General features: G+C 42.0%; 96 protein-coding genes, 1 tRNA gene and 2 pseudogenes (1 of these 99 running past the window's edge). 71 read left to right on the top strand and 28 right to left on the bottom strand.

The window, feature by feature from the left end; translation table 25 throughout:
* From WC753_02655 to WC753_02640, 4 genes are all read right to left on the bottom strand, one after another.
* Positions 1-164 carry the 5' portion of an ATP synthase F0 subunit C gene (locus WC753_02655; protein ID MFA6080361.1) on the bottom strand. Its footprint begins 130 nt before the window's first position, so only the first 164 of its 294 coding nucleotides appear in the window; the start codon lies at positions 162-164; the stop codon falls past the left edge of the window.
* A 27-nt stretch (positions 165-191) separates the two neighbouring features.
* Positions 192-980 (bottom strand): F0F1 ATP synthase subunit A, encoded by a 789-nt coding sequence (locus WC753_02650; protein MFA6080360.1) that lies wholly within the window; start codon positions 978-980, stop codon positions 192-194.
* 94 nt (positions 981-1,074) lie between these two features.
* On the bottom strand, positions 1,075-1,539 hold the full coding sequence (locus tag WC753_02645) for a hypothetical protein (protein MFA6080359.1): 465 nt from the start codon (positions 1,537-1,539) through the stop codon (positions 1,075-1,077).
* A 206-nt stretch (positions 1,540-1,745) separates the two neighbouring features.
* Positions 1,746-2,195, bottom strand: a complete 450-nt coding sequence (locus WC753_02640; protein MFA6080358.1) for an NUDIX domain-containing protein — start codon at positions 2,193-2,195, stop codon at positions 1,746-1,748.
* 167 nt (positions 2,196-2,362) lie between these two features.
* Here WC753_02640 and WC753_02635 point away from each other — a divergent pair, with 167 nt between their 5' ends.
* From WC753_02635 to WC753_02525, 23 genes are all read left to right on the top strand, one after another.
* Positions 2,363-3,124, top strand: a complete 762-nt coding sequence (locus tag WC753_02635) for a YebC/PmpR family DNA-binding transcriptional regulator (protein MFA6080357.1) — start codon at positions 2,363-2,365, stop codon at positions 3,122-3,124.
* 9 nt (positions 3,125-3,133) lie between these two features.
* Complete coding sequence (locus WC753_02630; protein ID MFA6080356.1) at positions 3,134-3,649, top strand: hypothetical protein; 516 nt, start codon at positions 3,134-3,136, stop codon at positions 3,647-3,649.
* A 99-nt stretch (positions 3,650-3,748) separates the two neighbouring features.
* Positions 3,749-4,513 (top strand): glycosyltransferase, encoded by a 765-nt coding sequence (locus WC753_02625; GenBank protein ID MFA6080355.1) that lies wholly within the window; start codon positions 3,749-3,751, stop codon positions 4,511-4,513.
* A 68-nt stretch (positions 4,514-4,581) separates the two neighbouring features.
* Positions 4,582-6,177 carry a MiaB/RimO family radical SAM methylthiotransferase gene (locus WC753_02620; protein MFA6080354.1) on the top strand — a complete coding sequence of 532 codons (1,596 nt, stop codon included), beginning with the start codon at positions 4,582-4,584 and terminating at the stop codon, positions 6,175-6,177.
* A 4-nt stretch (positions 6,178-6,181) separates the two neighbouring features.
* Positions 6,182-7,252: an alanine racemase gene (gene alr / locus WC753_02615; GenBank protein ID MFA6080353.1), complete on the top strand. Its 1,071-nt coding sequence runs from the start codon at positions 6,182-6,184 to the stop codon at positions 7,250-7,252.
* Between the two features lie 34 nt (positions 7,253-7,286).
* Positions 7,287-7,670: a hypothetical protein gene (locus WC753_02610; GenBank protein MFA6080352.1), complete on the top strand. Its 384-nt coding sequence runs from the start codon at positions 7,287-7,289 to the stop codon at positions 7,668-7,670.
* Positions 7,654-8,322 (top strand): hypothetical protein, encoded by a 669-nt coding sequence (locus tag WC753_02605; GenBank protein MFA6080351.1) that lies wholly within the window; start codon positions 7,654-7,656, stop codon positions 8,320-8,322. The genes WC753_02610 and WC753_02605 overlap by 17 nt, the downstream gene beginning before the upstream one ends.
* A gap of 123 nt (positions 8,323-8,445) precedes the next feature.
* Entirely contained in the window at positions 8,446-10,176 is a 1,731-nt protein-coding gene (locus WC753_02600) for a hypothetical protein (GenBank protein MFA6080350.1), read from the top strand.
* A gap of 3 nt (positions 10,177-10,179) precedes the next feature.
* Complete coding sequence (locus WC753_02595; protein ID MFA6080349.1) at positions 10,180-11,322, top strand: 5'-3' exonuclease H3TH domain-containing protein; 1,143 nt, start codon at positions 10,180-10,182, stop codon at positions 11,320-11,322.
* A 103-nt stretch (positions 11,323-11,425) separates the two neighbouring features.
* Positions 11,426-12,223, top strand: coding sequence for a thymidylate kinase (locus WC753_02590; GenBank protein ID MFA6080348.1), 798 nt, complete (start codon positions 11,426-11,428; stop codon positions 12,221-12,223).
* A 23-nt stretch (positions 12,224-12,246) separates the two neighbouring features.
* Positions 12,247-13,035, top strand: a complete 789-nt coding sequence (locus WC753_02585) for a hypothetical protein (GenBank protein MFA6080347.1) — start codon at positions 12,247-12,249, stop codon at positions 13,033-13,035.
* An 18-nt stretch (positions 13,036-13,053) separates the two neighbouring features.
* A tRNA-Pro gene (locus WC753_02580) sits at positions 13,054-13,129 on the top strand.
* A 26-nt stretch (positions 13,130-13,155) separates the two neighbouring features.
* Positions 13,156-13,599, top strand: coding sequence for an SRPBCC domain-containing protein (locus WC753_02575; protein ID MFA6080346.1), 444 nt, complete (start codon positions 13,156-13,158; stop codon positions 13,597-13,599).
* Positions 13,600-13,682: 83 nt separating this feature from the next.
* Positions 13,683-14,978: a DEAD/DEAH box helicase gene (locus WC753_02570; GenBank protein ID MFA6080345.1), complete on the top strand. Its 1,296-nt coding sequence runs from the start codon at positions 13,683-13,685 to the stop codon at positions 14,976-14,978.
* Positions 14,979-15,019: 41 nt separating this feature from the next.
* Positions 15,020-15,751, top strand: coding sequence for a TIM barrel protein (locus WC753_02565; GenBank protein MFA6080344.1), 732 nt, complete (start codon positions 15,020-15,022; stop codon positions 15,749-15,751).
* 2 nt (positions 15,752-15,753) lie between these two features.
* A complete protein-coding gene (locus WC753_02560; protein MFA6080343.1) occupies positions 15,754-16,065 on the top strand; it encodes a hypothetical protein in 312 nt (103 codons plus the stop codon).
* 19 nt (positions 16,066-16,084) lie between these two features.
* On the top strand, positions 16,085-16,372 hold the full coding sequence (locus tag WC753_02555) for a thioredoxin family protein (GenBank protein ID MFA6080342.1): 288 nt from the start codon (positions 16,085-16,087) through the stop codon (positions 16,370-16,372).
* 6 nt (positions 16,373-16,378) lie between these two features.
* Positions 16,379-17,350, top strand: coding sequence for a permease (locus WC753_02550; protein MFA6080341.1), 972 nt, complete (start codon positions 16,379-16,381; stop codon positions 17,348-17,350).
* 3 nt (positions 17,351-17,353) lie between these two features.
* Positions 17,354-17,815: an 8-oxo-dGTP diphosphatase gene (locus WC753_02545; protein ID MFA6080340.1), complete on the top strand. Its 462-nt coding sequence runs from the start codon at positions 17,354-17,356 to the stop codon at positions 17,813-17,815.
* Between the two features lie 86 nt (positions 17,816-17,901).
* Positions 17,902-18,027, top strand: coding sequence for a hypothetical protein (locus WC753_02540; GenBank protein ID MFA6080339.1), 126 nt, complete (start codon positions 17,902-17,904; stop codon positions 18,025-18,027).
* Positions 18,028-18,139: 112 nt separating this feature from the next.
* Positions 18,140-18,751, top strand: a complete 612-nt coding sequence (locus WC753_02535; protein ID MFA6080338.1) for a VTT domain-containing protein — start codon at positions 18,140-18,142, stop codon at positions 18,749-18,751.
* Positions 18,736-19,452 (top strand): glycosyltransferase, encoded by a 717-nt coding sequence (locus WC753_02530; GenBank protein MFA6080337.1) that lies wholly within the window; start codon positions 18,736-18,738, stop codon positions 19,450-19,452. Before WC753_02535 ends, WC753_02530 begins: the two co-directional genes overlap by 16 nt.
* Positions 19,453-19,546: 94 nt before the next feature.
* Positions 19,547-20,818 (top strand): hypothetical protein, encoded by a 1,272-nt coding sequence (locus WC753_02525; GenBank protein MFA6080336.1) that lies wholly within the window; start codon positions 19,547-19,549, stop codon positions 20,816-20,818.
* A 253-nt stretch (positions 20,819-21,071) separates the two neighbouring features.
* Here WC753_02525 and dprA read toward each other — a convergent pair whose 3' ends face one another.
* From dprA to WC753_02500, 5 genes and pseudogenes are all read right to left on the bottom strand, one after another.
* Entirely contained in the window at positions 21,072-22,145 is a 1,074-nt protein-coding gene (gene dprA, locus WC753_02520) for a DNA-processing protein DprA (GenBank protein MFA6080335.1), read from the bottom strand.
* 27 nt (positions 22,146-22,172) lie between these two features.
* Positions 22,173-22,856, bottom strand: a complete 684-nt coding sequence (locus WC753_02515; GenBank protein ID MFA6080334.1) for a HemK family protein methyltransferase — start codon at positions 22,854-22,856, stop codon at positions 22,173-22,175.
* Positions 22,857-22,874: 18 nt separating this feature from the next.
* Positions 22,875-23,798, bottom strand: a complete 924-nt coding sequence (locus WC753_02510) for a lytic transglycosylase domain-containing protein (protein ID MFA6080333.1) — start codon at positions 23,796-23,798, stop codon at positions 22,875-22,877.
* Between the two features lie 216 nt (positions 23,799-24,014).
* Positions 24,015-24,278: pseudogene (gene rpsO, locus WC753_02505) on the bottom strand (30S ribosomal protein S15).
* Positions 24,279-24,339: 61 nt separating this feature from the next.
* Entirely contained in the window at positions 24,340-25,200 is an 861-nt protein-coding gene (locus WC753_02500; protein MFA6080332.1) for a hypothetical protein, read from the bottom strand.
* Positions 25,201-25,302: 102 nt separating this feature from the next.
* Here WC753_02500 and WC753_02495 point away from each other — a divergent pair, with 102 nt between their 5' ends.
* From WC753_02495 to WC753_02485, 3 genes are all read left to right on the top strand, one after another.
* Positions 25,303-25,563 (top strand): Trp family transcriptional regulator, encoded by a 261-nt coding sequence (locus WC753_02495; GenBank protein ID MFA6080331.1) that lies wholly within the window; start codon positions 25,303-25,305, stop codon positions 25,561-25,563.
* A 214-nt stretch (positions 25,564-25,777) separates the two neighbouring features.
* Entirely contained in the window at positions 25,778-26,989 is a 1,212-nt protein-coding gene (gene trpB / locus WC753_02490) for a tryptophan synthase subunit beta (protein MFA6080330.1), read from the top strand.
* The gene (locus tag WC753_02485; GenBank protein MFA6080329.1) at positions 26,973-27,254 is read left to right on the top strand and encodes a hypothetical protein; all 282 of its coding nucleotides are present in this window, start codon (positions 26,973-26,975) and stop codon (positions 27,252-27,254) included. The genes trpB and WC753_02485 overlap by 17 nt, the downstream gene beginning before the upstream one ends.
* An 11-nt stretch (positions 27,255-27,265) precedes the next feature.
* Here the strand turns inward: WC753_02485 and uvrB are convergent, their stop codons facing one another.
* Both uvrB and WC753_02475 read right to left on the bottom strand, forming a co-directional pair.
* Positions 27,266-29,212, bottom strand: coding sequence for an excinuclease ABC subunit UvrB (gene uvrB, locus WC753_02480; GenBank protein ID MFA6080328.1), 1,947 nt, complete (start codon positions 29,210-29,212; stop codon positions 27,266-27,268).
* 13 nt (positions 29,213-29,225) lie between these two features.
* Positions 29,226-30,386: a S41 family peptidase gene (locus WC753_02475; protein ID MFA6080327.1), complete on the bottom strand. Its 1,161-nt coding sequence runs from the start codon at positions 30,384-30,386 to the stop codon at positions 29,226-29,228.
* 171 nt (positions 30,387-30,557) lie between these two features.
* On the opposite strand from WC753_02475, the gene WC753_02470 reads away from it, so the two are divergent.
* From WC753_02470 to WC753_02460, 3 genes are all read left to right on the top strand, one after another.
* Positions 30,558-31,691, top strand: coding sequence for a hypothetical protein (locus WC753_02470; protein ID MFA6080326.1), 1,134 nt, complete (start codon positions 30,558-30,560; stop codon positions 31,689-31,691).
* Positions 31,692-32,163: 472 nt separating this feature from the next.
* Positions 32,164-32,940 (top strand): hypothetical protein, encoded by a 777-nt coding sequence (locus WC753_02465; protein ID MFA6080325.1) that lies wholly within the window; start codon positions 32,164-32,166, stop codon positions 32,938-32,940.
* Entirely contained in the window at positions 32,894-33,472 is a 579-nt protein-coding gene (locus WC753_02460) for a phosphoribosyltransferase family protein (protein MFA6080324.1), read from the top strand. The genes WC753_02465 and WC753_02460 overlap by 47 nt, the downstream gene beginning before the upstream one ends.
* Positions 33,473-33,475: 3 nt before the next feature.
* Here WC753_02460 and WC753_02455 read toward each other — a convergent pair whose 3' ends face one another.
* Positions 33,476-34,960: a hypothetical protein gene (locus WC753_02455; protein ID MFA6080323.1), complete on the bottom strand. Its 1,485-nt coding sequence runs from the start codon at positions 34,958-34,960 to the stop codon at positions 33,476-33,478.
* A gap of 113 nt (positions 34,961-35,073) precedes the next feature.
* Between WC753_02455 and uvrA the strand changes: the two genes are divergently transcribed.
* Positions 35,074-37,923 carry an excinuclease ABC subunit UvrA gene (gene uvrA / locus WC753_02450; GenBank protein MFA6080322.1) on the top strand — a complete coding sequence of 950 codons (2,850 nt, stop codon included), beginning with the start codon at positions 35,074-35,076 and terminating at the stop codon, positions 37,921-37,923.
* A 2-nt stretch (positions 37,924-37,925) separates the two neighbouring features.
* Here uvrA and WC753_02445 read toward each other — a convergent pair whose 3' ends face one another.
* On the bottom strand, positions 37,926-38,222 hold the full coding sequence (locus tag WC753_02445) for a hypothetical protein (GenBank protein ID MFA6080321.1): 297 nt from the start codon (positions 38,220-38,222) through the stop codon (positions 37,926-37,928).
* A gap of 131 nt (positions 38,223-38,353) precedes the next feature.
* On the opposite strand from WC753_02445, the gene WC753_02440 reads away from it, so the two are divergent.
* The 5 genes and pseudogenes from WC753_02440 to WC753_02420 all read left to right on the top strand — a co-directional run bounded on the left by WC753_02440 (position 38,354) and on the right by WC753_02420 (position 43,362).
* The gene (locus tag WC753_02440; protein MFA6080320.1) at positions 38,354-39,298 is read left to right on the top strand and encodes an FAD-binding protein; all 945 of its coding nucleotides are present in this window, start codon (positions 38,354-38,356) and stop codon (positions 39,296-39,298) included.
* Between the two features lie 8 nt (positions 39,299-39,306).
* On the top strand, positions 39,307-40,275 hold the full coding sequence (locus WC753_02435) for a DHH family phosphoesterase (protein ID MFA6080319.1): 969 nt from the start codon (positions 39,307-39,309) through the stop codon (positions 40,273-40,275).
* Between the two features lie 18 nt (positions 40,276-40,293).
* Entirely contained in the window at positions 40,294-41,550 is a 1,257-nt protein-coding gene (locus WC753_02430; protein ID MFA6080318.1) for a pseudouridine synthase, read from the top strand.
* Between the two features lie 534 nt (positions 41,551-42,084).
* Positions 42,085-42,888 (top strand): hypothetical protein, encoded by an 804-nt coding sequence (locus WC753_02425; protein ID MFA6080317.1) that lies wholly within the window; start codon positions 42,085-42,087, stop codon positions 42,886-42,888.
* A gap of 184 nt (positions 42,889-43,072) precedes the next feature.
* Positions 43,073-43,362: pseudogene (locus WC753_02420) on the top strand (GIY-YIG nuclease family protein).
* Here the strand turns inward: WC753_02420 and WC753_02415 are convergent.
* Positions 43,359-43,496 carry a hypothetical protein gene (locus WC753_02415; GenBank protein ID MFA6080316.1) on the bottom strand — a complete coding sequence of 46 codons (138 nt, stop codon included), beginning with the start codon at positions 43,494-43,496 and terminating at the stop codon, positions 43,359-43,361. The pseudogene WC753_02420 and the gene WC753_02415 sit on opposite strands and share 4 nt — an antisense overlap.
* Positions 43,497-44,039: 543 nt before the next feature.
* On the opposite strand from WC753_02415, the gene WC753_02410 reads away from it, so the two are divergent.
* The 10 genes from WC753_02410 (at position 44,040) to WC753_02365 (ending at position 54,692) form a co-directional block, all read left to right on the top strand.
* Entirely contained in the window at positions 44,040-48,203 is a 4,164-nt protein-coding gene (locus tag WC753_02410) for a hypothetical protein (protein MFA6080315.1), read from the top strand.
* Positions 48,204-48,327: 124 nt separating this feature from the next.
* On the top strand, positions 48,328-48,828 hold the full coding sequence (locus WC753_02405; GenBank protein MFA6080314.1) for a hypothetical protein: 501 nt from the start codon (positions 48,328-48,330) through the stop codon (positions 48,826-48,828).
* A 138-nt stretch (positions 48,829-48,966) separates the two neighbouring features.
* Complete coding sequence (locus WC753_02400; GenBank protein MFA6080313.1) at positions 48,967-49,746, top strand: hypothetical protein; 780 nt, start codon at positions 48,967-48,969, stop codon at positions 49,744-49,746.
* Between the two features lie 224 nt (positions 49,747-49,970).
* The gene (gene rpmH / locus WC753_02395; GenBank protein MFA6080312.1) at positions 49,971-50,165 is read left to right on the top strand and encodes a 50S ribosomal protein L34; all 195 of its coding nucleotides are present in this window, start codon (positions 49,971-49,973) and stop codon (positions 50,163-50,165) included.
* Between the two features lie 9 nt (positions 50,166-50,174).
* Complete coding sequence (locus tag WC753_02390) at positions 50,175-50,552, top strand: ribonuclease P protein component (protein MFA6080311.1); 378 nt, start codon at positions 50,175-50,177, stop codon at positions 50,550-50,552.
* 85 nt (positions 50,553-50,637) lie between these two features.
* Entirely contained in the window at positions 50,638-50,997 is a 360-nt protein-coding gene (locus tag WC753_02385) for a four helix bundle protein (protein MFA6080310.1), read from the top strand.
* A gap of 99 nt (positions 50,998-51,096) precedes the next feature.
* Complete coding sequence (locus WC753_02380; protein MFA6080309.1) at positions 51,097-52,329, top strand: YidC/Oxa1 family membrane protein insertase; 1,233 nt, start codon at positions 51,097-51,099, stop codon at positions 52,327-52,329.
* A 150-nt stretch (positions 52,330-52,479) separates the two neighbouring features.
* The gene (locus WC753_02375; GenBank protein ID MFA6080308.1) at positions 52,480-53,394 is read left to right on the top strand and encodes a prepilin peptidase; all 915 of its coding nucleotides are present in this window, start codon (positions 52,480-52,482) and stop codon (positions 53,392-53,394) included.
* Between the two features lie 112 nt (positions 53,395-53,506).
* The gene (locus WC753_02370; GenBank protein MFA6080307.1) at positions 53,507-54,085 is read left to right on the top strand and encodes a hypothetical protein; all 579 of its coding nucleotides are present in this window, start codon (positions 53,507-53,509) and stop codon (positions 54,083-54,085) included.
* 46 nt (positions 54,086-54,131) lie between these two features.
* Positions 54,132-54,692 (top strand): NUDIX domain-containing protein, encoded by a 561-nt coding sequence (locus WC753_02365; GenBank protein ID MFA6080306.1) that lies wholly within the window; start codon positions 54,132-54,134, stop codon positions 54,690-54,692.
* A gap of 3 nt (positions 54,693-54,695) precedes the next feature.
* On the opposite strand, the gene WC753_02360 is transcribed toward WC753_02365, so the two are convergent.
* From WC753_02360 to WC753_02350, 3 genes are all read right to left on the bottom strand, one after another.
* Entirely contained in the window at positions 54,696-56,153 is a 1,458-nt protein-coding gene (locus WC753_02360; protein MFA6080305.1) for a Mur ligase family protein, read from the bottom strand.
* 11 nt (positions 56,154-56,164) lie between these two features.
* The gene (locus tag WC753_02355; protein MFA6080304.1) at positions 56,165-56,734 is read right to left on the bottom strand and encodes an NAD(P)H-dependent oxidoreductase; all 570 of its coding nucleotides are present in this window, start codon (positions 56,732-56,734) and stop codon (positions 56,165-56,167) included.
* A gap of 90 nt (positions 56,735-56,824) precedes the next feature.
* Positions 56,825-57,655 (bottom strand): PPK2 family polyphosphate kinase, encoded by an 831-nt coding sequence (locus tag WC753_02350; GenBank protein MFA6080303.1) that lies wholly within the window; start codon positions 57,653-57,655, stop codon positions 56,825-56,827.
* Between the two features lie 324 nt (positions 57,656-57,979).
* On the opposite strand from WC753_02350, the gene trpS reads away from it, so the two are divergent.
* The 4 genes from trpS (at position 57,980) to WC753_02330 (ending at position 61,553) form a co-directional block, all read left to right on the top strand.
* On the top strand, positions 57,980-58,951 hold the full coding sequence (trpS, locus tag WC753_02345) for a tryptophan--tRNA ligase (GenBank protein MFA6080302.1): 972 nt from the start codon (positions 57,980-57,982) through the stop codon (positions 58,949-58,951).
* A 12-nt stretch (positions 58,952-58,963) separates the two neighbouring features.
* The gene (locus WC753_02340; protein ID MFA6080301.1) at positions 58,964-59,941 is read left to right on the top strand and encodes a metallophosphoesterase; all 978 of its coding nucleotides are present in this window, start codon (positions 58,964-58,966) and stop codon (positions 59,939-59,941) included.
* A gap of 227 nt (positions 59,942-60,168) precedes the next feature.
* Positions 60,169-60,657 carry an adenylyltransferase/cytidyltransferase family protein gene (locus tag WC753_02335; GenBank protein ID MFA6080300.1) on the top strand — a complete coding sequence of 163 codons (489 nt, stop codon included), beginning with the start codon at positions 60,169-60,171 and terminating at the stop codon, positions 60,655-60,657.
* 26 nt (positions 60,658-60,683) lie between these two features.
* Complete coding sequence (locus WC753_02330; GenBank protein MFA6080299.1) at positions 60,684-61,553, top strand: hypothetical protein; 870 nt, start codon at positions 60,684-60,686, stop codon at positions 61,551-61,553.
* Positions 61,554-61,643: 90 nt separating this feature from the next.
* On the opposite strand, the gene dnaK is transcribed toward WC753_02330, so the two are convergent.
* The gene (gene dnaK / locus WC753_02325) at positions 61,644-63,569 is read right to left on the bottom strand and encodes a molecular chaperone DnaK (protein ID MFA6080298.1); all 1,926 of its coding nucleotides are present in this window, start codon (positions 63,567-63,569) and stop codon (positions 61,644-61,646) included.
* Between the two features lie 794 nt (positions 63,570-64,363).
* Here dnaK and gyrB point away from each other — a divergent pair.
* Positions 64,364-66,277 carry a DNA topoisomerase (ATP-hydrolyzing) subunit B gene (gyrB, locus tag WC753_02320; protein MFA6080297.1) on the top strand — a complete coding sequence of 638 codons (1,914 nt, stop codon included), beginning with the start codon at positions 64,364-64,366 and terminating at the stop codon, positions 66,275-66,277.
* Between the two features lie 112 nt (positions 66,278-66,389).
* Here the strand turns inward: gyrB and WC753_02315 are convergent, their stop codons facing one another.
* From WC753_02315 to WC753_02305, 3 genes are all read right to left on the bottom strand, one after another.
* On the bottom strand, positions 66,390-67,430 hold the full coding sequence (locus WC753_02315; GenBank protein MFA6080296.1) for a hypothetical protein: 1,041 nt from the start codon (positions 67,428-67,430) through the stop codon (positions 66,390-66,392).
* Positions 67,414-68,568 (bottom strand): prepilin-type N-terminal cleavage/methylation domain-containing protein, encoded by a 1,155-nt coding sequence (locus WC753_02310; GenBank protein ID MFA6080295.1) that lies wholly within the window; start codon positions 68,566-68,568, stop codon positions 67,414-67,416. The genes WC753_02315 and WC753_02310 overlap by 17 nt, the downstream gene beginning before the upstream one ends.
* A gap of 290 nt (positions 68,569-68,858) precedes the next feature.
* The gene (locus tag WC753_02305; protein ID MFA6080294.1) at positions 68,859-69,158 is read right to left on the bottom strand and encodes a hypothetical protein; all 300 of its coding nucleotides are present in this window, start codon (positions 69,156-69,158) and stop codon (positions 68,859-68,861) included.
* A 122-nt stretch (positions 69,159-69,280) separates the two neighbouring features.
* On the opposite strand from WC753_02305, the gene WC753_02300 reads away from it, so the two are divergent.
* From WC753_02300 to WC753_02290, 3 genes are all read left to right on the top strand, one after another.
* Entirely contained in the window at positions 69,281-69,874 is a 594-nt protein-coding gene (locus WC753_02300; GenBank protein ID MFA6080293.1) for a hypothetical protein, read from the top strand.
* Positions 69,875-70,240: 366 nt separating this feature from the next.
* Positions 70,241-72,748, top strand: a complete 2,508-nt coding sequence (infB, locus tag WC753_02295; GenBank protein MFA6080292.1) for a translation initiation factor IF-2 — start codon at positions 70,241-70,243, stop codon at positions 72,746-72,748.
* 128 nt (positions 72,749-72,876) lie between these two features.
* Complete coding sequence (locus WC753_02290; GenBank protein MFA6080291.1) at positions 72,877-73,785, top strand: DMT family transporter; 909 nt, start codon at positions 72,877-72,879, stop codon at positions 73,783-73,785.
* A 207-nt stretch (positions 73,786-73,992) separates the two neighbouring features.
* Here WC753_02290 and WC753_02285 read toward each other — a convergent pair whose 3' ends face one another.
* The 5 genes from WC753_02285 to WC753_02265 all read right to left on the bottom strand — a co-directional run bounded on the left by WC753_02285 (position 73,993) and on the right by WC753_02265 (position 79,691).
* On the bottom strand, positions 73,993-75,342 hold the full coding sequence (locus WC753_02285) for a ComEC/Rec2 family competence protein (protein ID MFA6080290.1): 1,350 nt from the start codon (positions 75,340-75,342) through the stop codon (positions 73,993-73,995).
* A gap of 110 nt (positions 75,343-75,452) precedes the next feature.
* On the bottom strand, positions 75,453-76,118 hold the full coding sequence (locus tag WC753_02280) for a hypothetical protein (GenBank protein MFA6080289.1): 666 nt from the start codon (positions 76,116-76,118) through the stop codon (positions 75,453-75,455).
* A 21-nt stretch (positions 76,119-76,139) separates the two neighbouring features.
* Positions 76,140-77,543 carry a hypothetical protein gene (locus WC753_02275; GenBank protein ID MFA6080288.1) on the bottom strand — a complete coding sequence of 468 codons (1,404 nt, stop codon included), beginning with the start codon at positions 77,541-77,543 and terminating at the stop codon, positions 76,140-76,142.
* A gap of 425 nt (positions 77,544-77,968) precedes the next feature.
* Positions 77,969-78,835, bottom strand: a complete 867-nt coding sequence (era, locus tag WC753_02270; protein MFA6080287.1) for a GTPase Era — start codon at positions 78,833-78,835, stop codon at positions 77,969-77,971.
* 184 nt (positions 78,836-79,019) lie between these two features.
* Positions 79,020-79,691, bottom strand: a complete 672-nt coding sequence (locus WC753_02265) for a prepilin-type N-terminal cleavage/methylation domain-containing protein (GenBank protein ID MFA6080286.1) — start codon at positions 79,689-79,691, stop codon at positions 79,020-79,022.
* 418 nt (positions 79,692-80,109) lie between these two features.
* On the opposite strand from WC753_02265, the gene rny reads away from it, so the two are divergent.
* From rny to WC753_02240, 5 genes are all read left to right on the top strand, one after another.
* Positions 80,110-81,639: a ribonuclease Y gene (gene rny, locus WC753_02260; GenBank protein MFA6080285.1), complete on the top strand. Its 1,530-nt coding sequence runs from the start codon at positions 80,110-80,112 to the stop codon at positions 81,637-81,639.
* A gap of 423 nt (positions 81,640-82,062) precedes the next feature.
* Positions 82,063-83,016, top strand: a complete 954-nt coding sequence (locus WC753_02255) for a prolipoprotein diacylglyceryl transferase family protein (GenBank protein ID MFA6080284.1) — start codon at positions 82,063-82,065, stop codon at positions 83,014-83,016.
* 115 nt (positions 83,017-83,131) lie between these two features.
* Positions 83,132-89,197 (top strand): BspA family leucine-rich repeat surface protein, encoded by a 6,066-nt coding sequence (locus WC753_02250; GenBank protein MFA6080283.1) that lies wholly within the window; start codon positions 83,132-83,134, stop codon positions 89,195-89,197.
* A 187-nt stretch (positions 89,198-89,384) separates the two neighbouring features.
* Complete coding sequence (locus WC753_02245; GenBank protein ID MFA6080282.1) at positions 89,385-96,230, top strand: hypothetical protein; 6,846 nt, start codon at positions 89,385-89,387, stop codon at positions 96,228-96,230.
* Positions 96,231-96,368: 138 nt separating this feature from the next.
* Positions 96,369-101,297 carry a hypothetical protein gene (locus tag WC753_02240; protein ID MFA6080281.1) on the top strand — a complete coding sequence of 1,643 codons (4,929 nt, stop codon included), beginning with the start codon at positions 96,369-96,371 and terminating at the stop codon, positions 101,295-101,297.
* Positions 101,298-101,368: 71 nt separating this feature from the next.
* Here WC753_02240 and WC753_02235 read toward each other — a convergent pair whose 3' ends face one another.
* Complete coding sequence (locus WC753_02235) at positions 101,369-102,091, bottom strand: trypsin-like peptidase domain-containing protein (protein ID MFA6080280.1); 723 nt, start codon at positions 102,089-102,091, stop codon at positions 101,369-101,371.
* Between the two features lie 79 nt (positions 102,092-102,170).
* Between WC753_02235 and WC753_02230 the strand changes: the two genes are divergently transcribed.
* From WC753_02230 to WC753_02170, 13 genes are all read left to right on the top strand, one after another.
* On the top strand, positions 102,171-103,100 hold the full coding sequence (locus WC753_02230) for a gluconeogenesis factor YvcK family protein (protein MFA6080279.1): 930 nt from the start codon (positions 102,171-102,173) through the stop codon (positions 103,098-103,100).
* A gap of 184 nt (positions 103,101-103,284) precedes the next feature.
* Complete coding sequence (locus tag WC753_02225; GenBank protein ID MFA6080278.1) at positions 103,285-104,346, top strand: metallophosphoesterase; 1,062 nt, start codon at positions 103,285-103,287, stop codon at positions 104,344-104,346.
* Positions 104,347-104,435: 89 nt separating this feature from the next.
* The gene (locus WC753_02220; protein MFA6080277.1) at positions 104,436-105,065 is read left to right on the top strand and encodes a queuosine precursor transporter; all 630 of its coding nucleotides are present in this window, start codon (positions 104,436-104,438) and stop codon (positions 105,063-105,065) included.
* A gap of 707 nt (positions 105,066-105,772) precedes the next feature.
* Positions 105,773-106,168 carry a hypothetical protein gene (locus WC753_02215; GenBank protein ID MFA6080276.1) on the top strand — a complete coding sequence of 132 codons (396 nt, stop codon included), beginning with the start codon at positions 105,773-105,775 and terminating at the stop codon, positions 106,166-106,168.
* Between the two features lie 128 nt (positions 106,169-106,296).
* Complete coding sequence (gene rpsF / locus WC753_02210; GenBank protein MFA6080275.1) at positions 106,297-106,590, top strand: 30S ribosomal protein S6; 294 nt, start codon at positions 106,297-106,299, stop codon at positions 106,588-106,590.
* Positions 106,591-106,611: 21 nt separating this feature from the next.
* The gene (ssb, locus tag WC753_02205; protein ID MFA6080274.1) at positions 106,612-107,034 is read left to right on the top strand and encodes a single-stranded DNA-binding protein; all 423 of its coding nucleotides are present in this window, start codon (positions 106,612-106,614) and stop codon (positions 107,032-107,034) included.
* A gap of 12 nt (positions 107,035-107,046) precedes the next feature.
* Positions 107,047-107,268 (top strand): 30S ribosomal protein S18, encoded by a 222-nt coding sequence (gene rpsR, locus WC753_02200; protein MFA6080273.1) that lies wholly within the window; start codon positions 107,047-107,049, stop codon positions 107,266-107,268.
* 35 nt (positions 107,269-107,303) lie between these two features.
* Positions 107,304-107,513 carry a hypothetical protein gene (locus WC753_02195; protein ID MFA6080272.1) on the top strand — a complete coding sequence of 70 codons (210 nt, stop codon included), beginning with the start codon at positions 107,304-107,306 and terminating at the stop codon, positions 107,511-107,513.
* Positions 107,514-107,611: 98 nt separating this feature from the next.
* The gene (locus tag WC753_02190; GenBank protein ID MFA6080271.1) at positions 107,612-108,073 is read left to right on the top strand and encodes a transcription antitermination protein NusB; all 462 of its coding nucleotides are present in this window, start codon (positions 107,612-107,614) and stop codon (positions 108,071-108,073) included.
* A gap of 9 nt (positions 108,074-108,082) precedes the next feature.
* Positions 108,083-108,811 carry a ribonuclease III gene (rnc, locus tag WC753_02185; GenBank protein ID MFA6080270.1) on the top strand — a complete coding sequence of 243 codons (729 nt, stop codon included), beginning with the start codon at positions 108,083-108,085 and terminating at the stop codon, positions 108,809-108,811.
* A gap of 74 nt (positions 108,812-108,885) precedes the next feature.
* On the top strand, positions 108,886-109,932 hold the full coding sequence (locus WC753_02180) for a sigma factor-like helix-turn-helix DNA-binding protein (GenBank protein MFA6080269.1): 1,047 nt from the start codon (positions 108,886-108,888) through the stop codon (positions 109,930-109,932).
* Between the two features lie 445 nt (positions 109,933-110,377).
* A complete protein-coding gene (proS, locus tag WC753_02175; protein ID MFA6080268.1) occupies positions 110,378-111,862 on the top strand; it encodes a proline--tRNA ligase in 1,485 nt (494 codons plus the stop codon).
* Between the two features lie 119 nt (positions 111,863-111,981).
* On the top strand, positions 111,982-112,368 hold the full coding sequence (locus tag WC753_02170; protein ID MFA6080267.1) for a chorismate mutase: 387 nt from the start codon (positions 111,982-111,984) through the stop codon (positions 112,366-112,368).
* Here WC753_02170 and WC753_02165 read toward each other — a convergent pair.
* The coding region (locus tag WC753_02165) for a fibronectin type III domain-containing protein (GenBank protein ID MFA6080266.1) at positions 112,365-115,343 on the bottom strand (2,979 nt) is incomplete at its 5' end. The genes WC753_02170 and WC753_02165 overlap by 4 nt on opposite strands.

Here is a 115,343-nt window from a genome sequence, read left to right as displayed (position 1 = left end):
CCGATAAGACCAATAGCAATGGCAGATGCAAAAACTGCAAGACCAAAACCAAGAGGAGCAAAATCAGAAACTGACTTTGCTGCAGTTGCAACAACTTCAGCTGTACCTTCTTCTGCAAGGACTGCAAGAGGAGCAAGGAGAGAAACAAAAGCTAACTTTTTCATAAAAAGAATATTAGGAAATAAAAAAGGTTAGTGACTGGATGAGGCCTCTTCAAAGTAGAGGGAGACAAGCATGGCGAAAACCATTGCTTGGATAAAACCAACGAACATTTCAAAAAAGTAAAATGGTATAAGAAGAAAATTTCCGACAGGAATAGTGGCAACACCGATTTTGGCAGTTAACCAGCCCATCACTCAGAGTAGTACGGCTCAAGCAAAAATATTTCCAAACAAACGGAGAGAGAGCGAAAGTACCCGGACTCATTCTCCGATAAGATGAATCCATCCTACAACAACATTAATCATCTTTTCTACAAAACCACCCCCCTCAAAATGGAAGATGTAATGCAATACATATTGGAAAACGCCTCGAAAACGAATCATCATGAGGTGAGAGATCAAAATAACAAGAATTGCCATACCAAGTGTCGTATTAATATCGGAATTTATGGGGCGAAGATAATTGTGAAATCCTGGTGCGAAAGCGAGAAACCAATCCAAGAGGAGACTATAGAGATTTGCTCAGAGAATATAGAGAAAAATACCACCAACAAACCACAGAGTTTTTGAGGGGGGGAGATTATGTCCGAGGAGAGGTTTAAAAAAAGATTTCAGATGTTTTACGATCAAAAACCCAGTGGTACGAACAAAGCCAGATTCTTTTTTGGCAGCGACATTGAGAAATACTCAGAGGATAATGAGAATGCCGATAAAAATCCATGTCGATAGAACAGTATTTGAAATATATGATAACAGACCGCTTTCAGCAAACTGATGCGGTGCGACAGAGAGAATGTGTGGTCAACTGGTAGATTCCATAACGCGAGGATTATAGATACAATTTTAAAAATGCAAGCATTATAATCATACATTTTTTCTCTTTTCGGAAGATGTCAAAAAACGTACAATAAAATTACCCGAGCGTGATAAAACGAGTTTTTTCTGATTCAAAATCCGTGGATTTAATAGCAACACTCGGAGTTGCTTCGACGGCTTGTCAGAGCTTTGTCAGGAATTCATGTGTTTGAGGGCCATAAGGAACTGCTACAGAAACCTCCCAAGTTTCAAGTGTTTTCCAAAGAGTTTCACTCGCTGGGAATATGACTATATCTTTATTGTTGATATCACGAAATGTCTCGAGAGATTCTACTGTCACAGACGTTGGGAGATAAATTAAAGTCTTCCCATCTATCGTCAAGATCCAGATAAGACCACTCTGTGTCTCGCGGACTTCCGCGAAGATAAAATTGCGTTCATATTCACCAGGGAAATCAACCGCATAATCATTGATGAGAACCGCCGTTTCCGTGAGAGAGATGCGAGCACCACCTTCTGTGATATCGACGTAGGAACCATTTTTGCCAAGAGAGAGTTGCATAGAAGAAAATTAAGTAACCAAATTATGAGGGGAGTATAATGAAGGAGGTGAAAGTTGCAAGTAAGACTCTTATCTTTTCTTGCTAGTACAAAATACAGAATGCAAAATACAAAATGAAGGAATTTGATTAATTTATTGGCTCCCGAACCAATTACTTCCTATATTTTGTATTTTGCGCTTTGTATTTTGTATTTCTATCAATACGTTTACATAAAATCCTTATTTGCCTCCACTATATCATAAATATTTGGTTTCGTTTTTACTTTCTTGAGATCTGGAAGTGTGAGCCATACAGAACCCACAAATCGTTCTTCCCGCTGGACATACGGCTTTTTCGCTCCAGAGTATTCGACGAGATAGAGTGCGACATCTTTATTGATAGTTGGACTCCCTGTTTTATGCCGAGCAGTGAAGGAAAAAGAGATTGTTTTAATAAATTTTTTAATCTTTAAAAGTGATGCTTCGAGACCAGTTTCCTCGACGATTTCACGAATAGCCGCGTCAGCAGCCGTTTCATTTTCGAGAAGATGTCATTTTGGGAGAGCATAGACGATATTGCCTCCAGAGTTTTTCCATTTGAGCAAGAGCACTTCGATAAGCCCACCGTGCTTGCGATAGACAATTCCTCCGGCACTTTGCTCAAACATGTGTGACATAGAAATAGTGTAGTATTTTTTGGGTAAAATACAAATCACATGAGGTAAAAAATAAAAACACTGGTTGACTCATATCAAAAAACAACATAATAGACTGGAAACCGTGGAATGATATTACTTATAGAGCACTATCTACCACCTATCTCTACCACCTATCTCCCAACTTTATGTGACGTTGACCCGTTCTTGCCAATAAAAAAGCTGCTTCTGCCGTACAAAAGTGAAAAGTGTATGGTATGCACTCCAAACTCATCGCCCTCGCCGCACGCAGTGGGGCAAAACCAGACGAAAATCCCACGCTCTATACAGCTATCGAAAAAGCAAAAAAGGACAGCGTTCCTCGGGATGTTATCGAAAAAGCCATACGACGGGGGGCGGGACTCGATAAAGATGTTGCCGATATCGAAGATATCACCTACGAGTGATATGCTGCAGGCGGTGTCGCTGTGATCGTACGGACACTCACCGATAACAGAAATCGTACTGCCAGTAGTATACGTTCCTATTTTACGAGAAATGGTGGTAATCTATGAGAAGCAGGATCGCTCTCCAATCATATATTTCAGTATCGTGGAGTTATTATCGTCAACGCCTCCGATATCACAGAAGATATGATTATCGAATCAGGCGCTGATGATTACAAAACAATTGACGATGAAACACGGCTTATCGTTCTCAGAGAAAACTTTTCCTCAGTGCTTGACTTCCTAAAATCAAAAAGTATACTAATCGTCTCAAGCAGTTTCGAGTATCTCCCCACGCTCGAAAATGAAATCATCGATTTTGACCAAGGCGTCAAAGTAATAAAGCTCCTAAATGACCTCGATGAAGATGATGATGTAGAAAAAGTTTGGACAAATGGGGTATTCGATGATATACTGCGTGAAAAGATAGAAGTTTTTATCGCTTCTCATATCTTTCGTTCTTAATTTCTTTTTATGGCTGAAGACACTACCCAAGGCGGACAAACTGGACAAGGTGGAGCGAGTGGAGATGATAATTCTACATTTGACCCCATAGCAGCAGAAGCATTTTTCAAAGACCTTATCGGACGATATAATACTGATGATAATCAGATTATTCTCGACCTGGTCTCTTTCCACCCTCTGACACAATTTGAGGAAAAAGATTTCGTAGACCTCCTCGAGCACTCACTGTCACTTTCTGTCTCAGAGAAAAAACGCGTCGTCGATGCCATCCCAACACTTTCTCAATACCAGATTGATGAGCTCAAAAAGGTATTTACTGAGGAACGAGAAGAATTCCGTAAGCTCATGCCAAAAGAAGCAGAAACAATCAAAAAACTCGTCACTGACAAACGAGCAGAATGGAAACAACTCAAACAAATCTATATCGATGAGCTCAAAAACCGTCAAAAATCCAATGAAGACCAAAATAAGATAGACGATCTCAAGAAGTCACTTGGGCTCGAAGAAGAAGACGCGACAGCATAATTTTAAAGCAATCTAAGAGAAAGTCCTCATCCGAGGAGGACTTTTTTTATCGAGAAAATCATTATACTGGATCTATACATCCTAATCGAGAAAATCATTGTGGAAACAGACATAAAAAAAAGAATTCTTTCTCTTCAGTCAGAAGCACCGGTAGTATCGATCGTGATACCTGCCTATAATGAAGAAAAATATCTCTTACCCACAATCGAAGCATTGAGCAAAATAAAAACACACTATCCTACTGAGATTATTCTCGTCGATAATGGTAGTACTGATAACACGAAGTTTCTCGCAGAATCATGTGGATTAAAGGTTATCGAGGAAAAACAAAAATGAACCTCCTATGCGCGACAAGCAGGACTTATGGCTGCAAAAGGAGAATATATATTTACTACGGATGCAGATTCTATCGTACCAGCTACATGGGTCGAAGAGTCAATGCATTATTTCCAGAATAACAAGAATCTCTGTTTTTTGTCTGGCGGAAGCCAATATTGATGAGTACATTGGTCCTTCCATTGGATGAAATATGTAATAGATACAATCCGAAAATGGAGCTGAAGGGAGCCTAAGTGCCCAGCAATTTATTGATATAATTCTGTTTTTAAGAAAGATATAGCAATCCAAATGGGAGGATATTCTCCAGGTATTAATTTAGGAGAAGATCTTTTACTGGCAGCAAAAATATGAGAGAAATGAGATATGCTGAGCATACAGGACATGTCCACAACGGTCATAACGAGTGGGCGACGTTTCTCGAGCTTTTGAAAAGTTCTGAAATATATCATGTTCCACTGGGTATTTGAACGTTCTTTCTCCGATGCTCATAAATTAGGCGCTAGAGATTTCGCGGATATACGATAACTACCATAAAAATTTTTTATGTGAAAAATAACTCCTTCATTTTATAGAGAATTGTGTATACTTCTCCTATGTCTCTCATAAGCCACGAGAAGCTCTCTTTTATAAAATCTGAGCTTCAAAAAGCAAATAAACCACCATCTTCAAAAAAATATTGTATTCGGACCTTCGGGTGTCAGATGAACTATGCTGATAGTGAAAAGATTCATATGCTCCTTTCTCAGGCAGGACTTGCACGAGTTGATGAATGGCATGAAGCCGATGTCATTATATTCAATACCTGCTCTGTTCGCCAGAAGTCAGAAGATAAAGTCTTCGGATACATAGAAGAAATCCAGAAAATACGAGTCATCGACCCTGAGTATTCTCTTTGAAAAGTAAGCTCAGACCGAAGGGAAAAAACTGGTAAAAATATCATCATCGGTGTGACAGGATGCATGACACGAAAAACAGGTATCAATAAGAAATATTACGGCTATCAGGGGCGAAAAAACACAACAAAAATAGAGCTTCTGGATTTCAAGACTCAAGCACTGACGTACTCAAGCACTGACGTACCAGTGACTTCTCTCTTCAATTCTGATGATGAGCTTTTTATTCGCACCGAGAATATAGATTTTGTGATAAGAATAGAAGAAATTGGTACACTGACAACCATTCTATCTCTCATTTATCGAGAAGATATTGGCCAAGATGATTCTTTTCAGTCCTACCTCCGTGTACGACAGGAACGAGAATCCAATGGAAGTGCCAATATTATCATACAAACGGGATGTGATAATTATTGTACCTTTTGTATTGTCCCCTACACTCGAGGAAAAGAAGTTTCTCGACCCATTGAAGATATAATTGAAGAAGCAAGAGATGCAGTGAAAAATGGTGCAAAAGAAATCACACTGCTCGGGCAAAATGTGAATAGCTATGGCAAAGAAACACGGAAAAATCTCTGGAATCCGGAAGAACTTACATGGGAATCCGCGAGTGTGAGAACGCCCTTCCGAGAGCTACTAGAAGCTCTCAACGACATCAATGGGCTCGATAGAATCCGCTTTACTTCAAGCAATCCCCATGATATGACCCGTGATATTCTCGACGCCCATTTTGATCTCGAAAAATGTTGCCACTATCTCCATTTTGCACTTCAGTCGTGAGATAATGAACTTCTCAAGAAGATGAATCGAAAACACACCTATGAAGATTTCAAAATGATGGTCGACTACCTCCGTTCTCGTGACCCACTCTTTGGTATCTCGACGGATATTATTGTGGGATTTCCTGGAGAAACTGAGGAACAATTTGAGAATACTGTGAGGGCATTTCGTGAGTGCCAATTTGATTTTGCTTATATCGCGCGATATTCTCCTCGAAAACAAACTTATGCTGCCAAGATGCCATGACAAATTCCCGCTGATGTAAAAGCAAGACGATGGGACCAGCTCAATACGCTGATGTATGAGATAATTCAAGAGAGAAACCAGTGTATGATTGGCCGAGAGGAAATAATTCTCGTTTCAAAAATCGATGAGGAAGACGGCACAATCTCTGGACGAACGAGAAACTTCCGAGAAGTATTTGCTCCAAAGAATGAATCTGTTACAATAGGAACACTCGTGCCAGTCAAAATCACTGATATAGACAGGTGGGTACTCCGAGGAAGCTATCTGTAGAAATATGCCTTACCACAACCTCAACACCATTACTATTTTCCCAGACCGTCTCAAACACAATCTGGAAGTACTTCAAAGACTCTCAGGAATACCCTGTGTACCCGTCGTGAAAAGCAATGCGTACGGTCATGGGTTAAAACTCCTCGCAAAAGAATGGAATTCATACACTATCCCATTTGTCTGTGTGGATTCACTCTTTGAGGCCTATGAACTCCAAAAATATGGGTATAAAAAAGAAGTACTTATTATGGGTTTTGTTGATCCAGAGGATATCCCGCGGGAAAAAAGATTTCACTATGCTTGCTCAGACCTCGACTATGCTCAAGTAATTGTAAAAAAGAGAAATCGCGCAAAGCTGCACCTCTTTTTTGACACTGGTATGCACCGAGAGGGCATTCAATCATTCTCAAAACCTGACCTAAAAATACTCTCATCTCTCAAGCGCAATATCGTCGGCATCATGACTCATCTCTCAACACCGGATGATCATACCGTAACTAATACTCAATACGAAGCTATGAATCGTTTTGAAAAAATCCTTACAGAGCATGGCATACGGCCTACTTTTCAACATATCTGTGCCTCTGGCGGAGCACTCAACCACAAAAAATCCGACCAGGCCCATGACACACTTGCTCGTACAGGAATCGGATATTATGGGTATGGACATCCTGAGCTCTTGCCCGCTCTGCGGTGTCATACGCGGTTGATGCAAGTAAAATATCTGAATGCAGGTGAATCCGTAGGATACGACGGAACTTACACCGCTGAAAAAGCGATGATTATAGGTGTATTACCAATAGGATATAATGATGGACTTGACCGAAGATTTTCCAACAAGGGATTTCTCTCTATACGGAATATGCTTTGTCCTATCATCTGACGAGTGTCGATGAATATTACGATGATTGATATCTCTCATGTCCCCGAACCAGTAGTTGGTGAGGAAGTCCTCTTTATCAGTGAAAATCCAAAATCGCCTATCAGTCTTGAGAAACAAGCAAAAGTCATCGATGTGATACCCTATGATCTCCTCGTGCATCTCAATAAAGAGATGTATCGAAAATGAATATAGCTTGCTTTCAATACAGTAACCATATACTCTTTTTATGGTTTACGAAGTGCCCCAATGATATTCTGATGTTCCGAAAATAACTCCTGAAGGAGTAGTGGCTGATATGATATCTCAGGGCATCACGGAAGTTCTTTGAGACAAGACAGATACGCTCCATGTAGGGAATAAAAAGGTACAAAAGTATACAACCAATGATTGGAATATATATATTTGGCCCGACCCGAGAAGACAAGAAAATATCATTTTTGTTTCCCCAGTATATGTCTGAGAAAATAATGAAATTAGTTGGTATATAGGACGAACGCTCATCGTAAAAATCATGATAAAAAATCTAGATCAAAGAGAATTTATTGCTCGCTGTGCCCGCCGGGAAGTCACCCCAGAAAATTTAGAAATACAACATGAAGTATCCATATAATATTCTTTCTCTGAGACACAAAATCTGACTCTGATTGTTGGTACTCTTCCCGAGTATCAGACTCGTAGCACTCTGTAATTCCCGAGCCATGGGGGAATGAGATGAAAATTCTGATATCGATCTTTTTATCATTGCAAAATCCTGACAACTCTGGACGGCTCGATTTGTTGTAACCATAATTTTTAGTATTCTCGGTGTACGACGACGAAATATCCATGGACTCACCAAGGGAAGCCCAGAATATATCAAAAAAACGAAGAATAAATTTTGTCTCTCATTTTTTATCACAGAAGATGTGATGAATCTCGATAGCATACGAATCGAAAACGATATCTATCTCGATAAGTGGATTCAAACTCTCGTGCCTCTGATAAATAAAAATAAAACTCTTGAACGATTTTGGGGAGTAAATGGTCTCAAAAAATCACCAGAAAAAGAAAAAAAACAAAAATTCCTTTATTTTGTATTCTGTATTTTGTATTCTGTATTTTGAATATTTGAAGGGCTTATTAAAAAACTCTGGCTCCCAAAAACTCTCAAAACGTATGAGAAACTCTGAAAACCTTGGGGGATTGTCATCTCAGATTCGATGCTCAAATTTCACGATAATGATCAAAGAAAAGTCTATCGAGATAAGGGGCGGAAAGAATAGATTGATTTTCTGCTCTCGTTGAGCATAATAAACTAGAGGAGCTTGCATTCGGATTGATGGTTATGGGTTATAGGTTGTTAAAACCAAAAAATTCCTGCTTTCTTCTCTTTTATCTTTTATTTTATGATACTTCCTCCTGGAGAAAAAATTATAGAAACCAAGAAATGTCGTATTTCTGGAGAAGATTTTTTTGTGACCGATAAAGATTTGGAGTTCTTGGATAAAGTCTCGCCAATTTTTTGAGGGGAAAAATATAGTTTACCCTCTTTGGACGTTTCGCCTCTTGAAATGCGAAAAACATTGCTCAGTTTCCGAAATCAGAATCGACTCTACAAACGAAAATGCAGTAAAACTGGACAAGAAATTATCGCCATGTTTTCTAGTGAAGTACCTTTCCCAGTCTATGAGAAATCACTCTGGTATTCGGATTCATGGAACCCGATGGAGTATGGACAAGATGTAGATTTCAACAAGACTTTCTTTGAACAATGGTCTGAGCTCAACGATATTGTCCCCCATCCGGCAAATAGTCGTCTTGATGATGAAAATTCGATTTATTCCAATAACTGTGGGAACGTCAAAGATTGTTATCTTTGTTTCAATGGACTTTTCAATGAAAACTGTCTGTATTGTCAGATATGGGATTACTCTAAAAATTGTATTGATTGTGAATGTATTTTTGAATGTGAAAATTGCTACACGCTGAACCTCTCAAAAAAATGTTATAACTGTTGGTATTCTCATGAACTCACCAACTGTGGCGACTGTATACTCTGTTATGACTGTATCGGATGCAATAACTGTATTGGTTGCTACAATCTGAGAAATAAGAAGAATTATCTCTTCAACCAACCATCTACACCAGAAGCGATAAAAGAATATAAAAAGAAAAATAATATTTCTCTTTTGTCGATCAACTCTCTTAAAAAAGTGATTTCGCAGGGAGTGCATAAATATGCCTCCATGGTTCAGTCAGAAGAATGTTTCGGAAATGAATTTCAATCCTCAAAAAATTGTTTTGATTGCTACTATATGATGGGGGCTGAGGATTGTGCGTATTGTGATAGTGGTAAAGAACAAAAAGATTGTCGATATGTCATGAATGGTATGAAAAATCTCGAAAATAGTTATTGCTCAGTGACAGTAGGGATAAATGCATCAAATATTTTCTTCTGCAATAACTCTACGAGAAGTCTTTCTGATATTCTGTATTGCTCTTTTTTATTTTCATGAGTACATCATTGTTTTGGTTGTATCTCGCTTCATAATCACGAACACCACTGCATCTTCAATACATCTTATTCCGCACAAGAATATGAAACCCTCTGTGGGAAACTCGTCGAACATATGCGGAGTACAGGTGAGTGGTGACAATTTTTTCCACGACAGCTGTCGGCATTTGAATACAATGAATCCCTCGCTCACGAGTATTTTCCTCTCTCCCAAGATGAAGCAATACAGTGAGGATGGAAATGGCGCACCGAAGAAACTGTAGTATTTACTGGAAATATATATTCCCCTCTTCCTATAGCTCAATATGATGAGAGAATAGTGGGATTTGATACTGCTACAAAAAATATCGCCGAGGTACTAGCATGAACTCTACAATGTGAAGTAACAAAAAAACCATTTAAACTCGTATCACAGGAACTCGCATTCTACATCGAAAATAATCTTCCACTTCCAACCAAACATCCTGACCAGCGACATAAAGAGCGACTCTCACTCAGAAATGGAAGAATGCTCCATGAAAGAACTTGTACTGATTGTAAAAAACCTATAATCAGTATCTACGCTCCCAATGTACCAGAAAGAGTGGTATGTGAGGAGTGTTATCAGAAGTTAATATATTAGTTTATGCGTCGAGAATTGATTATCATTGATGGATTTAACCTGATTTTTCGGGTATTTTACGCTGTGCCAGGCATGCATACCAAGGATGGGAAACCAGCAAATGCACTCTTTGGATATACACGGGCTCTGATGAAACTCTTGCAAACCGATGCCGCGTATATCGTTATTGCTTTTGATAGTGGATGAGAGACATTTCGAAGTGAAGTTGACGAAAATTACAAGGCCCATCGTGATGGTATGCCTTCAGACCTTATAAGTCAGATGGATGCCATCTTCGAGGTAACAGACCTTCTCCAAATACCATGGATGGCAGCGCCTGGCTTTGAAGCGGATGATATCATCGGAACACTCGTACGAAAACATGAAAAAACAATGGAAAAGATTCGTATTGTCTCCTCTGATAAAGATCTCTTTCAATTTGTCGGTGGTAACGCCTACGTATATGATGCTATGAAGGATAAGGAGTATGGGCTCGAAGAAGTGATTAAAAAATTTGAAATACAACCATCACAAATAGTCGACTATCTCGCACTTATTGGTGACACATCTGATAATATCCCTGGAGTAAAATGAATCGGTCCAAAAACAGCAATAAAGCTTCTCAAAGACTATAAAACGCTCGATACTATTCTCGAAAATCTGAGCAAACTCTCTCCAAAACTTCAAGCTATGATTGCCGATGGTGAAAGCGCTAAAAAAAGCCAGTTTTTGGCAACCATACGGACCGATGTGCCACTTTCAGTGGACATGGTCGATCTCGCTCGAGAACACTCTAATATTACCTATACTCCGGAGTTGGTTGGATTTCTTCAACAGTATGAATTCCGCTCACTTCTACCACATCAACACGAAGCACAAAATCATACATTCACACTCAAAAAAGAAACCGTGATGATAACTGCAGACGTTGTGCAGAAACTACTCACGAGAATAGAATCAGGAGAAAACTATTCATTTGCAACCAGTGGAGGACGTGATATTGAAACATACGGGATTGCTTTCTCAAGCGAAGAAATCTATGAAGGGAATGGGAGTGATGCTTGGTCAAAAGAACTCCTGAAAAGTCTCACAGAACATCCATATAATATGACAACGTATGACTGGAAGACATCGCTGAGACGAATACTTTTTTCACTCAAAAAATAAAAACATATAATAGACCATACTTCCGAAATAGGGCAATAATTTTTAGAGGAAAATACTTCAGACAACTTGCAGAGTAAAAAATTATCTGATAGGATTGTCTCATATGACACCTATTTCTACTCTCTCTGCACCACCTCTTACTCGAGGGAAGAAGGCAGCTCCACGTTTTACAAATCATAAAATCTCTTCGGAGAAAAGTGAAAAACAAAAACCATTTTTCCCAAAAGATATCCGCCCAGGGACGCTCATCGTCGTCGAATGACAAGATGGGAGTGGCAAATCCACACAAGTCCGTATTCTCCAAAAACTTTTAGAATCAAACGGATTTTTTGTGCATTTCACTGAATGGAATAGCAATCTCAGGATTAAGCCGCTCACAAAAATACTGAAGAAAAGGGATCTCAAACTTCCAGCGACCGTCTTCGATATGATCCACGCCGCCGATCTCATGGAACGCTACATCTCAGAGATTAAATGAATGCTCAAAGCTGGTATTATCGTCCTCGCTGACCGCTATATCTACACAGCTCTTGCCCGAGGATATGCCCGAGGACTAGAAATCGAGGAAGTCCGTCCATTTTATGATAGCTATTTCCCTGTGCCAGATATGACATTTTATTTCCGACTCCCCGTAGAAGCTGGGATGAAGCGAGCAGCAGGCCGTAATGATCTCAAACACTATGAAGCAGGAATGGATATGGAATTTTCTGATAATATCCTCCACAATTTCCACGCCTTCCAGACTCGTGTCGTCGATGCCTACGACCGTCTCGCAGAATCAGAGAATATGTACACTATCGACGCTATCAAAACGGTCTGCGACACGACTCCCGAGATGCGTCAAAAGGTCAGTGAGTATTTCTCAAAAAAATATGGCACAGGACTTCTCTCTGGATTATAAAAAAATAATTATTCTCTCTTACTATGAAACCAAACTTTTCCCGCATTTCCGATTTTCCAGGCCGACTCATCATCCTCGAATGACCTGATGGGAGCGGCAAATCTACACAAGCAAAAAAACTCAAAAAGATGCTGATGGCTCAGGGGCAGGTTGCTGTGATTATTACATGGAAAGATGCTCCATTTTTCCGTGAATACTTTGTCGAACATGAAACTAAAAAGCCAGGAGAAGGCATCACCCCTGAAGCACATCTTCTCTTGCAAGTAGCTGATTTTCTCTACCAGATGGAGAGAAAAGTCGTTCCAAGCCTCCTCAAAGGACACACCGTTATTATGGATAGAGCGCTTCCGACGATTGTGATTCGTGGTCTCTCCCTCGGACACACTCTCGACCAACTCGAAAATGGACTGCTCTGGTTCAAGAATACTATCTACAAAGATATGTTTGCCAAAGCAACAACAGTATATCTCGATGTCTCAGCAAGTAAAACACTGGAAAGAATCAAAAAACGAGCCAAGAAAGAAGACGAAGGAGAAGGGACTCTGCTCTCATTTCAGATGATCAATAATCTCAAATATCTTCCCGATGGTGAAAAGCTCACAAAAAAAGCAAAACGCCGCCTTGTAGAGAAACTCCAAGAAACCTATATTACTTCGTACGGACATTATTTTAGTCATCATGATGGTGTCAAAATAGATGCAAATAAATCGTCCGAAGAAGTCTTTGATGAAATCTGGTTACAACTTGCTCCTGTCGCTCCCAAAAAACCAGAACCAAAATTCCAGGTCTCTCGTTTGAAAAAAACAAAATAATCATACACTTGTCTCTATCAGGATGTGGCGCAGTTGGTAGCGCACAAGGCTGGGGGTCTTGGGGTCGTGGGTTCGAGTCCCGCCATCCTGACCAATAAAACAAACCTTTAGTTTCTTACTATGTCTCAACTCTCTGTCTCTGTGCTCGTCAAAGCACCGCTTGAAAAGGTCTGGAATGCATTTTGGCAACCAGAAGCAATAATACATTGGAGTCACGCATCAGATGACTGGCACTGTCCAAAGGCCATCGGTGAAGAACCAAAAGTGGATGGTATTTTTATCAATACTTTTGCTGCAAAAGACGGCAGTTTCCAATTTGATTTCACTGCCAAATATGACGAAGTGGTGCCGATGAAAAAACTCGTCTATACGATAGGAGAAATGAAAGAATATTTCCTCGATGCGGGTAGAAAAGTAGAAGTTACCTTTGAGCAAAAAGAAAATGGTGGCATACGAGTGACGGAAGTATTTGATGCAGAAGAAATCCATTCATATGAAATACAGATAGCAGGTTGGCAGGCTATTCTGGATAATTTCCGAGACTACACAGAATCAGCATTGTAAGAAAGTTTCTCTTGCTCTTTCTCGATAAAACCCTACTATCAAAGAAGTACTTTTGTGCTTCTTTTTTTTAATTATCTTGTCTCATGAAATTCTCCGAACTCCAGATAATCCCGCCAATTCTCGCTGCCCTCGAAACCGAGTGATACACGACACCCACGCCTATTCAAGCGAAAGCTATTCCTCTCGTCCTCCAGCGCCGAGACCTCCTCGGAGTCGCACAGACGGGAACAGGTAAAACAGCGGCTTTTGCGATTCCTATTATCCAACTCCTCAGTGAAGATAGACATCTCGCACCAGGCAGAAGAGTGATTCGTGGGCTGATTCTTACACCAACACGAGAGCTCGCCATCCAGATTGCCGAGAGTTTTGGGAATTATGGACGAAATACGAAATTGAAATACACCGTTATCTTTGGTGGTGTGAATCAGCACAGCCAAGTCCAAACGCTCCAACAAGGTATCGATGTCCTCATCGCAACGCCAGGACGGCTACTCGATCTCATGAATCAAGGATATGTCGATCTTCGCCATATTCAATTTTTTGTCCTCGATGAAGCCGATAGAATGCTCGATATGGGCTTCGTCCATGATGTCAAAAAGGTCATTGCAAAAATTCCTGCAAAACGACAGTCCCTTTTTTTCTCAGCGACCATGCCTCCTGCTATAGTCGAACTGTCCCGGAGTATTCTCACAAACCCAGCCCGTGTCGAAGTCACCCCAGTTTCGAGCACCGCCGATACTGTCAACCAAGCTGTCTACTTTGTCGACAAAGAGAACAAGAAACATCTTCTCCTAGAGGTTTTGAAGGATAAAAATATTGAGCGAATCCTCGTCTTCACTCGGACAAAACACGGTGCTGACAAGGTCGTCAAAGAACTGATGAAAGTAGGAGTCAACGCTCAAGCAATTCATGGAAATAAGACACAAAATGCCAGGCAGACAGCCCTCAAAAACTTCAAAGCAAAGACGACTCGTGTCCTCGTGGCAACGGACATTGCAGCGAGAGGAATCGACATAGACGAACTAACCCATGTCGTGAATTTTGAGCTACCAAATATCCCAGAATCCTATGTCCATCGTATCGGTCGAACTGGTCGAGCAGGAGCGAGCGGTATCGCTCTCGCTTTCTGTGATGCAGAAGAAAAAGAATACCTCCGCGATATCCAAAAACTTATCGGAAAACAAATCCCCGTTATCGACAATCATCCCTATCCTCTCAAAAATCACACAGTAGTAAAAGCTCCGCCAAAACCACAGAGACCACCAAGACCCAAACCGAGTCCGTGAAAAGGAAATGGTGTGCATGCCCCCTTGATAAAGGGGGGTAGGGGGGATTGATGACCGAAACCATCACATAAAATACCTCCAAGAAGGTGGTAAAAAGAGTAAAAGAAATTATAATGAACGTATAAATTTCAACTATGAAAAACCAGATTGCTATTTCTACAGGCCTTGTCTACAAATTTTACCCAGATCAACCATCTCGGATACAGAGGATGAAACCTCTATTCGAGGGGTGATATGGTATAGAAATTTGTATTGCTGATCCTGCATACTTACTCTCTTTTGACCCAGATGAAGTACTTATAGCATATCTGAAGACACTTCCATGTGTCTCTCTCCATGCTCCATGGATTGGTATGACCTATGGCGATAATGAGCTCTGTCATTCAGTACTCGAGAAACTACAATATCTCTCAAAAACTCTGAACGCAAAGCACATCATCGTGCACAGTGGTTGGACAAAAAATTATGATATTTTTAGAAAATACGGACTCAAAATCCTCGTGGAAAATGAAGACTATAAATTACCAGATAGCTCGACTCCAGATCAAATCGCACAGATTTTACAAGAGAATCCCGACATAGGATTCAATTTTGATTTTGCACATGCGCTGACTATATGAGCAGATACTGTGCGGTCTTTTATAGACAGATTTGGGTCGCAAATTGTCCAGGTACATATGTCTCATTTAAGTAGAGGTGTTCGGGATCACAATTTTTTATGCCGAGATGCCGAGCCATGGGTATTAGAGTTGTTACAGTATTTCAAAGATAGGATCAAAGCACCTCTCGTACTGGAAAATGTCGCTCAAACAGAAGAAGAAATCGATATGATTCGTGAAGAAATTACCTTTTTAAGAAATTTTTAATTATGTTTCAAGAACTTATACACTGGGACATTTACGAGATTCGCACTGAAAAAACTCCAATCAATGGAGTGATGCTGCGATGAAGAATTCGTAAATTTTGTTTGAATGAAAAGAGAAATGTGCTGGTAGAAAATACTGGAGATATACAATGATGTGTCCGGTTTGCCATTCCAGCAGACGAAGATCCTGAAATAATCATACACTATTTACAGAGTATTATCTGAGATGCGGAGATTGAACGAGTGCTTTGAGCAATTCCAAACCCTGTTTTGTCAAAACTTATAATAAACCAAGAAGACAGATATACCCTTTAATTCATTAACTTTTTATGGTATGAAAACTATCAAAATCCTCTGAACTGGCTGCGCAAAATGCCAGCAACTCGAATCCAATGTAAAAACAGCTCTCGAGCAATCATGAATCGAGGCGACAGTAGAAAAAGTCACCGATATTGCCGATATTATGGCGTATGGCGTGATGGGAACACCCGCTTTGGTCATCGATGAAGTAGTCGTAAGTAGTGGCAAACTCAATGAGGTCTCAGAAATTCTCGGATTCTTGAAAGGAAAAATAGAAACAAAAACAGGAAGATGCTGCGGATGTTGTTGCCAGAAGAAATAATAAATTATGGACATATTTTACCCAATACAGCTATTTGCCGATTTTCTGACCTATACAGTGCTTCATCTCTCAGTGGGGGCTCATAGTGCCTGAGCGGTGAATTTCTTTGTCTACGACACGATTAAGATAGTTATTTTGCTGCTTGTCATCACACAGGTGATGAATTTTGTGAATGTGTTTTTCCCTGTGGAGAAAATACGGGATTTCTTGAGTAAAAAGAAGCTCTACGGACTCGAGTATTTTATGGCTTCTCTCTTTGGAGCGATAACACCTTTTTGCAGTTGCTCATCTATTCCGCTCTTTATCGGTTTTTTGAAGTGAGGCATTCCGCTCGGCATTACTTTTTCATTTCTGATTACTTCACCACTGGTCAATGAAGTCGCTTTGGCGATGCTACTCGGGATTTTTTGACTCAAAATAACGCTCATTTATGCCATTTCGGGGATAGTTCTCTGAATGGTCGGAGGTTTTATTCTCTGAAAATTGAAGCTCGAAAAATATGTCGCTGATTTTATCTGGAAAACGCCTGTGCATAATGCTGGAATGGCGATAACCAAGAAAACTTGGAAACAAGTTTGGCGAGAATCTTCTCGTGAATGACTCCAGATCACCAAAAAAATACTCCCCTATGTGCTCCTCGGGGTAGCCGTTGGCGCATGAATTCATGGATTTGTGCCAGAGGGATTTTTCGCACAGTACATCTCAGAGGATACTCCTTTTGCTGTGCCAATAGCCGTTATACTCTGAATACCGATGTATGCCAATGCAACCAGTGTCATACCCATCATACAGGCATTGATTGCCAAATGAGTCCCTCTCGGAACAGGGTTAGCCTTTATGATGGCAGTAGTAGGATTGAGCTTGCCCGAATTTCTCATTCTCAAAAAAGTGATGAAACTCCCACTCCTTCTCACATTTTTTGGACTTGTTTGATTCTGTATTATACTTCTAGGGTATTTCTATAATTGGATTTTTTAAGCTATGAAACTCGCTACCCTCTGCTATATCCGCCACAACGGCAAGACCCTGATGCTCCACCGTATCAAGAAGGAGAATGATATGCATAAGGGGAAATGGAACGGTCTGGGTGGCAAATTTGAGGAATGAGAGACGCCTGAGGAATGTGCGATTCGTGAAATAGAGGAAGAGTCTGGATTGAAAGTGAAGAATCCGAAACTGAAGGCCTTTCTCACTTTTCCTGCTTTTGCCAATGAAGAAACATGGTATGTCTGGGTGTTTGTGATCGACGAATTTGAGTGAGAATTGATTGATTCACCTGAATGAGTGCTTGAGTGGATAGATGATGATAAGCTCTTGGATCTCAATCTCTGGGAATGAGATAGGGTATTTCTGAAAATTCTCGATGAAGAAGGGTTATTTTCGGGTAAATTTCTCTACGAAGGATATAAATTGATTGATTATTCTTTCAAGAGGGTTTTATAACGTGTATTTGGTGTATGTCCCCGATAAACTCTTGGAATACACGAGAACCTGCTATACTCTCGGTTCTATTTCCTATCCTTTTTATTATGTCTGATGAAACAATCCCTGCTATTGAACCAGTAGTGGCTCCTACTCCGGAAACTACTCCAACTGAAACACCTGCTGCTGAAGAAGTGGCTCCTACGGAAACTGAAACACCTGCTGCTGAGTAATTCGAGCTATGAAAAACAAATACCCACCAAACTTGGTGGGTATTTTTTATTTTAAAGTTGAATGAATATCGATGTTCTTATAATGATCGGGCTACTAAAAAAATATTATCCTATGTCCACCTTGCCAGCTTTTGCGGCATACGCTCTCGAATTTCCTACCTACAAATATCTCCTTATCTGCGTCGGAGTTGCTATTGAGGGCCCTCTGTTGATGATTGCTTGTGGTTTTTTGCTGACATTTGGAGCGCTAGATTTTTTACCACTCTATGTGAGTATTCTTGCAGGGGATTTGATGGGCGATGCGGCTTGGTACGCCATTGGGCGATATTTTCTCGATCCTTTTCTCCATCGATTTGGGCGATATTTCTGGGTTTCAAAAGAGTTGCTCAATCAGGTCAAGCCCCTTTTCAAAAAATTTCATACTCGCATTCTCTTTTTCTCAAAAATTACACTCGGCTTTGGAGCATCAATAGCCACACTGATAACTGCTGGCGCTACCCATATACCCCTTAAAAAATATTTAGCCATTAACTTTCTCGGAGAAATACTCCTCGTATTGGTATTACTAGGAATTGGATATTCCTTTTGATCCGCTTACGCACAGATCGAAGAAGAGTTAAAATACTATTTTTTAATTGGTATAATACTTATCGTGCCAACACTTGTTTTTAGTATAACTCGCTATTTCAAGCATAAACTCTTAGACACATGATCTCCTTTATAATACCGACACTTCGAGAAGAATCAGTGATCGGAAAAACCCTCGAATGGCTGTCAACATATAGAGGAGAAAAAGAGATTATCATCTCAGATGGCTGAAGCGATGATAAAACTCTCGAAATTGCCAAAAAATATACCGATAAGATCATTGTGTATCAAGGTGAGAAACGCCAAACCATTGGGATGGGGAGAAATCTCTGAGCCAGCATTGCCTCTGGAGAATATTTTGTATTTCTCGATGCCGATGTGACTATTTTCCATCCAGATGAATTCTTCGCTGAAGCATTGAGAATACTAGAAATTACACCAAATTCTGTCGCACTCACAGGACCAATGCGAGTATTGCCAGAGATGGAAACATGGGCAGATAGGATTATTTTTTGAGCCCTAGGATATCTGTTTATGTTTATGAACAATGTTCTTCATACTGGGTGAGCATCAGGTGAATTTCAGATGGTCCGACAAGACGCATTTAAAAAAGTAGGTGGCTTTGATGAAGAGCTTATAGGATGAGAGGATAAAAATCATTTTGAAAAATTAGCAAAAATAGGTCGTACACTCTCGGCCCGCCGTCTCACTGTCTATCATACTGGACGCCGTGCACACAAAATAGGTTGGCCAAAACTCTTGCTTACATGGGGTATTGCGATATTACCGAGCCGTATCCAAAAAAAAGTCTTAAAAGAATGGACAGTAATCCGTTAAAACAATAAAATCAAAAAGAATTTTCACATTTTGTCAGCTCATTTTTCTCGAGAAGTCATTGTAAAAATAAGTGACTTATGATACACTGCATCATATGACAAAAAAAGGTTCTTGCCCCTACTGTGATGAAAATCCTGTCCCTCATTATATTAATTGGTATTTTGATAGTCTGAATATCCTTTTTGAAAAATTACAAGTGGTGTTTCTCGATAATCCTCTTGTTCGTTTTTTGGGTCGATGGGAAGATGATGCAACACTCTTTTTGATAGGGCTTCTCCGGCTCATAGGAATTGTACATTTTGGCAAAAAACCGGCGAAATGAACGATGTGACGGGCTCGAGTTCTTTGGGAAGAAGCAGAAAAACGGGGCTTTGAAATGCGAGAAGTACGAATATTTGATAAAAATACCGATATGTACGTGGTACGGAAAAAGATTCCTGGAACACGACGAAAAAAAATAATTATTTTTTCAGGCGTGCCTCGTCCAAAATCCGCAAATACTGCCAATCTTTCACATATTGATGACAAGTCTTACTTTAAAAAAACATGCCAAAAAGCATGAATACCCTATGCCGAATGATGATGCGCATTTTCTCTTCGTGAGGCCTACGCGATATTTGATCGTCTCAAGAAACCAGTCATCGTAAAGCCACGACTCGGAAGTCGTGGTCGTCATTCTCTTACGTATATAAATACCAGAGAGGACCTGAGGAGAGCGTATTCTATAGCAAAACAACTCTGTCTCTGGGTCATCGTGGAAGAACAGCTTTTTTGACCAGTGTATCGAGGTACAGTGATTAATTATAAGCTCGAGGGTGTCTTTGCCGCAAAAGTACCACAAATAACTGGAGACGGGGAAAGTACTCTCATAGAACTCATCACAGAAAAAAACCTCACACGACTCGAGGGAATTGCAGAAGTTAAAATTTCTGCAAAAATGGCTGGGTTTCTCGTACGACAACTTATCAGTAATGGGATCCTAAAAATATCTGATGGGTATCAGTCCTGGTATACTTCTCTTCCAAAAAAAGGTGATAAAGATATATTTGAATTTATCCCCTCACAAGATGCTATCGTGTATCTCAGTGAAAAAATTGGCATGGACTATGGGGGTATCAGTGGTGATGAGTATGATATATGTCATCCAGATACTCTGGAACTTTTTGAAAAAGCTGGTCATATCTTTGATGATACCCTCCTTGGTTTTGATCTGATGATACCGGATATTTCACGTTCTTGGAAAGACCAAAAATGTGGTCTCCTCGAAGCAAATACGGCTCCTTTTTTCAATCTCCATCATGATCCTTTTTACGGAAAACCACGAAATGTAGCTGCAAAAGTATGGGATATGATTGACTGGAAATAATATAAAAAACGACCCGTGAAGGTCGTTTTTAGGTATTGCTATTAAAATGAGCAATTAATGGCCGCCTTTGACAGGTGAATGGCCGCCTTTGACAGGCGAGTGTCCTCCGTATAACATATATAAATGATTAGAAAATAAATCTTACCCGCTCATTATAATCCAAAGAGCGCGAAAAAGCAAATTTAAATAACTGTGCAAAAGTCGAGAATCTGATAAAAATGTAAAAAATAGACAAAATATCCTACTTTCCCAATTAACCAATTCGATACATCCCCCCAGAATTTTGGAGAATCCCCTCTATTTCCATCAGGGAAAGGGCATTCATAACGAGTGGTAGATCATATCACGTTATCTCAACCAAAGACTCCATATTGCACGAATCTCGACACAATATTTCATACAGGTTTTCCTGTATTTCATCAGCAAAATCAGGTCTCATAGTCGTCAGGAGCGACAACTGTTTGTCTACTATCTGATATTCGCTGAGGATATCCTCAGCACTCATAATCAGTTTTCCTAGACCATCACGAACCAGCGCATTACTTCCCCGAGCTCATTCGCGTGTGATATCCGCTGGGATAATAAAAACATCCCGATTATATTCGAGCGCAAGACGGGCCGTAATGAGGGTTCCGGAATCCTCTCCTGCCTCAGCAATCAATGTGCCACGACTCATACCTGCTACGACAGTATTTCTGAGTGGGAAATTATAGGGCTCTGCCAGTGTCCCGAGAGGAAACTGGGAAATCAGTGCCCCACCACCTGCAATAACATCCTCGAAGAGCCGTGCGTGTGTTACAGGGTATACCACATCGATACCTGCACCAAATACAACTAGAGTCTGCCCCTTGTTTTTGAGCGTAATCTCATGTGCCAGAGAATCTATGCCATAAGCACCGCCGCTTACGATAGTATAGCCCGAACGTATCAGATCAGGCAGTATTTTCTCAAGGCAGGACTGAGCATAGCCCGAATGCCTCCGTGAACCAACCACAGAAATGAGAGCATCATGATCTGGGAGTTTTCCACGGACATAGAGAATTGTCGGTGCATCCGGAATATTGATGAGAAGTTGTGGATATTCTTCATCATCTTTATGAATGATCCGAATATTTTTTTCTCGTAAAAGACCTTCAATACGTTCGACATTGAGAACATTTTTTTTGTCGACTATCTTTATAGCAGCATCTTCGATAATGCCTATTTGAAGGAGTTTTTGTATGCTGACACCTTCATAGAAATTCTCGACTTTTTCAGGCGAAATAAGGGCGAGTTTTTTGTGACTCAGACCGAGCGAATGGAGAAGAGCAAAAAAGAAGTGATTCATAGGAAAAATAGGGGAAAGAAGAAAAGATTATCGTCTCTCAATAAGAATATGACAAAACCGTTCGATACCACGCAGGTCAGCAAAAAAAGTATATTCCCAGCCATACTGCGCGATGACAGTTTCAGCGATATCGCGTTGCCAGAGTCAAAATTCTATCACAATATGACACGTTGTAGGCCGATATTCCCAAGTATGAAGCTGCTGGAAAAACCGTTCATACAGCTCAAACCCTGTTGTTTCCCCTCAAAGAAATGCCATTTTTGGTTCATAGAGAAGGTCTCCGACGACTTCTCGAGCCAGCACATAGGGAAGATTTGCTGTTATCAGGATTTCTACTGGTGGATTATTATAAAAATGCTGTATAAGTGGCATTGCCAGGTCCCCTTGAAGGAGTGAAAGATGCTTGAGGTGCGGATTTGAAACACGTTCAAAATTCTCATGCGCAAGATCAAGCGCATCCTGACTGAGATCGGTCGCGATAATTTCTATATTTCTTTGTATTGTATGCGCCAGTGAGACAGGAATCACACCACTTCCCGTCCCAATATCAGCTATACACCCAATACTTGGGCGTTGTTCCAGAAGACGAAGAGCATATTTGACGAGTTCTTCTGTCTCTATTCGTGGGATAAGGGCTCGAGAGTCCACCAAACAACGATGCCCAAAAAATAAGACATATCCGTCACGGTATTCTTCGGGAAAATCAGACATACAGCAAGAAAATAATGATTATTTGAGAAGTAGTTTCACATCCCACGGCCCATCTGGCAAGACATAGCTCAGAATCCATGGATTCAGCTCTCTCAATTCTTGATAATCGATATCATGAGCGAGACAGTAGACACGGAGGTCAGCAATAGGTCCTTGGAGCGTCAGAGTGGTCGTATTTGGTACCTGGAAGATATCTCCTAAGGTTTCTGGTGAAAAAAGTTGCCAACGATTTTGCATCAAATATTTGATAGCAACAACTCGGTAGATGTAGTTCCCCGTTTCAGAATTAAGAATCAGGTCATAATAATTTTTGGCAGTTGGTTGTGCATCCATATCTCGCTGAAGACCAGAAAGCCCGCGATTATACCCGGCAGCAGCAAGTGTCCAATTGCCAAATTTCTTCTTGAGGTCGAGGAGATATTTGGTTGCTACCCTCGTGGAGCGCTCAAAATTCAATCGTTCATCAATATACTTGTCGACACGGAGACCATACTGCCGAGCGGTTTCTGGCATCAGTTGCCATATCCCTCGTGCACCCGCAGGACTCAGAGCATCGTATTGCAAGCCACTTTCTGCGACAGCAAGGTATTTAAAATCTTCAGGTACTTCACTCTCCGAGAGATAGGATTCTATATAGGGGAAATACTGTGCCGAACGTTTATGGTAGAGAAGAAACTGGTACAGTGAAAAGCGATTTATGAGAAGCTCTTGCTCGAGCTTTTCGAGTCAGAGCGGATTAGATGATTGGTCGACGATAACTGACTCGCCAGCAAAATCAAGCTGTCACATATTGATGTCGAGAGGACTGAGAGAGATCTTATCACCCCGGAAGCTGGCATAAGGAAGACGCGATACAATGACAACAAAAAATATAACAGAAATGGCAAGTATAAGAAAATACGTCGTTATTCGTTCATGGAGGAGAAGTTGTTGTAATTTCATACTCTTTGAGTATACCTATATTTCAAAAAAAATACACCCTTATTTTTATAAGAGTGTACCAAGGGGGTAAATAAATTCTTATTTCTTTTTTGCTGCAGCTTTCTTTGCAGGTGCCTTTTTAGCTGGTGACTTCTTTTCAGCTGTCTCTTTCTTTGCAGCTTTCTTTGCAGGTGCCTTTTTGGTGGCCGTTACTTGTACCTTTTCATCTTTTTTGATTTGTTTGAGAGTAGATGCTTCATTATCGAGTTTTGCGAGAGCTTCTGGATTCTTTTTTGCGAGATAGTTACGGAGTTTGCGGCGTGTGCTGACGAGACCGAGAAGCCCACGACGTGAATGATTATCCTTTTTGTGCTCATTGAGATGTGCCGAAAGCGCCTCGATACGGACAGTGATAAGGGCTATCTGGACCTCTGGAGAACCCGTATCGCTCGAAGTACGTGCGTACTTTTTGATGAGTTCTTTTTTTTCAGTGTGCTTCATAAGAAAAAGTTAGAAAAATAAAGTCCAAGTGAAGCCTCAGACGGGCGTATTGTATCGGTATTTATTTTTTTGCAAATTGTTTACGGGATAATCGGATTTTTGTGGTTTCAAAATGTGAAGAGTCTGTTGGTTCGGGTTCTGTTTTTGGGTGTTGTAGCTCATCCAGCGTCATCTGTATATCATGGAGGTGCTGCATCAGCTTGATTTCTTGTAAAATTCTCCCATAGGGTCTATCAGCATTTTGGTTTAGAAGAAATGAGACGATGCCTACCCATCCTATGATAACGATAAGAACAGCGGTATAATGCCCTGAGGAAGCAAACAAATTCACAAAAGAATGAAAGAATGCTGCTAAAAAAATACCACTAATCACCCAAAAAGTCATCACAAACCCCGACCACTTTGAGAGAAAAAATTGTACAAGTCCTGCCTTGGCTCAGCTATCGATCCAGCGCATTCTCGCAAAAGACCCCAGAGAATACCACAGAGCGATAACGCTCGTAAAAAGCATATGCCCGAGAAGTCGAAGAGGAAAAATAGACCACGAGGAAAGAGAGGATTCGATACCAAAATGCTCAACAGTCGCAAATCATGCTCCTATCAGCATACCCGTATAGAGCACCCGACGTGTAGATATTGGCTTTAGCAAGAGGACAGCGAGAACGAAAAAACCAAACTTCACGAGTTCTTCCGTGATGTTATATCCTACTAAATATAGTGCGCCAAAGAGAGTGCTATGCTCATGATTGGGGAAAAAGTCTCGGGTAAGAGTGATAAAGCTTTCACCTATATCTTTCCCGTGAATAGTAAAGTTGAATACAAAGGCATCCACCGTTGTTTGCATACCACTTAAACTCGTAAATCCCTCGACAGTAAGGGCTGAGAGGATTCCGAGGAAAAAGACAATACTAGCGTATTTCATACCCTTATATTACTCTATTATTCCGAGGAAAGCAAGAAAAAACAAAAATCTTTTGACATTCTCCCTATTATAAATATCATCGTAGTACTACACCAATATTTTATGTCCTTTCAGAAATCACTCAGAGAAAATATTATCAAAGAACTGTCTCGGCATACAGCTGATCTGGATGGTTTTTTAGAGGATATTCTCAGCCCGCAAGAAATCGAAACGATCGATGAACGTATCAAAGTCATGCACGCGCTCGTGGCAGGAAAGACCCAACGAGAGATAGCGGAAGATCTGGATATTTCTATTACAACTGTCAGCCGTGGCTCTCGGATTCTCCAGTATGGACGTATCAAAGAGGGGTGGCGCAAGTAATATCCTCTCCGTCATCCGCCTCGGTGGATCCAGGACAAACACTACGCAAAGCGTTCCTAAAAATATAAAGAATGAGTTGATGCACCTGGATTCCGGCTCGACAATTTCCCTGACTTCGTCAATGAAAATTATCGTCCGGAATGACGAATTGTCTCTCCTTTTTATAGCTTCTTTGTTACATCGTAGTAATACAATAATTATTTATCTTTCTTTTATGAAAACCTTTACACAAACTCACATACTTCCTGATATACATGGGAATTTTTGACAATATGGAGGACGATTTGTCCCTCCTCAATTGGAGCCAATTTTACAGGAAATTGCTACAACGTATGATCGCGTTAAAAATGACCCCGAATTTATTCAGGAACTCACTTATCTACACAAGCATTTTACTGGACGCCCCTCTCCTATCTATCATCTCAAAAATCTTTCTGCCCAATTAGGTGGTGCTCAGATATATCTCAAAAGAGAAGATCTCAATCATACAGGAGCACACAAAATCAATCACTGTCTTGGGGAAGCACTTCTTGCAAAAAAAATGGGAAAGAAAAAACTCATCGCAGAAACTGGAGCGTGACAACACGGGGTAGCACTTGCAACTGCTGCTGCATTAGTCGGACTTGAGTGTGATATCTATATGGGTGAGGCCGATATGGAAAAAGAATATCCGAACGTGGTGCGTATCAAAATCCTCGGTGCTCAAATAATCCCTGTAAAATCAGGGTTTCGAAGTCTCAAAGAAGCAGTCGATGAGGCATTTATGGCCTATATTTCTGATCCTGTAACCCAATTCTATGCCATCGGATCTGTGGTCGGCCCTCATCCATTTCCGGCTATGGTGCGTGATTTTCAGAGCATTGTCTGACAAGAAGCCAGAGAACAAATACTCGAACAAACTAACAAACTGCCTGATTATTTAGTTGCTTGCATAGGTTGAGGGTCAAATGCTATAGGACTTTTTAGTGCCTTTTTAGATGATGAGTGAGTAAAAATGATTGGCGTCGAACCTGCTGGTTCTGGACCACAAATAGGGCAACACGCAGCCACATTAACGTATGGAAAGCCCGGAATAATACACGGGTTCAAGTGTTATGTGCTCTCAGATGGAGAAGGAAATCCGGCTCCAGTGCATACCATTGCCTCAGGGCTCGATTATCCATGAGTATGACCAGAGCATTCATACCTCAAAGATATTGGTCGTGTCCAATATACAACCATCGATGACAATGAAGCAATTGAGGCATTTAAAACTCTTTCTCGAACAGAGGAGATAATCCCTGCACTTGAAAGTGCACATGCTGTTGCTCATGCAATAAAGATGGCTCCCGATCTTCCGAATAATCAAATTATTGTAGTGAATCTTTCAGGCAGAGGCGATAAAGATATTGATTTTATAATGCAAAAGTATGGCGATAGATTTTAATTCCATCCCTATCAGACTCGGGGGAAATGCTCAAAACCATGTTCTCACGGTCCATATACAGGACTCATCCAGACTCTTACGCACGGATTCTCTCTTACAAAGTAGTATCAATGTACTGTGTGGGGGCGTATCTGAGGAAGTTATTGCTTGTCTCGAAATTGCTCCCAGTGATTTTTCTAGAATCATGGCTCACTCATGTGATAACCCCATTCTGAAAAACAGGATTCTAGCGCTCCTTGGAGGAAAGGACTTTCCATCAAAATAAAACATAAAAACCTACCCCTTCCAACTGATAGACAGTATTGTATCACGAATCTCTGCCGCTTTCTCAAAGTCGAGATTGGCAGCCGCGACGTCCATTTCGAGTTCGAGACGTTTGATATATGCTTCTTGCGAGATACCTTTTGGCACCTCGACAGGTTGCGTTTTATCTTTAAACCCGAGATCTTTGATAGAAGAGATAATAGTGGTAGGAGTAATACCGTGTTTGGTATTATACACTATCTGGGTGGCTCGACGACGAGATGTGATGTCCATCGTTTCTTGCATTGAGCGAGAAATAATTCCTTCATGGGAATAGAAAATAACATGTCCGTTAGAATTTCTCGCGGCACGACCGACAATCTGAATCAGAGACTGCGTAGAGCGTAGAAAGCCCTGTTTATGAGCATCGACGATACCAATAAAGGATACTTCAGGGAGATCAAGCCCCTCTCGGAGGAGATTGACTCCTACGATCACATCCACAACGCCTGTTCGGAGATCTTTGAGTATCTTGAGTCGTTCGATGGTATCTATTTCAGAGTGGAGATAGTGGGCTTTTATGCCTTGTTCTTTGAGATAGGCGGCGAGATCTTCGCTCGATTTTTTTGTGACCGCTGTGATAAGGGCACGCTCATTATGTTCGACAGCAGTTCTGATGTTCTCGAGGAGACTTTCGACCAGTTTATCCATACGTTCGACAGCGATTTCTGGGTCGAGAAGTCCTGTCGGTCGAATAATTTGTTCCACCATCGGACCACCTTGTTCAATATCAGAAACTCCAGGGGTAGCTGAGACACAGACAAATTGATTGATTTTTGCTTCAAATTCCTCGAAAAAGAGGGGTCGATTATCATACGCGCTCGGCAAACGAAAGCCATTTTCGATCAGCATCACCTTTCGTGCCTTATCCCCAGCAAACATGCCTCGAATTTGTGACAGTGTCATATGTGATTCATCGATGAAGGTCAGGAAATTCTTCGGAAAATAGTCTATCAGCGTCATCGGCGGATCTCATGGATTGCGACCATCGAGATAGCGAGAGTAGTTCTCGATTCCTTTGACATATCCCACCTCTCCCATCATCTCCAGATCATATTCGACACGAGTTTTTATTCTTTCTGCAGCGACGATATTGCCTTTTTCTTGGAAATATTTGATACGTTCTTGGAGCTCATGGAGAATTGCAGGTGTGATAGCTTTGACATGACTTGGGCTCGTAACCGTATGAGAAGCGGGGAATATCTCGAGTGAAGGAACTGATTCTAAGACGTGCGATGTGATGGGCTGTAAGACACGTATTGCTTCCAGTTTTGTTCCAAAAAACTCCAAACTATAATACTGTTCTTGGCTCGCAGGAAATATCTGAAGTGTGTCTCCGAGAACCCGAAACATACCTTGTGTGAATTCCAGTGTTCATCGCTCAAACTGAAGGGCTACAAGCCGATCAATAAGGTCTTTGAGCGTGTATGTTTCCCCGACCTGAAAATGCATCACTCCTCCGAGATATTCTTCCTTGCTCCCGATACCATAGATACAGCTCACGGAGGCGATAATGATAACATCTTTTCGAGTCAGAAGTGCTTCAGTCGCCGCATGACGCAGACGGTCTATCTCATCATTGATCGCTGAATCTTTCTCGATATAGGTGTCTGTCTTTTGGATATAGGCCTCTGGTTGATAGTAGTCATAGTAGCTCACAAAATAATGAACTGCATTGTGAGGGAAAAACTCTCGAAATTCCTGGCACAACTGGGCTGCGAGCGTCTTATTATGAGCGATAACAAGGGTTGGTCTTTGAAGTTTTTGAATAATATTTGCCATTGTGAAGGTTTTCCCAGACCCAGTAACTCCTTGAAGGGTCTGGTATCGATTCGGCACTTGAAGACTTTCAACGAGCTGCCGAATAGCTTCTGGCTGATCTCAGGTTGGCTGGTAAGGGCTGATAAGACTAAAAAGCATACAAATACAAAGATTATTTTTGACCAACTTTCCAATTTCCTTTCTGTATCAGAGCAAGGGCTTCCTCTTTTTGTCCATCTTTTCCGACTATGAGATCTTGGATTTTTGGGAGAATCATAGTGTCTGGTGTGATACCTTTCCCATCGAGTTTTTCACCAGAAGCTGTCAGCCAATGAGCCACAGTAACCTTTATCTCAGCGCCATTACTAAGGGAAAATATTTCCTGTACAGACCCTTTCCCATAGGTTTGTGTCCCAAAAATAGGGGCCTTAAGATGTTCATGGAGTGCTGAAGCGAGAATTTCGGCCGCCGATGCTGTCTGTCAGTTGACAAGAATGTAGACAGGAATGTCGACATCTATTTTCCCTTTGGAAACATATTTCTGTGGGTTTTTACCATCGGTTGTAGACACTATTTTTGGAGCCGCAAAGAAGAGTGAAGAGATATCAACGGCCGCACTGAGCGTCCCCCCTCCGTTATCTCTGAGATCGAGAAGGATTTTCTTATATTTTCCTTGATATTTTTGAAGTACTTTTTCCATATCTCGTCATGAATAATCATTAAAGGAAAGAAGATGAATAAAGAGTGTGTCCCCTATGAGTTCTTCTGTGATAATAGGGAGCTCGAGTTTTTGGCGAATAAGGGTGACCTGTTTTTTGATAGAAAGCACTGTGGAAAAAATACTGAGTGTCACCGGGGTTCCTGCGGGTCATCGTATCAAAAGCACTGCTTCGTCAGCTGTCATAGTAAAGGTTGTTTTGCCATCAATATCCTGAATAAAATCGCCAGGAAGAAGCCCAGATATTTGTGCTGGTGATCCGGGGAGTGTCCCCGCGATAAAAACGCCATTTGGACTATCTTCTATATACGCACCGATGCCCTCAAAATCCCCTTCCACCATTGTCTGAAATGAAAGCACTTCTTTCTGAGGTATATAGGTAGTGTGCGGATCTCAGAGTGAGGCAACGAAGGTTTTTAAAAGAGCATCTTCTGTCTTTTTAGTATCTCTCTGGGGGAAAAATGGAGATAGGGTATGTGTGATTTCCTGAGTGATATTGAGGAAATCCTTTGTGAAGGGGCTTCCAACGACGTTTTGCACAAAATTTCACTGCATTCCTATAAAAAATCCTGAAAGTAAAATACCCGCAAAGAAAAAAAGTATATTTTTTGTCATAGTAAAAATAAGAAAAGGGGAATGAAAGAGAAAATTTTATGTGTTTTTTATACACAAAAAAAATGTAAAAAGGAGATAGAGAGAGTCGTATTATAGGGATAAAAATAAAAATGCATTGTGAGTTTTTATATTTGATTTTAGGGGAAAGATATGGTAGTATATTTTTTGAGTATGCCCTCTTATAAGATACATAGTATAAAAAATAATAAAAAACTCTCTTTTATAATGGAGTGAGAATCTGAAGAACAAGTAAAAAACACTCTCTCATTAGAAGGATTTATAGTTATTACTCTCGATCTTTTACAGGAAAACCATGCTCAAGAAAATTATTTTATTTTCAGTGCCCTAAAAGATAATAAAAGTAGAATGGAAGGAAAAGTAGAGGCCCCTGATATTTTTCAGGCATATAAAATACTCAAAGAAGACTATCAGTATAGTATTTTAAAACTCTATCCTGTACGCCTGACGGATCCAAAAGAGCAAGACTTTATCTTTAAAAATGTTTTAGAAGTATTTTCAGGACAGGTAAATCAGGTTAAAAAAACAAACACCGAAGAAAAAACAAACACAATTATAACAGGGGAAATAACAATAATGAAAAAATATTTTGAAATACTTATTCCATTTATTTATGAGAGCCAATTAGAAAATAAAGAATCCATGATCTATGATATAAAAAAAATCATGATGACAAATGGTCTCTCAGGAATGGAGGCAATAATGAAGAAATATACAAAAATACTCTATGAACAATCCAATACACAAACAAAAAAAGCTATTTACAAACCCCTACTTCCTATCATAAAACGTACAGGGATTTTTATTCTCCCACCATGGTATTTTATGATAATAGAGATTCTAAAAAAAACCTCTGAAATATTTACAATACTGTTTTTGCCCAATAGGGCGGCCAAGAAACAACGTAAACAAAATCAGAGTAAAAAAGAGAATCCTATTCTCACATTCTTTCGGAAGACTTCCCAAGAAAAGCAGCTTCTTTCTAATAAAAATATCCAACTTCTCTTACAGAAAAAATACAGATCAACCAAGCTTGATATTTTTAAACAAGATGGAGGATTTTCTTATATTTATTCTCTCTTACGACAAATAAGGATTCTCTGGTGGATCAAAACCATTCAGGAATATATGACAGTAACGTGTTTGTATGCGTGATTTCTTATTGCTTTGGGCGTTGTGATTATCGGAGGGGTGCTGAGCACACAGTTTCTCTTTTTTAATCAAATTATTTTCTCTCTTTTTAGTATAATATTTGTTTCGCTTGTATTTTTTGCCAAGGAGATATAATTTTTGCATGATTTTATTGGTTGCTGTTATTCATAGCATTTTTGCTGCACTTTTTTTTATCTTCGGAAGGTATATTGAAAGTAGTATTATAGGGCTTATTCTCCTTGTTTTTTTTATAAAAATCATCCCGCCTATAGATGTGTTTAAAAAACCACAATTTTTTAAAAAAGAAATTTCAGGGAAGGAAAGTGTGTATCAGTCGCTTCATTTCAGTTCAGGAGTGCTGTTTTATTTGGCTCTCGTGGGACTCTCTATCAGCGCATCTCATTACTTTGATATATCGAATAATTTACGACTTTTCCAATACTGTATTTTTTTCTTATCGAGCACGATCTATGCTCTCTATCTTATGTTTTCTGCCAAGAGTCCAGGGATAGTCTTGATATTTCGGATACACTGTATTATCACAGGAATGTTTTTGATTATTTTGAGCTTTGCGTTGGTATTTTTCGGGGGGAACAGTATGTGATTTATGCTCCTTAATACGGTGTTTATCCTCTTCGGGCTTATGGCGGTACTCGTCCTCGATACGGACATTCCATATACGCCATATATTGTGGCCTTGTACACGTTTTGTGGCCTTGTATTTGCGGGAGTGGTAACATTTGTATCTACAATATCCTTTCTGTCGCCGCACCCTTTTATGTACACGCTTTTGCTCTCTATCATAACTCTTGCGGGAGTATATCTTTTTCTTCCTCAAATACTCAGACGATCACGGGCTGTGGGGCATACCCCTTATGCAGTCTGGCACACACGTAATACGTTGCTTTTTGTCTCATGGGGGGTGCTGGCAGTGCTGCTATATTTATTGTTTCAAGGAGAAGAAGGCACTTTAGACCTGGTTGTTCTGGGGCTTATCATACTTCTGGTATTTTGGTCGTGGGTCTATGTCCATACCCAGAGAAGTCCGATTTTCTTTTCGGGCAATATGCTGGTTTTGACAGCACTTTATGCGTATGTCTTTTTCTATGTTCTCTCGCCTGATTTTTGGCTTCTTCTTGTGTGCCTCTTTATTTTTATCGGAATTCTCCTCCTTTTTGCACGATATTTTTATGGCAAAAACGAAGAACTTATACTCGCGATAAATTCCGTTCTCTTTATTTGCATAGCGGACTTCTACTTTATTTTCTCAGGACAATACAATCTCTTTTTGATATCGACGCTTTTCTTTCTCCAGTCATTTCTTTGGTATGGTGTGTATGAGATTTTTCATCGTCACTCCAATGCAAAAATCGCGACACTATAAAAAAGCCATTCCAGGATTTTCGCTCGAAGAAATCTGGGTGGCTCGAATGTATGATGAGAATATGCAAAAAAAACTTCATCGCTTTAAATTTGTCCACAATCATGTTGACAGTGTCTACTTTGCATCGCTGTTTTCTTCTCTCATAAAGGAAAGTGGCATAAAAAATATTTCAGAGTATCTCGTCGTTTATCCTCCTATTAGTTTGAAAGATCGTATTTTTCGTTGACCAAATCACGCTAAAAAACTTGCAACACTCTGTGTTAAAACAACAGAAGCAAACACTATTTTTTGCCCACTAAAAAAGAAGTTTTTTGCAGGACACCAATCACGTCGCACAAAATCCGAAAGAAAGCAGATTCAGTCGGAGATTTTTCTCAAAAAACATCAAGAAGTCTTCCTAAAAAACAAAGATATCCTTATTATCGACGATCTTATCACCACAGGACATACCGCACACACTATGGGGAAACTCCTGAAACAAGCATGAGCAAGGACAGTCCAAGGACTTTTCCTGTCGAGTAAGAAGGTGTAAAAATTAACTAAAAATACTGGAAGGTTTCTGGTCTGAGAGTATGTCTCCAAAAAGTGAATTTGGGGTGAGAGAGGCATCTGGTTGGGGGGCAGAAGCTATGATATCATCGAGTGTGAGCCCAGAAGAAGCCGGCGTTGAGGGGGCTGGTGTGAGAAATATGTCATTCATAGGTTGCTCAGAAGAAGCAATGGGAGATTCTGTTTCGGGAGACAGAAGGGGTGTACTGAGAGGGGCCTCAGGAGCACTTGGAGGTGTGTCTATCTTTGAGTCATCTGAAATGGGGGGTACAACTTGTTCTTCTGAGAGCGTTTCTGGTGTCGGCACAACTGGTGGAGGAGGGATTTCTCCTTCAGAAGAAGTGTTAGGATCAGGCATAGACACGTCGGGGGCCACTGGATCATTTTGAGAAATATCTGTTTCTGATGAGGGATCTACTGTTTCCGGAATAGGGGCTTCTGTCGCTACGGGGGCTTCTTCTACCAGCGATACATTACTTATCGGTGTTTCGGGAGCAGGAGAAGCTTCTGGCTCCACGACAAGAGAAGCTTCTGGCTCGGTCATCGTAGGCGTTGACTCTGCAGCAATAATTGGAGCAGGCGCATCGGCAAGAGGGAGAGAGATTGCTGCCATCTGAGCAACCAATAATGCCTTTTGCGCATTTTTTCTTTTTTTGAGGAGATGCCACAAGAGCCACCCAAGAAGCCCAAGAACAAAAATCGTTCAGAGTGCCATAGCAATCAGATATCATGTGTTGCTCAAGAGTTCACTTTTCTTTGACACAACAGGTGTTGTAGGAGTTCCCTTTGGGGGCGTCACGGTTGGACGAGTAACGGCTACAGAAGCTACAGGGGCAGTAATGATAGGGGAGCTAGGCGCTGTCGTTTCAGGAGGTACGGTAACGACAGGTTGTGTTGATGGTGGGACAGTTCGGACAGGAACTTTTGGAGCCAAAGCATTGGACCCTAGATTGCTTGTTGTAGTTGGAGTTTTTGTTGTAGTTGCTGTCGAAAGAGTCCTAGCGACAATATGGAGATTGCTATCAGCGATGACCCATTTAGTACCCATATTTCCTCCATCTTCCAAAAAGGTTATATTGATGTTACCCGTCTTTCATCCTATAGAGAGGATACCATCGACTTTATACTCATTTGTTTGGGTGTTGTAGAGAATGCCGTGAGTAGTTGTATTAGTAGTATCCCGCTTTAGGGTAAAAGCAGGGGCTGTTTCGATATATTTTAAAAAGTTTGTATAGAAGTCCGTATTTTCCATGGAAACCAAACTTTTTAGACCATCCACATCTTTTGCATGAGCATATTTACTGAGGAATATGATGCGTCTATCGATATTTTTTGCAGCATTTTCTAATTTCTCACTCGGATTCAATGTAGGCGCAGGAGATAACACAGCTGGGGCGTTCGTGGTGGGAGCAGCAAGGGAGAGAGAAACGCTCATAAGCAACGCACAACCGAGAATAAGAAGCTTTTTCATAAAGAGTGATAATAAATATAGAGAAGGATACCCTATTTTTTTATTTGTGTCAAATATTTGCCACATTTTTATTATTTACTATACTCTCTTATCGTCTTCCTTTTTCTTGCCCTATGTCTGAAACCATCACACTGCTCGGAGTCACCACCCATAATCTCAAAAATATCGATGTTTCTTTTCAAAAAAACGCTCTCACGGTCGTGACTGGAGTGAGCGGATCAGGGAAGTCTTCGTTGGCATTTACGACACTGTGCAATGAATGACAGCGTCGCTATCTCGAGAGTCTTTCGACCTATGCGCGTATGTTTATCGGTGGTATGTCAGAAGAAGCGAAAGTGCGAGAAATATCAGGTCTGACACCCACTATCAGTATCGAACAAAAGACCGTAGCCCACAACCCCCGATCCACTGTGGGGACTATCACAGAGATATATGATTTTTATCGTCTCCTCTTCCTCAGCTTAGGGACCAGGATGTGTCCCAATGATAATACTCCGATGGTAAAAAAGACCCATACCGATGTTATCAAATATATCCAAAGCATTCCAAATGGGGTTCGTATCGCTCTTTGCGCCCAGATACGTCATCTATTTCAGACACCAGAAGAGTTGAGAGATTATGTTTGACAGAAAGGGTTTGTGAGATATATGGTAGACAATGTTGTCTACAATCTCTCTGACGAATTACCGAGCACCATACAGGATCCGTGGATTATTGTCGATCGTGTGGAGATCGATACGACGGATAGCACGCAGCTCGATCGATTGTCTCAATCTATATCAACTGCTTTTGAGTATGGCGAAGATGTGGTAGGTATTATGGACTTAAGTATTCAAGAAAAGTACAAAGCAAAAAGCAAAAAGCAAAAAGAAGGAATTGAGGTATTTTCTCGTGCCTTTCGTTGCCCACACTGTGGCTATGTCCCATCAGAGCTTACACTCTCACATTTTTCGTTCAATTCCCCTGCTTGAGCATGTACGCATTGTCACGGACTCGGTTCCTTGTTGTCATTTACCGAGGCATCAGTTATTGATCCAGAGAGATCCCTCGAGGATGGAGCCGTACTGCCATGGGGGCAAGATTCGTATTATCATTTTGTTCTTATGGGGGCATGTAAACACCATAAAATCCCTGTCGACATTGTCTATAATAAACTCAAGAAAGAGCATAAGGAACTCGTTCTCAATGGTTCAGATCAGCGACTCTCATTGTCTACTCCCCAGATGCAAAAACCATGGAATGCGAAGTATCCAGGGATTATCCCCTACCTCAATCGGGTCTATCATGACCCCGAGACGAGTGAATCACTCCATGAAAAAATAGCCCCATTTGTTATTGCGACGACTTGTCCCACGTGCCATGGGTATCGAGTTGGAGAGCAAGCGCGACATGTTCTTATCAATGAAAAACATATTGGACAAGCGGCAGAGCTTTCCGTTGAAGCATCGGTAGTATTTTTTGAATCTTTGCAACTCAACTCGGAAGATACCAAAGTGGCAACGAATATGGTAAAAAATATTCGCGATCGTCTCAAGTTTCTGAAAGGCGTTGGGTTGGGATATATGACCCTCTCTCGTCGATCGAATACACTTTCCGGAGGAGAATCACAGCGTATTCGTCTTGCGACTCAGGTAGGCACAAAGCTCGAAGGGATTACCTACGTCCTCGATGAGCCATCCATTGGGCTCCACCCGAGAGATAGTCGACTCTTGATAGACAATCTGCGAGAACTCGTCAACCTCGGGAACACTGTTATTGTGGTCGAACACGATGAAGAGGTGATGCGTCAATCCGATCATATTATCGACATAGGTCCTGGAGCAGGTGTCCATGGTGGGAATATTATCTTTGAGTGAACCTATGCAGGGATTCGACAGTCCGAGACTGAAACTGGGCTCTATCTCAGAGGAGAAAAGACCATACACATACCAGCATTACAGGGTGTGCCAAAAGAATTTCTCAGAATGGAAAATGCACGAGAAAACAATCTGAAAAATATTTCTGTCGACATACCTTTGGGCACATTGACGGTCGTAACCGGCGTGAGTGGTTCTGGGAAATCATCACTCATAAATCGTACACTGGCTCCAGCTATGAGAAACCTCCTTCATCGAACACGTGATTCTCATGGGAAAATATCTGCTATTACTGGTTTTGAATCACTCGACAAGGTCGTCATCATCGATCAAATGCCTATCGGCAAGACACCTCGTTCCAATCCAGCCACCTATACTGGCGTTTTTACAGAAATTCGCGAAGTCTTCGCTCAGACGCTCGAAGCACGTGCCAGAGGATACAAGGCAGGGCATTTTAGTTTTAACACGAAACAGGGCCGTTGTGACGCCTGTGAGGGGGATGGAGTGAAGAAGATTCAGATGCATTTTCTCCCCGATGTGCATGTGACCTGTGAATCATGCTGTGGCACACGCTACAATCATCTCGTTCGAGAAGTTCATTTTTATGACAAATCTATTGCTGATGTTCTCGCTATGACAGTCGAAGATGCGGTGGTGTTCTTTGCCAAATTTCCAAAAATTCGACATCGACTCCAGACACTTCTCGACGTCGGATTGGGGTATATTACTCTGTGACAATCTGCTTTGACGCTCTCAGGAGGTGAATCCCAACGAGTCAAACTCGCGACAGAACTTGCGAGAAAGGCGACAGGAAAGACACTCTATATCATGGATGAACCCACTACGGGATTGCATTTTTCTGATATTCAACGTCTGATGTCTATCGTGTCGAGTCTGGTAGAGCGAGGAAACACTGTCCTTATCATCGAGCATCATCTCGATGTCATCGCCAATGCGCATTATTTGGTTGATCTCTGACCAGAAGGAGGTGAGTGAGGGGGGCGACTTCTCTATCAATGACCGAGAGACGGTATCTTAAAGATCAAAGAATCCTATACAGGACAATGCCTGAAGGAGTATTTGGAGCACAAGAAGAAACAGAAGTAGTTTTACTGTGTTAAGCCGACTGAGGCATCACCAAAACATAAACTAACTGCAGCATCACCGTAACGTTCTCGCAGTCGCTTCACTGTTCCAGGTTTTTGCAAAGCTTCTTGAACCGCTGTTCGATATAGAATATCTGATAATGTAGTTGGATCAATAGCTCATAAATCATCTAACGGATCTGAAGGAATCCTTGGTCCACTTACAGGTTCTTCCACCTCACATACCTGATGAGGTCTTTCAGGAGAATCCAAGCCGAGCCACTGTCTTTCCTCAGAATCCAAGTCATCAAAAATACTCATAAAAATATATAAAGAAATAAACCAGCCAATATTAGGCAGAGAGAGACCTTTGTCAAATATACTTTTGGAAGATATTTTTGAAAGAAGGAAACTGTGGGTTGTTTTCCTATAATTTTCTCTATACTCCTTGTATGCTCGAACACGCAGATATTTCCCATCTCTCTGGATTTCATACACCATCCTCGGCTCGGTATTTTATTGAGTATACTGGCTCAAATCTCGATGAACTCAAAGAGGCAGTACGATTTTCCAATGAACAAAATCTTCCGATTCTCACGATTTCAGGCGGGAAGAATCTTCTTTTGGCTTTCGATGAATATCCGGGGCTTGTAATTCATAACAACTCAAATGGTTATGAATTAATACAAAATACAAAGGACAAAATACAAAATAGAGGAATATCAGACAATAAAAACAATCCTAAACTTTGTACTTTGTATTCTGCACTTTGTATTCGGGTAGCGTCCGGTCATCCCATTTGGGAACTGGCTGAATCCCTCGAACAAGACCACAATATCACTTTTTGGCATAGATTTCTCGGTCTTCCGGGGTCTATTGGTGGTGCAGTTTTTGGGAATGCTGGATGTTTTGGACTGGAGATAGGCCCCTATGTCGAACGTGTCTACATACTCGACCTAAAAAACGGTCTGGAACTGGAAAAAACGGGTGTCGAACTTGACTTCAAATATCGATGGTCTGAATGTAAAAACCATCCAGAATGGTTCTTGCTCTCTGTCGTCTGCGATCTTTCAGAAAATCGAGAAAAATATGCTGCTCCAGAAGAAGAACCACTCCTCTGGAGGGAGCGAGTCCAGCCCGAGGGGTATTCTTGTGGTTCTTTTTTCAAGAATCCTAGCCGTGAACAGTCTGCCGGGTCACTTATCGAACAGGTAGGTCTCAAAGGATACCACCATAAAGGAGCTTATTTCTCCGATAAACATGCCAATTTTTTGATGTCAGATGGCACAGCAACTTGGACAGATCTTGTCGAGCTGGTCGAACTTGCCCAAAAAAACATCTTTGATGCCACAGGTATTCAGCTCGAGCCCGAAGTCCGCATTATACGTCCTAACTAATTTCTACTATGCATTCTCTTGCTACTTTTGCTCATGATCTCGATATTCGCCTCCAGCGCCTCCATCATATAACTCTGGTTTCTCATCATAATCCTGATGGTGATGCCCTCGGATCTCTCGAAGGTATGCGATGACTTCTGCACAATAATTATCCTCACATACTGATCGATGTAGTGGTTCCTTCGCATCTATCAGACCATCATATTGATTGGATTCTTTGAGAATCCGTACCAGACATATCACACACCACAGACCTTGTATTCGTTCTCGATACATCAATTGTGGCACGGACTGGTATTCCGCCATCTTCTTTTGAGGGGCGAGACATTCTCGTGATTGATCATCATGAAGAACTGACCGATACCATACCATGATTTCGAGATACAACATCGTCGGCAACCACGATTATTATTGCAGAACTAGCAGAGATGTTGCACTGGAAAATGGACAGCGCCACGGCGACAGCACTTTTACTTGGTATTTACACAGATACTGGAGGTTTTGTGCACAAAAACACTGATGCTCGCACATTCAATACAGCCGCACGCCTCTTGGCACTCTGAGCTGATCAGGGCGCTGTTGCTCAACATGTTTTTGGGGATTACTCCCTCAAGTATCTCCATCAGCTTGGTCAAGGATTATCAGGTATCGAGACAGTAGACAATATCGCCATACTCTGTCTACAATCCGAGCCAGAATGATGATTAAAAACAGAAATAGCAGGGTATCTGAGTGGACTAAAAAATGTCGACATTGCCTGTGTTCTCCTTCCCGAGTGAGATATGATACGAGGATCTCTCCGAACTCGGTATGACCATATCGACGTCAATGAGATTGCCAAAAAACTCGGTGGTGGTGGGCACAAAAAGGCAGCAGGATTTCAAATTTCGGGCACTATTTTAGACGGAAAGATTTATATTGGCGAAATGGTGTATACGCCACAACAGTTTGCACAACATATACAGGATATAGGATAATTTTTTACTCTTTTTTTCATGCCCTCTCTTCGTCTCCAGAAATATATGTCTGAATGTGGTATCTGCTCACGACGCCATGCTGAAGAAGCGATTGCTCGTGGTGATGTCATCGTCAATGGCATGGTCGCACAAATCGGTCAGTCTATTGATCCAGAAAAGGATAAGGTAGAATACAGTGGACAGATGGTAAAAAGAGATGAAAAACGTGTCTACTATGCTATGCATAAACCGCGTGGAATAGAGACAACGTGTGCCCAAAAAGGTGGCGAAAGTATTGTCGACATTATCGATACTCCAGTTCGTGTTTTTCCCATCGGGCGTCTAGACAAAGATTCCTCTGGGCTTATTCTCCTTACTAATGATGGGCGTATCACACATCGGCTCTTGCATCCGAGTTTTGAGCATGAAAAAGAATACCTCGTCACTGTCTACGGGAAAATCACGGACATTGCGCTCCAATCCCTCTCTTCAGGGGTTCGCTATGCGATTACCGAAGGGCCGAAAACTCTACAGAAAGTGACGAGTGACGAGTGACGAGTGACGAGACGGGTCAACAAATTCCCAACTCGTAATCAAGGGCAATACGTCCAGACATCTCCTTGCGAGATCAAGCGTGTGAGTTCAGACACGTTCCTGATCATTCTCACAGAAGGTAAAAATCGTCAGATCAGACGTATGGTGGAGGCATGTGGATTTCAGGTGAAGAAACTCAAACGTATCCGTATCGAGCATATTCAGCTCGCTGATATGCCAGAAGGTGCGTATCGTGAACTGAAGCGAGGAGAGAGAGAAGAGCTCCTGCGCCGTGCCTGTCTGCCACTCGTGGAATATGCTCCTATTGTCGGTGAGGTCATTCACGGCGACGGACGTGGTCATTCTCTCGGGTATCCTACAGCAAATATCGCCATCCCTGAAAGTGTTCATCTACCAGATGAGGTTTTCTCCTGTCGAGTGAAGCTCGGGGAAGAAATTTTTTTATGAGCATGAACGTATAACTCGAAAAAAGAAATTCACCCACTACAAAATAATAAAGCAGAAAAAGTTTTTTTAGATAACGAACGAAACGACAAAACTCAAGCACCAACGGGTGTTTTCGAAGTCTATATTCTCTGATTTGACCGAGATATTTATGGAGAAATACTTCATATAGAAATTATGGATTCTATTCGTCCAAATCGTACATTCACATCGCTCGAAGAGCTCAAGGCCCAAATCGCAAAAGATGTGAACCATGTCCGTGCACATTGGTCACAAATATTGAGAGTGAAGGATTAGTCGACATGTTCGACACACTTCCTCTATTTTTTGTAAAAAATATTTTCAAGTGCACTCATATTTTTTGCATTCAAAGAGAAAAAGTGAATGTTCGACATGTCGACATCTTTCCCAAAAACCCCGGGGTTGACCGCTTACCGTCATTCCAGCCAAGTCCTGAGTTTATCGAAGGACGCGAGGTGGAATCTATTCCTGGCGGCGTTCTGATACTTTTGGCAGCAAAAGTATCCGGAGAAGTGAGTAAATCTCACTTCGAGTAGACTTTAAGATAGTGGACTGCCGAAAGCACATAAACTCGCTCTCCAGTTCTTCGACTTTCTTCTGTTATTCACGATGCTCAAACAGTATGTGCTCTCGGACTCTCGTTTCAGAGTGGCAAGAATAAGAGGGATAATGTCTGTTCCCGAACTAAAACTACCATCATTTTGTATTTTGTACTTTGTCTTTTGTATTGATGTAAGTTTTGTACTTTGTATTTCAGAGTGAGCTATTTTGTATTGAAAATAAAAGTAGACCTAGTATACTCTGCTGTATATGTTTTCTTTTATTACCTGTTTGCGTCATCCCACTACTGTCCAGTCGATGCCGATGATGTTGGCACTTCTGGAGCGGACACTGTCGACCATCGAAGCCCAGACCAATCAAGACTTCACGATTACGGTTGTCTGTCACGAGATACCCGAGCTTTCTCATACCTACCCCCATGTTGAGTTTTTGATTGTCGATATTCCACCACCGGCGCAGGATTTTGCCCATATTGTCGCTGATTTGGAGCTTGTTCGTCTCGATAAAGGGAGAAAATACCTCGCAGGACTCTACCATGTTCGTCCTCGTCATCCCAGTCATGTGATGTTTTTTGATGCAGATGATTGCCTCTCACCCCATATCGTCGAAACCGTGCTTTCCTGACCACGCAACCAGTCGTGGTATGTCGGCGAAGGATATATCTATGCGGAGGACTCTCGATGGATTGTTTATCGAAAAAATGACTTTCACACGCACTGCGGCACCTGTTATATATTTGATGAGCGATTTTATGCTGATCTACCTGCTGATATGTGAGAAATTTCGGAGGAATGGATGAAAAATAATCTCTGAAGCCATCGCCTCGTTCATACCTATCTTGCAGAAAGAGGCATTGTCCTCCAAAAGATCCCCTATCCTGCTGTGGTCTATATCATAAATACCTGAGAAAATCATAGTGGCCTCACAGGGTATGCTCGTTGGGCGAGTCGCCGTCCATGAATTATTCGTTGGGTACGGTTTATTCTGAAAATATTTGCCTTTCGCCCGCTTTCAGACAAAGTAAGGAAAGAATTTCAGCTGATGGAGGTGTAAAAATGAAGAATTAAAAATTAAAAAAGCAAAATGAATAAATAAGAAAGAATAAAGCAGGATTTTCTTTCGTCATTCTCACGCCCTGATTCCGTCATCCTGAACTGGGATTCCGTCATTCCAGCCAAGAGAGCTTGCGAACGCGAGGTGGAATCTTAAAATGACGTATATAATTCTCTCTGTTTATATGTCTAAATTTCCTTGCGTCTACATTTTGGCTTCCAAGCCACACGGAGTCCTCTATATTGGTGTAACAGCTAATATCCTTCGTCGTGGTTATGAACATCAAAATGAACTTTATGAATGATTCACAAAAAATATCATATCCACCGACTTGTGTATTTTGAAAATCATGAGACTTTTGCTGAAGCATTTGCGCGAGAGTCTAATCTCAAATCATGGAGACGAGAATGGAAAGATAAGCTCATTGAAAAAGAAAATCCAGAATGGAGAGATTTGTATGATGATCTTGTCTAAGATTCCACCTCGCGTCCTCATTTCATTCGTCCTTGGCTGGAATGACGGAGAGAGGTGTCTATTGAACTGTCCACCGTCGCCACTTTTGTCACATCCTTTCCCCAAGCCGAAAAACCGAGGAATGTTGTCGACATTTTCTGACAAACAACCGACAAGTGAGACAAAGATACTTGACAGTTTTTGAGGCAAAAGAAAGCACCCTGTCGATACAGAAAGCAAAAATACCCCCGTGAACACATATTTTATACACTAAAGTCTGTTTACAAACTGTATGGCGATTGTGAATTTTTGTCTTCAAAGAGCATATTTTTCTTGTACATAAAAAAAGTGACAAAACCGCTCCCAGAATGGTGTGGACAGGGTGTCAGATGTGTGACGGAAGTGTCAAGATTTGTGAAGAATGGGTGAAATCCCTTGTCCATCCCTTGCATACCACTCGATATACATTACTATAGCGGCACGATTGTTCGTGTACATTTTTTGACGTTGGCGTCTCTCGAAAACTCGCTAACAGATTGTAGAATATGAAACCGAAAAGATCACCACTTTTTTCTTTCGTTTGCCCACTCTCGATATACTGTAGAGCCCAAATGAAGCATTTCCTACGTCTGGTATCCTGCTTTCTTGGCACGTCCGCGAAAATAGATACGCACAATTTTATTTTTTATTTTTCTCTTATGAAACAGACATTACGACAAATAGTCGCAATTCTTGCTCTTGGAGGTATTGCATTGTCTCTTGTACCAAATGCACTCGCTGCAACGTACACAGAGCTTTCTGCTGCCAACGAGCTCGCTACTGCTGGCTATATCGTCGATAAGTCAGCAAATCCTGCTGACTACCGACTCGGTGATACGCTCAAGCGATCTGAAGCTACGAAAGTAGTGGGCAAAGGTCGGGGTGTATTGATTGAACCTGTTAAAACTACAGGTTGTACTAGTCGATTTACAGATGTTCTCCCTGGAACATGGGAGTGTGCAGTTATCGAAATAGCTGCTAAAACTGGTCTTACAAAGGTAGATGCTGGTGAAGCATTCCGACCTAATTCGACACTTTCAAAATACGAAGCTATGGCTTTCGCTTTCCGTTCTGCTTGTACTGAAGTTCCAACTGGAACTGGTCCATCTGAAATGGCTGCGATCGCTGCTGATGCTGGTATTATCACTACAGCCGCTGGCTGGAATGCTACTGCTGCTGCTACACGAGGAGAATTCTTCAAATATGTAGCAACTGCTAAAGTAGATTCTACTTGTGAGCCAATCGAGGATGAAGATGTACTCTGTACTCTCTTCCCATCTCTCTGTGATGATGAAGTGATTGTTCCTCCTACTGGTGGTGATGTAGAAGTAACACTCTCAAACGATACTCCTGACACAAGATTTGTCCCAGATACAGCTCAAAACGTAGTTTTCGCTGTATATGACTTTGAAGGTGGGTCAGAGGATACTGTCATTACTTCTGTTAAACTCAACAGAATTGGTGTCGGTAGCCGAAATGACTTCTCAGGTGTCTATCTCCGATCAGACAATATCGCTCTCACAAATGAGAGAACAGTTAATTCTGAAAATATTGTTGAATTCGGTAACCTGAATCTCCTCGTACCAGCTGGTGAGACAGTCAGTCTCGAAGTAGTCGCTAATATGTCGGCTACTGCAACTGCTAACTCTCAGGATGGATTCTCTATTTCTAGCGTATCTCAGATCGCTTCAAATGGTAGCATCTCTGGTAATTTCCCAGTTTCAGGAAAGCTGATGACTATCACAGAAGTTGGTGTCGGATCTCTCGAGATCACATCGACTGTCACAGCATCTGATCCTACGCTCGGTGCTGTCGGGGCTATCCTCGCTACCGTTAAATTCGAAAATGATGATGAAAGCAATAGTGACCACCGTGTCCGAGTAGTCTCTATGGCTCTCGAACAAATGGGTACTATCGATGCTGATTCAATCGATAACCTCGGATTCTATGATGGTTCAGACAAAGTAGCTTCTCTGCAAGCCGTCCACAATGATGACTATATCCTCGTGTTTGACTCAGACTTCATCCTCAACGATGGAAGCTCTAAGAGTCTTGACCTCCGTGGAGATATCGTCAATGGTAAGGCAGGTGACACTATCGGATTTGCTCTTAATGACAATTCTGACGTCGTAGCTATCGATGTCGATTCTGATATCGGTGCATCTGTAGACGATCAAGATGACACGAGTTTCGGTACGAACACATACTACATCCCTGGTAACGATGCATCTGTTGTTCTTACGCTCAAGGCAGGTGATGTCACTTTCTCATTCAACGGTCCTGCTACAAAGGATATTGCATGGTGAGACAAGGATGTTGTCCTTCTTGAGTCTACTATCTCTGCTGCGAGAAATATCGAAGTGAAAGCTCTCGATCTTAAACTCACGCTTACAAAAGCTAATAATGCAGCTGTAGATGTAACTGCTATCAAAAACATTAAAATTGTTGATGAAAACGGAAACACTCTTATGGGACCAGTGAACGACCTTACTGCCTTTGGTTTCGATACTCTTGCTGATGGCGGAGACGATGATCTTGGTGCAGCGGGTGGAACGAGCTCATTTGACACAAAGACATTTACAGATTCATTCTTCGTAAATGCAGGTACTTCTCGTAAGGTCCGTGTCGTAATAGAACTCAGTTCTACTGCTGATGCTGATCTCACAAATGTCGCTGCTGAAATCACTGTTGGTGCAAGTTCTATCAAGGATACTGCTACGAACAAGTTTATCGCAGTTGGCTCTATCACGCCTACAACTGTTGGAGGTAAAACTCACAATGTTGTAGCGAACTCTCTCACTCTTGCTACAGCTTCTAATCCTACGGCGACTACAATCATCAAGGGTTCAAAAGATGTCAAGATTGCTGGTGTTTCACTCAAGGCTGGTGAAGCTGGTGCTCTCTCAGTTCGATCTATGAAGTTTACATTTGGCGGTACTGCTGCAAATACAGCTAAAGCTGTGTACAACAATACTCGTCTCGTAGACTCAAATGGTGTTGTCTTAGACGCTAGCAATATCACAGACGGTACTCCTGATACTGTCACTTTCGATGGCTTCTCTTATGCAGTCGCGAAAGGGGCAACTCAGATCGTCTATGTCGTAGCTGATGTTCTCGACACAGCTTCTGCAACAGATGTCCGTGCTACTATCCTCGTCGATACTGATATTTCAGTTATCGAAGCTGATGGTGATACTCTCGCTGCTGCAAACATTACTGACGGTCCTATTACTGGTAACTTGATGACTATTGAGACTTCTGGTACATTTACTGTATCTCCTCTCACAGTTGATTCTCGTAATCAAGTAGTTCAGGCCGGTACTGCGTCTAAAGAAGTGGCTCGATATGAACTCAAGTCATCAAAGGAGAAATTCAATGTGAAGAAATTGACATTTGATTTCACCGGAGATCCTGAGATTATCAGCTCTCTCAAACTCAAAATCGGTGCTGTAGAAAAGACAGAATATTCTATTACTGGAGGTGAAGTAACATTCTCTAACATTAATGCTGAAGTTGACGGAACAGTCCAGGCATCACTCTTCGCTACATTTAATCCTATGGATTCAAGTGGTGCGAATACTGGTAAAACTGGTAAGTTCCTCTTAGCTCAAGATTCTGATACAGCAGAAACAGAGGTAGTAGGTGTTGGTTCTAGTACTACTGTCAGTGACCTCGCGGCATTTACAGATAGCTCTACGAACAAGACTTACATCGCTCGAAGTACTAAACTCACGTTTGGTAAAGTAACTTCTGGTCTTGTAGCAAATCTTGACTCTGCTTCTTCTGATGCAGTTGTCTACCTTGCAAACGTTACAAATAGTAGCGGAGGCTCTGTAGATCTCGGTAAGATGTTGTTCGACTTTACAACTTCTGATGCAGATGGAGGAGAAGATTTCCTCGTAACTGACATCAAGCTCTACGTAAATGGTACTGAAGTCACTACTTCAGCTGCTACATACTCAGCGAAGAGTGGTCGATTCGATGTCCTCACTGCAGGTACACTCGATGTCGATGAAGACGGTGATGTGGACGCATCTGATGATGCATCTAATCTCGTTATCGGGTCTGAACAATTCGATGTTATTGATTGATTCATGGATCTCGATGAAAACGGTGTTGCTGATGGATCTGATGACACAACTGGCCTTACGGTCGGTGCTCAAGTGTTTGATGTTATCAATGGTGCTATCGATATCGATCAAGATGCTGATGTCACTTCAGAAGCTACGGCTAATCTCGTAGCAGAAGTAGCTGATGTCACTATCACTCTCGGATCAAACAATATGGGACTCCTCTCTGCCGGCGCAACTGCGGAGATCAAGCTGACTGCTGATGTAACATCAGAAGATGCTGATACGTTCTCTGTTGATGTGACTGATGATGATAGTAGCAATGTAATCACAGCGTCTAAGACTCTCGGAAATATCATTAATGGTCAACTCGATGTCGACGCTGATGGTACTACTGCTTCTGACGCAGGTGATGATCTCGCTTCTCTTGTCTTAAATGGTACATCATATGCTGTTATCAACGGTGCCGTTGATATCGATGCTGATGGTGTTACTGCTTCTGACTCAGGTGATGATCTCGCTTCAGCTCGATTCTATGGAACCACTTATGCTATCATAGATGGTGAATTTGATATCGATGCTGATGCCGTAGATACTACTGGTGATGCGAACGATGACCTGACACTCGTCAGAAACTTTACTTGGTCTGATAAGGCTAATCCTTCTCATTCTGATACGACTTCTGACTGGGCAAATGGTTACGGTCTCAATATGGATACATTGACTAACAATGCATTCATCAACAATCAATAGTCGTTCTCTCTAGAATAATTATTGTACGTTACAAAATCCCCCCTTGGAGCAATCCTCGGGGGGATTTTTGTTTGCAAAAAAGTATTTTTTTGTATACTCTTTTTACTTCTTAACCCATTTTTATATGAAAAAAATACTCCCCATTCTCATCCTCCTCGCACTCGTCATCGGAGGATATTTTCTCTATCAGAGGACGCAACCCGATGAACCAAAGGTTGACCCAGAAATAACGAGACTCACTACCACTCTTACCGAGAAAAAATGTGAAGCAGGAGATGAAATTTATATATGACTCGCGCAGAAGTACACTTCTATATCAGAGTTCAAAAAGGCACTCTCCACCTATGCGGCTTTGAGCGCTTGTTATCCAGAGGCATATGAGCGGCCTTCAGAGAAATATAAATTGCTCTGGCACAACCGAGGCGCTCTCTACGAGGACTGGGGGTACTATCTAGCAAATACAACTAAAGATATCATGGATTCTGAGAAAAAATATCAGGAAGCAGTCAAAATATTTACAAATCTCATAGAGAAACTCAAAAACACTCCTCTCCTCTCTGCTGATGAGATCAGTGCTTACGAAAATCGTATCTCTGAAATCCGAAAATACCATCTCGGTCAATAGACCCCGTAAACACAATAAACCCTCTTCCAACCGAGAGGGTTTATTGTGTCCAGCTGACGAGACCGGTCTTACTCTCAGATTTGCAATCCATTTTAAATCATGCTAGAATAAGAGTGTTTACTTTCTCGCTCTCGTTCTATGTCTCTCAAATCCCTTATTGCCAGCACTACACTCGGTGTTTTTCTGGTATCCTTTTGTTTCGCCGAAGACACTGTGAGTGGTCCAGGTAAGAGCATGCCAGTGGATTCAATGGCAACAGTGGAAGAATCCGCTCCTCTCATGCTCGATAGCGCCCCAGCGGAGCAGGATTCATTTATCTCCATGACGGACGTTCTCGTGAAGCCCTCAAAGGATACCGCAGAGGTGATTTTTACGACGAATATCCCTACCTATGCGACGATCGAATATGGTCTCACAGCTGAGCCCGAATCTGTCGTGACGACAGAGACGATGACGGCACATATTGAGACGCTTGCGAACCTAATAACATGTCGTACGTATTTCTACCGTGTCCTCGCTACTTCTGCTGATGATGTCACGCTCGATACTGCTCGTGAGGGAACATTTATGACTAAGGGATGTGTGGTAAAAAAATCAGTTCCAGTCCCAGCGCCCGTAGTCCAGCCCGTGGCTGTTCCTTCTGTTGTGGAGATCTCTGCTCCTGAGAGTGAAATGCTCGCACTTCCTCTCGAATCAGATCTCATGCTCAATGCAGCACCGAATAAAAGACAAAACCTAGAAACAATACAAAATGAATGAACTATAGATGATAGGGATCCAGAAGGCCCTGAACGTCCTCTTATTCTCGATCGTCCTGCTCGTGAACCAGTGAGCAAAGCAACTGAAACAGCGCTTGCCCTCCTTGGGCTGCTCCTCCTCGTGGGAGGACTGGTCGTAGTGCGTAGAAAATCAAAATAGTTCACTCCTACGGAAGTATAAAAGACAAAGTGTAATAAGTACTCAATTATCCACTTAAAGACAAAGTACAAAGCGAAAGAATAGTTTTTTCGGGAATAATAATTAAAAATCCTTAATTTTGTATTTTGTACTTTGTCTTTTGTATTCATGAAAATACGAGTAGAAATATATGAGTTGACTTATTATTTTTTTTCATATTATCTTGGTATTCTCTCATTTTTCTTATGCTCGCAAAACTCAAAAAACGTAAACGGCTTCGTACCCATGGGTTCCTCAAACGATCTGTGTCTGCAAACGGACGCAATGTCCTCAAGCGTCGTCGCCAAAAGGGTCGTCATGAATTGACACCATCATATCCTATCCGTCTGAAGTCACCAAAAGGAAACCCAAAATTTCACATCATCGCTCAATCATCATAATTTTTCACCATGATCGCGAGTAAATACAGACTCCGTGATTACGAGGTAGAGAGGGTCTTCAAACGCTGAAGACCCTTTTTTTGACGTCTATGGTCACTTCATGTATTGCCGGATACACGGCATCAGGGCTTTCGTATGGCGCTGAGTATCTCACGAAAACACGACAAGCGGTCTGTATGGCGCAATCGCTATCGTCGTGTGATGTACGACGCACTCCTTCCTCTCCTCAAGGCGGGTATGGCAGAACAGCAGAAAAGTATGACACCAAAGGGGCTTCAATGCATCTTTGTCCTAAAAAAAGGACTTAAACTCACGGATGTTGCTGTACAAGAAGTGATGGTAGCGGATGCTTTGGCACTCTTTGAGAAAGCCACGAGACAAAATTAATGCATTAATTTTGTCTCGATACAAAGTACAAAAGACAAAGTACAAAAGACAAAGTACAAAATGAAGGAAGTTATTTTATAAATTTATGACTGAAAATATCATCACTCAAAAATCTGAAGATTTTGCGCTTTCCTGCATCAGGATCTACCAAGCACTACAGAATGAATGAGAATTTATTCTTTCTAAACAGTTATTACGTTCTGGTACGAGTATAGGTGCCAATATTGCTGAAGCAAATTCATCGCAATCAAAGAAAGATTTCTTCTCCAAAGTGTGCATTGCCTACAAAGAAGCTCACGAAACTCAGTATTGGATTTGATTGCTCCAGAAATCATCACTTACGCAACAGGATTTGATTCATATAAAAGATGACTGCCAAGAAATAATTCGTATACTGGCAAAAATAAAGATTACTACAGAAACTAACCTGAAAGAAAACATATAATCCTGCATTTTGTACTTTGTTTTTTGTATTTTGTACTTTAGTAGGTAATTTATAAGGTTGGTAGCTTGTTTTTCCTCATTTTTCCCTATGATATCCCCTATGAAATCTTCCAAAAAAATTCTCTTCTATATCTACATCATATTTCTCGTCTTTTTGACGGTGAATATGCTGAATAAGCCAAAGCCCATAACACCCGTGCCTATTCGTATTATCACAGATACTACGAAATATACCCTGCCAAAAATACCCGTTATCTCACTCGCGAATGACACTGATGTAGCCATCATCGTTGACACGTGTCGGGATATGACGCTCACAGTCAATGGTATCAAAAAGCCAGAGAGTCTCACAGGATTTTGCCGCGTTATTGAAGTGCCGGCAAAGAGTACAACGCCACTTATCGGCATGACAAAAGAAGATATTATCCAATTTCAAGAGGCCTTTGCGCCATTGACAGAAAAAGCAACACTCAGATTTGACTACACGAGCCCTGATGCGGTCGTCTCAGAGGCGACAGTGACCGTCGCAAAGGCAGGGTGGTTTCGTCTCTTTTTCCGCACGGTCTTCTATAACCCCGTCTATAATCTCTTGGCAGCTCTCATTCTGATCTTTCCTGGTTACAGTCTCGGTTTTGCTATTGTTGCTATTACGATCGTGATTCGCCTCATCCTCCTCGTGCCTCAGCAGCATATGCTCGTCTCACAACGCAAGATGCAGACGATTCAGCCAAAGATAAAGGCCATCCAAGACGCCCATAAAGGTGACCAAGCAACGATCGGTATGAAGATGATGGAGCTCTACAAAAAAGAGTGAGTCAATCCTCTCGGGTCACTCTTACCAATCTTTATCCAGATTCCTATCCTCATCGTCCTCTACCAAGTAGTACTCAATATCGGGCTCCCTGTAAATCTTGCGCATCTTTATAATTTTTCATGGTTACAACATTTCCGAGACATTGTCCCAAATCCATACTTTTATGGTATGCATCTTGATAAAAGTGGGGGTGTAGTCGGTATCATCCTCGGACTCTCAACCGGGGGACTTCAATTTATCCAGATGTGGCTTGCACAAAGAAAAACCCTTCGACAAACTCAGGACTCAGCTCCTGTTGCAAAAAAGAATGACGGAATGCCCGATATGCAGAATATGCAAAAGATGATGGTCTATATTTTCCCTGCTATGGCAGCATGGTTTGCCTACCAATTCCCTGCAGGGGTTGGCCTCTACTGGCTGATTGGTACGATATTTATGATTGCACAACAGTGGGTAGCGAATCGACAGGCGGAATCAAAGAAGATAGTTATTAAAGATAAAGCTGGGAATACACTTTAAAGCAAAAGGGAGTCATAGTAATAGTCATCCGCCTAGGCGGATAGGAATGAATTCGCCACGGAGAACAGGTTATTGATTCGGGAAACCAACGAAACAAACTAAACCAACTAAACTTAGGAAACCTAGTATGCTTAACTAACCTCCGGTCCTATGTCTCTCTTTATCTTCATTATCATCTTTTTTCTCGGTGCGTGTGTGGGGAGTTTTAGCGCTGTGCTCCTAGAAGAAACATCTCTAAAGCGTTCCTTTTGGACAGGGAGAAGTCACTGTCTCAGCTGCAAAAAAGTGCTTCAATGGCTTGAGCTTATTCCGCTCGTTTCCTACGCACTTCAAAAATGAAAATGTAGTAAGTGTCACGCTGATATCCCTCGGTGGATATGGTATGTGGAATGGTATATGGCATTTCTCTGGATGGTGTCAGCGATGGTACTTTCTTACGCAGGGTTGAGTTATTTTTCTATTGCACTTCATATCGTCATTCTTACCGGACTTTCCTGGCTGGTTATCGAAGACATGCGAACACGTATGGTTTCTGATACGAGGAGTATACCACTGATGGGGGTACTCTTTTGCATATATATTTTTCTTCTATTTGTACCAGTGCCGACATTACTCCCGAGCCCCCTTGTAGCTTTCGCAGGCACTTGCGTTGGTATGGTATTTTATATGCTCCAGATGATACTCCCCGCCTTCTATGAGGCATTACGAATTCATAAATACAACGTTCTTTTTTCTCTTCTCATTTCGCCTTTTGTCTTTCCGCTCTGGATAGTGGCAAAGGTATTCATAGGAGAAAAAAAAGCAGATCGACTCTTTCCGACATTGCACGTTTTTGAGACACTTCCCTCATGGGTCTGAGGAGGTGATATCCGCCTCGGAATAATTATCTGAGCCCTTGTGGGGCCCTATGATTTTCTGTATGTAGTGATGTATGGCTATCTCGCAGGGACACTCTATTTTCTCATTCGGCTCTTCATATTTCGTGAAAAATTGAAAACAATGCCCGTTGCACCTCTACTTTTTCTCGGAATATGTGCTGTTTGGTGTCTGAGAATTTTCTCATAAAATAGGCATTTCAAAGGAGTAAACTCTATCACACAATACAATACAAAACGCACAAGACAGAAATACATACAAAAAGTTGCAAGAGAAAAAAAAGAAGGGTACTATGCGTTATATGCCTGCTAAAACTTCTCCAAATAATGATACGCTGAATAATTCTCTTCAAGCGCTTCAGGAACTGATTAATAATGCAGAGAAATCTCTCTGCCATGCGAAAAACCTCATAGGACACCTTGCACCAAAACTTCCCAAAAAAGTGACTCCACTTGAGGAAGAAATTTCAGGGCATGTCTATAAGCATGGTGTAGATCAGGTTATCGAAGGAATCTTTGATGGTCAATGTATGATCGGAGCGGACAAAAAAACGTATCCAGTTCCTGCAAACTATGCCAGTAAATCAAAAATCGTCGAAGGGAGTAAACTCAAATGCACGATCAAAGGAGATGGATCTCTCCAGTATAAAATCATCAAAGAAGGTGCATTTATAAATAGTACTGGAACTATTATCCGAGATGGTGACCACTTTATCGTGGTTTCTCAAGATGGTATGTATCAGCTCCTTCCAGCCGCTGTGACGTATATCCAGGCAAAAGTAGGAGACCGCATCGCTATCCGTATTCCAAAGAGTAGTAATCCAACCTATGCGACTATCGAAGCACGCATTCCTGCAGAAGTAGGGCTCGCTGTGGCATAAATATAAAAGAATTTATTTTTCTTAAAAATTCCCATATACTGGGGGTATGTTTGATATTATTTCCCAACTTTTTGATTCATATGTTTCCGTATACAAAGAAGAAGTTTTTCCAATATTTCAAAAACAAATCAATCAACAAGAAGAAAATATAGCTTCACGAAAAAATTTTACTGGACATGTGATTGCTGATGGGTGTGTTATTGACCCCAGATCTCAAAAAGTGCTTATGATTTATCATAAAACACTTCAACAATGGTTCCATCCAGGTGGGCATATTGAATCTAAAGATGCTCATCCTGTCGAAGCAGCTATTCGAGAAGTATTAGAAGAAACTGGAGTACAACCTGTTCCTATTTTAGATAACGAGGGGAACCCTCTATTACTTCACATCGACTCCCACATTATACCAGCGAGTGAACAAAAAAAAGAACCAGAACATTGGCACCATGACATGACATTTCTTTTTGTAGCTGATTCCACCATTCCCTTGTCACAAATAGATGATTCTGGCGTGCAAATGTGTGAATGGCAGGATATATTTGCAGCACATGATAATCCAAGGTATCATTTACTTTGAAGTAAAATAGAGATACAGTTTTCTCATTAAGTCCTAGATTTTCATTCTCAGTTCATCAATAGTCCCTGCTCCGAGAAGGAGAATCAGGGTATTGTTTTCTTCTGCATCCACTTCTTTGAGTTTACGACCAGCATCATCAAGTGTCCCTACATACTCACACGGAGAATTTTGTGCAACCATTTCTGCCAAGATTTTGGCGTTGATCATATCTCGACGCTCATCGATATCACGAGCAGCATAGATATCTGAGATATACGTCATATCTGCGTCAGAGAAACTGGTGGCAAATTCATCCTTGAGCTCATAGGTTCGAGAGTATTGATGTGGCTCAAAAAAGACAATGATTTTTTTCTCTGGGTATGCCTCTCTGAGAGCTCATAGTGTAGCAATAATCTCCGTCGGATGATGACCATAGTCACTCATGATAAGATTATTATTCTGAGTGGTTTTGATGTTTTCCATACGTCTCCAGCTTCCTGGATAGTTTTGGAGTGATTTTTGAGCAAAAGAATCTTCGATACCAATGAGCTGACTTGCCACGTAGGCGAGATTTGCATCGAGTCGGGTATGATGTCCTGGTACAAGAAGCTTTGGGAGTGTGTAGGTGTATTTCCCAGGCACGAGAGCACCATATTCATCACCTGTTACTTCGAACGAGTCATCATGGACGAGAATGAGCGTGGAGGTTCAGTGCGTTGGTGCGTTGGTACTTGAGTGCTTAGGTAATTGGTTGTCCGAACCAACTATTCCTACTTTATTATTTATTATTTCTTCTTTATTCTTTAGAAATGACTGAAAGTGAGAGTATTCCTCTGCAAGGATAACGACGCATCGTGATTGCTCCATAAATTTTTGAAACGACTCAAAATACGCCTCTTCTGTTTTGAAAAAATCGAGATGATCGGGGTCAATATTTGTAATCACAGCGATATCGGGATGATAGTGTAAAAAGGCATTGCGATATTCACATGCTTCTATGACCATAATCTGATCTCACTCTACACAAATATTCTTTCCACCAAACGCTTTCACAAGTGTACCAGTAATGGTCGTCGCTGGAGATTGATTATCATGAAGAAGCGTACCAATCATCGCACTCGTGGTGGACTTGCCATGCGCTCCAGCCACTGCTATTTTGATCGGAAAAGTGTGAAATACTTCCGCCAGTGCTTCAGGGTAGGAGAGAAGAGGAATATGATAAAATTGTGCGACACTGATTTCTGGAAGATGCTCTGCTCGTACACCGTCAAGCCCCAATGTTTCGTCATCGATAATTGCCTCGGTATAAATAATTTTGGTTGTTTCTCGATCGATAATCATTGCCCCATTTTCGACGACTTCAATCCCCTCTGACGTGAGTGTGTCCAAGAGTGGAGAGTGCCCAAGATTTGTGCCAGTCACACGATAACCCCGTGCCAAATAGTATCGAGCAAGAGCTGATATTCCGATACCGCCGATACCGATACAGTGGATGTGAGGTTTGTGTTCCATAGAAATATGGGTTATGAAACCATTCGAGAAACCTTTGAGAGCATTTTTTCACGGTCATTCTCCGTCGTTTTGCGCATTTGGTCAAAGACGGTGTAGCTCTTTACTTTGATTCCACACCAGCCCAAGGTACCTATTTGGAGGATAACTCGAAGAGGATTACCAATGAACCAATACAGCCATCCTCGAGCATCACAAGTACAAAATATTCGTGCCTTTTTCCCTGTGAGAAGTTTCCGAGGAAACATACTTCATTTCCTGTATTTATAGGCAAATCATGGAGTGAGCACGGTATCAAAGAAATTCTTCAAAATAGCCGGTATATTCACCCACCAAATAGGAAAAATAAAGACGAGTTCGTCTGCGTCAGTAATCTTTGCTTGCAATGCTCTTTGGACAGAGGTGGGTTGTTTCAGATCGCTTTGGTCGTCAAATCGGAGAAAATCCATTTTTAACTCTGTTTGGTAGAGGTCTAATAATTCAGTGGTATATCACTTCGCCTCACACGCACCCTGATAGCTCGCCGCGATAGCATGCGTGAAACCGTGAGAACTGGGATGAGCGGTAATGATAAGAGTATGCATAAAACTTCCCTTTTAGTATATGCAGAAAGAGGAAAATACAAAAAAGCACTGTAAAAAACTGTACAGTGCTTTTGGAATAAGGTTCTGTTTTTACTTCAAAAACTCCGGATTCATCAGCATACTTGGGTCAAAATCAAGTTTTGGAAGCTGTGGGTTCATCTCTTCGAGGGCATTTAAAATAATCTCACTGACGACGAGATAGCGGAACCATTTTTTCTCTCCAGGGACGATATACCAAGGCGCTTCTTCTGTGCTACAATTCTCAAGGGCTTTTTCAAAGGCCTCCATATACTCATCCCAATACTTGCGTTCTTCCAGGTCTGAAGCATTAAATTTCCATGCCTTTTCAGGTTTTTGGAGTCGATGTTTAAAGCGCTCAAGCTGGTATTCTGGAGATATATGCAGCATAATCTTCACTATTTTGACATTGTCATCGATCAGGAGGGACTCGAAATTGTTGATATGTCTGTAGCGTTTCTTGAGTTGATCTTTTGGTACAAGATCATGGACTTTGGCAATAATGATGTCTTCGTAATGTGAGCGATTAAATATTTTGATTTTCCCTTTTCTTGGAGCTTCTTGATGGATTCTCCAGAGGAAATCGTGAGAAAGTTCCGCAGAATTTGGTGTTTTAAATGATACGACACCACATCCCTGAGGATTGATACCTTGCGTCACCATCTTGATAGTCGAATCTTTCCCGGCAGCATCCATAGCTTGGAGGACGACAAGGAGTGACTGTTTATGTTCTGCATACAGTGTATCCTGGAGTTCGATAATTCTTGCTCTATTTTCCTCGAGCTTTTTCATAGCGAGCTCTTCGAACCATTTTCCTGTATGGTCTGTCTTTATTTTTTTGAGATGGACTCTTTGTCCTGGTTTTACACGGAAATCATTAATATCGAGATGCGGTTTGCTCATAGAAATAGCTGAAAAGGTAGAGATAGAGGCTAAGGCTAAGGAAGGATTTTATAATTATTCCATCCCATTCCTATCACTCTTGAGATATGATAGCCTATTTTCTTCTGGAATGCAAGTGTTTGGCACAATTTCCCGTCATCCTGAACTTGTTTCAGGATCCAGGTCATCAAACCAATCCCTATAATCAAGGAATATTTATTTTCACCTGGATTCCGTGTCAAGCACGGAATGACGATACATGCTTACGCCTCACTCGCCCGGGATGACGGAATCAGGGTTGCGACTTCTGCCAAAATCTCTATAATCTCCACAACACCTATTTTTATGAAACGAATGATTACGGGTATCAAGCCCACAGGCGCCTTTCCACATATCGGCAATCTCCTCGGAGCGATGCTCCCACTGCGAGATAATGCGAGCAAATATGATACAGCTCTTTTTATTCCCGATTTACACGCCTTGACGACGATAAAAGACGGAAAAACGCTCAAAGAAAATACTCGCAATGCGCTGATTTCGTACCTTGCTGTTCTCGGCCCTGATACCAAAGTCACGATTTTCCGACAATCGGATATCGTCGGTATCCCAAAACTTGCATGGATTCTCTCATGTTTTACACCGTATTCATTGATGATGAGGGCGCATACCTTCAAGGATGCAGAGAATAAAAAAGAAGATCTCAATATGGGCACTTTCAACTACCCAATCCTCATGGCAGCCGATATTCTCGGGTATGATATCGATGTCGTGCCAGTGGGAAAAGACCAGCTTCAACACCTCGAGATGGCTCGTGATATTGCTCGCTACGTGAATCACCATTTCAAAGCAGAGATATTTATCGAACCAAAACCGATTATTGATGATGCCGTGGCGACGATTATTGGTACCGATGGTCGCAAGATGAGCAAGTCCTACAACAATACCATCAGTATGTTTGAGAGTTCAGCAGATTTGAAGAAAAAGATTGCTACGATTCCGACAGATGATAAAAAATTGGAAGATGTAAAAAATCCTGATACCTGCAATGTGTTTGCGATGATAAAAATGTTCGGAACGCATGATGAAATTGAGACGATTCGAGCAAAATATCTCGCAGGGGGCTACGGTTACTGACATGCAAAACAAGAACTTCATACGATTCTCGACCGATTTATCGCTCCATACAGAGAGGCATATGAAGTATTGAATTGACTCTCAGATGAAGAACTTTTTGAGCCAGTACGACGAGGAAGTATCGTGATGGAAAAACGACTCGAGGAAGTGATGGAACGGTTAGCGGGGTATATCGGCGTATAAATTTTTGTATTCATGTCACATAAAGCATCTCCCCTTACTCAGATAAAGCACAGTATCGGAAAAGCACTCTGTTGAACCTTTTTGACGATGCTAGGTGTGCGTAATCAGGCGAAAAAAAATGCTCAAAAAATCGTCTACAAAACAGAAAAACTTCATTTTTCCTATGTGCCGTCAGCACTTCGTGGCACGCACTTGCTTTTCCTGACGGACCTCCACATCGGTGGTGATATCGATGAGATAGCGACACAGATCTCAGTCGATATCCATACGGTCCTCAAATTCTCTGATAGAGAGAAAACCATTATTCTTCATGGAGGTGATTTTGTCTGTGGCGGACACGAGGAAAATATGACTTCGGAGAAAAATTTTCTTGATGTTGCTCCGCATCTTTTTTGTGGATTGACGCAGTATCCTCAATTTGCGGTTCTCGGCAACCATGATCATACCAATAAACATTTTGAAGCTATACGATGACACCTAGAAAAAATCCATAAAATCAAATTTCTCGAAAGTCCCGAGGACACCGAAATCGTCTACATCGAAGATGCTGCAATCTCTATTCACTGTATTCATACACTGGCAACGCTCCTGCATAAACATATAAAAGCTGAACGAGACAAAATTCTCGATGCTTCCATTGCCTCCATTAATTCCACCGAAACGGACTTTCATGTAGTGCTTCTCCATAATCCCGACGGTCTCGAATTCCTCCTCCAGCGGCTTCTCGAGACGCACCAAACCCTGATTCATCCAACACTTTTCTTGGCAGGGCACACTCACGGGGGGATGTTTGATATTCCCTTCTTTCGTCGCATCGGTTTACGAGCCTGCAATACTGAGCATGGTCGATATAAGGGATGGTATGGTCCGGAGTGAAAATACGCACAAACAGGCGATTGGCAGCTCTATGTCTCAACAGGTATCGGAAACTCAAAATGATTGGGCTACCGCATCAATGCCCATCCGGAAGTGGTGTTGTTTACCTTGTAAAACCGTCATTCCAGCCAAGTCTGAGTTTATCGAAGACGCGAGGTGGAATCTATTCCTGGCTGCCATTTGTACTTTTGATGCCAAAAGTACCAAAAGCATTTAGTGGACATAAACTCGCTATAAACTGAATTCAAGAATATACTTGATTCATCCCGCTCAAACAGTACGTCCCCTAAAAACCTATTTCTTTTTTCCAGAATAAGGCATATAATACCAGCCATAAACCCATGCAATCAAAAATCCCTATTTTTCTCTGACGATTTCAGCCCTTTCATATCGGACATCGGAGTATTGTCGAGAAAATTCTTGAAAGTCATCCGTCCATGACATTGATTGTCGGATCTTCAGACAAATTTGGTACAGACGAGAATCCTTGGACTTATCTAGAGCGACTCGCTATCATTGCTGAAAATATTCCAGAAGAATTGCTCAGCCGTATCACTATTTGTCCACTCCCAGATGTGCCAGATGATGATATCTGGTGCAAAAATCTCAAGTGTATTCTGCCCCCCTGACAAGGGGGGATTAAGGGGGGTTTGGTGCCAGAGGTTGTACTCTTTACCGGCAATGAATGGGTACGAGATATTTGTACACGACATGATATTCAGACCGACTGGATTAGCTCCTACACGATAGATATCTCAGGGACAAAGATTCGAGAGATGATACGAAAAGGGGAAGATGTGAGTCAGTGGACAAAAATAGAATTGACATAAATTTTCTATAAGTATTATCTATACTTATGGGGGATGACAACAAAAATACTTTGGTTTGATCTGATAAGGTGATATGGAAAATGCTTTCCATGGCTGTTGAAGATAAATGACCGGAGGCAGTCGAATTACAGGAAATTATCCGAACACGATTTGAACCGGTCATGGATATCCTGCAGAATCATCCTCACATACCAAGACATATTCAGGAATATTTGGCTTTGGAAAATCCTGCGCCAGAAGTTTTAGCTAAAATACGTTGACGCATTTTAACAATTATTAGGGGAAATCATTCAGCAAAAAATACATCAGGAAAGATAAAGGATGAATCAGATGAAGAAGATCCTCTTGAAGCACTCGGAAACCAAATCCAAAGACTCTATGGGAATGGGTGGCATTGTGAGAAACAAGTTGCTGAGTTTTGTGAGCTCTCTGCTGAATATATTGATTTATTTGTTGATTTTTATAATGTATCTAAGAACGATAATGAAACTGACTGAGCGGATGACGGCTATCATGATCGATATGAATATGATGAAGATACTTTCGGCCATGACGATTGATATGAATATGATGAAGATACTTTCGGAGAAAAAATTGATATTAATCCATATGATGTAAGTATTCTGAAGGCAATTGTTTCAGCAGTTCAGTCGTATTTGGGATATCTGAACGCCGATAGAGGGAAGCTTCTTGATGAGCGAAATTCTGGTCGATGGGATCATATGAGAACCGTCGTTGAGTGATTGCGGCAATTATTATTTGAAGTAAAGATCGGGAAATGAGTGAGAGACATTGAATATAGTCTTTTTAACTCTATTTCAGCTTTTTTGGTTCAATGGGATGCTCTAGATATGGAGATAAACGATTTTCCAACAAAAGAACAGCAAAAAGAATAAAAAATTTATCATAAATAATCCCCTGAAAAATCAGGGGATTTTTATCACTATATCGGGTTATCTCGTTTTCTGGTTATCTTGCAAATATGACTACTTCTCTTCCTCAACTTCCGCTTCTACCGTTGGTCCTTCATCCGAAGGTTCTGAGCTTGTCGAAGAGCTCTCTGCGTCTTTCACACGGACGCCTTCATCTTCTACGCCTTGTGTTGAGCTTGTCGAAGCATAGATTGCTTGTCCAATTTTCATCATAATATCATTAAGTGGTTGGCTCGCGGCTTCGATCTCAGACTTTGTTGCAGCAGGATTTTCGAGAGCTTTTTTGAGGGCTTCGATTTTTTCTGTTGCCGCAGTTTTATCTTCTTCTGGGATTTTTTCTGCATTGTCTTTGAGTGTTTTTTCGCCCTGATGGATAAGAGAATCAGCGAGATTGCGGGCTTCCACTGTTTGTTTTTTCTCACTATCTTTGTGACGATTTGCTTCTGCTTCTTTGATGAGATTTTCTACTTCTTCTTTACTCATACCACCACTATTTTGGATCGTGATTTTTTGTTCCTTGCCTGTGCCTTTATCCTTCGCAGAGACGGAGAGAATACCAGAAGCATTGATGTCAAATGTCACTTCAATCTGTGGCACACCACGAGGTGCTGGCACGACTCATTCGAGGATAAACCGACCGAGAGATTTGTTATCTGCTGCCATCTCACGTTCTCCTTGGAGGACATGAATTTCGACACTTGGCTGATTATCTTGCGCTGTTGAATACACTTGCGATTTACTGGTAGGAATAGTCGAGTTACGTTCGATCATTCGTGTCATCACACCACCGAGCGTCTCGATACCGAGAGAGAGTGGGGCGACATCGAGGAGGAGGACATCACGGACATCACCAGATATAATACCTGCCTGGACAGCGGCACCGATGGCGACTGCTTCGTCAGGATTGACACTGGCATTTGGTTTTTTACCAAAGAATTGCTCCACCTTCGCGAGTACGAGTGGGACACGAGTTGATCCTCCGACGAGAATGATCTCATCGATTTGATTTGCTTGTAGACCTGCATCAGAGAGGACCTTGCGGCATGGCTCGATAGAGCGCTCTACGAGGTCACCGACGAGTTCTTCAAATTTTGCACGAGTGAGTTTGAGGAGGAGATTTTTTGGTCCACTCTCATCCATCGTGATATAGGGGAGATTGATTTCTGTTTCGGTCGCTGATGAGAGTTCCTTCTTTGCTTTTTCAGCTTCATCACGGATTCTCTGGACAGCCATAGGGTCTTTTTTGAGATCGATACCCTGATCTTTTTTAAACTCAGTAATGATATATTCGAAAATTCTCTGATCAAAGTCGTCACCTCCGAGATGGGTATCACCATTCGTAGCGAGCACTTCAAATGTTCCTTCACTTCCGATTTCGAGAATAGAGACATCAAATGTTCCTCCTCCGAAATCATAGACAGCGACTTTTTCATCCTTCTTTTTATTGAGACCGTAGGCAAGGGCAGCAGCGGTTGGTTCGTTGACGATACGTTTGACATCGAGACCAGCTATTTTACCAGCGTTGATGGTTGCTTGTTTTTGATCGTCATTAAAATACGCAGGGACCGTAATCACTGCTTCTGTGACTTTTTCACCGAGAAATTTCTCGGCATCTTCCTTGAGTTTCATCAGCACGTGTGCTGAGATTTCCTCAGGGCGGGTTGCCTTACCATTGAAACTAATCAGCGATTCACCATTCGGTCCTGCAGTGACCTCATACGGCGCATTGATAACTTCGTTGTCCACTTCACTTCGCTTACGTCCGATAAAACGTTTGGCAGAAAAAATAGTTTCTTTTGGATTCGTAACCGCCTGACGCTTCGCAGGTGTACCGACGATGATCTCGCCTTTTTTATTTGCCACGACGGATGGTGTCGTGCGGTTTCCTTCTGCATTTGGGATGATTTTTGCTTCACCACCTTCCATAAATGCTACGGCCGAATTGGTCGTCCCGAGATCGATACCGATAATTTTTCCCATAAAATATAAATTAAAAATTAAGTGTTAAGCCAAAGCATAAGCTATAGCTAGAGAAAGGAATTTTTATAGAATAATCCGCTCTCTGGCTTCTGCTCTATCTCTAGCTCCGAGAATAGTATATTTAATTTTTATGAGATTGCAAATCTTTTTTAGCACGTAATGGGTTCAGGTGCTAATATTGATAAAAATAGAGCTAGGGCAGAGGTCAGAGATAGAATTAGAGATAGAAAAAGAGGTGAACCAAACTCCCCCTTGGATTTTCGAGAGAAAATCAGAGGGGGCGGTACAATGAGAATACAAATGGGGGTGTTGTGTTTCAGTCATCCGCCTAGGCGGATCCAGGTTATCAAACTATTTTTCATTCATGGCTACACTTTGTACTTTTTCTGAAAAAAATACCGGAGAAATGAGCGAATCTCATTTCGAGTAGACCAAAAAATAATGGATCATTTAGGGGACAAAAACTCGTTATCTTTCAGGTTCATCATAATTTCAATATTCATCCCGCTCAAACAGTTTGTCCCCTAAAAACCCTTTTCTCTATAGAATCTTTTAAAAATATTTTTTCATAGTGTACATTAAAAAAGCAATTTTATACTCAAAAAACGTGAAAGGGAAATGGCAAGTACTTTTCGACCAGAAAAAGACGCTTTCATGCCTTATTTTACTTGAAAAATCGAGAGTATCACTATACTGCCCGTATGTTTTCCTTTGAGTGTTCAAGTGCCCCAAATACAACACACCAGCACCGAAGAAAACCTCTATAAAACACTTACTTGTTAACCCCTCTTCCTGTGTCTCAAGAAAATTACTGAGCCAGCTCAATCCAAGTCCTCGAAGGGCTCGAAGCTGTACGCAAACGACCATGAATGTATATTGGTTCTACAGACAGTAAAGGCATGCATCATTGTGTCAAAGAAATCGTCGATAATTCTATCGATGAGGCATTGGCAGGATACTGTAAACACATTACTCTCAAGCTCCTCGAAGATGGGAGCTGTGTCGTCATCGATGATGGACGAGGTATCCCAACAGATATTCATGAAAAAACAGGCGTTTCTGCGCTTGAGACGGTTATGACTGTCCTCCATGCTGGAGGGAAATTTGGTGGTGATAATTCTGGCTACAAAGTCTCTGGAGGTTTGCATGGTGTCGGTGCGTCTGTGGTCAATGCGCTCTCTACAAGAACAGAAGCAACTGTCTGGCGAGATGGTGTCGAATATATGCAAACGTATGAACGAGGAAAACCAACCGGTCCAGTCGAAAATAAGTGAAAAACAGATCACGTCAATGGGACGATGATCCAGTTTTGGCCAGATGAAACTATTTTTGAAGATGTCGTCTTTGATTTTTCGTATGTCAAAAAAGATTTTCGTGAACGAGCGTATCTCACAAAAGGTGTGGTGCTCACAGCTATCGATGAGCGTGCTGGCAAAGAAGACAGAATTCGCTACTTTTTTGAAGGAGGTCTTCGCTCATATATCACTTATCTCAATCGCCATCATGACACGTTGGGCGACATATTTTGGACAGATAAAACGATGGATAATGTCGTCGTCGAGATCGCGCTTCAGTACCGAAAGGATGACTATAATGAGCACCTGACCAGCTTCGTGAACAACGTCATCACGCCAGGTGGAGGTACGCATATGACAGGGTTCCGCACCGCTCTCACACGCACGATCAATAAATACGCCCGTGAAAAAAACTTTCTCACAGAAAAAGATACCAACCTTACCAATGAAGACGTCGCAGAAGGTCTGACGGCTATTATCTCCGTCAAAGTGTCTGATCCACAGTTTGAAGGACAAACTAAGGACAAACTTGGGAACTCTGAAGTTCGAGGTATCGTCGATAAATCTTTCGCTGAGAATTTCCTTGATTTCCTCAATGAACAGCCAAAAAGTGCTAAATTTGTCATCGAAAAATGTCTGCTCGCCAGTCGTGCTCGTATGGCCGCTCGCTCAGCTCGTGAGACGATTATCCGAAAAGGCGCACTGGAAGGTCTTACATTACCATGAAAATTGGCGGACTGTGCCTCAAAAGACCCATCTCGCTCTGAGATCTACATCGTTGAGGGAGATTCGGCAGGATGATCTGCGAAGCAAGGGCGTAATCGAGAATTTCAAGCAATCCTGCCATTACGAGGAAAGATACTGAACACAGAGCAAGCACGTATTGATAAGATATTTATCAATGAGCAAGTGAAAAATCTGATTACCGCAATTGGTTGTGGGATAGGAGACACGTTTGATATCACCAAAGCTCGCTATCATCGTATCGTCATCATGACGGATGCCGATGTCGATGGAGCACATATTCGTACACTGCTTCTCACATTTTTCTTTCGATTTATGCGACCACTGATCGATGCGAGTTTTCTCTACATCGCGCAGCCACCACTCTACAAGCTCACCAAAGGACGCGAAGCGTGGTATGCGTATAATGAAGAAGAGAAACTAGAAATCATCGAAAAAAATGATGTCAAAACAGAAGGTATCCAGCGCTACAAGGGTCTCGGAGAAATGAACCCAGAACAGCTCTGGGAGACGACGATGGACCCAGACCGTCGTATCATGGCGCGAGTGGCTATCGAAGATGCAGAAGCTGCTGATGAGATATTCCGAGTCTTGATGGGCCCAGAAGTACCTCCTCGACGTCGCTTTATCCAGTCACGAGCGAAGACGGTAGCGAATCTGGATATCTAATATACAGATAGAGCTAGAGCAAAAGCCATAGACAGGATTTGTTAATGATTGTATTCCCAAAAAAACTATTCCTTTCTCTATATTCTGTTTTTGCTCTAGCTTTCTTTTGTGACTAAATATCCTGTGGTGTTGGTATCAAATCTATCACTCGCTGGAAATAGAGACCATTCTCTGAGAGTCCATCACCGATAACGACAGCATTGAGATCAGGAAGAGGGGCTGCGCTCGTTCATGAAGAAATGAGCTGAAAATCAAGAGGTGTCGTACCATCGACCGACAAAGAAAGACTACAGATTGTTGCGTTACTGCAATCGAAATTCAAGAAAGTTTCTAAAGGTTGTAGATATTCAGCAGTAATAGTGCCATCCGCATTAATGGTTTGGATATTCCCTGTAAGTGTATTGAGTCCGGAAAAAGGTTCTTCTGTTAAACTGTCTATTGCATAATCATTTGTAAATGTCTTCACCGTTGTGCCATCGGAATATTGCATTTTGAGGGTGAGATTGGTATTTACAGGAACAGCATCTTTAAATTTTATTTTTAATCCAAAATTATCTATTAATTTTGTAGCCACTCCTCGAAAATCAAATCGGAGTCCTCCAGAATTATTGGGATCGAGAGTGTGGTATGCTTTATCACGTTTGCTCGTGCCAAAATAGCTCGGGCTGGCATCTTTTTCAAAAAGTCGTATCTTCAGAGGGAGTTCTGGATTGGCGCTACTGATAACATGGTCGGATAGTGCATTGGTAAGGATGAAAGGGGGCGCGAGTGTTGTGATGCTTTCCGTGATGGTAGTACCGTTTATGGGGGGGATAGTACATCGGGTAGCTCCACATCATATATTCCCACGTCGAGGTGATACTACTGCTGTGGTATCTATACTGCTTAATAATCAAAAAAGAGAAGGTAATCTGAGAGCAGTGAGTGTACCACCAGTTCCTGTAAAAAAAGTGAGTCGTGCGGTCTCTGTCTCTCATCGGGCGGTGTAGTATGCCTGTGCTGCGTCATTCATTCATCGGACATTCTTCGCATAGGGGATGATGCGCTGGAGGAGTATCAGTGCTGCCGTGAGCATCACGCTGACGAGCAATATAGTGACTACGAGGGCTGACCCACGAGTACCACGCAGAGAATGATTATTCAGAGAGATCATAGGTAGTGATAAGAGTTCGAGGAAAATTATAGTCAGAAAGGACAAATGATTTATTTCTGAGACGAGTACTGAGGTTGACTTCGAGATAGAGAGAGACTTGCGGTGCTCGGACAAGGTCACCTGATCCACTCAACAGTGCTGGTATTTTGAGGGGGGCAGGGAGAAAGGTCGCACGGAGGACATTCATATCAGGCGAGGTGACATCGACCCATATGAGGTTTGGGGAGATATCGGGAGGTCAGGATATTGTTTCTTCGTGAGCGGATGTGTAAATATCTGCTTCAACTGATGGACAAGTCACCGTTCATATCATAAAGTCAGGAGCCGGTATCCAGGCATCGATAATACCATCTGAATCGATATCACAATCTGTAAGTTTCGTTATCTGTATTTTTCCGAGACAGCCATCAATACTTGTGGCAGGAGCACAAGTTCCAGCGACATCGACATCATCGACATACACATGCCGAAAATAGGTACGCTCATAGGTGCCATCGAGATTTTTTTTAATCAGATAGAGCTCTGGGAGTCAGATATTTGGGATATCTTGTGGGATGAGAGCGGTTGCTGAGCGATCAAAAACATTCACTTGTGTAATTTGTGCATCTAATTTAAAAACTGGTGGGAGCTGAATCGGTACAGGATATCCGACAGGATCATCGTAATTGAAAGCGAGTGCTTCATGCTGGCCGTAGGGTTGTTGTCAGACAGGGAATGGTGATGTATAGGGTCATACTGTTTTTGATGTACTAACATAAGAGCCCGTTATACAAGCATCATCCTGAGCTCAGCTATCCACACCACAATAATACATCGGTGGTCTACTCGCTACATCTCCATTTCAAAAATGTGAAGCAACTGTAAATGTAAATATACCATCCGCTCTAGTAGTCTGTGCATATCCGAGCATCCTCCGATTAAAATATTCTTCATAATCGACCGTTCCTCCTGAACGGATCAGTGAGGCAAGTTTTTCATTCGTATAAAAGAGATTTTTCTGGATATCGATCACCGCTCAGAGTCGTGCTTGTGATTCCATAATACTCTGAAATGCACTATACCCAGTCATCAAAATCATACCTGTCAGTGCGACACCGACGAGGATTTCTATCAGAGTAAAACCAGTATTTTTACGCATATGCAAACATTGTAGAATTTACCGATAAAAAGCAAGAAAAAGGATCTGCCAATGAGAAAATAAAAAATAAGAATGAATATCTCCGTCATTCTCGTACTTGATACGAGAATCCAGGTCATCAAACCATTCCAATTTCCGGCGGCGTTCTGGTACTTTTGATGGCAAAAGTACTCAAAACCATTCGGGGGACAAAAACTCGCTATTTTCTCTCTTCATCATACTCTCTGTGTTCATCCCGCTCAAACAGTTTGTCCCCCGAAACCCCATTTCAGTATTTCAACTTTCTGAGATTACCTTTTGTTTTTTACATCGCTAACTACTTCTCCTTTCTTCTTCGGATACAAAATAACCTCCAGAAGAGTCGCAGGACTACGAAAAAAGTGATACCGTGAAGGTGACTGCCAGAATCTCCGAGGTCCATCCAGGGCTGCCCAGTGCCATATACGGAAGAGTCGTGTCTGTCTCAGAGGGGTGATTCGGCCAGTAATAAGAGCTTTCAATCCTTTGTAAATCGCTTCAAAAAATGTCACTATAAGACTCAGAAAAAGGAGGGCGAGAATGACGATAGTATTTGGTCTTTTAGGTTTCATACTTGTTGTAGTATACACAGAAAGTCTTTCGTAGTCAATGCAATCCTCTTTACTCTTCGGTTCTTATCAGTATAAATCGCGCATCTATGACATCCAACCATCATTTTCGGCCCAGACGTGGTATGCACCACGTGATGATTATCCGATTTTTTCACCGTTTGTGGAACTTTTTTTGGCGTTCATCTCTTGGTCTTAAGCTCGTATTTCTCGGCGCCATCTGTATTGCCAGTGGACTTGTCTTACCATGGGCAAACCTTTCTACTTCGCTCACCGTCGGAGCATTTTCATTTTTAGCGGGATGAATTGGATGGATTTTGAGCGTGATTTTGATAGCGATCTTGATCACACTTTTTTCCTATGATCTCCATGAAAAAACCAAAAAATATTTTGGCATCGTTCTCGACCCACGATTTGTCTATACTCAGAGTGGATTTTTGGTTATACTGCTCACTATTGTGGTGAGTCTGACATTTATCGGTTCGGCAGGGACTCTGGGGACACAGATACAGATGAATACCCATCTTTCTGGCATGGTGATGACATTGCTCTGAGGTATTTGTTTGATGACAGGAGGAAAGCTCGTACGTGCTGCAGAAGACAAACAATCTTATAAACATATTTTCGTCCAAGGGGTGGAGCACGATGAAGATGATGCATACAAGAAAATTCTCGGAGGAGGGGATACGGAAGAAGATAATATGAAATTACCACTGTAGATCGCCTAAATACAAAATACACCCGCCGAGGCGGACAAAGCGCAAAATGAAGGAATGTTTTCTTATGTCCCCTTAATAAAGGGGGATTAAAAGAAACAGAGAATCAGGATTAAGATCTCACCCCCTACCCCCTCTAAAATTCTGGTGAATTTTTAAGGGGGAGATGAAACAGCAACAAACTCCCCCTTACTCCAGTGAGGGGGCGGAACAACGAGAATGAAGATGGGGGTGTTTAAAAAGAAAAATGAGTGTTTTCGACATAACTTTTGAGAGATTTCAAGAAATTTCCCTGCATTATGCCGTTTTTTTTGACTTTTATCCGTTTATTTATACCATACAGCTCATATTTTCTAGGTTTTTAATTTTATGGCGAGTCCATCCTCTGGTGATGATTACTATGCTTCTCTCGGAAACGAGCCTGCTCATACGGGCGGGGGTTCAGAGAAGAAAAAAATTATCAAAATCGTTGCAAAAAAAGCATCAGCACCTATTGAGACTCCTGTTTCTGTTACGGAAGCGCCTGCCCCGATAGATACAACACCCATTTCAAATATTTCAAATGTGTCTCAGCACAAACCAGAAAGTGAGACACTAGAAGAAGATAAAGCATACATCTCTCGTACAGTGAAGCTCCCAGAGAGCGGGGCACTTGATTTAGGGACAAAGTTTTGATCTCGCCCAGCAGTTGTTTTTCATACACAAAATACACTCCCGAAACCATTAGGAACAAAGAAATCTGGATCAGGAGCACCTCTCGGAAGAAATCATACTTCTTCGGGTTCTTCTCAGAGCCCATTTCGCCCAGCAGGCAGTGGTCATTCTTCATCACAGGGGTCTCGTCCAGGACAGGGTGGTGGCTTCGGTGGCACGCGGACAGGAGGTCAGGGTAGTGGTGGATCAGGAGGGAATAAGCCCAATTTTCGCAAACCAGATGCACCAAAGAAAAATTTTAAAACTGCCAAGCGAGGAACCAAAAGTAAGCTCGCCTTTCTCGATACGGGCACGAATACAGAGACAGACGGATTTCGTCGTCACAAAAATATCTCAGCAGAAAAAAAGGAAGACAAAAATCTCGAAGATATTCGCCAGACTCTGGTTGATAAGGCAGGCCAGGAAGTGGAGCTCGGAAACTTTGTCTCTGTAAAAGAATTTTCTGATAAAATCGGTATCTCAATTGTTCGAATTATGGGAGAATTGATGAAAAATGGCATTATCGTCACCCTCAATTCTCAGATAGATTTTGACACATGTTTTCTCGTCGCAGAATCCTTTGGTATCGTCGCAAAACGAGCCCTCTCAAATGATAGTAGTTTGACAGACCTTATGGATGGGAATATTGATGCTATTCTCGCTGATGATGATCCGAGTGAGCAGACGATTCGTGCACCGATTATCTCGATAATGGGGCATGTCGATCATGGTAAGACATCGATTCTTGATGCATTTCGAAAATCCGATATCGCGATGAATGAGGCAGGAGGTATTACACAAAAGATTGGCGCGTACCAGATTCACAGGAATGGAAGAGATATTACTCTCATCGATACACCAGGGCATGAAGCGTTTGCCTTGATGCGTTCTCGCGGTGCTAGATTGACTGACATCATCATCCTCGTCGTCGCGGCAGATGAAGGATTGAAGCCACAAACCATTGAATCTATCAATCTCGCAAAAGAAGCAGGAGTGCCAGTGGTCGTCGCTATCAACAAAATGGATAAACCAGGCGCTGACGTCGATATGGTGAAGCGAGCTCTCGCTGATAATGAGCTGGTGCCAGAGGATTGGGGTGGTGAAACTATTTGTGTACCGTGTTCCGCGAAGACAGGTATGGGGATGGATACATTGCTCGATATGGTGCTTCTCGTCGCTGATATAAAACAATTCAAATCTCATCCAACACGTCCTGGAGTAGGCACAGTTATCGAGTCCTACCTTGATCCAGGGCAGTGAGTGATCACAAATATTCTGATCAATGCTGGTGTCTTAAATCGTGGGGATGCTGTTCTCTGCTGAGCATCATGTGGCAAGATTCGTACTATGAAAAATGCCTTTGGGAAAAATATCGCTGAAGCACATAGTAGTATGCCGGTACAAATTACTGGTCTCGATCTCGTACCAGAAGGGGGACAAATTATTCAAGTGATGACGACGCTCGATGTGGCTCGTGAAAAAGCCCAAGAATACAAACTCGCAGCAAGTAGTAAAAGTATCAACAAATTTGAACAAGCATCTCTTGGGAACCTCATGAATCGCCTCAAAACAGGAACGCTTCAATACCTCAAAATCGTCCTGAAAGCAGACAGTAACGGAAGTATGGAAGCGCTCAAGGCCTCTCTCTCAAAAATCCAAGCCAAAGATGTCGCTGTCAAAATCATTCACGCAGGTATCGGTGCTATCAATGAGTCAGATGTACTCATGGCAGGAACGAGTTCAGCGCTTCTCGTTGCGTTCAATGTCCCCGTTGGAGGTAATGCGATAGGCACACTCTCAAAATCAAGAATCGAGGTAATTTCAGAAAAAGTCATCTACCGTATTATCGAAAAAGTGGAAAGTATCGCGACAGGTATGATCGATATCAAATATGATCAACTCCTTATCGGAGAAGGGAAAGCACTGAAGATATTTTATACAGGAGAAAAAATGCAGATTGTCGGACTCTCAGTTGTGTCTGGCAATATTCAGAAAAAAGCACAGGTGAAAATTATTCGAAATGAACGAGTGGCTGGCACTGGTATTGTCGAAAATCTCAAACAAGTCGGAGAAGAAGTATCACAAGTAGAAGAGGGGAATGAGTGTGGAATTCAGTATAAATGAGATGTGCGTGTTGAAGTAGGTGACCAACTTGAATTTTATATGACTGTGGAGAGGAAGTAATTCTTCGACTTCGCTCAGAATCTACAAGAAAAAGAAAAAGACGATAGAAGTAATAGTTATAGCAATAGTCATAGGTAGGAATTTTTTTGTCATTCCATTTTTCTTTTTCTTTCCTCTTTTTCTTTCCAATGAATTTCTCCTCTCTTTTTATCGTTGCCGCAGGAATCTGCTGGTGACTCGACTGACTTCTTCGCTCTCAAATAGTTGGGCTTTCACCACTCGTGATAGTGACTCTTGAGCATGCGATAGGATTTATACTCCTCGCTATCATTGGCTGGTCACATTTTCGGGCGCCACGTCTGAATAAAAAAGCATGGCTTTCACTGATTGGTGTGGCACTTTTCTCAGGACTTATTGGTACCTATGCCTTCACATGGGCACTGGCGAATGTACACTACACCTCATTTGGTATTCTCTTTCTGCTCCAAAAGCTTCAACCTGTTTTTGCGATCACAGCAGCGCTTATTTTCCTCGGAGAACGTCCCAAAAAAAGCTTCTATTTCCTCGCAATTGGAGCACTTTTGGCGAGTTATTTTGTGAGTTTTGGAAAATCAGGACTTGATTTTTCTTTTGGAACTGATGCCTTTCGCTCTGCGATGGCGAGTATTATCGCAGCAGTCTGTTGGGGTTCGGCAACCGTGTTTTCTCGGTATCTTTCACAGCAGGGGTACAAGGCGCGCACTATGACAGCATATCGTCTCGGAATGGTGGCTATTCTCGGGATGATAACACTCTGAATTTTCACTCTTTTCGGCATCAATCTCTTCACATTCCCAGCCGATATTGCTCAATTTTCAATGATTATGGTCGGGATAGCCCTTCTTTCAGGTGTTATTGGTACGACATTTTACTACCGAGGAATAGAGTTCACTCCTGCTTCACAAGCGACGATTTTTGAGCTCTCTTTCCCGCTCACAGGATTTCTCCTCGATATTTTTTATACTCATAAAACTCCTGATCTCTGGCAGATTGTTGCTGGTATTCTACTTGTTGCCATTATGATCACGATTGCGAGAAAACAGAGATATGCCGTATAAAAAAGGAGAGAGAAAGATACACAGACTCTCACCCCCTAACCCCCTCTAAAATTCTAGTGAATTTTTAAGGGGGAGCTGAAACAAAACTCTCCCTCATTTATGAGGGAGCGGAACAATAGGACAGAAAAAGAGGGTGTCCCACTCACGGCGTTCTTGTACTTTTGATGGTCCGCCTAGGCGGATGTATTTTGTATTGGTATGGTTGTGTTACCCCTTCTTTCTCAGCTCAGACTTCACGATCATCAGAAACAAAAACCCGAGACTCACCAGAATAAAATACGATTTATAGGCGTCTATATTGACTGTCAGAAGTGACCATTTTTGGCTTCAAAAGAGCGAAATAATAGAGGAGATATAGGAGGTAGCAATCCAGGGGGTATAGCCAATCCAGATAGCCAGAGTGTGTGAGAAGAGACTGACAAAGAGTGTCATAATACCGCCATATATCACGATAGGAACAGCAGGTGCTGCAAGCATATTTGCGAGCGGACCTATAAGGGAAAATGTTCCAAAATAAAAGATAGTTATTGGGAGTGTTCAAATCGTTGCTGCGATCGTAAGGGCGGTCGCCTCCGCAAAAAAACTGCCGAGAAATCTGAGAGCATGGGCAAATTTTTTTCACCAGACGATAATACAAATAACCGAAAGAAACGAGAGCTGTAAACCGATATCATAGACGAGCGAGAGAGGATTCCAAAGTGCTATCACTGATGCGACGACAAGCGGTAAAATAAGGACGCGAAAACGGTATCACCATAGCCCTGCGCCATATCAGATAGTGCCCATTAGGGCCGCTCGCCAGACTGGCATATCACCACCGACTAGAAGCGCAAAAGCAAAAACAGTGCTAGCAATAATGCCTATCCGAATCCATACTGGCATACTGCGGATAAAGAGCGAGAGAAAGATGATGAGCATCATAATATTTCCGCCACTGACTACCATGAGATGCATAAGTCCTGATGCTTTGAGTTGTGTTTTGAGGGCTTCTGACATCGCGCTTCTTTGTCCGAGGAGCATACCAGAGAGTATTTGATATCCTTCTCGCGGGAATATTTCTTGCAATTTTTGATCAAACCATTGTTGGGTACGGACGAGGAAGCTATATTTTCTGGGAGGTTGTTTCGTATTTTGGAAAGACTGAAATTCTGCTGCCATACCACGATACCAGAGATTTTTTTCTCCAGCATATTCGGGTGTATCCTCGGGAAAGCTAAATTTCCCAACGGACTTAAAAGTATCTCCTTCAATGAGTGTTAGATTGGTGGGCAATATAAGAGCAACATCATAGCTCACCTCTTCCCCATCGATGTGAGTCAGAGAGACACGATATCGACGAGTATATTCACTGATAGAAAGCAGTCGTTCCGCTTTCCCCTCGATAGTATGAGTAAATCCACCCCAACCCACCATTTCTCAGAGAGTATGAGTGGTATCTTGCAGATGTCAGAGTGATAGAGTGCTCCATCCCCATCATAAGAAAAGACATACGAGACACACTCAAAAAAGCCACCATCGAGGTAGTTTCCAGACCGCGAGGATAAGGATGAAGAGCATAACGCACCAAATTCCAGCTCATCACCAAATACTCCCAATAATAATCCCACTCATCCACGCAAGGCATGAGAAGATTCCGAGAGGGAAATAGAGGCGGGGAGCCATGAGGATTATTTAATCGTGATGGTTTGTGACAGAGTGAGTGACTCATCAGCATCCGTTCACCACCAGACAATCGATGTTGCCACGATACATTGCGCTGGATTTTCCGGGTCACAATCTGCAAAAGTAATCTTTCGTTGAAATCATGTTTTACAGCTTTGCGTGGTATTATCAGAACAAAAGTCAGTTTCAGTTAAGCAAGTTATTATTGGACCAGGCGTATCAGACTTCACAGAATATTGCTGCGAGTACCAGCCGTATTCATTGATGCAGACATGGGTATCATTTATTGTCCCCACAGTAAGTCCTTTGTTATCATCGAGAATATAATAAGGTGTTGCTGCAGGAGTTGGTGGTAGTGGAGGTACTGGGCTAGTTACCATGACAGGGCAATTATCTGTCAATATCTGACTCCCATTAGTGGTAAAAAAAGCCGCAACGCTACCAGTGCTACAGGTACCACTGGAATAATTTGCCAAAGAAAAGGTATCTCTGAGGGTTGTCACGGATTCGAGTCCTTCACGAGCGATATTGAGAGCGACCAATCGCGTATCAGAAAGAGAAGCAAGCAGTTGCCCATTACTGACCATACTAAAAATACCCACGAGCGAGATTCAGAGAATAACCATCATTACCATCACTTCGGTGAGAGAGGTCCCAGAAGTATTTCGCATAGTCGTAAAAAGATGAGAGGATTATTGTGCTGCCAGTGGTGTCGGATTCTTTTTTATGACAAAGAGTTGTTTGTAGATTTCTTTGCCGTTTGCATCAAAATATCGGATAGTATAGGTGTTGGTTCCTTCTTGCATATTTCCAAATTCTTGATTCGCAAAATAATACCACGAGGTACCATTTGGTGTAAAAGAAGCGAGCTTGAAATCATTGATAGTGACAGAATACGCTGTGTCAGCGGAGACACTTCCTTCGATACGGACCTTCTTGTCTGTCGTTTCATAGTAGTCAGCTGCAGGAGCGGTAACACGGAAACGTTTATCGGGTTTGTACGTGCTGACTTGTGCGAGGCCATTGCTGGGTGCCGTAGTAGCTGCTGTATTACTGACGGGCGCATTGGCAGCTGCAGCAGCGACTGATGTCGTGTAGACCGTGACAAATCCTTTTGAGAGGAGTGTCCCAGTAGCATCATAGGTCCGATAGATGAGATTATTTTCATGATTCGTGAGAGGAAGGTTTTTGAGTACAAAAGTTTGTTTGACAGGGTCGAGAGTGGCGGGGAGATTGCTGATGATGAGGCGAGCAACGCTCGCATTGAGGACCTTACCAGAGACGGTGATCGTCTTTGTATTCACCGTTGATTCATCGACAGGAGATTCAAATAGTACCAAGCCACCTCCAAGAGTAGAACCACCGGTTCCAGTTGTCGCTGCCTGTGCTGAGGAAACAAGGGTCGTCGTGTATGCACTGGCGCCATTGAGAGACATCCATGGACTCGAGAGTGTATCAGGATTGATAGGAGCAATACGAGTCGAGAGATCGTCATATGTCACGGTACGAAGCGTCGAATAATTGAGTTGTTGTCCAGCACTCATTTCGAGAGTCTTCGCTTCTATACTGATAGTCGCCGTGCCTTGTAGGACAGTGATGGTGGTAAAGAGCTCATTCTTTGCGATATTGAGTACACTTCCTGATGCAGGAAGTACGACGACACCGAGAAGATCGAGTGAGATATCACCAGTATCTGCCTGTACCCAGAGATCCTTATTTTCGAGACGAAATTGTGTTTTATTATCCGTGCCAAGACCGAGGTAGCGTATTTTTGTCCCCATATTGAGGTTAAGGGAATTTTTGTCATTATTCAAAAAAGCGAGCTTTGCAGTACCATTTTTCACTTCTATAAGATCAAGATCAGCCAGAGGTGTATTTGCCTGAACAGTTTTTTCTTTTTTATCCTGACCCGTGAGTAGGACGGAGCTAGTTGCGTCGGTCATTCTGAGACTGACAGGTGCTGTCGCGAGATCGGGGGCACTTCCACCACTCACAAATCTCCAGATGAGGATGACAAAGAGTAGCGCAATAATCACGATAAGAGCTGTAGTCCAAGGTGGTGTCGTCTGAGAGATGATATTTCGATCGCCGCGCATAATGTAAACATTAAAAGTAAAATTTTGTACACTATAACAAAAACCCGCTTCTCTACAAGATTTTTTACCGAGAGAGCCGGATTTTTATGGTTTTTCCTCTTGACGAAAAAGGGAAACGAGCTCCTTTGTACTTTTTGTATTAAAAACACTTATTTCCGTCATTCTCGGGCTTGACCCGAGAATCCAGGTCATCAAACAATTCCAGTTACTGGCACCCTTCTGGTACTTTTGGTGGCAAAAGTACCCAAAACCATTCAGGGGACAAAAACTCGCTATTTTCCCCATTCATCAAACACTCTGCATTCATCCCGCTCAAACAGTTTGTCCCCCGAAACCCCATTTCAGTGGTGGCAAGATTGGTGAGCAAGAATCAGTAAAAAACTTCCCTCCTCAGCAATGATGGAAGGGATAACGAGAAGAAACATCTATTTCTTTCCCAATATTTTCTGTGTGATAGTGTCTCGTGTCTGCCATCCAGCACTGACTTTGACATGGAGGTCGAGGTAGACCTTTTTTTCGAAGAGATCCTGCAGGTCTTTTCTCGCTAAAGTACCGATTTCTTTTATCATCGCCCCATGGCTTCAGACAAGTATTTTTTTCTGAGAGTCGGTCATACAGTAGATATAAGCGAGGATTTTGACGAGATTTCCTTTATCTTCCATCATATCGACATCGACATAGGTACAGTGAGGCACTTCCTCATAGGTGGAGAGAAATATTTTTTCACGAATGATTTCACTCGCACGAGTGTAGATATCTTGGTCGGTGATATCATCTTCTGGGTAGAGGAGCGGTCATTTTGGTAAGAGTGTTGCGAGCTGGGCGATGACTTCTTTGATGCCTTCCTTCGTGATACTTGAGACAAATATCGTTCCTTTTGGGTAGAGATGTTTCTCAAACTCATTCATCGTATCTACCTTGCTCACGATCGTTACGACGGGAACTTTTGCTTCTAAAACCAGCGTATCAATCATTTCTTCTTCGAGGCCTTTTGGTCTTGCACCATCGATAATACGCAGAATAATATCAGTATCTTCGAGCGCGGATTTCGTCACCCAGTTAATAGACTGATTCCAGTTGTGAGAGCTGGAATGAAGCCCTGGAACATCTTGAAAAATTATCTGACAGTTTTTGTCGGTATAGATACCACGGATAAGGCGTCTCGTCGTCTGGGGAATAGCAGAAACGATACTGATTTTATCACCAATAGCAGCATTCACAAAGCTGGATTTCCCAGAGCTTGGCCTTCAGAGAAGCGTCACGTATCAGACATGGCGGGGGGAGGTGGTCATGGATAAAGAAAAGAGAAGAAAGAAAAAATAAAAAAGAAGGAATGAATTTTCGTCATTCCTGCGAAGGCAGGAATCTACCCTGTTTTATTTAAAAGAGCTGACAAAGAATCTGCTTGGAAACCTAAAACTATAAACATATCTATGAACGCTTCCTATCTTACAATAAAATGAGGAAAATCAAGCTCTAATTTTTGCACTTGTGAGCGTTTACGTTGCAATTATTACTATCGCAGTCGTCATCTACATCACACTCTGATCCAATGCTTTGGAGATTTTTTTCTCGACAATGTTTTGGCGGAGGTCAGACACAGACACTATTGAGTTCGCAATCCGCCTTTGTTCTACAGGCAACTGGAGGAGGAATACTCGCAGCTGGGGGTAAATCAAGCGCTGTGCAACGTCCAAGATGATAGTACCACGCTGCCTCGTTGGATATCTGAGTATAGCGTTGTGTCTGATAAGTAGTTTCAAATTTTGCACTTATCACATATCCAGCTCCATCATCACAGGTATTGTAGATATAGCCACAGTAATCTTGGGTATTATCGGTAGCAGAAGTAAGGCAGGCGACTTTTTTATCAAGGGGATCTACAATCGGTTGGCCATTATTTGCCGTAGTGATAAGTGTCGTGAATTCTGGAATTGATGTCGGAATTGTTCCTTGCAAACGAATATTATCGAGAACAATGGAATTCATAAGAGCAATATCGGATATCCGAGTCGTGTCTCTGACATTTTTGAGGTATCCTGTGTAGGCAGCAAGCCCTGCAGTGGCGAGAACAGTAACAATAGCTATGGCTACTGTCAACTCGATGAGCGTAAAGCCAGAAAGTATTTTTTTTCAGTGTTTTTTCATAAAAAATAATGATAACGTCTGCCTACTATATCCTACACAGTATAGTTTCTATTATAAAAATGCCAAATCATAGATGAGAAATAGAGAGAGAATGTCTTTTTCTATAATCGATGAAACTCACAAAACGAATTCAACCCCAAAAATCACAGTGTTCCTTCTTGCCTTTTCTCTTATTTTTCATACTATGACTCTGATCGAGAGGTGTGCTCTACAACAAAAGTATCACACGAAAACGGCACATCAGGAAAACAGAAGCTATTTTTTTGAATTATTATTGAAGAAGGTGAGAGGAGTCAGAAGTGTTTATTTTCTCTATTCTACGTTTTTTACACAAAAAGTCCCTTCTATTCTCTCAAAAAGAATATTTTCTGGAAATGTGTTTGTGCCATCGATCATTTTAATTTTTTACTCCCTAGATATGGAACTCATACTCGGCCTTATTATAGGTCTATTTATTGGTGTTGGATGATATTTTTTCTACCAGACTGTTCAAAATAAGCGTGGTGCTGGCTATGCGAATAATCTCGTTGCGGAAGCAGAAAAATCAGCAAGAGATATCAGAAAAAAAGCCGATCACGAAAGTGATAAAATACTCGAAGAAGCACGCAAACAAGCAAAGGAAGAGAGGGATAGAGCAGCAGAGATAGAAAAGAAGGCGATTGATCTCGAAAAACGTCTCGAGCAAAAAGAAGAAAAACTGGATCAAAAACTTGAAGAGCTGGTTAAAAAGACAGAGGATCTGAATACCGCGAAGGAATCACTCGCCAGAGAAGATGAACTCCTCGGAGAAAAGAAAAAAGAAATCGGCAAAAAACTCTCTGAAATTGCTGGACTTTCTGTCGAAGAGGCACAAACGCGACTCTTCGCTCAGATTGAAGAACAATATGAGGGTGATTTTATCAAACAAATCGAGAAGAAAAAATCGGAACTCAAAAATCGAGAAGAAGAACTGTGTCGTGAGATTCTCGTGAACAGTATGCAACAGTATGCAAGTGCTGTGACAGCCGAAACCACCCAGACAACGATTGAGCTCGAAAGTGATGACCTCAAAGGACGGATTATCGGGAAAGAAGGTCGAAATATCACAACATTTGAAAAAGAAACAGGTGTTTCTATCATCATCGATGACACACCAAATACTATCTTTATTTCTAGCTTTGATCTCTTCCGTCGTTATGTCGCGAAAAAATCACTCGAAGATCTCCTCGGAGATAAGAGGATCCAGCCAGCTCGTATCGAGGAAATCGTCCAAAATAACCAACGAGATGCCGAAAAACTCCTTCTCAAGCTCGGTGAACAGGTATGTTCTGAGATGGGAATTACTGGATTTCCAGATGAAGTCGTGAGCTTGATCGGTAAGCTCCGTTTTCGTACGAGTTTCGGTCAAAATATTCTCAAACATTCTCAAGAAGTTGCCTATATCGCAGAAGCTATCGCTCGTGAAGTGGGAGCTGATCCAGAGATCGCCCTCAGATGAGGTATCCTCCACGACATCGGTAAAGCTCTGGACCACGATATCGAGGGGACACATCCAGAAATTGGTGGGAAAATTCTTCGAAAGTATGGATTTGATGAACGACTCATCAATATCACAGAAGGTCATCATAATGCTATCCCAGCAACGTGTATCGAAACAGGTATTATCATGATCGCTGATGCGATTAGCGCCGTTCGTCCAGGTGCTCGTCGAGCAAATATCGAAGAATATATCAAACGTATGAAAGATATGGAAAATCTCGTGCTCTCCTTTCCAGGTGTGGAAAAGGCATATGCTCTCTCAGCTGGGCGTGAAGTTCGTGTCTTCGTGAATCCACGCAATATCTCTGATCTCGAAGCAGAAAAACTCTCTCGCGATATCGCGATCGGTATTCAAGACAATCTCCAATATCCAGGTGAGGTAAAAGTGATGGTGAGCCGAGAGAATCGGTTTGTGGAATATGCGAGATAATATTCAAAGAATAAGGAATAAAGAAGGAATAGTAATATGCCCCCTTGATAAAGGGGGATTAAGGGGGATTAAAAGAATCAGAATCAGGATGCTCACCTCCTAACCCCCTCTAAAATTCTGATGAATTTTTAAGGGGGAGATGGGACAATCGCCAAATTCCCCTCATGCATGGGGATAGCATTTTGTCATCCCGATGAAAATCGGGATCCAGGTCGTGAGAAAACCTTATTTACCTGACAATATTGTTTCAAAGGAATCATGATGTCACATGGATTCCAGCTTTCGCTGGAATGACGGGGATAGTATTTATTTCATTATGCTACAAATATTGCTTTGGATACTCTTTTTTGTACAGCACTTTTCTTGCATTTTTTCTTTTGCTTTTATACTTTTCGTAGAATATCTGTTTTTATTTCTTTTTTTATGTATCCAGAACTTTACTCATTTTCTTTTGGCGATACGACTATCCCAGTCACAACGTTTGGAGTTGCATTGACGCTTTCTTTTCTTTTATTTTATTGGATGCTCAGGAGACTGGGTAAAAAATATGATATCAATACCTCCTTTTTTAGCATCAATCTTCTCTCATTTTTCCTCGGCACTTTCCTCGTCTCTCGTATAATGCATATCATGCTCTATTCTGGCATGGTGACCAAATCAGCATTTTCTCTTGATTATCCCGTTCTCAGCTTCTTTCTCATGTCTGATTATTATTTTAGTTCTGGCGCGGCGTTGCTAGGATTTTTTAGTGTATTTTGGTATCATATGAGGACGAGAGATCACGAGGATCAAGAAAAAACGCTCGATATCACCGTGATATCATGGATATTTGGGTCCATAATGGCGTATTTTTGAGCGTTTCTGGGAGGGCAAATCTATGGTGTACGAAGTAATAGTATTTTCGCTGTCGACTATATCAATAACCCCATCCTAGCAGAGTTTCCACGATTTCCACTCGGACTCGTGTATATGCTCTGTACGCTCGCCATATTTTCACTTGTCTATATCGTACGAAAGCTCCGTCCAGAAAGAGGACTAGCAGCAGGTCTCGGAGCGGTGCTCTGGGGATTGATGTGGTTTATCGGCGAATGGTGGAATGATGCTTCTTCTGATAATGTCTCCTATCTTTTTGGATTGCTTGCCCGCTGGAAAATCATCAATTTTAACCAAATAATAGCCCTTCTCTTGATCGTCTGGTGAGCATGGAAGCTGGCGCGTATCATACCCAGCCCACTCTCAGATTGGATTATCAAGATAGGAAAGACGGTATCTGACGCCCTCGGAAACGTAGGAGGTATTTTCGGAAAGCAGGCACAAAAATACTACAAAAAAAGCAAGAAATATATTCTTTCTCTTCAGAAAAGAATAAAAAGATAGAAGTCAATATATTTTATCCTGTACTCCGCTCTAAGAAGAGAAAAAATACAGCTAAAACAGTTGCATTTTCTCCGAAAACCCTATATGCTTATGGGAGTAATTATAATTTTTTTGTATGAAATCATTGTTTTCTCGTGCATGAGCACTCTTGTTTGTTGTATTGACATTGAGCATAGTGCCATTTGCCGGTGCAGATGCTATCAATAACACTGACTTTGTGTTCACAGTGAAGACGAATAATTCTCCGTCAACCGGAACCGCAACGAACACGACCCCCACCAATGCGAATTCATTTAAAATCCCACTTGTTTCATCGACTGCCTATAATTTTGAGATAGACTGGAATAATGATGGCGTCTTTGATGAAACCTACAATGCTACTACTCCTTCGACATATTTTTCCATTCTTCACGACTATGGTTCTCCTCAAGTAAGTCAAAAAATCCGTATCAGGGGAACATTTCCAAGAATATACTTTAATAATACTGGAGATAAATCAAAATTTCTCTGAGTAGATCAGTGGGGAGACAATTCATGGACCTCTATGGCATCTGCATTTCGTGGGTGTAATAATTATACGAGAGCTGCCTCAGATACTCCAAATCTTGCAGGTGTAACAAATATGAATTCTATGTTTAATGGTGCCTACTCCTTTAATCAAGATATTGGATGATGGGACACCAGCTCTATAACAGATATGTCTGCTATGTTTCAAGGTGCCTCCGCCTTTAACTGAGATATTGGATCGTGGAATACGAGCTCTGTAACAAATATGAATTCCATGTTTCTTTCTGCCTCCGCCTTTAACTGAGATATTGGATCTTGGAACACCAGCTCTGTGACGGCTATGTGAAATATGTTTGGCTGGACCACTGCCTTTAACTGAGATATTGGATCTTGGAACACCAGCTCTGTGACGAATATGTCTGGTATGTTTAGTAATGCCCTCGCCTTTAATCAAGATATCGGATGATGGAATATGAGCTCGGTAACAGATATGTCTAGCATGTTTCTTTCCGCCTCCGCTTTCAATAATGGCGGATTAGACACTATCAAGAATTGGAACACGAGCGCTGTCACGACTATGTCAGGTATGTTCTATGGTGCCACCTCTTTCAATCAACCCCTCAGTACCTGGGACACCAGCGCTGTCACGAATATGTCATCCATGTTCTACTCCGCCTCCGCTTTCAATAATGGCGGATTAGACACTATCAAGAATTGGAACACGAGCGCTGTCCTCAGTATGTCCTATATGTTCCAATCTGCTACCGCCTTCAATCAACCCATCGGAACATGGGATACCAGTGCCGTCATGAATATGGAAAAGATGTTCTACACCGCCACCGCCTTCGATCAACCCATCGGAACATGGGACACGAGTACTGTCACGGATATGAATTATATGTTTCAGGATGCCTCCTCCTTCAATCAACCCCTCAGTACCTGGGACACCAGCAATGTCACGGATATGAGTTCAATGTTTAGATATACCTCCTCCTTCAATCAACCCCTCAGTACCTGGGATACCAGCAATGTGACTGGTATGAGTTATATGTTTGCTGACACCACCGCCTTTGATCAACCCATCGGCTCTTGGAACGTCAGCAATGTCACGGATATGTCAGGTATGTTCTCCGAGAGCACACTTTCTATCATCAATTATGATAATCTATTATCTGGCTGGTCAGCACAAACCGTGAAACCCAATATCTCATTTCATGGAGGAAATTCGAAATACTGCCTTGCTGGTGCAGCACGAAATACGCTCGATATCGCACCGAATAATTGGACTCTCACGGATGGAGGACTCGATGGCAGCGCAGACTGTATTCAAAGAACAGCCGAAAGAGCAGCCCTTATGAGTATTTATACCGCTACTGATGGAGCCAACTGGACAAATAAAACAGGATGGAACACAACTGCTGATTTCTGTAGTTGGTTTGGCGTTACCTGTGTTGATGGCCATGTTACTGTGTTGAGTTTATATGCCAATAATCTTCAAGGAACTCATGCAGTTTCTATCACAGGGCTACCGTATCTCACAAGTTTGAATCTCGATAATAATCAGCTTACCTCTTTCTCTGCCACTGGACTCTCAAATCTTATTAGTTTGTATCTCAATAACAACCTACTTACCTCTTTCGATGGTACTGGATTCACAAATCTTATAGATTTGCAATTGGAAAATAATCAACTCCCTTCCTTCGATGGTACTGGACTCACAAATCTCCTATCCTTAGATCTCGATAACAACCTACTTACCTCTTTCGATGGTACTGGACTCACACATCTTACAAGTCTGTGGCTCTCTGATAATCAACTCCCTTCCTTCGATGGTACTGGATTCACAAATCTCGGGCAATTATATCTCAATGACAACTTACTCACTTCCTTCTCGGGGACTGGACTCTCAGATCTCATATTCTTACACATTGAGCGCAACTTACTCACTTCCTTCTCGGGAATTGGACTCACAAATCTTGCACTCTTATATCTCAATAACAACTCACTCACCTCCTTTAATTCTACCGGATTATCCTGACTGGTGGGGATAGAATTGAGAGATAATCTTATTTCATCATTTCATAGTAGTCTCACAACCCTTACTGAACTTACTGGAGAAGACCCTGTAGCATTTTCAAATAACTGTCTCGCTCGAGAATCGCTCTCGCCAACTATTATTTCATGGCTTGATACGTATTCTACTGAGAGCTGGGAAGTCCGTAATGCTTCTTGTCCTGCTACTCAGAATACGATGTACTTCTGTGGCACCTATCTTGCTGATCCTACGAACTGGAACGAGCCAAATAACTGGAAGAGCGACGTCTTGTGTCTGGATGATGCGCTAAAGGACCGACCTGATTCGAGTGATGATGTCATTGTATTGTCGGATATTTCGTCAAATACGGGAATTTCTGCAACTGTTGGGTCATTGCAAGTACGGGGTGATGCTATAATACATATTCCTATCATCAATAATCAGATAGTTACCTATCCTATTCCGATGTCGTTTCTTGATACTTCTGTGAATGCATCTGGAAATACACTCACAGGAAATGCAAATTTTGCCTGTACTGCGCAAAATCTCGGTATTGTAACAGGAGTGACGACATTTACACAATGTACTACTCCATCGGGTGCTCCGGCAACGGCCTCAGCTGAGACGGATACGACGCCGACATTTACGGGGAGCTGTCTCAATAATACACTCGTAACACTCTATAATGGCGTCAATGCTCTGACTCCCAGCGTCCTATGTACGGGGGGTGCGTATAGTATCACCACAAATCTTGCTCCAAGTGAGACGCCCTATAGTATCACCACAAAACAATCAAATCGTAAAGGTCCAACATTTGGTACTTCACCAGCATCCGCTGCACTTGCACATACTGTAGGGTGTGCTGCATGACAAACATGGAATGGTATCGCCTGTACGATGACGTGTGCAGGAAATATAACTACAGAAGCCCCAAGCGAATTGAAAGCAAATGTGGACCAGCCATATATTAATTGTACGGCCGATCTAGGGACTTCTTTCAAATATAGGATTTCAAATGCGGGTACTCCAGCATTTACTACTGTCACGAGTGAGTCTTATCTCAGGGGAACGAGAGTTCTTTACCCGACTACTTTACCAGCGAGTTCTACTCCATATACCGTCGAATGTCTCTACAGTGGGGATAATTATGCTACAGCCAATGCTTGTACTAAAATGATCAACGTGCGTGTTGCAACAGCAGGCGACGAAGTACAATGATGTGATCAAATCGCAAATAGTTATGAAAATACCATAGGATATGAAAAATGGAATGATCTAGTTCCATTTAATGCGACAGTGAGCTGTTATGCTCGAAAGTGAGATCCAGAAGTTGTGAGCCCGCTTACACCATTTCTCCTCCAGTATAATAGTGAGGACGTTCTCGAGCTATCCTATCTCGGCGTTCTTCCGGGGAATCTCGGACGATTTGCTTCTGCTCAAAATGCGCATTCATTCCAAGAAGGGTTAACGACAACCACAGTGTGTGCGGTCCGAGTCGGAGATGGATATAGTACGAATTCGATGTGTCAAAAAACTGGTTGTGGAGGATCGGGATGTGATATGCCAAGTGCTTATAAAATCGAGCCAGCAAACCCACTTCTCTTCTGCACGATAGAAGCAGATATTAACTATAAAATCGGCTGTGATCCGGAGAGTAATACGTATGCAGAGTGTATCCTGACAACAGAGGGAAAACTATATAATAGCTTGGGCGCCGGACCATTTACGAAAAATGTCACATTCCGTGTGGATGGTGCTGATGTGGTAAAAGAAATGACCTGTGAATCTGCTACTCCACAGACAACGGGCGATAACACTCTTCGTTGTATCGTCTCTCTGCCAACTGGAAAGGAATTGGCCTACAAGGATGGAGCAAACCAATACCATACCGTCTATGAACCGATACCACGCGATATCGATGCTCCTCTAGCATCCATTAGCGCGACAGGAGGGGGCGACAATGTCTCTGCTGCTGATGGTAAAACTCTGACTTCCACTGATGGGAAATGGCTCAATAAACCAATCACTGCCACTATTACCTGTAACAATGAACTCGTAGAAAATAATGATAATTGTACCTGTGCATGGCTCGTCAAAGCGGATATCAATGCTGCAGCAGATCAGACAGATTGGGGGCTGACCAATCCGCTCAGGGATATCGTCACCTACCAACGCGTTATCAGAAATGAAACACTTCAAAACCAGCAGTTCTTTATCTATGACAATGCGGGGAATAATGATACAGATAAGAGTAAAGTCAGTATCAACCTCGGAGTGGATACTATCTATCCGAGTGTAACAGGGACAGAGGTGGACAAAAATAATGGTACATTCGATGTGACATTGAGCGCAACGGATAATACGAGCGGATCTGGTCTTTGGTGAAGTGGTATTCGCACGGCAGTGGTACTCCAAGATGCCGTCATTAGTACTATCTTTGATACAAACTGTAATGTAATAGGGACTTCGACAAGCCACTCTCCAAATATTCCATTGCCAGTTTTTTATGCTCCATTCCCAGCAATAGGCGCAGGAGTTGGACCAATTGTTTCGGGGAAAATAAACTATAATCCCACCGCCCAAAAAATCGTCTACTGTGTCCAGGATAATGCTGGAAATGAACTTATTGGAACCTATCCTTTTGACCCTGATACTCTTATCGGATGTTTCTCAGATGGCAGCCAACAAACAGTTCCAAATCTCGATGAAGTAAGTCCGAGCTATTATCAGGATCTACTCATCACTCGTATCGGCACACCAATCTATGGCTACGAACTCACGGATTCCACCAAAGTAGCTCCGTCAAGCGACTTCCGTACCAATCTGGCACAAAATATTCAGACCTATGTGAAAGAGCAGTACGATCCAACGATTGGTGGTGTGGATAATTCAGGGTTTGCGAATATGACTGTCGATCTCGGTGAACAAATCACCATAGCAACTCCCGAACTCCAGCACGCAGCAAAGAATAAAGGTGCACAAACGCGAAATAACAATGGTTACTACTACTTCGAGTGAAGTGATAATAACAGAGTTGTCAGCTTCGCATGAGTGCCTCGTCTTACTGGTTCAAAAGTCGTCCTTGTTGTCGGAGCCGATATCTACCTCAGAGGAGATATCCATTACTTCTCTCGAGAATCTTCTCTCGTCTTTATCGCACAAAAAGACAGTGCAGGGAATGGAGGAAATATCTATATCCATCCTGATGTGACGGGTATCGATGCCACTATCATCGCTGATGGAGCTCTGATGAATGGTACACTGGCTAGCAATATCATCACTCCAAAAATCTGGTTTGAGGATAGTGCCGGAGTCCTCAAAAATCCTCTCACGATCAATGGACGACTCCTGACCTACAATACTCGAGGGGGATCATTGAGAGTAGATGGAGAGTTACTCAGGCAGGCAAATAGTGAGATATGTGCTACCAAGACAGGCACATCTGCTACCTGTACTCTTGCTGGACCGCCACTGGTTGCAGACCCAGCCCTTACCGAGCTTGAAATAGCTGCCCTCCAAGACCTCGAGCGATTCCGTGTGGTGAGTCGAGTGCCAGAAGATATGACGCAGTGTACGCTCCATGTGACTGGTGTGATGGCGATGAATCGTCCAGATATTCTGACGAAAGTGAATTTCTAGGAAAGGACAAAAGAGAACCAGATTACGAGATAACCAGATAAACCAGAGAATCAGAGAACCTGATGAGAGAAAATGTAGAGAAACAGAAATACCAGAGAAAGCAAGATTTTCTTTCATTTTTGTAAAATTTTCTCTCCGAAGAGCTTGCCAAAAAGCCCGTTTCTCAATATAGTTGTGTACATATAGTATGCACTTTATTATTCGACGTATTTTTATTGCTCTCTTTTTACCGACGATTCTGTCGGTATTGTGGGTGAATACGGCTTTTTCTGCTTTTTCGCAAACAGTAACTCCTCTTGCTACGTGTGGACCTATTTTTGGTACATGTTCTGGCGAAGGAGAATCTTCAGTAGAATGATATTTGGATGAATATTATGGGACATGGAGGTGTGCAAATGTATCAGCGTATTCCCCAATTCCAGGATATACCACGTACTATGCGAATGATTCTATGGTATACTGCCCAGATAATACCCCTGTTGTGACTGCAGAATGTGGTGTAACGATAGGTGAATGTGCCAATAATTCTCTATTGTGGTTCATTTCTGGGAATGATTGGTTTTGTTATGGGAGTGACAATGCAGATACTAAAAAATGTTCGCTTTTCCCAGGAGATTCTGGATATAGCTATTGTGCCAGTAGCCCCTGCCAACAGGGTGGCATATGTATAGATAATCTCAATACATATGTATGCTTGTGTGGTCCAGGGTATAGTGGTATGAATTGCGAATTAGGAACACCACCTGATACTTCATATCCTCCTGATACTACTTGATCACCACCTGACACCACATGGTTTCCTCCTGATGTTACTACTCCTCCGGACACATCATACCCTCCGGACACCACATGGTTTCCTCCAGACACTTGATCACCACCTGACACATCTTACCCTCCAAATACTTCACCACCTCTAGACACTTTCAATCCTCCTGATACTACTTGATCACCACCTGATACCACATGGCCACCATCTACTTCTGAACCACCTAATACATCATCACCTCCGGACACATCTACTCTTCCAGCGTGTGGAGTCACCATCGGGATGTGCAACCCTGGCATTGCGTATTATCCGTTTTGATGGCCTGAAGGTTCGTGGCACTGTGGAAACTTTCAATATGATCCGAATGGGGTTCCTTGTTCTGAAACTCCTCCTTCGACTACCGTACAACCTCCAGGAGATACTCCAGCAATCTGTGGCAATCTCAGATATCAGTGTAATACAGGAGATCCTCAAAATACAACACCAACTCAGGCCGCATACACATGGGAATGTAGGTCTGGAGCGAGCGTCGTAGCATGCTCTCTCGATAAATTATGTGATGGTCGAGTGCTCCAGGAGAATGAATTTTGTTGTACCCAGTCAATAGCCAATAAGCAGAATGCCGCTGACGGACAAGGGATTCTGATAGGAAAAGAAGAAAGTATATGTAGCACACCAAGACAGCCACGATGCTATAATCGTCGGCTCTGTACCGATACATTTGGAGCTGAAGTGCACGGAGAAGAGGGGACAGCGGCGAACCCAGTAAGCTGCAATCATGAGCTCAAATGTGCTACAGCTATTTCACATTCTTGCGATGCCACTCGTCCGAATAATAACTGTCAAGATGAATGTCTGATGCCAAATCCTCCTAATTGGTGCCCAGGATGAGGTGGATGGGAAGGTCAAAATGGTATATGCGGTGCTATGTGTAACAGCTGAATATATATTCCTATCCCAGGCATCATCACCAACTGGTGGTGTCGAGGAACTGATGGGACCCCTCCAGGGGATGATGTTCTCTGTGGAGAATTGCCAACAAATGGTGTATGTGGAGCTTCACATATGACATGTATCTCAAATGCAAGTGCCGAGGATCGTGTGGATACTGCCCAACAATATCTGTGGATTTGTCCTGGGACACTTCCAGAGCTTGGATGAACTGATGCATTTTGTAGTTCTGATATACCAGCATGTCCATGGTCGGCTCCTGTGGTAGAAAATACGTGTCTTCAATGAACACTCCGAGCAGGATCCGCCTTCCAAGATGCCGATAATTATTATTGGGCTTGTGAGGGCAATGGAGGATTGGATGTGACAAATCCGTTGTGTAGTAAACCAAAACCAAAGGATGGGGACTGTGGAGCAGTGATGGATCTATGTGACTATACGAGCATACCCCTTACCATCCCTGTTCCATGATTTGATGCAACACAATTTTTATGGGTATGCCATGGAGATTCAGGGAGAGCTGATGTGCTCTGCAAGCTGCCTTGTTCTGGTGGTCAAAGACCAGATCCTGCGAATAGGGGGTCCTGTCTGACTAATACCTGTGACGCTACAGCTCCAGCAAATAATAGTATTCCATGTAGTGACGGTCCATCACCGACTCTCAATAATGCAACCACATCACTCGTAGCTACTTGTAATGCCCTGACACAATGTGATTGGGTTTGTGCTCCAGGATACTCTTATGTGGCAGGAGTTTGCGTTGGCACACCTCCCACTATCACCTCTCCCACCGCAACATCCATAAATGGGACAAGTGCCATTTTGTGAGCGACAGTCACCTCCCTCGGTATTCCAGCAGTTATCTCACAACGTGGAACGTGTTGGGGACTCTCAGCAAATCCTGGACTCTGAGTCGCTGGATCAACCTGTCAGGCAGAATGAGCGACAACACTTTGAGAATTTTCTCACCTACGATCATGATTGAGTCCGAGTACCACGTACCATTATCGAGGATATGCGACGAATACTACCGGTACAGGATATTCTCCTGATGCTACTTTTTCTACAACCGTATGACCATCAGGGACACTCACTGCGAGTAATTGTACTATTCCCGCAGGACAAAGTAGCTGTACTACCACTCTTACCTGGACCACCATAAACCCTATCACGGACTCTGCTGTCACAACACCGACGAATATCACGGTAGCAACGGGAAATACAGGCACGGCAACATACCTAGTTGAGCATGGTTTCAGAAACTTCTTCCTCTATAACAATGCTGTTGAGATCAAGAGTGCTACTGCCACAGCAGAATGTGCATCTGGCAGTACATGGAGCGGAGTAGTTTGTTTGGCGAATATACCTCCCACTATCACCTCTCCCACCGCAACATCCATAAATGGGACAAGTGCCATTTTGTGAGCGACAGTCACCTCCCTCGGTATTCCAGCAGTTATCTCACAACGTGGAACGTGTTGGGGACTCTCAGCAAATCCTGGACTCTGAGTCGCTGGATCAACCTGTCAGGCAGAATGAGCGACAACACTTTGAGAATTTTCTCACCTACGATCATGATTGAGTCCGAGTACCACGTACCATTATCGAGGATATGCGACGAATACTACCGGTACAGGATATTCTCCTGATGCTACTTTTTCTACAACCGTATGACCATCAGGGACACTCACTGCGAGTAATTGTACTATTCCCGCAGGACAAAGTAGCTGTACTACCACTCTTACCTGGACCACCATAAACCCTATCACGGACTCTGCTGTCACAACACCGACGAATATCACGGTAGCAACGGGAAATACAGGCACGGCAACATACCTAGTTGAGCATGGTTTCAGAAACTTCTTCCTCTATAACAATGCTGTTGAGATCAAGAGTGCTACTGCCACAGCAGAATGTGCATCTGGCAGTACATGGAATGGGAGTATTTGTCTCGGAGATACACCTCCAACCATCGATACTCCAACTGATGATGCCATCACGTCTAGCTCTGCAACGCTCTGAGCTCGTGTGACCTCTGTCTGAGTCCCACCACCACTCTTTCGTCGTGGTGTCTGCTGGGGCACATCACTCAATCCATCAGTGAATGCTGATGGAAGTCCCGCAGTATGAACTATTGATTGCCAGGCAGAATGATCCACAACAATAGGACCCTTCATCATTACAAATATAGTACTTCCCAATCCAAACACTCTCTATCATTATCGAGGATATGCCATGAATACTACGGGTACTGCCTATACTGTAGATGCTACTTTTTCTACGACTGCATGACCATCAGGGACACTCACCGCAAGTAATTGTACTATTCCCGCAGGACAAAGTAGCTGTATTACCACTCTTACCTGGACAACCGCCGACCTTATTGCTGGGAAAGATACTGCGGTCACTACACCGACGAGCAGCACAGATCCAACTACTATCACAATATCGACTCAGACAGATGGAACTGCTGTCAGCTACACGGTACCGTATGATAGCAGTAAGACGAGAAATTTCTTCTTAATCCATAATAGTAATCTCCTTGCGAATGCTTCAATGTCTGTAGATTGTGCAGCTGGTAGTACGTGGAATGGCACCACTTGTGAGATACTTGGCTGCCCAATCAATACCACCTTTGTTTCCGATTCCACTAACATCCCACAATGTTGTACCGTTGCAGACATAGCTGCGAACACTTATAATTGTGGCAATACTGTTGTATGTGACAATGACACTGTCTGTGATATCAATGAAGGATGTCTGTGCTCTGATTGTCTCGGACAACAGGATACCTGCGAAGGATGACTCACATGTCAATGAGACCCTAGTGCATCATCGTGTAGTGAGGCAGCATGTTGCCCTATTGGTAACGTGTGGAGTTGTGCATTGGATCAGTGTGTGCCTGCAGCCACTGCATGCGAAAAAATATCTGTATATGATACAGAGAGTCCTCTTATACTCCCTGTTTCTGATTATGTTTTTGATGTTGCAGGCGACAAGACATTGTATTTTCTGTGTCAGAGTACGACTGATCTTACATGAGCTCAATCATTTGAGCTTCGCAAGGATACTATATTTTTAGAATCACTCGCCATAAATACGATTATACCATCCATATCAGATCTAGGTCCTGCACAGTATCATACGTTTTATCACGGAACATCCTCGGTCATATCCTGCTATGTGTGACTCGATGCGACGACATTTGTCACTAGCCCAGCATGTGCGGCGACGATATGTATCGGTACTCCAGCAGAATGTGCGGGAGAGCCATATAGGATGGAAATCCCCGGCGTAGATGACAATATACTCTGTACCAAGTTTCCTACTACAAACTATAATATTGGTTGTGATAGTGCAGGAGCTTATTATGAAGAATGCAAGACAGATTTGTATACATCACTTACCCCTGATGGTACAAATTATACCCGTTCTCTCCTATTTAAGATAAATAATATCGAGACGCCTATTACTATGGTGTGTACTAGCGCAACGCCACAAAATATCCCAACTAATATTTCAGAATGTTTCGTCGAAATCACTTCCTGAGCAAAAATAGAAATAGAAACAAAACCAGGGCAATATCAAGAAATACAGGGGTCAACGTGGGACAATAAAATTCCAACCTCATCTATTTCATATTATACTCTGTATAATGAGAGTACAGGTGTATGAATTCCTTATTTTACGAGTAATACGTGGACCAATAAAACAGTCACAACAGTAATAGAATGTGCAAATACCTTCAACGAGAATGTTCTCTTCTTATCGCCGGACACCAAGAATCCATCTAATATCTGTGCCTGCAAGAGTGCTGTCAGGAAAGTGCCACTTCCAGAAGAACCATGGAATTTTATCAGTAATCCGGCGTTAGCCACCCCGAGATCGTATCTCAAATCCTTCGATGCTGTCACAGCTATGCACACAATCACTGTGAGCGACACAGCAGGTAATACTGCAGATCAATCTGTTGCAGAGCTGAAAATCGACACAATTCCGCCAATATGTCATAATTGTACAACTGTGCCTCCTACGGTCGGGCCACAAACTGTGACATTGAAATTCACAGAATCAATCGGGAAATCAGGTATACATACTGGTACTCCAAAAGTATCATCACCCGTGCCAATGAGTGCTACTATCAATCCATTTGATGATTATTGTAACGAATCTTCCTTTTCCCCAGGCACAGGCGCACCTTTATCGTCCGAACAAACTCAGGAAATCATATCAGCATCCTTTGACCCAGCAACGCAAAAAATATACTACTGTGTGCTCGATAATGCTGGTAATGTCCGAAAAGGCGCCTATCCAGATACCTCTGTTTCTGCCTGTTTCTCAGATGATACCACGACTGTCGATCTGAGGAATTATGAGCAGGAGACAGATATTTATGGACTCTACAAACGAGTGGATGATTCGATAAATAATGAAAAAGAAAAACGAGGATATCTCTTGAGTGATCCCGCACGTAGAGCACAAACACTATCATTTCAATCGAAATTGGCGAGCAATATCAAGACCTATATTACGAGCAAGTATTGTGCGACACTGCTGGGCGATGGTGCGTCACTATCTCTCTCAGATATAACAAGTGATGGTGCATATATTAAACCGCTCACATCGGGATGATGTCGTGATGCTCTCACTGTACATAATACGCAAGGGTATTACTATTTCGAGGTCAACTGAACAAACAAGTTACTCACCCTCAAACAAGCCGAAAGTGCGTCTGTCACCAAACCTATTGTCGTCTATGTCGTGGGTGCTGATATTCAGATAGATGATAATATAAAATATTCAACGTCATCATCATCTCTCGTTATCATCGCGCAAAAAGATAGTGGATGACAAGGAGGCAATATCTATGTCGATCCGTCTGTGACAAAAATCGATGCAACTCTGATAGCTGATGGAGCTCTGATGAATGGAGTCGGCGGAGGAGCAAAAAACTGGATCTCAGATAAAACTGATCTTACGGCTGCGTCTTCCGGTCTTCGTCGTCTCGTGATCAATGGACGACTCCTGACCTATAATACTCGCGGAGGATCACTGAAGATCGAAGGTGGAGTATTAAAAGCCATCGATGGCACAGGTACTACAGAGCCAAATATTCCAAAAGGATACTGTGCGCAGGGGCCAACTATACGCGAGTGTATTGCCCCAAAAAACTGGCAAGATGCCGCAGCCCAAGATCTCGAGCGATTCCGTATTGAGCCCATGGGGAACTCGTGAGCATTGGATCTTTGCACGCTCCATGTCACGGGTAGTTTGTCAGAGAAGAGACCCGATATTCTGACAGCACTGCCGTATTAGTATATTTTTTTTGAAGTGTGCGTATAAGACAGCAGTTTACATATATTTGAAAATAAGTAATTTTACATTGCAGCATCGAGTGTTATCATTTGCTATAATTTTGTTTCTGGATAAAATTTTTTACATATAATGAAATATATGAAAAAGAAATTCATCTGTTCCAGTGTTCTCTCTTTGGTTTTGGGTACGTTTTTGATTGTTTTCCTCAATAATTCAATAGTTTTTGCTACTGATGTCGATGAAAATCTACTCGGTCCAGGAATATCGATTTCTAATGGTGCAGGAAATCAAACTACAACAGCTTATTGTATGAGTACCAGTTTAAATGTTGCTACAGGTACTGACAGATATGCCAAATTTGAATTGGAGGCAGATGATTTTAATGCAAACGACTTTCATCATGTATCAGTTACTTTAACAGGACCAGCTACCTATACTGAAACGAGTAATTCAGCATACGGACCCAAATTTGTAAAGTTTTTGACTTCAGGATTACAAGTGGGGACGTACACTGCAACAATGAATTATTATAAAACAGAAGGTACAACACCAACCACTTTAGAGTGCCCAGAACTTATTGTTGTCGGTAATGTCAACTCTGTTATAACCGATACTAACCCAGCAGATGTTTTTGTGACAGGAGGGTGGACTACTATTTACGCTTTGTATGGAATAAAAAGTGGTGGTTATTTTACTATTCCCAGCCCAGTACCAAATGTAATTGGAGGCGCAAGTTTGGGGACTATAGTTATCAAATATACTACCACAAGCCCTGTACCACCAAGGATAGATTTATATTTGCCAAAAACAGGGTATAACAGTTTTGCTTCTCGGGAAGCAGCTGAGACCTGGTACACTGGAACAGGGCTCAATACTCCGATAAACAGAGTTAGATATAGCAAATATGTATCAACGTATTGGAATCGTGTTGTAAAAGGTATTGGTAATCCAAACAATGTCTCTCTTTCATTGACAGGAAATGCTCCTAGTACTCCTGGAATATATTATTTTTCAATGGGGGCTATAGTCACAGGGGTTGATGCTGGTGTCCGTGGAGGTAAGGCAGCTACTGGACGATATTGTGTATTGGGAGGAGGACATTGTGTAGGCGAAGTGGCTAGTTGTGGTACTGCAAACGGCGCTACTTTGATTGCAGAACCTTCTGGTACAGCGGCTTGTCCAACGGGAGCAACGAGAAGTGATGTTACTGATTCAGACAATACATATTCCTGGACTTGCACTGCTCCAAATGCAAATGTGGTAAACTGTTCTGCCAATAAACCAGCTATTCCGACAATCATCTCACCTACAGCTACCAATATCACTTCCTCATCTGTCACTCTCTGAGCCAATGTGACCTCCCTCGGTATTCCAGCAGTTATCTCACAACGTGGAACGTGTTGGGGACTCTCAGCAAATCCTGGACTCTGAGTCGCTGGATCAACCTGTCAGGCAGAATGATCTGTGACAACCTGAGTATTTACCCACCTACGATCATGATTCTCTCCATCCACTCTCTACCATTATCGAGGGTATGCGACGAATACTACCGGTACAGGATATTCTCCCGATGCTACTTTTTCTACGACTGCATGACCATCTGGTACCCTTACTGCTTCTGACTGTACCATTGCCGCAGGAGCGAATAGTTGTTCCACTACTCTTGTTTGGAGTACTACAAATCCAGTAGGTACTTCTGCAGTTACTACTCCTACAAACATGACTGTTGCAACAGCAAACGCAAGTAATGGGACTTCTTACGCAGTCGCACATGGTTCAAGAACTTTCTTCTTGTATAACAATTCAGTGGAGCTCAAGAGTGCTACTGCGACAGCATCATGTATCACTGGTACTACATGGAATGGTACGATTTGTTTGGCAGATGCCATCCCCACTGTCACTTCACCTACAGCCACCAATATCACTTCCTCATCTGCCACTCTCTGAGCCAATGTGACCTCTCTCGGTATTCCAGCAGCCATCTCTGCTCGTGGAACGTGTTGGGGACTCTCAGCAAATCCTGGACTCTGAGTCGCTGGATCAATCTGTCAGGCAGAATGAGCGATAACACTCTGAATATTCACTCACCTGAGATCATGACTGAGTCCGAGTACCACGTACCATTATCGAGGGTATGCGACGAATACTACCGGTACAGGATATTCTCCCGATGCTACTTTTTCTACGACTGCATGACCATCTGGTACCCTTACTGCTTCTGACTGTACCATTGCCGCAGGAGCGAATAGTTGTTCCACTACTCTTGTTTGGAGTACTACAAATCCAGTAGGTACTTCTGCAGTTACTACTCCTACAAACATGACTGTTGCAACAGCAAACGCAAGTAATGGGACTTCTTACACAGTCGCACATGGTTCAAGAACTTTCTTCTTGTATAACAATTCAGTGGAGCTCAAGAGTGCTACTGCGACAGCATCATGTATCACTGGTACTACATGGAATGGTACGATTTGTTTGGCAGATGTGTGACCATCTGACACACTCACAATCAATAAGATTGGCACTGGAACAGGAACCGTGACATCATCTCCTCTTGGTATCAACTGTGGATCTGATTGCTCAGAAACCTATACTTCTGGTACGTCTGTCACATTGACCCCTGTACCTGCGACTGGCTCTGCGTTTTCTGGCTGGAGTGGCAATGCGGACTGTAGTGATGGTGTTGTCATTATGGAAACTGACAAGACTTGCACGGCCACATTTATTACGACATCATGACCACCACCGACGACACCAACTGGCTTTATCGCATCCACGAGCTACTGTAACAATAATTGGCTCAATCTCTCCTGGAATGCGTCATCTGGGGCAACAAATTACAAAGTCTATCGTGACACAATACTGGTATACGATGGGGCAGGCCTAGCATTCTCGGATAGCAATCTGGTTCGATGAATGACCTACTCATACACTATTAAAGCGTCCAATTCTTTTGGGACGTCTGTCTCATCCTCTACTTCTGGTACCGTTTCTAGTGTTTGTACGAATACCCTCATAGTTAACAAGGTTGGCACTGGAACAGGAACCGTGACATCATCTCCTCTTGGTATCAACTGTGGATCTGATTGCTCAGAAACCTATACTTCTGGTACGTCTGTCACATTGACCCCTGTACCTGCGACTGGCTCTGCGTTTTCTGGCTGGAGTGGCAATGCGGACTGTAGTGATGGTGTTGTCATTATGGAAACTGACAAGACTTGCACGGCCAATTTTCGGCAACCGACATCCTTTGTTGTCACATCTTCTGATAGTATTATGTGTGTTGTAGGAGCAGACAGTGAATATGCTATTGCATGTGATCAGTTTGGTAGTGCTCTGACACAGTGTAGAGAAAAGTTTGAATCTCTCTTTGCTGGCACTTCAGCACTTTCTGTTACGACGAACATGCGATGGAGAACAGGATGACAAGATCGGGATGATTTACTTATAACATGTACTCGATTGCACCCGAGCGATACTCTCTATGAAAATATTACGTGCACTGTCAGATTACCATCTGGTCAGTGAGATGTAGCTATTTACCAAGGTGATTATGGGGGAGGATCGAGTTACCAGACGATATCTCATTGAGCTGGACGGGATAGTACCACACCAATTGGTACTTTTTATCCGAGCGGTACAAAAACATTTAATTCACCAAACTGGAGCAAAAATGATATCACTGTTGCCATAAAATGTGAAAATGGTGGTGATTTTACAGATGCCTGTACGTGTGCTGGTGTAAAAGATTGAGCTTGGGTAGCAAATGATCTGACAGATACGACCATATTTACTCGTACTTTCTGAGAAGGTGTTCTCACAGATACATCATTTTATGTGTATGATAATGCTGGGAATCCAACAAGCGCTCAATCTCCAGCAGAAGTAAAAGTTTCACTAGGTATTGATCATACAAATCCAGTCATCAATGTTATACCGTTGGGTGGTCTCTCTATAACTATCATCGCAGAAGATACTCTCTCGGGTCTTCCACTGAGTATTCAGACTTCTTTCTCTGGAGACCCTACGTGTACTGAGATAGGGAAAGTCATAAAAACATCGGGTCATTATGATTATACTACAAATAAAACCGTATTGGCTTTACCTGGGGATACAGTAAAATACTGTGTGAGTGATGCGGCGGGAAATGTGACATACTGACAATACTCACCATGAGCTGCACCATCTTACGTCGGTTGTTTTGCTGATGGTACGATGTCACAAGTACCGACATTGATGACGTATGTGCCACCGCTGATAGATAGAATGAATGCCTCACGGTATGGATATTCACTGAGCGATAGTACCCGAGCCACACAAAATACTACTTTCCACACTCGTCTCAGTCAAAATATCAATACCTATATCAAGAATCTCTATGATTCGGATGAAATATCCTGAAATTCTGACATGATAGACCTCAATACCACACCCGCTGCGAAACTCATAGGATCAAACACTCATAATACGAACGGGTACTATTATTACAAAAATGCTACTAATACTCAAAAATTTGTTACTGTCTGAACGACTGCAGCTACGACGTCTCTCGGATCTCCAAAAGTTCTCTTGGTAGAAGGTATGGATGTGCAGATAGATGGGAATATAACGTATAGTAGTGGTACCAATGCTTCATTGGTAATCATAGCCAGAAAAAATAGTGATGGTGTAGGAGGCAATATCTATGTCAATCCAGCGGTTATCAGAATTGGTGCTACGCTGATTGCAGATTGAGCACTCATAAATGGCGAAGATGCTTCTCAAATGAACTGGATAGATGATGCATATCTGCTCACTAATCCCCTTATCATCAATGGTCGTCTCTCCACCTATAATACACGAGGAGGATCACTCACAGTGAATGGAGACATATTAGACACCATTGGTAATGGTAACGGAAAATGCTTTAATGGCACAGCTCTGGATTCTTCTTGTCCAAAAGTAACTGCAGCATCTCAAGACCTGGAACGATTCCGTTTGACGACAGCGACCACTGGTCAATGTACTCTCTATGTCTCAGGATCAAATTCAACCGTGATACCCGTACTTTCAAGTTTAGTTTTTTAGCAAAACCCACATCCTTCTGAGATATTTAAAAATGCTCCTCTCGAAAGAAAGGAGCATTTTAAAAATACTATTTATCGTACAAAAGAATCCACTTCACTCTGTGTAAGGGGCAATGACCATCCTATCTGAGAGCTCCCTCAGACGATGCCAGTATTGATCCCGATGATTTTTCCATCTACATTGATAAGAGGCCCCCCACTATTTCCGAGATTGACAGGAATACTCGTTTGGATAAGTCCAACCATAGGAGTTGTTCCCAGGGGCACAGTTCTGTTCACTCCTGAGATAATGCCTTGCACGATAGACTGAGGATACAGCCCGAGAGTATTTCCGATACTGACGATGATATCTCCAGCACGTACATTTGCTTGAGAATTGATAAATTTTCCTACAGGGAGCGTGAGAGGTATATCTGATAGGAGTGTGAGAAGTGCGAGGTCATATGTGGGATGGATTTTTGAGACTTGGGCTGGCATTTTTGTACCATCTTGAAATTCAATAGTATAGGTAAATCATTCTTCCACGAGATGTTTATTGGTGAGAACGATACCGTCTGATCGCACGATAATACCAGTTCATTGTCTTGTTGTGACTTCATCGATTCATGATTTGGTTGCAGAAAGAGCGACCGTAGCTGGTCAGACAGTATCAAAAATGGTATGGAGGGCACCCTGCATACCCCCAGTATGTTCAGAGAGATTTCGGATATCCGTATTCAGGATAAAAAGAGTAGATACAACAGCCACGACGAGAGAAAGCGTGGCAATAAAAAGAGCAAAAAGAGTTCGGTTCATAAGAGTGATTATAGGAGTATTTTTTTTCTTGGTAGTCTAAAAGTTGAAAAATAGAAAAATTCTCTACTATATCACCATTATGCATATCGTACTTATCGGAGGAGGATCATGAATAGCCAATCTTCTCAAAACATTTCAAAAACATCCAGATATACAGCTCACAGCGATTGTCTCCACCTCTGATAGTGGTGGGAGTACGGGTGTTTTACGGCAGATGTATGCTGTACCAGCACTCGGCGATATTCGGAAAAATCTCTCCTCTCTTGCTGGCAAGGCAAGTATCTGGACCGAATATCGATTTCAGCATGGTTTTCTCGATGGACATCCAGTTGGTAATATATGGCTTCTCGGGCTTATCGAACAATATGGCGTAGGCGAATGACTGGCACGAGCTCATGAGATGCTGGGTATTCATACCCACCGTATTCTCCCAGCGACAGAAGAAATTCATGATATTCTCGTGACACTCAAAAATGGCGAGAGAATGCTCTGAGAAGATCATATCATTTCCCAGACGCATCTATCAAACCAGATTGCAACATTGGAACTCACCCCGAGAACTCACGCCTATTGACCAGCTACAGAAGCTATTCTTGATGCTGATTGTATCATTCTCGGACCTGGAACATTTTATACCTCTCTTCTTGCCTGTCTCTTGCCAGAAGGGATGCTCGATGCTCTCAAATGATCAAAAGCAAAAAAAATATTTATTGCTAATGCTTCCAATTTTCCTCCGGGACACTGTGATGGATATGATGTAGATATGTATCTTTCTGAGATGGAAAGATTTCTCGGTCACATAGATATCGATACTATTCTCATACATGATGGTACGGGAATAGACGAAAAGCAAAAAGTACCAGTCGGGGAAAGTAATCCTAAGAAAATTATTGATAACTTTTTATCAGATACCTTGGGCCCCAAGGTGAGCATACTTGGAGGTATATCTAGAAACACTTTACGACACGATGCCGAGAAGGTCCTGCAAACAATTAAATCCATTTTTTAAAACAATAAAATCTTGGATGGATCCGCCTAGGCGGATGACGAACCAATACCCTTCTTTATTATTTTTTCTCTCTTCTTTTTTCTCTTATACTATCATGCGTCATCCTATGTTTTTTCTCTATTTTTCTGTCTTTATATTTTTGTATATCATTCTCAATGCCTATATTTTTATACATGGATATTTTATGTTGGATGCCTTTTCTGTGCCACTCTCGGTATATATAGGTGTGTTTTTGGTTCTCGCTTCTTCCTATATTCTCGGTGAGACATTTCAGCACTATTATAGTTCTCTTTTTTCTGATGCGCTCATCACCTTTTGATCACTCTGGTTTGTTGGCATAGTTCATTTTTTCTTTGCAAGTCTAGGATATGATATTTTTAAACTCACGAACTATTTTTTTCATTTTATCTCACAAGAGGGGATGAAAATGGTTGCTTATCATCTCACATGGCTTACTGTGGTCGCTACGGTGGTAATGATCGTCGCTGGCTACGTCAATGCTCGCACGCCCGTTATTCGTGAGCAGACTATCATGGTTCATAAAAAGAATCCTGTAACAGACACTCTTCGTATCGCTGTTGCCAGCGATATTCATCTCGGCCCTATCAATGGTGGGTATCATGCAGAGCGAGTTGTCGCACAGATCAATGCTCTTAAGCCAGATCTTATCTTGCTCCCAGGTGATATCCTCGACTGAGAAGTCGATCCCGTCATACGTCGTGATCTCGGCGAACGTCTCCGTAAACTATCAGCTCAATATGGTGTGTATGGCTCTCTCGGGAATCATGAATATATCGGAGGTGTCGACCGAGCAGCGAATTATCTCATGGATCATACTATCACTCTCTTGAGAGATAGTATCACACCAGTTGCCGGTATCACACTAATAGGTCGAGATGATATCTCAGGAATGCAATTTGGGAAAATCAGAAGCAATCTCGAAGATCTCGTAAGCTTAACTGACCCAGAGACAGCACTGATACTGATGGATCACCAACCAAAGAATCTCTTTGAAGCAGAACAAAATAAAATCGATGTACAGTTTTCTGGTCATACACATAATGGGCAACTCTGGCCACTGAATTACATTGTTTCCCAAGTATTCGAATTGGCACGGGGGTACAAACAAAAAGGCAACACTCATATCTTTGTTTCTTCTGGTGTTGGGACATGGTGACCACCAGTTCGGACCAATGCTCGACCAGAGATTCTTCTTGTGACATTGAAGTTTCAGTCTGGTTCTTAAAAAGTCATAGTAACAGTCATAGTCATAGGCAGGAAGTATCTTGTTCGGGAACCTATAACGTATAACTATTAACCATCGACAATAAACGTATGAAACCTATTAAACCTATTGCCGCTCCCTCCTTCCGCTTTACTGTGCTGGTCAGTCTTTTCTGTGTGATTCTCATTATCTCAAATATTGCATCGACGAAAATGACGCAATTTGCAGGCCTGACTCTCGATGCCGGCACCATTCTTTTTCCTCTTTCCTATATTTTTGGAGATATCTTTGCAGAGGTTTATGGTTGGAAAACAGCGAAAAAGATTATTCTTCTCGGATTTGCAGCGATTGTTCTCAACGCCCTGATTCTGGCGATTGTGCAATATCTTCCTGTGGCGAGTTTTTGGGAATTTCAATCAAGTTATGAAAATATTCTCTGACTCGTCCCTCGCATTACGCTCTGAAGTATTTTTGGCTATCTGGCTGGCTCACTCTCAAATGCCTGGAGTCTTCTCTGGATTCGTCGACTCACAGGAGAAAGATGGCTCTGGGTACGTACAATTGGTTCAACCCTGATAGGAGAAACAGCTGATACAGCAGTATTCTGTACCATCGCATTTCTCGGAACTATGGGGCAGACAGATCTCCTCCACCTCGCCCTCTCAAATATTATTTTCAAAATTGCCGTTGAAGCACTCTGTACACCAGTGACCTATCGCGTGGTGAAGTGGATGAAGTAAGAAAACGTAGTACACAGTACATAAAAACTCAAAAGATCTTTCCCGTCATTCCAGCCAAGGACGAAGTCCGCGAGGTGGAATCTAGGACACAAAATTATTTCAATTTCAGGATTCATTTTCGTACTTTTGATGGTCCGCCTAGGCGGATACTGCAAAACCACTGAAAGGAAATAAACTCGCTATAGTCTAAATTCAAGATCCTTCTGGATTCATCCCGCTCAAACAGTATTTCCTCTCAGACTCTCATTTCTGAAGAGCTAGAGGAAAGGAAACTGCAAAAACTCCCCCTTATTTATGAGGGGGCGGAACAATAAGACTTGAAAATGGGGGTGTAAAAATCCTCTATTTCAAACCATATCACCCATAGAGCAAGACTCAAATATTTTCTTTTGGTTTCAAGATAGGGTATTGTATCCTTACAAGCTGTTCTCGTGCAACATTGACCCTGTGATTGGAGAGAAATTAACGGTTTCTCACCGCACTCCAAATAAAAATACAGAGACTGAAAAATGGTTTACCTTTTTCTATCATTGTTTTTCTCTATCGATGCCGTGTGTCCCGCTCATTTTAGTTATTATATATTGTCATATTTTTGATGACTAAAATGAGCGGGGTTGCACAGTACGATACGAAGCTGGGTGAAAATGCTTTCATTACCAAAGCAGAGTTAAGACCCTGTTTCCATGCTTGTCAGGGTATGTCATTTCGTGAATGACGCCACCGTATCCCGTACTCTTGTTGGCACAATAGATAATCTTTTTTATCGCCATCATAGTGGTACAGGAGCTTTTTCCTTCTCCCGAGAATTACCCAATTCCTCGGGAGTTTTTTATTTTCAAATAATTTATTTGATATACAAAGAAACATATTATAATGTTAAAACATATATTTTAACCTATTATTTTATGTGAGCTTTAGAAACTAATGATTCAGATCATCCTCAGGAAGGGGCTAGAGGAGGAAGAGGAGTAATTCGCTTGCGGACATGATTAACTTCAGGTGATATACATAGAGCAGCAGAAGAAACACAAATGCGCTTGGCAGAAACCCTCGGAGATGGTCCAGTTTTTAATGCTAAGAACATCCGAATTGCCCAAAGATAATAAATAACTTTTTTCTCCCGAGAATTACCCAATTCCTCGGGAGTTTTTTAAACAAAAAAACTCCGCTTGCATTACGAAATTATTTTGTATAATACCACCACTTTTATCTTTATTTCGCTCATCCAAGCATGAAAAAATACGAACTTATGATGATCGTCGATCCGATGCTCGAGGCACAAGCTCTCGAGTCGCTCATAGCAGATATACGCTCTGAGCTCGACGTTCACGGGATGAAAATAGAGGGGGAGACCAAGTGGGGAATTCGTGATATGGCCTACCGTATCAATGGTTCTAAAACTGGTCATTACCTCATCTATACTCTCTCGTCTTCGGAACCTAAGAAGATACAGGGACTTGAAAAAGTTCTCGGTATCAAGAAATGACTCTGGAGATATCTTCTGACGATTATATCTGCCTCATAATTTCATCTATTATTTTTTTCTATGAGAACAGTAAATAAAGTGATTTTGATCGGCAATATCGCAAAAGATCCACTGGTACGTACGACGATGGGCGGTGCTAAGAGTGCCCTTTTCGTTGTCGCCACTAACCGTGCCTTCAAAGATAAGACTGGAGCCACACAAAGCGAAGCAGAATTTAGTAACTGTATCGCATGGGGTCCGCTCGCTGATCGCTGCGAAGAATTTCTCCGCAAAGGTAAGCTCGTCTACGTCGAAGGACGACTCAAAACTCGTACCAAAGACAACGAAGATGGCACTCGCCTCTACCGCACAGAGATCGTCGTGATGAATCTCATCTTTCTCTCAAAACGAGAAGACGCCCCGATGGGTGATGAGCACCACGAGGTTACTCCTGAATCAGATATTCTGGACATCGATATGCCAGAAGATGAAAACGTTTTTTAACCCTTATATTGTATGTCAAAAAAGAAACTCAAAACCGTATGCCCTTTTAAAGAAGCAGGCGTTACATACATCGATTACAAAGATGTAGAGACACTCAAGAAGTATCTCTCTCGCTATGGTCGTATCACGCCTCGTTACTATACAGGCGTGAGTCTCAAATTCCAGAAGATGCTCGCATCTGCTATCAAAAAAGCTCGCGTTATGGCACTCCTTCCATATACTCTTGGTGAATAATCCTTTTCACTCTTCCTTTTTAATTTTTCAGTATTATGACATTTTCACCTAAAAAGAAAAAATCCAAATCAAAAACTCGTATCCGTACATCAGCATGGGAAATACGAGCAGGACAAAAACTTCTCGATCGTACACCATTTCTCCGAGATGAGGCAGGTATGATAATTGGCGTCACACACAAGGCATTTACGATAGAAAAACCAAAGGTGGTTAAAAAGCCAAAAAAAGTGATTCGAGCGAAATAATAAGAGAAAAAGAGAATAGAAAAAGAAGAACAATGGAATGAAAATAACAAACTTCTTTTGTTTTTCTTATTACTTTTTCTTTTTCTAAACTTTGATTTATGTCTTTCTCTCGCTCACGCACTCGACGATTCGTCCTCCAATCCCTCTACGCTCGTAGCATTGCGGGTGCTGTGATATCAAAGAAGGCACCATTTTTTGAAGATGCAGACCGGCTTGATGACGCCTATGCGGCACTTCTCGTGAAAAATATTCTCGAAAATGAAGGAAAAATTCTCTCCGTCATCTACGAATATGCTCCAAAGTTTGACATTAAGACACTGCCACTTATCAATGCTATTATTCTCTATATTAGTCTCACTGAAACACTGCTTCTCTGTCCAGAAGATGTCCCACCACGTGTCTCTATCAATGAAGCCATCGAACTTGCAAAGCGATATTCTGATGATCCGAGTAAAAATCTTATCAACGGCATCCTCAATACTGTTCTTGAAAAAACAAAAGCGATTCAGGATACGTGGAAAACACGAGAGCCACTGCAATACTCTATTTTTTCTGTGTAGTTTTTGCCCATGACAAACAATAATGAAAATCTCTGAATAGTTCTCGCAAAACTCGGCATCACGCCAAAGGATATTTCCCTGTATGAAACTGCGTGTATTCATCGATCATTTCTCAATGAAGCAGATAAGACAGTTTATGAACACAATGAACGTCTCGAATTTCTCTGAGATGCTGCACTTGAGCTCGCGATGACGCATCTTATCTTTAGAAAATATCCTGAAAAAGATGAAGGATGGATGACGGATTTGCGCAGCAGTTATGTACGGGGCACACATCTTGCTGAGATTGCTCTGCATTTTTGACTCGATGAAGTGCTCCAGATGTCACTCGGAGAACGGAATGCTGGTGGTAAAAAAAATCCCAATATTCTCGCAGATACACTGGAAGCAATATTGGGCGCACTCTATTTGGACAAAGGATTTGAAGAAACGCTAAAAATAGTTGAAGCGATTATTTTTCAATCAGAAAAAGTACGTTCTGAGATCAAGGATGCAAAGTCTCTTTTGCAAGAATTAGTCCAACAACATCTGATGCTGACTCCTCTCTATACTATCCAAAATGAATCAGGTAAAGATCATCAAAAAGTCTTTACTATAGAAGCCACTGTACAATGAGTAACAATCGGTGTCGGTGTAGGTGCCAATAAAAAGAAAGCACAAGAGTTTGCCGCTCAAAATGCACTTCAGAATCAAGAGGAATGGCAATATTTATTAAATTCAGAAGAAAAACTAAAATAATACAAAGATTTTCTTTTGACTTCCGTACAAAAATGAGTATATAAAGAGAGGTTAATTTTCTAAATTTATTTTTTATGTCTACACTTTCTGCTTCTGTCATAAAGTCTTCATTTGAATCACTTCTGAAACAGCTCAGCGATAAGGAATCATATGTTATTACTCATAGAATAGGTCTCTACGGTCACAAAGAAACACTCCAAGAAATAGGTGATAATTATAATATAACACGTGAACGAGTTCGACAAATAGAAGACAAAGGTGTCAAAAGTATTGGTGGGATGATCAAAGACACACCGCTTGCTGCTGTACAATCTATGGCTGCACAGGTTCTTCACGAACAAGGAGGCATTATGTCACGCGATGATCTCGTGTCTGCACTTATAAAAGATCTCGCGCTTGGCTCTATCAACAAAGGTATGATGGAAGTTATTCTTCAGGCTGATTTTGATATCCAAAAAAGTAAACCACGTCTCAATACTGTGACATACTTCCACGAGCCACAAATTACTCGAAAATCTATCGAATCAGTTCACTCGGAAGCAGTCAAACTCCTCAAGAAACGACGTGATGTGATGGAGCAGTCAGCACTCTATGACAAGATTTTTGAAACACTCAAACCACAATTTTCATTTCTCACACTCAGTCTCGTCGATTCTATCATGGACGTCTTTCTCGATATCGTCAAAGGCGAAAAGGTGATGATCGGTCTCGCATCTTGGCACATCCTCAATCCAAAAACTCTGAAAGACAAGGCAATTTACATCTTCAAGAAGACAAATAAACCAATGCATTTCTTGGAACTCGCAAATACTATCTCAGGTCATTTCACGACTCGGGTAAAAACCAACACAGTTCACAATGAACTCATCCGAAATAATGAATTCGTTCTCATCGGTCGTGGTATCTATGCACTTCGTGCGTGGGGCTACACGGCTGGTACCGTCCAGGACGTCATCCTCGAGATCTTCAATCAATTCAAGAAACCACTTTCTTCTGATGAGATCACAGCAGAAGTATTGAAAACTCGTATCGTCAAATCAAATACTATCTACATGAATCTCCAGAACAAAAAAGTCTTTGAACGAGTCGGACGTAATCTCTATCAGCCAAAGAAGAAATAATTATTTTCAACTCTCAAAAAACCCTCTGTAAAAAGAGGGTTTTTTATAACCCCCTTCTTGAAGGGGGATGAGAAATATGGGAATAAAGAAAGGGGGATTTATTTTTGGATGTATATTCCAATTCCTGACGGCCTTTTCGTACTTTTGATGGTCCGCCTAGGCGGATACTGCAAAACCATTGAAAGGAAATAAACTCGCTAGAGACTGAATTCGAGAACATATCTCATTCATCCCGCTCCGTTCGACGGCCTGAGACCGCTCACGGCTCGAAGGCAAACAGTATTTCCTCTCAAGCTCTCGTTTCTGAGGTGCAAGAAATAAAGATTAATCCTGCATTTTGTATTTTGTACTTTTTCTTTTGTATTTTTTTCACATTCCTTCATTTTGTACTTTGTCTTTTGTATTTTGTATTGATAAAGAGGGTTTTATTTTTATACTCTTCCCTATGACAAAAACAAAAATAACCATGGCTTCGCAGGAAGCGGATTACTCTCAATGGTATCTCGATGTTGCTCATCAGGGTGATATGTTTGAATATGCTCCTGTCACGGGTTGTATCACATTTCTTCCAAAGGCAGTCACGCTCTGGTCTCAGATCCGTGAGGTGATGACGACAAAAATGAAAGCACTTGGTGTCCAGGATATTCTGTTGCCTCTCTTGATACCTGTTTCTTTCTTTGAACGAGAAAAAGATCACATAGAGGGCTTTGCCCCAGAGTTTGCGACTGTGACGCATGTAGGGGGCAAAGAATTGCCAGAACACTATGCTATCCGTCCGACATCGGAGACACTTTTTTGTGATTTTTTTAAAAAACAATTGCAGAGCTACAAGGATCTCCCGATGCTCTACAATCAATGGGCCAATGTGATGCGTTGGGAAAAACGACCACGCCCCTTTCTTCGTACATCAGAATTTCATTGGCAAGAAGGACATACACTCCATAGTACGGAAGAAGAAGCGCAAGCATTTGCACTTCAAGTACTTCAGAAAATATATGTCGAAACGATTCGTGACTTTCTCGCTATTGACTGACTCGAAGGAGAAAAATCCCCGAGCGAACGATTTCCATGAGCGATTCGTACCTACACTTATGAATCGATGATGAGCAATGGTTGGGCACTGCAATCATGTACCTCTCATCTTCTTTCACAAAACTTTATGAAGGAATTTGAAGTATCGTATCAAGACAATAATGGGAAACAAGCGTATCCATTTTATACCTCATGGGGCGCTTCGACACGATTGATTGGCGCAATCATCTCATCACATTCTGATGACCGCGGGCTTATCATTCCGCCACGAATGTCTGAATACCAGGCGACACTTCTTCCTCTTTATATGGGCGACAAATCAGTCGTAGATGCTTATTCCGATACTATCGCAGAAGCACTTCTCTGAAAAAACACCGATGTGCCAGTACAGGGACAATATTTCCGCGCTCGGATTAATTTGAAAGGTGAGAAAGTACTCCTCGATGCACGTGACGTACGGCTTGGTGAAAAAATCAATGATTGGGAACTTTCCGGTTATCCTATTCGTATTGAATATGGACCACGGGATATTTCAAATAATGTTGTTGTAGTTGCCGATCGTATCTCTGGAGAAAAGCAAACAGTAGCACTTTCTGATCTGAAAAAAACAGTTGAGAATCTTCTTGAAAAATGACAAGCGACACTTCTTGAGAGAAGTCAGAAAAGACTCCATGACAACACTGTTGTATGCTCCAATGAAGCCGAGATTGCTGCAGCGGTTGAAGCAGGGAAATTTGCGCTGTATGTGTGGGATGGTGATGAAAAATTTGAAGCACATATCAAAACAACGTACAAGGCGACGACACGATGTATTCCATTTGCTGGGCAATTCACAGATGACTTGATGCCAATTATTCCAGCAGGTACGAAGAGGACCATATTTGCGAGAGCATTCTAAACAAAAAGCTTTTTGCAAATTAAAAAAGAAAAGATAAAAGAGAAGAAAGAAGGAAGTGGTTTGACTTAAGTACTCAAGCACCTACATACCAACACACTTGTTCTAAAACTCAATTTACGATGTCTTCCACTCTTACAGAACTTCGGGATCAAATTGATCACATCGATCAATCAATTATACAAGCTCTCCCTCTGTGAGGGGAAGACGAGGATTATCTCGATACGGTATTGGGGTTAACTTCCGAAGATAAGGAGATGCTTCGCTCCACACGATTATACTTTTCTCAGAGAGTGTGCGAGTTACTCTGAGAAAGAATGCAGATATCTCACCAAATTGGTGAAGCGAAGCGTGGAGAATGAAGAATAGAGATGATTGATGAAGAACGCAAAAATATAATGATACAATCTCGTGTCGCATGGGCACCGAAACATCTCAGAAAACAAGTGAAAAATCTTTATCATGCTATCCATGATATCTCTGTTCGTATCCAGCAACAAACTTACTAGAGAGAACAGGTGTCATGCGTCTTGTTATATTCATAGAGACGCTCAACTACCGTATACATCTCCTGGATTGTGAGAGGTCTGTCTGGTTCAAAAGTGTCGAGATTTCTGACGGTAAATCAGAGTTCCATAGCTTTTTCGATGACTTTTTTTTGCCAATTAAAGCTATTAGTTATTGGATGAACACAAATACTCTTCATCAGAAGAGAGTATGCTTCTATACGGCTGACAGATTGTAGTGGTTTGAATTGTTTATTAGTTTGAGATATGATTTTTCCTCATTGCGCTTTCTCGGCTACCTGACATGTGTAGGTGGGGACGAGAGATCCTGAGGTATCCGTATGAGACCCAAGACATATATAATTTTTCGCAAGAGAAATACCTCGTACCTTCAGAGATAAGAGTATGGTCTCAAGTCGAGTAGCATATCAGGGTCGTTTTTTCTCTGTGAGGGTTTTAGTGATAAAATCCGACAATATCGTGGTTGATATGGACTTGGTGGGCTCTTGTACGGAAGCACTATTCAATACTCATCCACCATTGGCTGAGGATGATGAAGAGGAGCTACCACCACTTGGTGCATTGCTTGTCGTTGTAAATGTCCCATCAGCAGAATAGGATGTACCAGTCGCATTGGTAGCATATCCACGGTAGTAATAGGTAGTACCAGCTGTGAGCCCTGTACGAACGTGTGTAAATACTCCAGTAGTTGTACCCCCTTCAGCAGTACAGTTTGTGACTGGAGATGCTGCTATTCACCAGCAGGTTCCACGAGCCGTGAGAGTATCAGGAGGGATGCCAACCGAAGTGACATTTGCTCCAAGAGTGGCACTCGTAGTAGTTATAGTATTTACAGTTGGAGTGGTAATGGTTGGTACAGAATCTTCCTCTTCTCCAAAAAGCGCAAAAACGGAAAAGTGAGGCGTATCACACGTCACTGTCTTATCGTCAGTATCTACACTACATGCTGAAAGTGGAGCCCAATCGCTTTCCCCATCAGAACTATAGATTTGGAGTGTATCCTCTTTCATACCCTCGATATCATCAGTCGTATAGGTTATAGTCATCGTGAGAGGTTCATCAAATTCAGAAATAACAGTAGAATCTTCAGTTACAGCCCTGAGCTCATAGACGAGGTTTTCTGCCATTGATTGTCCATGCGGTGCTGAGAGTGTTTCCAGGACAGTACTTTTATCGAGTTGTTGTGATTGGAAATTGGCATCTGAGTCTGCAAAGTTAGAAGGTATGATCAGTGTAATCCCATTCAATGTGGTTCCTTCAGAATCAGTATTTTCCAATGTGAGCGTACCTCCAGTCGCTTTCGTGATCTGTTCTGTCGATGTCTCTCTAACGGTAGAAGCAGCGGCGCAACCTATCGTGGTAAAGGTATTCCCTACGCTTGTCTCACTATCTCAATTTATATCACGAGACACTACTCGATAGTCATAGGTAGTACACGCTGCGAGACCAGAGAGCTGGACATTATGGCTTGTGGTACGTGGAGATATATCAATCTCATTTGTTGCTCATCTATTCGTCGCTGTAAGTCCATATTCTACAAAACTTGAAGATGCTGTGTCTGTATTCCATGTAATAGTTGCTGTTGCGCTGGTAATATTATTCATAGTTGGCACAATAAACGACTCGGAACAGGTTTCATCCTGCACTTCCCAAGTAGTACCCCCAGTATTGTATTTATCGAGCCAGGCAGAGACGGACGTATCCAGTCTTGTCCGAACAAGACAGTTACTGGTGGTGGAGAGCGACTTTATTTTTTTCATACCTGTCACTTTGGGGAGAGAAATTATTGTATTATTTTCCAGATTGAGAGTCCAGATAAGTGCGAGTCCTGTGCCATCAAATGAGGTGAGCTGATTATTATTGAGATACAAATGTCGCAATGCCTTGAGCCCTGATCCAGAAAAAGATGCTAAAATATTATTCCCTATATCGAGCGATGCGAGCGCTGGCATACCTGTCCAAACAAATGAAGAAAGTTGGTTATTTGAAAGATCAATATCTGTCAGAGTATTCAGATTTCATTCTGCAATATTCCATCCGTTCGTCAGATTGTTCCCAGAGAGATCAAGCGATATGACATGAGTTCATCCATCATTGCATGTGACACCGTACCAGCTACACACTTCTGTGTCAGTTCCCCACCCAGTTTTTTCTGTCCAAGAACTACCTCCATTATGGTCGTACATATACATAAGTGCTTCACATTCTGTCTTTGATACGTCAGTGATAGTATCACAAAAAGTAATGATAACTGGAGGAGAAATAGTGATAGTATTTGTACACATGACTGGGTCTGTTGTTTGCACTCCAGAAGAGATTACCACTGAAGCACTCTTTACTCATGCAGAATCATAGGATGTTGCAAGAGGATTACTCGTGCCAGTCAATCCGTCAGTTCCAGACCATACATAGGTAAATACCCCTGTGCCACCTGTTGCTATTGCTGTCCAATTGATGGTATCACCAGTCGTTGCATTGAGATCAGAGGGGCTACAAGTCGCTATAATCGGAATCACGCAGGCCACATTGTGGAGTTCCCAGTTATCCGTGGCATGTCATACGAGCCAGTCAGATATAGGAGTATCGAGTGAAGTACGGACGAGACAGTTATTTGTGGCAGATATCGAAAGAATACTCTCAACATCTTGAAAATCACTGATTAGGTTGTCCGTCAGATTGAGTGATGTCAGAGAACTGAATCAATTTCCAGAGAAATTGGTCAATATGTTATTACTCAGATTCAATGATGTCAGAGAACTAAGTCAAACACCAGAGAAGGTAGCAAATGCATTGCTACTCAGATTTAGGGTCGTTAAACTCGTCATCCCCGTACCAGCAAATGATGTCAGTGCGTTCCCTGAGAGATTGAGCGTCGTCAATCCTGTCATCCCCGTACCAGTAAAGGTGGAGAGAAGACCATTTGCAAAAGTTAATGATGTCAGCCCTGTATTGCCGCT

This window comes from Candidatus Gracilibacteria bacterium, assembly GCA_041660965.1.
GTDB lineage: Bacteria > Patescibacteriota > Gracilibacteria > BD1-5 > JAGOOR01 > JAGOOR01.
This window is presented reverse-complemented; position numbering and strand designations above follow the sequence as displayed.